Raw genomic sequence first — 96,245 nt, forward strand, 5'->3', positions numbered from 1 at the left:
GACTAATGACTAATGACTAATGACTAATGACTAATGACTAATGACTAATGACTAATGACTAATGACTAATGACTAATACTTTTTTTAGTTGCTAAAAATGTAACAACCCGGATATTTAGCAATTTCAGTGGGAAGGTAAAGTATAGCATCTGTTGTATGTGAGGAGAATCAAGTTTATGAGTTCAAATTTGCAACGTGGCGATCGCATTAATTTCCGTAGTCTGCTAACAGCCTTGTGTTTAACCTTAACTCTCGTCAGTTTCGTGAGATTAGATCCGGCGGCTGCTCAAGAACAGCGGATCAGAACGTTGACTGTTACTGGGCGGGGTGTGGAAGCGATTCCTACAACTCAAACACAAGTACGGCTGGGGGTTGAGGTGCAGGGGAAAACGGCGGCCCAGGTGCAGCAGGAAGCGGCGAGACGATCGTCCGCTGTGGTAGAGTTGCTGCGATCGCGCCAAGTCGAAAAACTAGAAACTGCAGGCATCACCCTCAGTCCGACTTACAGCTACGAAAACAACCAACAGCGCTTGACGGGCTATACGGCGACGAATACCGTCAGTTTTCGGATTAATACTGCATCTGCTGGCACTTTGCTCGACGATGCGGTGAATGCCGGAGCCACACGCATCGACGGTGTGAGTTTTGCCGCCGCCGAAAGTGCGATCGAATCTGCTCGAAAACAAGCAATCAAAAAAGCAACTCAAGATGCTCAAGCGCAAGCGGATGCAGTCTTTAGCGCCCTCAACCTGAAGCGGGGAGAGATTCTGGGCATTCAAGTCAACGGTGCTAGCGCGCCGCCTCCTATGTACCGGCAGTTTGCTGCTTCTCGCCCTGCTGGTGCTGATATTATTACAACACCTGTGGTGGGAGGCGAACAGCAAGTAGAAGCTTCTGTGACTTTACAATTTGGATATTAAATAGTTAGGGGTTGAACTGGCCACCTCAGCTTGACCCTAACTATTTCTCGATTTATCAAGCAGCTTTTTCTACAAAAAACTTTAGCCGTTTTAACCACTTCTGCCAGTAGTCTAGAAACGGAATCTCTCCTTCTTCAGGGGGATAGTTCCTCAATAAATAGACTCTCTGTTAAAGCCTAGGCGATCGCATTTCTCATACACAGAAAAGAGTGGAATCTTTTCTCAGATCCACTCTCTGTTAAACTCTCTTAGTGCTAGCTTTAACAAGCTGGAGTTAAGTCCTTACTTTACCTACTCCTTAATGATTCTCTTGTCATGAATGACCACTTTGTCCTTGAGTTCAGGATTGCCGGAGATGTGAATATCGCTATCCTTATTTTCCTCTGCGTCGGATTCGGCTAGATATTGGGCAGATGACTTAAAATCCTGCGCTGCAGGTTTAGCAGATGGGGTTGCATTTTGGGCCGAGGACCTAAAATCAGGCACTGGAGGTTTAGCAGATTCGGCTGCATTTTGGGCCGATGATTTAAAATCATGCGCTGCACCTTGAGGAGATGGGGTTGCATATGGGGCAGATGACTTAACATCCTGCTTAACATCCTGCGCTGCACCTTTAGCAGATTCGACTGCATTTTGGGCAGATGACTTAACATCCTGCTTAACATCCTGCGCTGCACCTTTAGCAGATTCGGCTGCATTTTGGGCAGATGACTTAACATCCTGCGCTGCACCTTTAGCAGATTCGGCAGCGCTTTGAGCAGATGACTTGATTGATTCAGCTACACTCTTGCCTGATGACTGAAGCGATTCGGCTGCGCTTTTTATAGAGGGCTCAACTGCTTTCGCTGTATCTTTTACAGTCGATCTCAGATCCTTAGTTGCGCCCTCAATTTCCTGAGCTACAGCTTTGGCAGAAGGTTTAATTTCATCGGCAGTGCTCTTAATAGAGTCCGCTGCACTTTGTACAGAAGGCTTGATACCTTCGACTGTCTGCTTGACTGAATCTTTTACTTCTCTAATCGTAGGTTTGACTTCCTCGGATGCACTCTTGACTGCATCTACTACAGAAGGCTTGGCTTCCCTAACTGTCTCATTGACAGATTCGGCTATACCTTTAATCGAAGGCTTAGTTTCCTCAACAGTCTCCTTGACTGCTTCTGCTGTAGCTTTGATAGATGGTCTAACTTCCTCAGCAGTTTCCTTTACTACTGTCCCTAGCTCTTCTACAGTGTGTGTAATACCGTCTGCTACAGCGTGTGCTGCATCCCCTAAATTATCTACAGCACGGTTAACCGTATCAGCAGTACCTTTACCAATCATAGCGCCAGCAACTGAGCCTGCTACAGCACCAATAATGCCTCCAGAGCGAGCACCGAGTATACCACCGACTGCTGCTCCAGCTATCCTCGCACCAAGGCCTGAGCCTGATGATTGATCTTCCGTTGATTCTGCATTTTCGTTAGTCTGAGCCTGAAGCTGCTGGTTCTCGCTATTGTCAACATTCTTTTCCTGGGAGTCACGATTGGCTTCAGGCTGGTTAAAAGGCGGCTTGTTATCAGTCATGGATATGCTTGGGTATTACTACTACATTCACTAGACTAACTATTTACTTCTAATAAAATCTACTGCCTAAGAACTAGATTTGGACTGTTACTTAAGAAGTAGATTTTTAAAGGTACTGACCGCTAGCGCGGTAGCGGCTCGCAGGGTAAGCTCATCTAATTTGGTATAAATCGTACTTGACAAAAAGGGCAAGATATAAAGGAATATCCTGTCAATAGCGGTTCTTTTGAACCCATTTGAGATATTTTGACGATGGACAGACAACGAGCGATGGATAGACAACGGACGATGGACAGACAACGGGCGAAAATAACTCATGTATACAGAGTTGTTAAGAGATTAACTATTTATATCTAAAACTAAGCAATGTTTATTAAATATTAATGATAATTACAGGTGTAAATGCTTATTAACTATTGGAGCAAAAAGTTGATTTTCACTTATAGGTTAATATTTAAAAAGGATAAATAACATATTTATTTTTGCCAATAATATCATCATAAATGATTGAATTAACTGATTTGTTTTGTAGACCTTGTTGAGTGAGGGTAGGAAAGGCTAAATATGCAAGTCAGAGAAACCAGTATCCACAAAGCTTCGTAATTTTCAACTTATTTTTTTCATACCCTGATTAAGCAACGCCAGATTTTGGAGTGATCTAACTCACGATCGAGCTCTTTGAACAGCAACTTGACCGCTTTAGCTGCCAAAGGATCTCGCACTTACGTGTAATTGGGCATAAGTTCGATCGCCCCCAACAACCCCCAAAACTTCAATTACTACCGGATCGTCGATCGAAGTGACAGAGATCGACTAAAGTAAACAGAAATTATTATGGGCGGTAATTAGAGTGATTGAGACTTTAGCAACAGGAATCGCAGCAGCCGGTTCGCTGCTAGCATTGGGCGGATTGGGCCTAGAGTTGAACTATCGCCGGACTGGGAGTGCAAATAAACTAGAACTAACAGCCGGAGAATGGCACTTAGCCATCTCGGAACCCAACCGTTATCTTTTAGTCGGGGAAATGGAGTTCCGCAACCTGACACAGCGGTTTGAGATTATGTTGCCGGAAGTGCGGGCACAGGTAAAACTGCTGTCAGACGGAAGTTTGGATGGCGTTACCTCCGAGACAAAGGTGATTCCTTGCCACAAAGACGCAGCAGCCAGAGCAGACGATTACTGGTTCGGCTATATTGTTAAAGCCCAAAAAAACACAAAAATTAAAGTTTCTGTAGACATTCAAGGGCAAGATTTAACCAAATTGCAGTCAGCTTGGGTGCAAATACATTACGTCACCTACGGCCCGGGCGGCCGCATCCCGAAAGTCCGTAACGTAGTAGTCCCGCTGCAATTTCCCAACTCGGAAACCGTACCCATCGCCAGAAATGTCGGAGTTGCAGAAGTCTTGCCGATTCGCACTCACATACTGGCGGAATTGGACAATCCCGTCGAAATTGTCAAGCGGTACGTGCTGCCGCGCGCCCAGAAAGGCGATATAGTCGCCCTGGCAGAAACTCCCCTAGCTTTGATGCAGGGACGCTATCGCCATCCCAGCGAAGTCACACCCGGATGGGCGGCAAAGCGAGTGTGCTTGTTTTTCTTGCCGATGTCGAGTTTGGCCACTGCTTGCGGAATGCAGACGTTGGTGGATGTAGTTGGGCCTTGGCGGGTAGTCGCGGCATTTGCGATCGGCGCTGTGGCTAAAATATTCGGTAAACCGGGAGTCTTTTACCAACTTGCAGGGGAACAAGCCAGACTGATTGACGACGTTACCGGGACTTTGCCTCCCTTCGACCAATTTATTGTCCTAGGCCCGGACAATCCCCAGCAAGTTGTAGAAGAAATTCAACGAGAAACCGGACTTGCGGCGGCGATCGTAGACGCTAATGACTTGAAAGCAGTTAAGATATTAGCAGCGACCTCCGATTTATCGGTAACATTCTTAGAGCAAGCCTTGCGAAGCAACCCCGCCGGGAATGCTGACGAGCGAACACCGGTCGTTTTAATTCGACCTCTGCCACAAAAATCTTGAGTTGAAAACAGAAAATTAAAAATTCAAAAAGATGATTTGAAATTTTTAATTTTCGATCGCGCAAGAAAGGGAGAAGAATCAAAAGTTATAAGTTTTGAACTCAAAATTTACCCATTCAAAACTCAAAACTTCCCTAACTCTTCCCCTTTCTGAATTTTTATTTTTAAATTTCCATTCTCCACTTTTATGCTATGACTTCATTTCCCTCCCAAAACCAAAACCAGGTTGTGATTCGCCCGTTTCAGTATCGCGACATCGAGGTGATGGAACAACTGTGCGCGGAAACAGCCGAAGAGCCAGAAAACCGCAAGGGCGCAAGCTGCGACGTGGTACTAGGTAGAAAGTTGCAGCAGATTCGTCGCTGGTACGGACTACTAAAGATTTTTAGCTTGTTTCCCAACCCTTGTCAGTCCCTGTTCCGGGCCCACGTTGCCGAAGAAGAGGGGAGCGTTAAGGGGATAATTCAGATTTCTCCTTTCAACCGCACCCGCAGCACTTGGCGGATCGATCGCATAGGAGTAGACCCGGAAGCCCGCAGCAAAGGAATTGGTTCCATGCTGCTGCGGTACTGCTTTGAGGCAGTCTGGGAGGCGCGGACGTGGCTGCTGGAAGTGAATGTCGGCGACAAAACTTCCTTGGCTTTGTATCGGCAAAACGGGTTTCAGCCTTTGGCCCAGATGACTTACTGGACGATCGCCCCAGAACGCCTGCAAGAAATGGCTTCCTCGACGCCAGATTTGCCCAACCTGCTGCCGGTGAGCAACGCAGACGCTCAGTTGCTATACCAACTGGATACCGCGTCTATGCCGCCGCTGGTGCGCCAAGTATTCGATCGCCACATTCAAGATTTCAAAACCAGTTTTTTCGGCGCTTTAGTCGAAGGTGTCAGACAGTGGCTGGGCAAAACCGAGGTAGTCAGCGGCTACGTGTTTGAACCGCAGCGCAAAGCCGCGATCGGCTATTTTCAGGTGCAGCTATCCCGCAACGGCCAGCAACCGCACGTCGCCCAGTTGACTGTACACCCGGCCTACACTTGGCTTTACCCAGAACTGCTGTCCCAGATGGCGCGGCTGGTTCAAGATTTCCCGGTTCAAAGCCTGCAACTGGCTTCCGCTGACTATCAGCCGGAACGGGAAGCTTATTTAGAGCAATTTGGAGCAGTGCGCCTGGAACACAGTTTGCTGATGTCTCGATCGGTGTGGCACAAATTGCGCGAGTCCAAGTTAGTCTCTCTCGAAGGACTCCAGCTATCAGAAATGCTGCAAAGCTTCCAGCCAACTCGCAAACCCGTACCGGGCCGGATGTCCTGGCTCGGCCCAATGGCTGGGGAAGCAGCAGCAGGGCCCGCATCCTCCGAGATCAAACCGCTCTTGACTGATTCAGGAAACAGCCAAACCAATCAAGTTAACCCCTTGAACTTCCAAAATTCCGAATCATCGGCAACAGATAGCAGCAGCATTTTGCCTCTAAAATTGCCCGAATTGCCTCTAGACGGCGGCGGGCCGGGAGAAGTTAATTCTTAGTGAAAGCAGAAGGTAGAAGGTAGAAGGCAGAAAAAAAGAAAATGAATCATCCAAGAAATTCATTTTTTTCTATCATCATCCCAAAATCTCCCTTCTGCTTTTGATTGATACAGCATATTCCATGTATAAGCTGTGGAGCATTTAAACCAGTAACGAGGCTAGTAGGGTGCGTCATTCGCGAACCCTTACGCTGAAACGGAAAACCTTAGATGCTGACGCACCTTACGCAAGTCCTTTAAATGCCGAACAGCTTATGCGGTACACACAATCTTGTCGTAAGTAAGGTGCGTCGCCACCAGTCAATCTGCAAGTTTCATTAAACATGAGCAGCGACGCACCCTACATAACAATGTACCAACAATTAAGGCGGATACTGTACTTCATGAACCACCGAATATGCTGTATCAACTTAAGATTACCTATTTTGTTCTTACTTTCTTCTGTTATTCCTTCGCGTCCTTAGCGTCTTCGCGGTTCGTTAAATAAGATTATTTCCGCAAAAAAAAGTAAATCTAAAATCTAAAATCTAAAATCTAAAATCTAAAATTGATTGATTGATAATGTCCAACGATAAATTATGGATTTCAGCACTGGGATTAGATATCGGCCTCAAACGAGTCGGCATCGCCGGGTGTGACGGCACCGGTTTAATAGCTACGGGCATTACAACACTGGTACGATCGTCCTTCGATCGAGACGTAGCTTATCTCCGAGAGATCGTGCGAGAGCGGAGAGTGCAAATTTTGGTTGCAGGCTTGCCCTACTCCCTGAGCGGAGAATTGGGTGCTCAAGCCCGACAGGTGCAGAAATATGCGAATCGCATCGCCTCCGCCTTAGAGCTCCCCCTAGAATACGTGGACGAGCGCCTGACTTCGGTTGAGGCAGAGGAATTGATGAAAGCTTCAGGGATTTCGCCGTCGCAAAATAATAAGGGTGCGATCGATCGCAAAGCAGCAGCCCTGATTTTGCAGCAGTGGCTAGACGAGCGGAGGCAAAATATCTCCGCCCTTCCCAATCCTTGATAGCTGGTAACAAAGGCGTGATATCCTGGTTGTGCAAGTTTGCTACGCACACCTGTAACCCTTGACAAACTGGAGAAAATTCTGCTGTACCCTCGGTACTGAAGAAGCACAAAATCGTGATTTGTCCTCAGTGTCGCTTGCTGACTCGACTGAGATTTAAACGCTGCACTCCTCGCCTGTGGAAAAGGCCGCGAGTCTCGCGGTTTAAGCTTGTGGACTGGCGATCGCCCACTTAGCCAGAATATCGCCACGAAAATTCCCAATTGTCAAGCCAATGTTACTGAATTATTGACGGAAAACTAAGATACACGCGATGTCCTCATCCCCATACCGCAAAAAAGAGAATGGCAATTCCAACGAAGAGTCCGTCACCTTGACGGATGAAGTTGGGCGATCGCTAACTTGCAACATAGAATATTCTATGAACCTAGAAGGTCAAGAATATGCTTTGCTGCTTCCAATTGACTCACCCGTAGAAATTTTTACTTGGCAGGGAGACGAGACGGACGAAGCAGCAATTCCTGTAGAAGACGAGACCGAAATTGACAAAATTTTTGAGACTGCTAAAGTTGTCCTGCAAGAGCAGAACTTGACGCTCCGACGCACAGCGGTGACGCTGACTGTGGTTGGCGAATTGCCGGAATTTCCCGAAGAGGATATGGCATCTGATGTCGATCCCGATGAGGAGTCGGAGTTCGAGGAACTGATGTGGCTGACCAGTTTCTACCACGAAGAACAGGAATATGCGATTTATACGCCTCTAGACCCGTTCTTTATCTTGGCTAGAATGGATGACGACGGTAAGCCAGAATTGCTTTCGGAAGAAGAGTTCCAAAGGCTGGAACCGATGTTACCTATGCTGGAAGACCAGTTCTTTGATGAGCTTGATTAGATATTAATTGCAGGCACAAGCCCTGATGGCAAAAAGCAGAAATTTTTACTATTTTATAAAAAAGTAAACTGCTCGCCCGATCGAACTTTTTCGAGGTGGCCGCTTCTGCCTTCGCGATCGGGCTTTTGAATTGGGCCGCGTGAATTGGGTCTTTTAAAGGGCTTGTATTCGTAACTTTTCGGTCATCAATCGCAGGTCATCAGTCATTAGTCGCTAGTTACCCGCCGCTTATCCAGGACAACGGACTATGAATAAAGAACAAATGACAAAAGGCAGCGCGCGCGAGAGCCGAAAAGGTACTCCGCAAGTCTCTAAATGGTTGTTTTATCTGGCGTTGCTGCCGGTAATCTGGGGGGTTTGCGCTTGGCAAGGCTGGGCTTGGTGGAGCTGGGCTTCAGCGGCGCCTAAAATAACATCCTCATCGGGCAATCCGGCAGAGGATGCTGCTGTTTCGATCCAAATCCCGGAGGGTACTCCAAGTCAAAAAATCGGCCGGGATTTAGAGGCCGCAGGGTTGATTCGATCGAGCTCGGCATGGAATATGTGGGCCCGCTGGCTGACTCTGCAAAACCGCGAGGGAGGTTTTCAAGCGGGAACTTACCAACTGTCGCCGACTCAGCCTCTGAGTGCAGTTGCTGACAAAATTTGGAAGGGCGAAGTCGTACAGCAGAGTTTCACGATTCCAGAAGGATGGTCGCTGCAACAAATGAGCGCTTATTTTGAAGCGCAAGGTTTTTTCCCGGCTAAGGAGTTTATGGCGGCCGCGAGTCAAATTCCTTACGCTCAATACCCTTGGCTGCCGAGCGGATTGCCTCATTTGGAAGGTTTTTTGTACCCGGATACTTATCAGCTAGACGGCGATAGAATTACTCCTCAAGCTGCGATAGCACAAATGCTCACCCGTTTCGAGCAGACAGCTTTGCCGGTATATCAAAAAAATCAGAATAATACAAAGCTCTCTCTCAAAGAATGGGTAACTTTGGCCAGTATTGTAGAAAAAGAAGCTGTGGTTGCTTCCGAGCGGAACCGCATTTCTGGAGTGTTCAACAACCGTCTGAAAAAGGGAATGGCGTTGGGTTCTGACCCGACAGTTGAATACGCTCTCGGTATCAGGCAAACTAAGGAAAAGCCTCTGACTTTTAAGCAAGTAGAAACGCCTTCTCCTTACAATACTTATATAAATCCAGGACTACCCCCAACTCCGATCGCATCTCCGGGAATCGCCAGTCTGGAAGCGACTCTGACTCCGGAAAATACAGAATATCTGTATTTCATGGCGCGGTACGACGGCACTCACATTTTCAGTCGCACTCTGGCCGAACATAATGCTGCTGTGGCTCAAGTTGACCAAAAAGTGCGATCGGGTCAATAGATGGGCAATGACTAATAAAAAAGTAAAAAGTCAAAAGTAACAAAGGAAAAGCAATAATTATTCACTTTTGATTTTTTACTTTTTCAATCTTTAACTCCCAATTTCTTATTTCTCAATCTAAAATCTAAAATCTAAAATCTAAAATCATTATGACTTGGGGTAAATTACTACAGCCTGACTTAGTTCTAGGCGATTCAGTCATGAAGTTAACGGCTGATATTCTGGAGAAACATCAGATTAAAGGATTAGTGTTGGATGTGGACGAAACTCTCGTTCCCATTACGGCAATGAATGCTTCTCCTGAACTCAGCTTGTGGGTACAAGAAATTAGACCCGTGGTATCGCTATGGTTGGCAAGCAACAATTTAAGTGAAAATCGGATCGGTCGAATTGCTGATTCTTTGAATCTACCATACATCACGGGTGCGGCTAAGCCGTCCCGCCGCAAGTTGCGAAAAGCTGTGACGGCGATGAATTTGCCGGTGGAACAGGTGGCGATGGTGGGCGATCGACTTTTTACTGATGTTTTAGCAGGCAATCGTTTGGGTATGTTCACTATTTTAGTGGAACCAATGGTTGATGCTGGGTATGCGCTTCGTAAGTATCCGGTGCGCTCTTTTGAAGTTTGGGTTTCTCAAGCTTTGGGGGCTTCTCTGAAAATTAAAGATTAAAATTGGGCATCGGGAATTGGGCATGGGGCATGGGGCATGGGGAATTAGTAATTAGGAATTGGGAATTGGTAACTAATGGCAACAGACAACAGTCAACAGTCAACAGTCAACAGTCAACAGTCAACAGACAACAGTCAACAGTCAACAGTCAACAGTCAACAGTCAACAGTCAACAGTCAACAGTCAACAGTCAACAGTCAACAGTCAACAGACAACAGACTAAAACTATTGTTGTTAAAATTGGAACTTCGACTCTGACTCGATCGACTACAGGAAACTTAGCTCTTTCAACTATTGCTGCATTGGTCGAAATTTTAGCTGATTTGCGGCAGCAAGGCCATCGAGTAGTTTTGGTTTCTTCGGGTGCAGTTGGGGTTGGCTGCGCGCGCTTGGGTTTGACGGAACGCCCGCGAAACATTGCTATGAAACAGGCTGTGGCGGCTGTGGGCCAAGGGCGACTGATGCGGGTGTACGATGACTTGTTTACTACTCTACAACAGCCGATCGCTCAAGTATTGCTCACCAGGGGTGATTTAGTGCAGCGTAATGGTTATGTTAACGCTTGCAATACTTTTCAGCAACTGCTCAGGTTGGGCGTGATTCCGATCGTCAATGAAAATGATACTGTGGCGGTAGACGAGCTTAAATTTGGTGATAACGACACGCTTTCGGCGCTAGTAGCGAGTTTGGTAGAAGCAGATTGGTTGTTTGTGCTCACAGATGTCGATCGGCTGTATTCCGCTGATCCGCGCAGCAATCCCGACGCGCAGCCGATCGTCCTAGTCCAAAGTATGGCACAGCTAACAGAATTTCAGGTGCAAACAGGAGATTCCCGCAGTGGTTGGGGAACCGGCGGTATGGTGACAAAAATTGAAGCGGCGAGAATAGCAACTGCATCGGGAGTGCGGACTGTCATCACTGACGGCTGCTTTCCTGGTAATATCGAGAAAATACTCAACGGAGAGTCGATCGGTACTCAATTTGAGCCTCAACCGCGCCCTGTAAACGCTCGCAAACACTGGATAGCTAACGTGCTAATTCCGGCAGGAAAACTATATTTAGATGCGGGTGCTGTCAAGGCAATTTCCCACGGCGGAAAATCGCTTTTAGCTGCGGGTATTGCTCAAGTAGAAGGAGAATTTCAAGCTGATGATTCCGTGCAGTTGTGCGATGCTGCCGGCAAGCAAATTGCTAGAGGGCTTGTGAATTATAGCAGTTTAGAATTGAGACAAATCCAGGGCTGCAAGTCAGAGAAAATTGCTGAGATTTTAGGCTATGCCGGCGTAGAAACGGCGGTACACCGAGATAATTTAGTGATTGTTTAAACTAACAAATATCGAGACAGTCGATCGGGCAATGAGCGAAGGTAGAAATTGAGGATATTTGCAGCACAGTCTTGCAAGAATTTGTTTGGCTGTGTTGGAATAGCTCGTTCATCGCTTCTGTAAACAGTTCAAATACATTTTGTGCTAATTCTAAAGCTGCTTGGCATTCCGCATTAGTAAGTTTGATCTCTGCTAAAACTTCCAACATCTCTGGCGTGTTTAAAAGGTGATAATTTTCTAAACCCCCATAACCTCCTCCAAAATCAACATATTCTTTTTGGGTAACTTGCTGTAATTCCATTACCACTGCAAGCGCCGCCTCAAAAAAAACTTTTGCCGTTCCTTCGAGGACTTCCACTAACACCAGTTTCTCAATGGGAGAGGCTTTCCAAGCGTAGCGTTCAAGCACTGAACAGAGCGATCGAGTTTTTTTAGTTTCTTCACCCCAAAGCAGTCTGAAGTCGCCGTAACTCATTAATTGGTTTAAGCCTAGTTCCTCTAGGTATTCTAGATAGTCGTGCCAGTAATAGTTTTTTTTATATGTATATTTATTAATTAGTTCCTGAACTTTGCTATTACTAGAAGATTCTCGCAATACATATTTATTTAAATCGCTCAATCCCACAGCCAAAGGAGCGAGTACAGGTGCAAAAATTAGTCGTTGATTCGCGTGGATGTGTTTATTGGCTAGAAAGTCAAATAAGGGCAATTTTGCAAACTCTTGCTTTTTGGGTTCAATGAATGCTACAATGGATTTCATACTTTTTTCGTCTGAATGGTGGCTGTCAAGATAATCTTCATACCTCTGTTAATTATCTATATTTTTGACACTAAATCATTGTGTTTATTATCATACATATTTGTATTTGAGATCATAGGTAAGAGTGTTTGCAGTCACAGCAAATTGTGACTGAAAGCATCCAGGATACAAGCCCCCGGATTCATCCGTGGAAAAATAAAAAACCTGTATCCGATGAAACTTGCCCCCCGAATTGATCCGTGGGGTCAATACTTCAATTCTAAAATCTAAAATCTAAAATCTAAAATCTAAAATCGATTGACTTGTATCATATTGTGCCCGAAGTTCGAGCATCTTGTTCCCTAGAGATAAAATGTTCTACATTTAAATTGCATATTTCGGGCGTTGCTTAAAGCCACCCCACAAGAGTTTGATTATTTATTGACCGATAATTTAAAGACTGATTAACTTAATATAGGCAAATGATAATTCTGCTCGAACTCCTAAAAAATGCTGTTTACAAAATAGGGATGCTCCCGGCAAATCAGTCCTAGACGCATAGGAGTCTCCCAACCAGGTTTCTTCGGAGATTCATCGCTGCTCAACAAAAATTTTTCTGAGAAACCCGGTTTCTTTAACCATTGGTTTTATTGGTTCTTCCCTCTTTTCTCTTCCCTCTTCTTATTCCTTCTTCCTTCTTCCGGCGGCCATCAGCCTCCAAATGACAATTTCCAATTCTCAGAATTGCCTTTAGGTGCGTTGTGAGTTACTCTATCTTTTGGATCAGTTAACACAATTATAGGAGTTAATCTTGGAACGGACTTTTTTAGCGATTAAGCCAGACGGCGTACAACGCGGACTCGTCGGCGAAATTATCGGTCGTTTTGAAGCCAAGGGCTTTAAGCTAGTTGGTATGAAGCTAATGACGGCGAGTCGCGAACTAGCGGAACAACATTATGATGTTCACAAAGAAAAACCCTTCTTTGCTGGATTGGTAAACTTTATCACTTCAGGCCCTGTAGTGGCGATGGTGTGGGAAGGCGACGGCGTTGTGGCGTCGGCGAGAAAAATCATTGGCGCAACAAATCCTCTGAATGCAGAACCTGCGACAATTCGGGGAGATTTTGCTGTCAATGTCGGCCGTAATCTGATTCACGGTTCTGATGCTGTCGAGACTGCCCGTGCGGAAATTAGCCTTTGGTTCAAGGAAGAAGAATTGAGTGCTTGGACACCTTCTTTAACTCCTTGGATTGTGGAATAGTTTTGATATTCTCCCGATTGATTAATCGGGAGATATAGCCTTTCTCAGATAGATGATATCGATTCCGGTTGCAGCGTCCGTAATTGTTGACTGTTGACTGTTGACTGTTGACTGTTGACTGTTGACTGTTGACTGTTGACAAGGGAAATATTTTACACCTAATTTCCACCTCCCAGATTCATGTGTGGAGTCAAATCTAAAATCTAAAATCTAAAATCTAAAATCTAAAATCTAAAATCGACTGACTGTTGACTGTTGACTGTTGACTTGCTGTCAAAAAAATGAAATTTGCGCCAATTATTTGTTGGCCGCTTGATTCGACTTTACGCCCGATGAATCGCCGATTTGAGATCATTCCGCCGCAGCCGGAATTGATATGAAATATCATGTGGCTGACTCACTCATCACCGTAAAATATAGAATAGTTTGAGATTTCTTCTAGTTACCAGGAGTTTCTTGATAACTAGAAAAAAAACGTTAATCGGAACTTAAAAACTCCAAATAATTATTAGTCAATTCTTTGACTGCTAATTCGTAAAACTGCTGACCTTGTTCGGGGGTTGCTAAGCCCGGATTTGAGCCCATTCTCCCGTCGGGAAATCGGCGGCGGAAGTCAGCAGCACCGAAAATTTTGTGCCCGGAAGCGACTTCTTCCGAAAGCGGAGCTTGCTTGATTGCTTCTGGATAAAGGTACTGGGTTAAGGCGATTTCGCTGGGGGTGGCGTGGGAACCTTCTTGGTTTCCGTACAATTCTTTTGCTAGTTTGTAGACTGAGCCGCACATGAACCAGTTGCCGATTTGACACTGGATTCGATCGGCATTCGGTAAATTTAAGTCAGACAAATGCGCGTAAGTCTCGGAAAATGCTGCTTTCATGGTGGCAATGTTGCCACCGTGACCGTTGATGAAGAAATATTTCTCAAATCCCGCTTTTGCCAAAGATGTGATGTAATCCCTGATTACCAGTATCAGCGTCTGCGGTCGGAGGCTGATTGTGCCGGGAAAGCTGGTGTGGTGCAAGGCCATCCCTACATTAATTGTCGGGCCGATTAAGGCATTGGCAGCTTCGCCGACACCGCGGGCGATCGCCCTGGCAGCAATGGCGTCAGTCCCGATCAAGCCGGTGGGCCCGTGCTGTTCGGTGGAGCCGATCGGGATAATTATGCCTCGGGAGCTTTCGAGATAAGCTTCTACCTCCGGCCAGGTACTCAAATGCAGCAACATGATAGGCAGTCTACATAATTTTTACTTGCTATCGTCGATCGTAGCCGGCACGGGAAGAAAAAGGAATTTGGAGCAACTTATTATTGTATTCTTAAAAAAAGCTCTACAGTGCGATCGCAACTTTACCGTTATATTACTTAACGTTAATAATTTAACCAATTGATTACCAAAATTTTACCTTTTAATAACCTTTTAAGAGTAGTATAACAAGCATATCCCTATAGATTGGGTGTTATGTGGTCAATTAACAGCGGGCAATGTTTTATGAAATTAACACCGACCCCGAAAAATGACCAGACTTCTGTGGCCTGGACACAGGCAGACAGCGCGGCTCCGGCAACTGCTCTACGGCTGTATTCCTTGCATGAGCAAGTAGCAAAGGTCGAGCGCGTGTCTGTGGGATGGACTGGCGAAGGATTCTAAGCGATCAAACAAATGGCGATCGTACAAACGATCGCAGCGCGAGAGTGCCTCAGCTACTGAAGAAGGTACCTCGCGCTAGCCACATACAAACATCACTCCCACTGATATTTATGTCTTCTGCTGAATTAAGCGAAAGTCCTTCAAGGTTGGCTGTTGGACAAGCCGGCCGTATCTTGTTATTGGAAGGTGAAGACCTGTTGCGGGAAATGCTAGCTTTAGCCCTTAAAGAACAGGGCTATGAGGTGGTGGTTACTAGCGACGGGCGCAATGCCCTGCCTTCTGTACAGGCTTCTTCGTCATACCACGGTGAATTTGCCTTCAACCTGTTAATTATGGATTCAATTAACGGTTTGGATCTGTGTCGAATGTTACGGCATCAAGGAAATCCCGTCCCTATTTTGATTATCGGTGCTAGAGGAAGTGCCAACAATTGCGCTTTTTACCTAGAAGCCGGATCGGATGATTATCTGACCAAGCCTTTTGGAATGCGGGAGTTTATCGCTCGCTGTCGGGCGCTGATGCGGCGCCAGCGCCTCAGTCGGTTACCGGAACCGAGGACGCTGCAATATAAGAGCATAACTCTGTATCCTGAAGAGTGCCGCGTGTTGGTTCGTGGTCTGGAAGTGAAATTTTCTCCTAAACAGTTTCGCTTACTAGAACTATTTATGAGTAATCCCCGGCGAGTTTGGTCTCGCGATCAGTTGCTGGAAAAAATTTGGGGTCAAGATTTTATCGGAGACAGCAAAACAGTTGACGTTCACATCCGCTGGCTGCGCGAAAAGTTGGAAATCGATCCGGGCCAACCGGAATATATCATTACGGTACGCGGGTTTGGCTATCGATTTGGTTAAATTATTAAATCAGTTGTAGAGTGGCAAATTGCAGTCGAATAGACAAATAAGGACACAACATTTTTGTGTCCTTATTTGTCTATGGAGGGTGTGCAATACAATAGCTTGGAGGTGCAACCAGTAGAGCTATTCCAGCGACTGTTGCCGTTCTCTTTTACCGTGGGCGATCGGTATAAACTCACCTCTTGCACCATTCTCAGGAACAGGCAAGATGCCTGTTCCACAAAGAGTGAATTTTCTTTCTTGTGGAACAGGCATCTTGCGTCAGCAACAGGCTTTTCGGCCTGTTCCACAAAGAGTGAATTCTCTTTCTTGTGGAACAGGCATCTTGCGCCAGCAACAGGCTTTTCGGCCTGTTCCACAAAGAGTGAATTTTCTTTCTTGTGGAACAGGCCGAAAAGCCTGTTCATAAAAAGCTTATTGAGAATGGTGCAACATCTCAGTATAAATCAAAACTCCCCCGTCCACTCCCAACAATGAAGTTTCCAGCAATCTCCTGCAACCGCAACAGCCGCCACCATATCTGAACCGGGAAATAATTCAATTAAAGACCATCTCGATGCTTCTTCGGGGTTGTCTTCAACATTTAACAGCGCTGCAGGTTCTCCTGGTGCGAGGCTGACATCAAACTGATTCAGGGGAATAGAAAGTCCTTTACCAACTGCTTTGATATAGGCTTCTTTGCGAGTCCAGCAGGTGAAAAAGGCTGTGGGTTGGAGATGTTCTGGCAGCGAAAGTAACACAGAAGTTTCTAAGGGTGAAAAAAACTTTTCAGCAATCTCCAGACAAGAAAACTTTGGATTTATGCCTTCAATATCGACACCAATATCTCGATTTTTGGTAATCGCAATTAGAGCCATGTTCCCTGAGTGAGACAAATTGAAACGCAGGGTATTTCCACCTTGGGCGACGATGAGAGAAGGTTTGCCGTAGGGATTGTAGTCAAAGCGCAAAATGTGAGAATTTATGTTAAGATAGCTACTCAGAATCGCTCTCAGCGCCCCACGACTCACAATAAATTGCGATCGATCTTTGGGAAAGTGAAAACCCTCGGCTTTTGTCCGCTCGTCGGTAGAGAGAGTCTCTTGTAAACTCTGCAAGCAAGATTCTGTTTGAGCCAGAGACACGCGCCAAACATGAATTTCGCCCAGATCCAATGTCATGTTTTGCGGTGGGGACTTCCACGAATCAAAAGCAGCAATCATGTATTTATCTTCTTTTCTGAGTCACCTCATCCAGCATTCCCAGAAACAGGCAAGATGCCTGTTCTACTTTGAGAAACAGGCAAGATGCCTGTTCTACTTTGAGAAAGATGCCTGTTCTACAACAGATGAATTTCAATTGCAAGGGTCAATTAATCCAGGTTTGTACAACTTTTCCTGCTAATTGCTGTCCCAACCAAGGCGTATTTGCCGATCGCGACTTCAGACTTGACCCGTCAACAGTCCAACTCATTGCCGGGTCGAACAAAATCAACTCAGCAGAGACTCCCGGTGCAACCGTGAGGGGGATTTGTCCGAGACAAACGGCAGGGCCTGCGCTCAAAACTCGCCACAGTTCTAAAGCCGAAAATTCGCCAGTTTCTACCAGTCCGTGCCATAGCAAAGGCAAAGCTAATTCCAAGCCGATCGCCCCCGGCGGACTATCAGCAAAAGCCACAGTTTTCTCCTCATAAGTATGCGGGTTGTGGTCGATCGCGATCGCATCAATTACCCCATCTTTCACAGCTTGAATCAGCGCTAATTGGTCGCTGAGATTGCCCAACGGCGGTTCTAGGTGTAAATTCGGATCGTAGCCCAACGAAGCAGTCAGAGCATTTTTCCCGCCGGAATCTTGAGAGTTTCCTGAAATTGCCCCGACATTCAACAGCAAGTGCATCCAAGTCACACTCGCAGTCACCGGCAAACCCCGCGCCTTCGCATCTCTAATCAATTCCACGCTGCGCGCCGTAGAAACGCGCATAATGTGTACCGGAGTTCCCGCAGAGGCCACCAACTCCAGGATTGCCGCCAAAGCCGAAGTTTCCGCACTCGCCGGAATTCCCGGTAAACCCAACCGCACCGACACCGCACCCTCCCGCGCCGCGCCATTTCCTGCTAAAGTTCGATCGCACGGCCACAAAGCCACAGACTTGCCCAAAGGCTGGATATACTCCAGCAAACGCCTCACCAGAGCCGGATTAGACAGCGGCAAACCGTCCGCAAAACCCACCACTGCACAGGAGGCCAGCTCGCCCAACTCTGCCATCTGCTGACCTTTAACGCCCGCTGTCAGCGCTCCCCAAAAATACAAGCGGGGCAGCCCAGGCGACAAATTGCGGATATATTGCTGCAACAAAGCTAAACCGGCCAAATTGTCAACAGGTGGCGAGGTATCCGGCAAAATCGCCACTCGCGTAAAACCGCCAGCCGCGGCAGCCTGCATCAAGGATTCCAGGGTTTCTCGATCCTCAAAACCCGGTTCTCCGCTGTGGCTGTAGATATCTGTTAATCCCGGCCCCAAAATCAGTCCCTGGCAATCCCGCACTTGGGTGTCAGCGGGAAACTCAGCAATTTTTTCTGCAATGGCTTCGATCTGGCCTTCGGTAATTAGAATATCAGCGATGCGATCGCTCCCTGAAACTGGATCTAGCACTCGTACATTTTGTAGCAGTTCGCGGCTCATATAACAGAAGGAAGTTCGGCAACGGATTATGTAACGGATGTAACGGATGTAACGGATGTAAAGGATAGAAAGAAGAAGGAAGAAGGAAGAAGCAATCCAGCGCATTAGTTTCAGGAATTAAGAACTTCCTAAGCGTCGGGCGCGGTTGTTATCAAAATTCAAACTTTTTTCAGGCGCGAACCCGTAGCGGTGGGCGTTCCTTCCGCTACGGGTTCGCGCTCAGCACTTTACTAATTAGAGTGCTCCGGCTGCTGTTTTGTCAAAAACGCCGCCGCTCAAATGAGTTGTGACATTCATCGCTTGTAATACCGGCAAACCATCCGGGCCGTGGGGATAATCAATCACGCTAACGGCTCCGTTTCCTTGTTTGAATTTCCAGAAATGTTCTGGTTCCAAACCGAATAGGTGGCAGAGAATAGCTTTGTTAATGGCATCGTGAGCAACGACAATTCCAGTACCAGAAACAGATTGTACAATTTCTCGCCAAGATGCGATCGCCCGCGTCCAAACTTGCTGCAAATTCTCTCCTTCGGGCATTTGGACTGTTTCTGGAGATGTTTTCCATTCCTCTAGCAAACCCGGATAGGATTCTTCTATTTCTGATTCAAACTTTCCTTCCCAAAGTCCGTGGCTGATTTCTCTCAACTCATCCCGGAGTTCGAGTTGCAAACCGCCGTGATATTGGAGAATAATTTCCGCAGTTTCTTTCGGCCGCAGCATCGAACTACTAATCGCAAAATCTAATTTTACATCCTTGAGAAATTCTGCTGCCCGCCTGGATTGTTCGCGGCCGTTATCGTTGAGAGGTACGTCTATTTGCCCCTGAAATTTACCGGCTTTATTCCAGTCGGTTTCGCCGTGACGCACCAGCAACAAGCGGGGGCCTTGGTGTCCGTCCCTCGGTTTGGGAAAAATTTCCCCGGTATGGGAAGTTAAATTCACTGACTCTAATTGAACTGCAACTTTCTTTTTTGGCTCTCCAAGTGCGTCGTTGGTAACAGGGTAAGTTCCAAAATTAATGACGCTAATTCCGCAATTTGACTGTTGAATTGATTGATAGTAATCAGGGGTAATTTCCGACGCGGTGGCGATGAGAGCGCGGTTGATTCCGTTGTGACCTACTACTAGAATTGTGCCGTCTTGGTGGCGCGATAAAAGTTCTTGCCAAAAATGACGGGCGTTAGCAAAAATTGCCAATACGGGAAAGTGTTCGATTTCTCCGTCAGCAGATGGCAGTTTCATGGAAAATTTGTCGGGCTGTTTTTGCCACTGCTGATATGCTTCGGGGAATTTGTCGATCGCATCTTGGCGCAGCATTCCTTCCCACAGAGGCAAATCGATTTCCATCAAATTATCAGTTGGCTGGAGTTGTGGCGGATTTGTCAAGCGCGACAGGATGATTTCCGCTGTTTCTTTGGCTCGTTGCAGGGGACTGGTATAGGCGGCATCAAAGGCGATACTGCTGAGTGTGTCGCCTACTTGCAGGGCGGCGCTGCGGCCTGCTTCTGTCAAAATTGATTTATCGAGGCGGCCTTGGATGCGGCGTTCTTGATTGTATGTGCTTTTGCCGTGACGGACTAAGATAATGCGAGTCATTCGATTTTAGATTTTAGATTTTAGATTTTAGATTTAGCCTGTTACGCGCTTCGGGTGCGCGGTGCGGATATTACCTCATACATCGCGGGTGGTTACTCACATCTTGCACCATTCTCAATTACTTGTTTAGGAACAGGCAAGATGCCTGTTCCACAAGAAAACTCAATTCTTTGTGGAACGGGCATCTTGCCCGTTCTTGACAATGGTGCAACATCTGAGTTATGCCGCACTACTCCTGTAGGGTGCGCCATAAGCACCGTTGGGCTAAGGTGTGAACCTTACGCATACATGGCGGAGCGAGGATTTGTGGCGTAAGTCTTGTTGAGGCGAGTCAAAAAGATGAGCCAGTGAAATTTTACCAGTTGTCGGGATACTCTCGTCTGCAACGACCTATGATTAAAGACGGAAAAGATTTAGCCACGGATTCGCGCGGGACGGAAAAGCAGGAATGACACTGAAGCGGGTTATTTTAGGTATTTTAACGGCGATCGCGATCGCCCTGGTCGGTTTATCTTTACTTGCTAGTTGGAATCAGCCGCAAATTCAAAGCCGGCTGGAACTCTACCAGACAAATTTGCTGCTGCACGCCTCGGAGTGGCAAGGAGAAAATAATCAGAGTGATAATTTAAGTTCGGCGCGCACCAATATTGTCGGTGCAGATCCTTTAAATACGGCTTTGACGCAATATCAAGAAGCGCGAGACTCGACTCGCAAAACTCTCGAAACATCTCAAGCACAAGTTAAAGAAATTCAGTCTGCCATTGCCTCTAAGTCGGAGGACAATACTCTGAATTTGGCTCAAAATAAGGCGGCGTCCGAGTCGATAAAGCAACAGTCAGTGCTGCTAAATGAACTTGACTTGCGATTGGGAATTTTGCAGGCAAGCAGTGGCAAAACTGAGGCAGCTCTGCAAACTTGGAAAAATTTAGTTGAGCGCTACAAAACTAAAAGTGATGATGATTCTTCGGTGGAAACTGCTCAAGTTTTAACGGGAATTTGGAGCAATCAGGCTCAACTGCTGCCGGATGCTGAGCCGAGCATTCAAAAGTCTTTGGATGGCTGGTTTCGCTATCGCGCTCTAGCTCAACTTTACAAGCTGCAAGAACGTTCTAAAGAGCTGGCGGCGCTGCAAGCAGCAGAGCAAGTAACGGCCCAGCAAGCTGTAGAAAAGTTGGCAATTATAGTGGGCGTTCCGGCGATCGCACTTTGTATTGGCACGGTTTTGCTGGTTGGTTTGACAGTGCAGTGGTTGTTGCAGCGAAAGCAGTTAGATACAGCAGGTTCCGGCCCGGTGTTGGCGCGAAATGCGAGCTTGACTTGGGATGTGCCTTGGGACGGCGAGATTGTTTGGCAGGTGCTTGTAGTCGGCTTTTTCTTTGTCGGGCAAATCTTGATTCCCTATTTGTTGCTGCCAGTTTCTCTGGCTGTTTTAAAACTCAACCCAGCTACTTTTGACCCGCGCGAGAAGGCTTTTTATATCTTTGCTACTTATTTGTTGCTGTCGGCTGGGGGGCTTTCGGTACTGTATTTTTCGGTCAAGTCTTTTTTGCCTTTGCCGGAAGGTTGGTTTCGGATTAATTGGCGGGGAAGTTGGTTTTTGTGGGGTTTTGGCGGCTATTTTGTTGCTTTGCCTTTGGTAGTTTTGGTGTCGCTAATTAATCAGCAATTGTGGCAGGGACAAGGTGGCAGTAATCCGATTTTGCCGATCGTTCTCGAAGGTAGGGACAACGTGGCTTTGGCGGTGTTTTTCGGCACTGCTGCGATCGCGGCTCCGGTTTTTGAGGAAATTGTGTTTCGGGGCTTTCTACTGCCTTCTCTGACTCGCTATTTGCCTGTTTGGGGGGCGATCGCAGCTTCTGCTTTCTTGTTTGCTGTGGCTCACTTGAGTGTCTCTGAGATTCTGCCTTTGGCGACTTTGGGTGCGGTTTTGGGCTTTGTGTACACGCGATCGCGCAATCTACTTGCTCCTATGCTTCTGCACAGTCTCTGGAATAGCGGTACTCTTTTGAGTCTGTTTCTTTTGGGCGGCGGCGCGAGTTAATTCGGACGGTTGTTAATAATTGTGAATTAATCGAGTTTTTTTGACAGTTTTCGTGGGGGCGATCGACTCTTGCCAAAAACAGCAGTAGGATGTTCGGTGCGCCCCTGATATCTAGCCCGCTAAAATAACCGGAATTTCATTAGGGACGGGTTCACCCTAATCTGTAATCTCAGCCACAGATCCAGATAGACCCGCCCCGGTCGCTTATTTTAGCGGAAAAACAGGGTTTAACATGGAAGTAATATCTTATTGGCTGAGGATTGAGAGACTCACCGGGGCGATCGAACCAAGCGGAAGTTGACAATCCGGCTAATTTATAGGTAAATTTTAATTTAGGATGAGGCTTAAACCCCATGAGCAATTTGAACAGCCACAAGTTAGAGGGAACGCCGAGTTGGATGCGTTTCGCACCCTACGCAGCCTTGGGTCTGTTAATATTTTCTTTCAATTCAGGCAGCGAACTCAATTATTTCTTGAGAGGCTACTTGGTGATTATGCAGGCTCAAGTCGGTATAGTTCTGCTGTATTTGGCGATGTCTAAGTTTCGCAAAAACCCAAATAAATGAGTAAAAATTAGTAAGATTACTGAACTCGATCGTTAAAGGTAGAGATTTAAAGGTCGATCGCGGAAGTTAAAATAAAAAACTGGGGAAAGTAAAAATGGTAAAAGATAAAAGCGTAGCAGTTGTGTTAGCTTTCTTTGTAGGAGGTTTCGGAGTTCACAAATTTTATTTGGGCAATAACTTAGCAGGGGTATTATACTTGCTATTTTCTTGGACATTAATTCCGTCAGTTATCGCATTTTTCGATTTTATCGGCCTGCTGCTGATGTCGGAACAAGCTTTTCAGGTTCAGTACAATGGCGGTACGTTGCCGTCGGGGTATGCCCTCAGAGCGGCAAAAGATGTAACCGGGGCGATCGGCGAATTAAAAAAACTTTACGATATGGGCGCAATTACGGCCGAAGAATATGAAGAAAAACGCCAAAAACTGCTCCGAGAATTGTAATTAAGAAGGCAGAAGGCAGAAGGCAGAAGGCAGAAGGCAGAAGGCAGGAAGAAGGAAGTTCGGCAACGGATTATGTAACGGATGTAACGGATGTCAGTCCGATGGAAGTCGGAAGAAGGAAGAAGGAAGCCCACTATTAAAAAAGTGGGAGTGAAATAAGTAAGTGTGAGAGCACAACTATTTAAGGATAAAATTAAAGTGTCTCAAGATTTATACTGGCTGCGTCAAACTCCAAACTGGGTGTGGTATTCTTTTATTCCCTACTTCGGCGGATTGGCGATCGCCTATGCAGGCCAAAAGTCAAATATTCGCAGTTGGATGGGATGGGGTGTTGCCATTACTTTAGCAGCACTAGCGGTATCTTCTTCAACTAATTTGGGTACGATCGTTTGGATTGCTCAAATTGTCACTGCTTTTAGTTTGAAAAAGCGCTATCTGATCAAAACTGCACCCAGAGGTTTATTGGTTCCTGCAAGTCCGACGAATGCCGAAGAACTGGCAAACGTGCGCGGCAAAATAGATATTAATGAGTGTACCAAAGACGATATGGTCAGAATCTTGGGTTTGCCGATCGTCTACGCCAACGATATTGAATCTTTGCAAAACGAAGGCTACATTTTTACCCACGCCGAAGAGTTATCAGAAATAGCCGGAGTTCCCGAAAGTCACGTCCGACGCATCGCCCCGATGATTTGCTTCAGCTACAATTATCAAAAAGAATTGCAGTTTACTTGGAAACGGTTAAATATTCTTTCGCCGGAAGAGTTAATCGCCAGCGGTTTAGATCGATATGTTGCGGAAAAAATAGTTAGAGAAAGGCAGAGAAAAGGCGCTTACAAATCAGTTGTAGAAGTAAAGCGGCGGACGGGACTGCCTTTTGATTCATACCGCCATATTTGTTAATTTACAGTTGTTAGCACGAACAGCTTATCACAACAAAATTAGAAGTTTAACGACAAAAATTGTCGAAGTGAACGCCGGAGTGGAAAAAGTAATCGGGTGGTAATTCTCCTGGACTTGCTTAAGTGGCAATTTCAACCGGATCAAAGAAGTGGTACCATCTCTAAAATCTAAAATCTAAAATCTAAAATCTAAAATCGATTGAGGGATTGAAACCACTGTGGAAAAGTTGCGGGTTCGCGACTATTCAAACATCGACTGGGAAAATCTGATTGCAGAAATAGAAGACATGGGGCGAAGTGAATGCCGGAGTTTAGAGAGTAATCAGGTGGTAATTCTCCTGCACTTGCTCAAGTGGCAATTTCAACCGGATCAAAGAAGTGGTACCATCTCTAAAATCTAAAATCTAAAATCTAAAATCGATTGATTTTCTGGCAGATGAGATGATTCAAGGGTAGTATGGCAAAAAACTCGATCGCCTCCTGGTAATTGACATTAAATGCACCGGCTGGCAAAAATCTCCCCCTGCAGGCGGGCAAGCGCGAAATTATAAAAAAAAGTATTTATAGCAATCCTAAGTGATTTTCTAGATATGTAAAATCTGAAAGTCTTGCTATATAAGAAGTCTAGGAAGACAAGAAGGCGTGGTGTTGTGAGACTCAGATCGGATTGCTATATCAAAAAACTGGGTTTAAAACCCCGTCCTTCTAGGACGACTTTTATGTAAACTTTTGTTGTACCACCTCTTACTTTGTGCCAGATGATGTAGCATAAGGTGGGAGGTAAAACAATGCTAGTCTTCGAGTTAAAAGCTTACGGAAAATCAAGCCAGTTCACGGCAGTAGACGAAGCAATTCGCACTGCCCAGTTTGTTCGCAATAGTTGTTTACGCTATTGGATCGACAACAAAAAAGTGAACAAGTACGATTTGAACAAATACTGTGCGGTATTGGCAGCATCGTTTCCGTTTGCTGATGAACTCAATTCGCAGGCTAGGCAAGCTAGCGCCGAACGTGCTTGGTCTGCTATCTCCCGATTCTCCGACAACTGTAAAAAAGGAACTCCCGGCAAAAAAGGGTATCCAAAATTCCAGAAAGACTGTCGTTCTGTCGAGTATAAATCGACTGGCTGGAAACTTGCAGACGACAGGAAATCGATTAAATTTAGCGACAAAAAAGGAATTGGCAAGCTCAAGCTAAAAGGTACACGCGATCTGCACTTCTACCAAATCAACCAAATTAAACGGGTTCGATTAGTAAAACGTGCAGACGGTGTATACGTCCAATTCTGTATCGATGTCGATAGAAAGGAAAACACGGAGCCCTCTGGCAATACCATCGGACTAGACGTTGGGTTGAAAGAATATTACACCGATTCAAACGGAGTTACGGTGGAAAATCCTAGATTCCTGAGAAAAGGTGAGAAAGTTCTCAAGCGTTGTCAGCGTCGCGTATCCAGAAAAACTAAAGGTTCCAAAAATAGAGGCAAAGCTAGACAGATTTTAGGTAAGCAGCATCTCAAAATAAGTAGACAACGCAAAGATCATGCAATAAAACTTGCACGGTGCGTAGTGAGCGTCAAGCGACTTGATAGCCTACGAAGATTTGAGAATCAAGAATATGGTGCAAAATCATTGCTTAGCTAAGTCTATTAACGACGCATCTTGGTATCAGTTCCGCATCTGGCTTGAATATTTTGGAAAAGTATTTGAGCGGGTAACGGTTGCGGTAAATCCGCAATATACCAGCCAAGAATGCTCTAACTGCGGAGAAGTTGTTAAGAAAACGCTGTCCACAAGAACGCACGTCTGCAAGTGCGGGTGTACCTTGGATAGAGATTTCAATGCAGCCAAAAACATCCTAAGTCGAGGATTGGGTACGGTAGGGCATACCGGAACCTTTGCACTTGATGCAAGTAACGCTTTGGGAGAATCAATCTCTACTTTGGCTGGAGAAATCCTGTCTCAGCAAATTGACTCGTAGATCAAAGAATCTCTGTGGCTTTAGCCCGGAGAGTGTCAATGAAATGCAAAACGACACAATAGTAGCAGTACCGCTAACATCAAATTATGTCTGACTCTCCTCCATCCCAAATCTCCCCAGAAGCTGCACCGGAAAGTGTTGCTACCGAAAACCGCAGTGCCAAAACTAGGCAACTGTTGGGCATGAAAGGGGCAGCTAGCGGGGAAACTTCCATCTGGAAGATTCGCTTGCAATTGATGAAACCGATTACCTGGATTCCCTTAATTTGGGGCGTGGTGTGCGGGGCGGCGTCTTCTGGAAACTATGTGTGGAACCTAGAGAATTTCTTGATCGCAGCCGCTTGTATGTTGATGTCAGGGCCGTTGTTGACCGGGTACACTCAAACTTTGAACGATTTTTACGATCGCGACATCGACGCCATTAACGAACCCTACCGTCCGATTCCCTCCGGTATCATCTCGATTCCCCAAGTAGTAACGCAAATATTGGTATTATTAGCCGCTGGCATTGGGGTGGCTTATGCTCTAGACTTGTGGGCGGGTCATGAATTCCCGATAATGACTGTTTTGACTCTCGGTGGCGCGTTTCTAGCTTATATCTACTCTGCGCCCCCGCTGAAACTCAAGCAGAATGGCTGGTTGGGAAATTATGCCCTGGGTGCTAGCTACATTGCCCTGCCTTGGTGGGCGGGTCAAGCTTTGTTTGGTACACTAGATCCCACGATTATGATCTTGACCCTGTTTTACAGTTTGGCAGGGCTGGGGATTGCGATCGTCAACGATTTCAAAAGTGTTGAGGGCGATCGGCAATTAGGGTTAAAATCTTTGCCAGTGATGTTTGGCATCAGCACCGCAGCTTGGATTTGCGTGTTGATGATAGACATCTTTCAAGCTGGGATTGCAGGCTACCTGATCAGCATCCACCAAAACCTTTACGCTGTCATTCTGCTGCTGCTGATAATTCCCCAAATTACTTTTCAGGATATGTACTTTTTGCGTAATCCCCTGGAAAATGATGTTAAATATCAGGCAAGTGCTCAGCCTTTCCTGGTTTTGGGTATGCTGGTAGCAGCCTTGGCACTGGGTCATGCGAGTTAAGCAGAGTTTTGAGGTTTGAGTTAAAAAATTTTGAATTCAAAAAATCTAATTCACTTCTCAAAAAAATACCAAGCTCTGCATTGTTAAGAAAAGTTTTGAATTTGAGTTTTGAATTAAAAAGTTTTTAATTCAAAAAATCTAATTCAAGGCAGCGGGTTATTCAAGAAAAAATGTCGAATTAAAAATTAAGAATTAAAAAAGCTAGCTTTTTTCAATTCTTAGTTTTTAATCGGACTTGATGAGGTGTGAAGGTCTGAACGTGGCAGAATTTTTCTCAAATATCAAAGATACATTGAGCAAAGTCACTAACGCAATAAGCGGTAATTCCGATCGAGAACCGCCGAAGCCTGCGAAGGGCAATAAGCTCAACTCGCCGGAATCGGAGGCGGAATTTTATACAGGGACAACGGCCCAAAGATCGGAGTATGTGGTATCAGAAGATGCTGCACCTCTAGAAGAGTCTGAATTAGAATCAGAATATTTAGAATCAGAATATTTAGAACCAGAATACGCTCGATATCCAATAGTCAACCGCAGGTGGGAAGGGTTGAGGCGCTTAATCGCTTGGTTGGAAATTGAACCTCAAGTTACCAGCTTGCAAACCAAGGGAAAAGAATTGTTGCGGCCGGGATTAAGTTTGCTGGGAACTAAATCACCCAAAAAATCGGATAGTAGCCAATTGCGGGAAAATAGCGCACCGCAGAACACCGAACTGCAGAGACATACGGAACTACAGGAAATTAGCGCACCGCAGGAAAATAGCGCACCGCAGGAAAATCCTAAAAAACGGATCTCCCGTCGCCCTAGATTTTGGATAAGTTTAGGTGTGGCCAGTATAGGCGGGGGCGCTTTAATCTACGGTTTATGGATTTTGTACACCTTAGACAAAGGTTTGCCGGATGTTAACGATTTGTCGGCCTTTAACCGCGACGGGACACTGACAATTAAGGCGGCAGATAATACGATTTTGTTGCAGTCGGGGCCTGCAACTAGAGATAAACTGAAACTTCAAGAAATTCCCGAAATGTTGGTTAAAGCTTTTATTGCCATAGAAGACCGCCGTTTTTACCAACATCGCGGGGTGGATTATCAAGGTATTGTGCGATCGATTGTTTCTAATTTGATAGCAAGAGATTTAGTGCAGGGCGGCAGTACAATTACCCAACAATTGGCTCGCGTTGTTTTTCTCAATCAGGAAAGAAGTATTAGGCGGAAGGTTCGGGAAGCTCTTTTAGCTCAAAAAATAGAGCGGGAGTTGAGTAAAGACCAAGTTTTAGAAAGATATTTAAATCTGGTTTATTTGGGTTCGGATGCCTACGGAGTGGCAGATGCAGCTTGGGTTTTCTTTAGCAAAACAGTCGATAAATTAACTTTGGCCGAGATGGCAACTTTGGCGGGCTTGCCGCCGGCACCGAGCGAATATTCGCCTTTGGTTAATCCCGATATTGCTAAGAAACGCCGCAATCTGGTGCTGCAACAAATGCAGGAAGCAAAGGTAATTACAGAGGTTCAGGCGAAGGAGGCGATGGCGGAACAGATCGCCGTTAAACCAAGTCCGCCGAAGCGATTTAAAGTAGTCGCGCCTTATTTTGCTAGTTACATTCGGAAGGAATTGCCGCGCTATGTTTCTCAGGATGCTTTGGAAGCTGGCGGTTTGACTGTCGAGACGACGGTGGATTTGAAGTGGCAGAAAATAGCGGAAAAGGTGGTTAAAGATGCGATCGAAGTTGATGGCCGCCGTCAGGGTTTTGAACAGGCGGCTTTAGTTTCTATGGACACTAAGACTGGGGAAGTTAAGGCCCTGGTGGGCGGCGGAAATTATAAAGAAAGTCAGTTTAACCGTGCTACGCAGGCTTTGCGGCAGCCCGGATCGACGTTTAAAGGCTTGGTTTACGCAGCAGCGATGGCGGCTGGTTTTTCTCCCTATGACAGTTACGAAGACGAACCAATTATTATCGACGGCTATCAACCGAATAATTATGGCAAAAAATTTAGCGGTTGGCGATCGATCTCGGATGCTTTGACGAGTTCGGTGAATGTCGTAGCTGTGAAGGTGTTGATGGATGTGGGGTTTGAACCGGCGATAAAATTAGCCAACGATATGGGAATTAAGTCGAAATTGAGTCCGATTTATTCCTTGGCTTTGGGTTCTTCGGAGGTGAATTTGCTGGAGTTAACCAATGCTTACGGTACTTTAGCATCGCAAGGGAATTTTATTGAAGCCCACGGAATTAAGCGGGTGATTAATCAGCGGGGAGATGTGATTTATCAGGCGAATTTTAAACCGAAGCGGGTTTTGGATAAGGATAGTGCTGCGATTACTACTTGGATGTTGGAGGGTGTGGTGCAAGACGGTACGGGGGGGCCTGCGGCTTTAAACGATCGCGCTGTAGCCGGCAAAACCGGTACTTCGGAAAATGTCAGGGATTTGTGGTTTATTGGTTACATTCCACAAGTTGTGACTGGGGTTTGGCTAGGGAATGATGACAATTATCCCACCTGGGGAACTAGCGGTACGGCGGCGTATAATTGGCGCGATTTTATGAGTCAAGCTGTTAAGGGAATGCCGGTTGAGAAGTTTCCGAAGTTGCCGGAGTTAGAGGGCCGCAAACGCAGTATTAAGCCCAAACCGGTGGAGCCTAAGAGGATTATTCGCGGGATGATTGTGAATGAGGATGGTGCGATCGTGCCTTACAATCCTAATCCTGAACCGAAGTATTACCCACCGCAAGAGCCTGCTTATCAAGAACCAGCTTATCAAGAGCCGGCTTATCAAGAGCCTGCTTATGAAGAGCCAGCTTATCAAGAACCGGCTTATTAAACTATCGGTTTGGAGTAAGGACTTTATACCAATTTAATGTGAAGTTGCACATATCTCGATCCCCCTCGCATCCCCCTTAAGAAGGGGGACGAAAGATCGGAATCTTGTCCCCCCCTTAGTAGGGGCGGTGCCCCCGTGCCCGCCCTTGGCTAGGGGGGATCGGATTCTACGGGGCCTCATAAAAAATTGGTATTACTCGTTTTTTAATTGCTTTAGCCTCACCATAAAAAAGCCGTCCATGTGATGTCTGTGCGGCCACACTTTCACCCATCCTTCGGGTGAGGGCTGTACGGGTAAATCAATTGTTGGCGGTTCTATTTGCCAGTTGGGATTGTTGCCTAAGAACGATCGAATAACTGTTTCATTTTCCAAGGGATGAATTGTGCAAGTTGCATAAACTAATACGCCGCCGGACTTGACAAATGTCGCTGCATTTGCTAGCAATTCCGATTGCAGTTGAGATTGTTGTTGAATGTTTTCGGGCGTGTGATGCCAGCGGGCGTCGGCGCGGCGGTGGAGGGTTCCGAGGCCAGAACAAGGTGCGTCTAGTAAAACTCTGTCTGCGAGATTAACAAACTCTGGGAAATGGCGGCTGTCTCCGGTATGAATTTTAATGGATTTCATCTGGAGTCTGTCTGCATTTTCTTTAAGTTTTTTGAGTCTGCTGGCGGTTTTGTCGCAGGCATAAATTGTCCCTTCATCCTGCATTAATTCGGCGCTGTGGGTGGTTTTTCCCCCCGGCGCGGCGCAGGCATCGATGATAGTTTCCCCTGGCTGGGGCGCTAGTAAATGGGTGACTAATTGAGCGCTGCTGTCTTGGATTGTCCACCAACCTTCGCTGTATCCGGGGAGGTTTTGAATTGCGCCGATGCTGCCATTTAGTCTTAATGCTTGTGGTAAGTGTGGGATTCTGCTAGTTGAGATGTTGTGGGTTTTGAAGGCAGTTTCGATTTGGGCGATCGAGCTTTTTAAGGGATTGATTCTCAGGTCAATTGTGGGGGATTGGTTGAACCATTCACAGAGTTGTTCGGTTTCGGTTTCGCCTATTTGTTCGATCCACAATTTTACCAGCCATTCGGGGAAGCTGTGCAGAATTCCTAAGCGTTCGACAGTTGATTTATAATTCGTAACTGTTAATGGGTTTAAGTTGTTATCTGTTAAACGGATGTATTGGCGCAACAAACCGTTGACAAAACTGCTGAGTCCTGAAAATCCGTTTTCTTTGGCTAGTTGAACGGTGGTGTTGACGGCGGCGGAGGGGGGAATTTGGTTGAGATATTCGAGTTGATATAAGCCTAAATGTAGGATGGTGCGGAGTTCTGGCGGTTGTTGGGAGGATTTCTTTGTTGCTAGTTTGTCGATGATGAAGTCGATCGATCGCATTCTCCTGACGCTACCGTAAACTAATTCTGTCACTAAACGCCGATCGAGGTCGTTGAGTTGAGAATTGCTGAAAGCGCGATCGAGTGCGGCATCTGCGAATGCACCGCGACGGTGGACTTCGCGGAGTGCGAGAAAGGCTATTTGGCGGGGATTTTGCATGGCGGCTTGCTAATAGGTCAAGTTATTATAGGTTGTTTGAGGATTGAAAATAAAAAATAGAAATCACGGCGATTGAAATCGCATCTATACAAACAAAGATAAGACGGCGATTGAAATCGCGCCTATACAAACGATGTCCGCCTCTGTGGACGGAAGAAAATAACCCGGTTTTAACCGCCCGGTCTTTTTTGTTCAAATTTCGTCGGGATTGATGCCCATTTCTCGCAATTTCTCGGATAGGCGATCGGCTTTTTGCTGTGCTAACTCTTTATCTTGCCGTTCTTGTTCCATTTGTTGCTGTGTTAGTTCCATTTGTCGCTGTGCTGATTCCTGTTGTCTTGACAACTCCACATAAGACAAAAACTTCTGTCCATCAGGCCGATAAATTTCCAAGTCTCCCGATGCAGTTTGAAAACGTATCTGCAAACGCGGACTCACCCAACCATCCATTAATTCAATATAGTTGAGTTTTCCATCAGAACGCAGCCAACCAATTAATTCATTATCCTCTGGACTGTAGACATAATATTCTTCGACTCCATAATCCTGGTAGAAATTAAACAGCTTAAACAGTGCTCCGATTCGATTTCCCGGCGAGAGGATTTCAAAGACAACTTGCGGGGCGATATTATCTTCAAGCCACTGTTGGTAGGAACCTCTGTAACCTTTCGGTCTGCCAAACACTACCATCGTATCAGGTGCTTGGCGAGTTTTGTTATCTCCTTCCACGGGATACCACAGCAAATCACCTGCTACAAAGACATTTTCGTTGTCTTTGAATAAGGCATCTATTCCACCTTGAATTTTTACTATTAATTGGAACTGTTTGGTATTGTCAGACATTGGTTTTCCGTCGCTGTCTGGGTAGATGATTTCTGGCAAAGTTTGAGTGGTAATTGTTGTTGTCATGGGGATGACTCCATTGCTAGTAGCATCAATTTCTATTTTATACCTATTTTATAGGACTTACGCAGGGGGCCCAGAAACCGGGTTTTTCACGAAAAGACTTCGTTGCAATCGGCAGATTAGGTAAAAAACCCGGTTTCTTTGTCGGAGTGCGTAAGTCCTGTTTTACTTATTCTGGTTTTGTTGACACCAATGGTTCTAATAAATTGCGTTCTTCTATGGGAAGTTCTAGCAAAACTCGTCTGTCGCCCTTGGTTTCCTTATAGCGGACAGCCGCATTCAGCAGGCGGATGGGAATTTTGAATTGTTCGTAGTTGCTGGTTGGTTCTTGCCACAATTCTAACCAAGTGCGTGCGGCTTTGTCGCTGACCATTTCTGACATTAGCGCGGGGATATTTCCCACAATTCCCTGTCCTAAAACTGAGAGATATTCGTGTTTTTCATAAAGTGTAATCAGGCTAGCGATGCGAGTCTGACTTAGGGCTGCATAGTTGCTGGAGAATAGGGTGCCGATCATTAAATCGCCATCTTCGGGAATAGCTTCGTAGTTTAATTCAAGGTGTTGGAATGCGTCGTCTAAAGTAAGGTGTTGGAATGCGTCGTCTAAGGTGGCGATACCTTCATCCCAACGATTTAATCCTAGAATGGCAATGGCGCGATTGAAGAAGACAGGTACACCTTCCTTACCAAGTTTGATCGCTTTATCGCAAGATGCTAAAACTTCTTCATAGCGGCCGAGTTTGCCTAGCACCCAGCCTCGGGTAAACCCAGCCCACTCATAATTGCTGTCAAGTTCGAGCGCTTTATTACAAGATATTAAAGCTTCTTCATAGCGGCCGAGTTTGCCTAGCAAGCAGCCTCGGTCAGACCAAAGCTGCGGATCATTGACATCAAGCTCAATCGCCCGATCTAATGATGCTAAACCTTGTTCATAGCGGCCGAGTTTCTCTAGCAAGCAGCCTCGGTGAGACCAAGAATACGGATCATTGACATCAAGCTCGATCGCCCGATCTAAGGATGCTAAACCTTGTTCATAGCGTTTGAGTTTGTAGAGTACATAACCTCGATTAGCCCAAGCCAAATTATCATTAGGGTCAAGTTCGATCGTCCCATCAAAGGATTCTAAAGCTTCTTCATAGCGTTTGAGTTTGTAGAGTACATAACCTCGATTAGCCCAAGCCCACTTATCATTAGGGTCAAGTTTGATCGCCTGATCGAAAGATGCTAAGGCTTCATCGTAGCGTTTGAGGTTGTTGAGTACAATACCTCGGTTAGTCCAAGCCAACTGATAATTAGGGTCTAGTTCGATCGCTTTGTCATAGGATACTAAGGCTTCTTCATAACGTTCGAGGTTGTGGAGTACAATGGCTCTGTTAACCCAAGCCAACTGATAATTAGGGTCAAGCTCGATCGCTTTGTCATAGGATACTAAGGCTTCTTCATAACGTTCGAGGTTGTCGAGTACAATGGCTCGGTTAACCCAAGTCGGCTGATAATTTAGGTCAAGCTCGATCGCTTTGTCGTAGGATACTAAGGCTTCTTCATAGCGTTCGAGGTTGTTGTTGAGTACATCGCCTCGCCAATGCCAAGCTAACTTATTATTGTCGTCAATTTCGATCGCCCGATCGTAAGATACTAAGGCTTCTTCATAGCGTTCGAGGTTTTTGAGTACATAACCTCGGATACGCCACGATGAAGCATTATTCGGATCAATTTTAATAGCTTTATCTAAAGATTCTACAGCTTCATCATAACGTTCTAAGTCGTCCAGTACATCACCTCGGATACGCCAAGCCCTGCCATCATAGGAGTCCTTTTCAATAGCCTTATCTAAACATTCCAAAGCTTCCTCGTGGTGTTTAAGCCTATTTAAGCAGCGTCCCTTTTCTACCCAATCCTTTGCCTCACCGCGACTTTCTACCAACTTTTCCGCATATTCTAAAGCAGAAACATCATCTTTTTGTTCGCGACAATATTCAATTTCATCAAAATAAGCCTTCAGACGCGGGTCTTCCTCATTTCTCTCAATAGCCTCAAGCGCCCGCGTATAATATTCTCGTTCCATCACAGCATCAGGTGAAATCGGTTTCAAACCTTGCCGATACATAAAATGACTTTCTTTCTCCGCCAAATCAACATCCGCCATCCTCAATCCCAATCGCTGCTGCAATTCTTTCCGCGTATACCAAACCCGAATAAAATCCACAATTAATCGAATCGGTTCATTTCGCTGCTTCTTTACCTCCAGACAAAAACGCATCAATGGTTCCCGCAATTCATACCAAGACTCCCGTCCAATTTCCTCAGTTTTGACATAACCCTTATTTCGCAAATCTTTAAGTTGGCTAGATACAGTTCGCTGCTCAATGAAACAGCGTTTAGCAATTTGTTTTACTGGTGCAGCACCACCTCGATCGCACAAAAAGTCAACAATCTTTCGCTGCTGATTTGATAGATATTTCATCCGATCCTGATAGTAGGGCGTGAGGCTATCCAGCATTTCCATGAACGGTTCTACCAATTTATCGAGCGATTCAGGAGTCATCAGAAAAGCTGAAAAAACAATGTAGACGCGAGGACTTCCACCAGAAAGGTAATGCACAACTTTAATGCGATCGCGCCCTGTTGGACTTTGAATAAAAGATGCTAAATCACTATTCCCTTCTAACTTGGCAATATGATTTAATAAAGCTACAGCATCATCGACATTAAACTCATCTAATTCATGTAAATCAAAAAAATCATAAAAAGGATTATTAGAGAGTTTGACTCCCTCAAACAAGCTTTGTGATGTTGCCAAAATAGTCAAAAAAGAATAATTTTGAATGTACGCCCTCAACTGCTTCTGCCCAAAATCCCCCAAGCCGCTAAACACGTCCTCTAAATTTTCGACAATCAACAACAGCACCCGCTTGCCAACAAAGTCTCTCAGCAATTCTGCCGCCTTAAATTCAGCTTGCTCCGGCGACAAATCATAAAGCTTTTCAACATCATCATGTAACTCAGCTTTATATTCTGCCTCATATTCTTTAGCAATTGCCCGGAATATTCCCCGCAATAAATCCAAAAAAGATGCAATCCCCCATTCTTCTTCCTGCAGCCACGCAATTAGCAATTTATCCCGCCAATCTTCCATCTTAGCAACGCGATGATAAATCAGGGAAACCAAGTGCGTTTTGCCAATGCCGCGCGGCCCTATTAGTAGTTGAAAATGCTTGTTATCTGTTAGCGCGCTCACCCGAATTAGCTCGACTAAATGTTCTGCCAGTGCGTGACGCTGTACTAAGATAGCTTCCAGGGTTTCTGGGGCCATCAAGCTAGGAGTAAATCGAGAGATAAATGTATTTTTCATAATATCTATTGGGTTTAACTGGTTCCCAGGCACAGCCGGGGAAGCGATATCTAGAGGCTCTGCCTCGTCGGTTGCGGAGGAAAACAGGAAGCAGAGCCTCCTGATCAGCTTCCCCAGGCAGAGCCGGGAAGGAGAAAATCCTTGTTAGACAAGGCTTTGAGAAGTTATACGTTTAATTTACCATAAGTTTAAAAAAAATACGTTATTTCTATTGTATATTTTTTAAAGCAGTGTTAGACTGCCCTTAACAAGCAAACAAGCGCCCCTAGCTGTTACTAGAGACGCTTTCGATCGCTTATCAGTTTTTGGGAGCCACTGGCTGCAACCAGTAGCACTCTCATGTTGTGTATGGTCTATATAGACCAAGGATTTCTCATGACTAATTATAACAGCGAACAGCTCAATCTGTTCACCCAGCCGATCGCAGTTACGGTGGAACTTGGTTGCACTGTTAAACGTGCCGCCCAAATAGTAGACCGCTCACCAAACTCAATCTACTACCAACTCAGGAAAAATAAACCGTATCTACGGAAGGGTGATACAGGTACATGGCAAATTGACTCGACAGGCAAAAAAGATGGCTCAATTCTTGTGAATGTTGCCATCATTTATTCTCCAACAGATAAGAATTGGAGACTTGCTTGAGCTCAAATCTCAAGGCTGCGTTAGTCCAAAGCTTAACGCAGCCTTCTGCCTCTTCGGTTGCTCAGGAAAACAGCAAGCAGAGCCTCCAAATCTGCGTCCCCAGGCAGAGCCAGGGAACAAGAAAAAATCTGAAAAATATTCCTTAAGACTTGTTACAATACACAAAACTTCATACTTTCCCCAACACTGGATGACCTTTTTCAACGCCTCCGAACCCCTAATCCGCTGCAAACAGGAACATCTCGACGTACAAGACATCGAAGGCCTGTTGCAACTCCGCTGGCAAATTGGAAATATTACTCTTTTCTCAGGATTTTATACCCGCATCGACCAAACTTTTCTGCTTTGGGGTTTGGTGACAGGGGGGATTTTTTTCACCGCTCAGTTTTTCCCCATCAGTTGGAGCTTTCAGGCGATTTTGTGGTCAACTTTGACTTTAGTTGGCACTGCGGTAATGGCTGTTTTGACTTTGTTTTGGGTAAGAGTCGAGCGAGTTAGCTGGATTCTTTACTCTTGGGCGATTTTGATGATAACTGGTTTGGTTTTGACCGATTGCAGTATTTTTGCCGGTTGGGCAGGTTTGTTGCTGCACCTTTGCGATTTGTGGTTGGGGTTGAGCGCGATCGGCTATTTGTTGACGGGACTCGGTTTGCGATCGCGCACTTTTATCCTCAGCGGACTAACTCATCTATTTAGCATCGGATTATTGCCCTTTGTCGCACCTTGGCAGTATTTGACAACGGGAATTGTTCTGGCAGGCAGTCTAATTTTGCTGTCAGAATGGCAGTGGGATATGCAATCGTCGATCGACAATACTTTGCTAAGCGCAGAACAGAAAGAATTTAACAAAATTCAACAGCAACTGCGACAGAGTGGCGCGATGGTATCCAAATAAATCACAAATGTAAAGAATTCTGTAGCACTGCTGACACTTTCCACAAATCGTACACAATAGTAAAGATACAGCATAAATAAAAAACAAACTTTAACCAGAACAGGTGTTTTGCTGTTTTACCTGTGAATCGCCAACTTTAGGGGAACGGTGTCCGGGAGGCGACTGGCTAACAATGCTGTACTTCCAACCATAAAAGTTAATTCCGGTTGAGAGTAGTTGTTAAAACAAAAAAAGTGGTGCAGGGTTTTTACCGTTTCCCCTGCTTCGCAGTCTCTGAGGAGAGGCTAAACCCTCTACTAGAACAGCCCGACGAGATTGACACAAGTTTTGACAGTTGCTCATGCCGATTTTTAAGTTCAGTGTTTAAGAAAATTGAGGAAATGCTCGCTGACGAGCATTGCAGGACTTAGGATTAAATAAGTCCTGCTTTAGTTTGGGAAATTTAAGTTCTGTTTTACTCTGACGTGCGTTTTCGCAATATTTCCCTTACTTCCATTAAAATCTGGCCCAACATATTTTTGCCGCTGCCATCTTTACCGCAACCCCAATAGTAATCAACCGGGGAATTTTCGACTATTTCCTCATCCGCAGTAGCTAGTAAAATTTCTCTAATTTCGGAATGAGTTTCAAATTTTCGGAGTACGGCTTTTCTCATGATATCATCTTTTACTTTTTCCCAATCTTTGCGGAGGGGACGAGAGCGATCGCGCCCCATTTTTGCGGCATCTTTCGGCGTTTTTGCTTGGCGAATTTGGTCACAATGAGCCGTTTGGGGAAACTTTTGTGCTTGAAAATAATGCTCAGTAGTTGGCCAATATTCTCCGTCTAACTCGAATCCATGAGTGGAAAAATTAGAAAAACAGCCGTATTCGCTGCCAGTGGTGTAGAAGTAGATAGGCATAAAGTCTGCGATTTCTATTTCGTTAATAATCTTGGTTGATCGTCAGTTTTACCTCTCTCGATTATCCACTATCTTCAACCGCAAATCAATAGTTTCAAGATGGGAACCGATGTAAGACAGCAGGGCGTAAATGAATACGATCACCCCTACCCTTTCCATAATTTCCTCAACAGAAGTCATCAAACCGTACATCAAGTTTCGCTGACCTACCGCATCTGCATAATAGCCAGTAACCATTTCCATGCCAAGTGCTCCACCGACATATATACTGCCTGCCAGTAAAAAACAATCCCTTGTTTTCCGGGGTAGGTGCAGGAGAAACTTGAGATAAGCCAGCCCAGTAACCACCACAAAAAGCGCCCCCGGAATTACCCAAATGAAGTAAAAAAATCCTCCTAAATGCAGTGCTTTTCCCAAATCGTTAATAATTAATATTTCGTGCAGACTCAAGATTTCATGTCAACAAAAAAATCCAAACATGAACCCCAGCGCTTTCCATTGCCCAAAATAGCGATCGCCCTGCTTCTTCTTAGCCGTAGCAATAATACCTAGCCAAATCGCGCAAAACAGCAAAGTAAATGACGAGTACCACGAAGGATAATTTATTTATCTGTCTAATTTAAATCAACTAATCCAGCGTTCTTAATAGTTAAAAACGTAGCGCAGAACTTGTATGATGCAACCAGCAACAGCAAAGAATAGAACCCAAATGCTGAGAGAGAAAGCAACTCTCTTCGGCGAAACAGAAATAAGGAATTTCCTCAACTTTTTGATAAACTAGAACAAGCAAAATCAAACTCTAAAGTAAAAAGTTAAAAATGGCAATAGCGGCGCAATCCGCCACCTCTGATTTTTATCTATAAAAAATTACCAATCACTGACAATGCACCTTCAAATTGAAACCTTCACTGTCCGCAAGCGGTTTGCCCTTACCATCAGCCGCGGTACAACAGCCCAAAGTACCAATTTATGGGTAAAATTAGCACACGAAGGCATCGAAGGCTGGGGAGAAGCTTCGCCGTTTTCCACAGGTTCTCGACCCCAAACTACCGAAATTCTGCTAGCCGCATTGCAGGAAGTTGCACCGCTGCTAGAAAAGTTTACTCCGTGCGATCGCCAAAAAATCGAACAAGTATTAACAGAGGTCAACTTACCCTCAGCCGCCCGCGCCGGCATCGACATGGCAATGCACGACTGGCTGGGCAAAAAAGCCGGCTTGCCCCTGTGGAAAATGTGGGGATTAGATCGATCGCGCATCGTGCCCACCTCCGTCACAATCGGCATTAATTCGCCGAGGAGTGCAAGAGAAAGAGTGCGCGATTGGTTTGGTAAAGATGCGACAGATCCAGCAAGCATCAAATACCGCGCCGTTAAGATTAAATTAGGAAATCCCGAAGGAATCGAAGCCGACAAAGCTATGTTAATAGCAGTGCTAGACGAAGCACCAGTTAACATTCAAATCAGTGTAGATGCTAACGGTGGTTGGAGTTTAAAAGATGCAATAGAGATGTGTCACTGGCTGGAAAAATACCAGATAAATTATGTTGAACAGCCACTTTCACCCGTCGCAGATATGGAGGAATTCTCAGAACTGTACCGTCAATCGCCCCTACAAATTTTTGCTGATGAAAGTTGCTTTAATAGTGCCGATATACCCAAGTTAGCGCACTGCGTCCACGGCATCAATATCAAAATGATGAAGTCAGGGGGATTGACTGAAGCAATGCGGATGATTCACACAGCAAAAGCCTGCAATTTGCAAGTAATGTTCGGCTGCTATTCAGATAGCGCGATCGCAAATACAGCAGCAGCACAACTTTCACCGCTAGCTGACTATTTGGATTTGGACAGTCACTTAAATTTATTAGACGATCCTTTCACAGGTGCGATCGTCGAAAATGGGTGTTTGCTGCCAAACGGGCGATCGGGATTGGGAGTGCGACGAATTGAGATTGTAGAATAGAAGTATCGCTCAAAACAAATCTGGAGATAGTATGATACCAGTAGAATCAATAGGAGAGCAAATTAATAGAGAAGCCAAGCTTTTCTTTGAAGAACACCAGCCGCCGACTGATTTAATTTTTGATGATGGTGCAGAAATGGAAAGCAACCGCCACCGTATAGCAATGACCGTTTTAATCCGTTCCGTAGAACAAGGTTTAGCTAACCGGAACGATTTTTTTGTCGGTGGCAATATGTTTATTTATTACAGCGCTAAACAGATTCGGAATCAGGATTTCCGAGGCCCGGATTTTTTCGCTGTGTTGGGTGTTGACAGCAATCCTTCCCGACAAGGCTGGGTAGTTTGGGAAGAAAACGGACGTTACCCGGATGTCATTGTGGAACTGCTGTCGCCGTCAACGGCAAATCAGGACACAGGCAAAAAAAAGGATATTTACGAGCAGGTTTTTAGAACTCCTGATTACTTTGTTTTCGATCCTTTCGAGCCGAATTCTTTGCAAGGATGGCGTTTAGATGTCACCCTGCGTTATCAGCCGTTAGTGCCCAACGAGCGGGGTTGGCTGTGGTGCGAAACCCTAGGTTTTTGGTTGGGCACTTGGGAAGGAATTGTCGATCGAGAAACAGCGACTTGGGTGCGTTTTTTCGATGAATCTGGCAATTTAGTTTTGTTGCCAGAGGAAGCCGCTCAACAGCAAGCCGAAGCCGCTCAACAGCAAGCGGAACAGGAACGCCAGCGAGCCTCGCGACTAGAGGCCAGATTGCGAGAATTGGGAGAAGATCCGAGTGATCTTACCCTGAACCCAAATCACAGCTAACACCTAATCGATTTTAGATTTTAGATTTTAGATTGAAGCTAAAATCTAAAATCCCCCTCTTGAAAGTGAATCAATGACTAAAAACTATCCGATCAAAAATGGTAAAGTTGCAATCCTGCTGCACGAGGGTATTCTTGGTTATTCCGGCAAAACAGGTTTAGCATTTTTGCGCTACAGCGAAGCACAAATTGTAGCAGTAATAGACCGCCAATGTGCAGGACAATCTTTGGCTGAATTAACGGGCATTCCTCAACAAGTACCGATAGTTGCGTCCGTTGCAGAAGCACTGAAATTTGCGCCGGATATTCTGCTAATTGGTATCGCTCCTTCCGGCGGTGTTTTGCCTGCAGAATGGCTGCCAGAAATTAATCAAGCGGTAGCAGCGGGTTTGTCAGTTGTCAATGGTTTGCACGCGAAACTTGCACCTTTGGTAACAGTTCCTTTAACCGAAAATCAATGGATTTGGGACGTGCGTCAGGAACCGAAATCTGTGGGTGCGATCGCCTCTGCTGCCGCAGCTAAATTAAGTTGTCGCCGCGTATTAACTGTCGGCACAGATATGAGCGTTGGCAAAATGTCAACCAGTCTGGAACTCAATCGCACTTGCTTGCGGCGGGGTTGGCGTTCCAAATTTTTAGCAACGGGACAAACTGGTTTAATGATTGGAAATGAAGGCCTTCCTTTGGATGCAGTGCGAGTTGATTTTGCGGCTGGTGCTGTCGAAGAAATGGTGATTAAATTGGGTTCTGAGTGCGATATTCTGCACGTAGAAGGGCAAGGTTCGCTATTGCATCCGGGTTCGACGGCGACTCTGCCGCTGCTGCGGGGTTCGCAGCCAACTCACTTAATTTTAGCGCACCGAGCCGGACAAACTAGCATTCGCAATCACCCGCACGTATCGATTCCCAGGTTATCAAAAGTGGTTGAATTGTACGAAATGTTAGCTGCTGCTGCGGGTGCTTTTGCAGGGGGAAAAGTGAGCGCGATCGCCCTCAACACTCATCACTTAAATGAGGCAAATGCGCTGTTAGCAATAGCTGAAGTTCAAGCAGAAACGGGATTGCCTTGTACCGATCCGGTAAGGTTTGGCGCGGAGGTTTTGTGGGAGGCGATCGACAGTTGATATGCTACAATTAACACCAACCAGCAAATAGCTACATAAAACTATGACACAAAGCATTCAAGCAAAAACACTGACACTGCTAGATGTCGAAACAAAATTTAATTTTCAACTTTGTGAAGATGAGCAATTCTTCCGGGAGTGGATTGACGATTTACCGGAAATTAGCGATGACAAAAAGCGAGCGCTCGACAACGTAAAAGCAGGTTATATCAACAGTGTCAAGTACGCGATGCTGGAAGATACCGTAAAAATGGTGGTACTGGCTCCCTTGCTATTTTTAGCAGATTTCTACTTGACTCCGTTTCATATAGAGGCAGAAAAATCAGTAGAACTGACTATTGAAGATGAAGATACAATTGTCAGGGGTAGCATCGATGTCCTGCTATTGCTGAAATCTTTTTGGGTAGTTGCGATCGAAGCCAAACGCTCTCAATATTCCGTTGAAGCTGGGCTTCCTCAGTTACTATTTTATATGCTGAATGACCCCAGCCCAGAACCAGTAACATTTGGGCTTCTGACAAATGGCAGCAGCTTTCGATTTATCAAAGTGACCAAACAAGGCACACCGCAGTATGCCGTGTCTAAACTTTTCGATATTGGGAGTCCAGGAAACGAACTTTACGAAGTCTTTCGCATTTTGAAGCAGCTAGCTGGTATAATTTCCAGTAACACCTCTTATACTTAAATACATAATATGGAACTAGATTCTGAAAGTAACAATAAATTCACTAAAGCTCACTTTGACTTTAACAATTTGCCCCAACTCACCAACCCTTGGCGACAGCTAAATCTACAAGGAGTAGCTTTAGGTTTGATTCGCTTGCCTGCTGGCGATGGCTACACATTTACTCACAGCCACGCAGAACAAGAAGAAGTTTATATTGTAGTTGAAGGCAAAGGCCTGATGGTTGTAGATGGGGAACTATTGACACTTGAGGGCGGCGATATTGTGAGAGTTTCTCCCGCAGCAAAGAGAGCATTAAAAGCTGCTGAAAATACAGCCTTGTTTGTTATCTGTACTGGAGGATTGGCTGCAGGTTATCCCAAGCAGCCCAACGCGCGCTATCTGATAGATGATGGAATTCCCGATTATGACGATGTTCCGCCTTGGTATAAGGGAAATCCCGAAATTGCCGAGAGAAATGTGCGGTTAAAAGAAAGGATGTTGAAAGCTCAATCCAAACGAGACAGTCAACAGGAATCACAATGAATGAAAGTTCTTTTTCGTTGCCGCCACAATGCGTTATCCGCCCGGCCTGTGCTCAAGACATCAAATCAATTAGAATCTTAGTGTGGAGCGCCAGACTCGATCCAACTCAGTTGCGCTGGGAGCAATTCTGGGTCATCCAATGCGAGGGAAAATTGGCAGCTTGCGGACAGTTGCGGAAATTTGCGGGGGCGCAAGAATTGGGCAGTTTGGTGGTGGCGAAAAATTGGCGCGATCGAGGTTTGGGAAGTTACCTCACAAAATATTTAATTCAACAAGCTACAGAACCGCTATATTTAGAATGTTTGGGAAAGCGACTCGCATCATTTTATACTCGCTTTGGCTTCGTAGAAGTTTCCGTACAAGAATTGCCACAGTCGCTTAAATTAAAGTTCGCTTTGTCTCAATTAGCTAAAACTTTATTCAAAATTCCTGTAACAATTATGCAGTATCCAGCAGGTTGTCTATAAGTATGACTTTTATGAATTTAAGATTCTGAATTTATGAATGGATTTTAAGTTCGACCTGTTCAATAATTGGATAACAGGGTGCGATCGACCTGCATCGATCAAAAACTCCTACCGCCTCCTGATATCTGCGTAACTCTCGATCGCCTATTAGACCTCTTGCAAAAATAATTAGGACGGGCTCTCCGGCCCATCCCACAAGAGTTATTTTTTCTTGGGAGATGGGCCGGAGAGCCCGTCCCATCAATTGATGAAAAGGATTTTTGCAAGAGGTCTATTGTCTAGGCCTAAATAGGTAGGTACACCTCAATATCGCATGGGGAGGGCGGGTGAGTTGCCAAGTTTACTTGCTTATATCATAGATCCGCTTACGGGCCCCTAATGGCGCACTGGGTGTCAGAAACCGGGTTTTTAGGGGTTTGGTGCGTCAGTTACGGACTAGATATGTATGGATATTCCGGATTGGGCGATCGAGACTGCGTAAGCTCATAATTCACTGTTGGCGGTAGTCCAGTTGGCTAAATTGGCACAGCCAGCAGCCTGATAGGTAGGCAGAAACCTCTGCAAAATCGTTGTTTGCAGGTTTCTCAGTGTCATGTGCCAGTACCAGACTCGGAAAGTGGACTGGCGATCGCCCCAAAGATATTGGACTCCTGGCAAATTAGTAAGTGTAAAGCAAGTGAGTCACAACCCAATCAAAACATAAAACCCAAAAATAAAACATTTTCACAGCAGCAGTAATGCGGAATCAGCCAATCTCTAATGTAGCTAACAACATCTACCCTTAAGGTAAATCCCACCAACTGCTCAACCACTAAATCCTTAATTCAATACCTCGGAATTACGGGATTTAGACTCCCCGCAACCGCTTCTCAAATCCCCTCAACATTTCAAAAATTCTTTGCCTTTTATCCTGATAAAACCACGGAAGGCAAGAACAATGAAATATCAAGGCAATCAATCAATCTTAACCGAGGAAATGCAGCCTCTCAAATAGCATAAACCGACAATTACACATCCCCATATATTTTAACACAACAGGAGTAAATATCATGTTCAACGTAGTAAAAGCTTTCGGCTCGATTTTCTCTACCCAAGGATACAGCACAGCTAACAATATGCTTATCAAAAATTACGTCAACACCAATTTTAACTACTTCAACGAAGAAGCTGTCGTCGATGAATCGATTTACCCGAATCAAACAGGTCGCGTCCGCTTTCAAGGTAGCTGGTGGCCCGCACGGTGCGATCGCCAAATCACCCTCACACCGGGAGACACGGTTTATGTCATCGGCGTTGACAACATCACTCTGTTAGTTTCCCTCGCTCCGGCAGACTAAATCAGAGCATGAGAGACCTGGTAATCAATTTCAACCAGGAAATGCTACTTTTCAAAGAGCCTCAAATAGGCCATAAAACTTCGATATATTTTAACACAAAAGGAGTCAACAAAATGTTTAACGTAGTAAAAGCTTTCGGTTCTATTTTTTCTCTTCACACCTACAGCACAGAAAAGAATATCTTAATGGATAACTACATCAACACCAATTTCCACTACTTCAACGAAGAAGCAGTAGTTGATGAATCGATTTACCCGAATCAAACAGGTCGCGTCCGCTTCCAAGGTAGCTGGTGGCCCGCACGGTGCGATCGCCAAATCACCCTCACACCGGGAGACACGGTTTATGTCATCGGCGTTGACAACATCACTCTGTTAGTTTCCCTCGCTCCTGCAAACTAAACTAGAAAGTAATCTCAACTTTTTCACTGTCTGAGCCCCGACTTATTCAAGAAGTCGGGGTTCTGACTATTCTGTTTTTTTGTGGCTATTTGGCGATCGCTTCCACTCAACATCTGACGCAAGACAGCAATATCTGCCTCAGTTTATTTGCCAGTAGAAATATGGCCGATCGCGCTACAATAAAATGGCATTTTTGAGAGCTTGTTTGTTGAGGCGATCGCCGAGTTGAGATTCGCTACTTTCTCGGGTGACTGCTGCTTTTTCTGATGCCTTAGCGATCGGTAGTGGTTCGAGCAGTTGGGCTTGAGCTTCCTGAATTGAAGGGTAATTTTCAGCCCAGGATGAAATCGCTTCTGAAAGGACATCGATATCATCGGATAAGGGTTCAATTAGCTGCGCTAGTTCGGTTAATTGTTCGACCCCGAAGAGCGATCGCTGCTGAGTTAATAGTTCGATAAACGAGTCGATATTTTGTTCGGGGAGTGACATCGATTCCCGTTGGATTTTGTTAATTGTTTGGCGAACAAATTCGAGAGACAAATCTAATAATTGCGCGATCGTCTCTAAATTTATCCCCAACCCTATCGTGCGACGAATGGCTTCTAACTTCGCCTGCCGCTCACCTTGTTCGAGTCCTTCTTCTAAACCTTCTTGCTTGACTTCCTGGTAAAATCGAGTTTGTCTGAGTTCGCTTAAATTCAACATGGCGGCAATTTCCTCGCGGCTTTTCTGGGGGAGTTTGTAGACGATAATTGTTTCGATGAGGTTAATTAAATCGCGTTGAACGGTGGGATCGGATATCTGTTGTCGGGCCATTGCGATCGACTGGCGTGCTTGTTCTGCTGCTGTCTCTGCTGGCTCGATTACCAGTTTAACAACTTTGACTCCCAGCGATCGATCTGCGGCTTCTGGCAATTCATCGAGGTAAATCCGTTGGACGCGCTGACTCGTTAAGAGTTCCTGAAATTGCAGCATCTGTTCGTGTTCGATGCGGCGATTGGGATAGATGACAACCACGCGCCAAGGATTGAGGGGTTTGTATTGTCGCAGATAGAGAAAGAGTTCGCCAAAGATGCGGTAGTACAAGTCGGCATCGGGTTGAAACTGAACTTCAGCCAAGTAAAATGGTTTTTCAGGTTCTTCGGTTTTGGGGAGAAATAAGCCATCGATGCGGAATGCGAGTTGTTTGATTTCGCGGGAGGTGAATTCATAGGCGGTGGCTTCGTCTGGGGAACGATCTATCAGTTCAAAGAAGAAGCGGGGAAATTCCTGAAACAGGCTGTAGAAAATGGTGTCTGTTTTCATGAGTTGTCGATGCGAATCGAAGATGGGTACTATACCATGCCGAGAGAGAACTATGACACAAGAACCCATTATGGGAGAAATCGATTTTTAGGCAGGGCAACATTTTATGCTATTGTCAAACTTGATTTTTACAGGAAATTTGGTATAAAATGGTCGATAACAAAGATACTATAGAAGTGCCTTTACGACCTCTTGTTTGGATGGGAGACTCTCGCAAAAATATCCGCGAGTTTCCTGAAGAGGTACAAAAAGCGGTAGGTTATGCGCTACAACTGGTGCAAGCTGGGGAAACACCTTTGTCAGCCAAGCCCTTTAAAGGGGTGGAAAGCGGTGTGTATGAAATCGTCAAACGTTACGATACGGATACTTACAGGGCGGTTTATGCTCTCAAGATTGGTGACAAAATCTATGTGTTGCACGCTTTTCAGAAGAAATCAAAGCAAGGGATTAAAACCCCACAGGCTGATGTTGACTTAATTAAAAAACGCTATCAAGACGCACTAGCGAGGGAGGAACAATTATGACAGAAGAAACCATTTTTGAAGAAAGCAGCGGTAATGTATTTGCTGACCTTGGATTGGCAGATGCTGACGAACTTTTGGCGCGGGGTAAAATCGGAATTCAGGTACTTCGTCTGTTGAAACAGCGCAACTTGGAACAGCGTGAAATGAGCGAGTTACTGGGCATTCCACAACCAGAAGTCTCTCATTTAATGGAGGGAGAGTTTCAACGGTTCAGCGAGGGAAAACTACTGCTTTTCCTCAAGCGACTCGATACGGAAATTACTTTACATCTTCGCCCTCGTAATAAGGGAAATCAATCTGCTGAAATTGCGATCTCGCTATAGGACTTTGGGGAACCGATCGCCCTGTTGAATTTTTTCGCAAAGGCGATCGGGGACTTCTAGCTTTTATCTATTTCACTCTCCTCATCTTTCTGCAACGCAGCCAAGATTTGAAAGCACAGCCGAAGCAGAAAGAGCAGAAATCCTGCTTGGGGATTGAGCCAGGTGGCAACACCCACTACAGTAAACTCGATTACTTTGAGCCATTTTTTCTTATTTGAACTCTTCATGTTGGTCATCTTTGTTGAAACTCTCAACAATCTGCCAAATGCAAGATAGGAGGCTGGTTTTAGATACGATCGCCTACCGCTCAGGTTATGTACAAGTTTGTCCAAGTTACGATCGCGTCGCTATAATTGGAGAAACCTGAAACCACTACATGACAGAACGTACCGGGCGATCTCTGAGGTTATCGCCAACTCAACTGAAAAACGCGGACAGCGCATTAGCAAAATTTGGTAGCAAATCCGATTTGGCTGCTGAATTAAAGATGTCGCGTACTACCATCCACAAATTTTTCAAAGGTGAAGCTGTTCAGCGCAAGCAGTTTCTTTGCATCTGCAAAAAGCTCAAACTGAAATGGGAACCCGACGCTGAACAGGTTCAGGAGAAAGGTAAACCACCGAATTCACTGTCAAATCTGCCTGCCGAGAGCGTCAAAGATCCTGTTGATGCGTTGGTTCAGCAGGTACGATCGCGCCTCCACGATGACATCCAACCCTTGCACGGCAGAATGCCGCTTTGGGGTGTCGATCGTTGCGTGCCGTTGAGTGACTTGTTTGTGGATGTCAATATTCTGGAGGAACTCAGTAGTAGTCGTAGATCGGAATTGGATGACTTGTGGCAGGACTTTAGCCAAAATCGCAGCTACCGCAGTTTCGATCGCATTGGTTTGGGCAAAAAGCTAAAACGGGTATCAGGTTTAAAGGTGCTGGCAAAGAATGCGAACCTGATGGTAGTGGGCAAACCGGGTTCGGGAAAGACCACGTATTTGCAGCGAGTGGTGATGGAGTGCAACGCAGGTAATTTACAAGCGCACCGCATTCCGGTTTTGATTAAACTGCGAGATTTTGTCGAGGATGGGGGTGAGGTTGCCTACTCGCTAGAGCGTTATCTAGAAGGGTGCTGGCGGTTATCGGATGCCGAAACTCAATTGGCGTTAGATCGAGGTCGGGCGCTGGTGCTGCTGGATGGGTTGGATGAAGTGACGGGAGAAGATGGGAAGAGCATCGCCAAGGAAATCAAGCGGTTTGCTCGCACTTATCCGCAGGTGCAGGTAATTGTGACCTGTCGAACGCAGAGTCAGGAATCACAGTTTGAGCGATTTGATTATGTGGAAGTAGCTGATTTTAATGAGTCGCAGGTGCGATCGTTTTCAGAACATTGGTATAAGGCGGTGATGCGGGATGAGTCGGGGGGACTGGCAAAAGCGAAGGAGTTTTTAGAACAACTATTTTTAGAGGCAAATAAGCCGATTCGGGACTTGGCAATTACGCCGATTTTGCTGAGTTTGACTTGTGCAGTGTTTCACCCGACGGGGAAGTTTCACTCGAAGCGTTCTAAGCTTTATGAAGAAGGGTTGAAGTTATTGCTGGAGCAATGGGATAAGGATCGGGCGATCGATCGGGATGAAATTTATCGTGATTTGTTGCTAGAGCGGAAGCTGGAGTTATTGAGCTTTCTAGCAGTGAAGAAGTTTGAGCAAGAGCAATATGTGTTGTTTGAGCAGGCGGAAATTGAGAGATATATTGCGGAGTTTTTGGGAATTGGGCAGCGGGATAGTCGATCGGTGTTGAGGGCGATGGAAGCGCAGCATGGATTGTTGATTGAGCGATCGCAACAAATATGGTCATTTTCGCACTTGACATTTCAAGAATTTCTTGTAGCAAAATGGTTCATTCAGCATCAAGATTTGCAGCAACTCATTTGTTATATGTATCAAGGACATTGGAAGGAGGTATTCCCACTAATCGTAAGTATGTTATCAGCTTCTGATTCAGAAAAGTTATTGACATTGCTCCAAGATCGTATTAATGATTTAATTAAACATAATAAGCAGCTTCAAAAATTCTTGCTTTGGGCACAAAATAAAACTGATTCTCTCCGAGATGCCCGATATAAACCAGCAGCCATACGGTCATTTTATATTTATTTTGCAGAGATTCATTTTAATTGTATTCAATATTTTCTTCATCCTGCTATTAGGGATATTCTTGCCTATAAAATCGATCCTAATTTTAGGCAAGATGTAGCTGATAGTTACAAACGCCACAATACCGCTCCTAGCGAATTTGTCTTTAGTCTGTCAAATGACATTGCAATTGATATTGCTTTTGCTCTTCTTTTTGATGCCGATGTTCTATTAACTTGGGCTATCAGGTATATGCAACAAGCTATAGTTGAGCTTGAAACCCCTCCTCAGTTAAAACTCGTTCTACAGTCTCTTATAGATGATATTTTACTTGCTCTAGTTACCTCACCTACAGAGTGGAAAAGATGTAGAAGTATAATGCGCTCTATCATGATTAAGTATCGTAACATTGGACAACATAAAAGATTTACTAATTCTCAGCAAAGTCTGTTTGACAAGTATTATAATGCCAATGTATTGTTGTGGAATTGCTTGCATTCAAGTAATTGCAGCTTCGCAATTAGGCAACAAATTGAAGACGCTCTACTATTACCGATCACGGAAATCGAAAAACGCAAACTGGAAAAAGCAGAGTAGGGCAATTCGCTATAAATCCTGTCTTATCTAATTTCGGCAGGGTTTATTTCAATAAACCGTGCCTTGAGTATGCTTAAATAATCTTAGACACTCGCTAACCATATTTAAACCAGTGAACTTTCAATCAGTCATTGCCACCTTAAACAAATTCTGGAGCGATCGCGGTTGCCTGATCGCCCAATCCTACGACACAGAAAAAGGTGCAGGAACCATGAATCCCCACACCTTTCTCAGAGCAATTGGCCCCGAACCTTGGTCAGTCGCCTACATAGAACCCTGTCGCCGCCCCACCGACGGACGCTACGGCGAAAATCCCAACCGCTTCCAACATTACTATCAATATCAAGTTTTAATTAAACCCTCTCCTCCCAATATCCAAGACATCTATTTAGACTCCCTCAGAGCATTAGGAATTCGCCCAGAAGACCACGACATTCGTTTCGTAGAAGACAACTGGGAATCGCCCACCCTCGGAGCTTGGGGGGTCGGCTGGGAAGTCTGGCTCGATGGCATGGAAATCACCCAATTTACCTACTTTCAACAGTGCGGTAGCATTGACTGTCGCCCCGTCTCCATTGAAATTACCTACGGACTAGAACGCCTCGCAATGTATCTCCAAGAAGTCGATGCCATGACGAAAATTCAGTGGAAAGATGGCATCACTTACGGCGACGTTCACCTGCAAGGAGAAATAGAACAGTGTACTTATAACTTTGAAGCTTCCAATCCCGAATTGCTGTTTACTCTATTTGGACTGTACGAGCAAGAAGCAGAACAATTGACCAAAAAAGGATTGGTTTTGCCTAGTCTTGATTATGTGCTAAAATGTTCTCACACTTTCAATTTACTCGATGCTAGAGGTGTGATTTCGGTAACGGAAAGAACCCGCTACATCACCAAAATTCGCAATTTGGCCCGGCGAGTTGCTCAGCTTTATTTGGAACAGCGCGAAAAACTGGGTTTTCCTTTAGAAAAAGCTGTAAAAGTTTGAGTTTGAGTTGGATTGTGGGGCGGGCATCTTGCCTGCCTTAAGAAGGGGCAAGATGCCCGTTCCACAAAGAGTGAGTTGGATTGGGGAGTGGGCATCTTGCCTGCCTCAAGAACGGGCAAGATGCCCGTTCCACGAAAGCCATATTTTTAATTAATTAAATGCCTAATTATTCGGAAAATAATACAGAAACAAATCCTCAACTGCGAATTGATAATGTTAGTTTAAAAACACCGATCGCCTCAAGTCATTTGTTGGAAAATATATCATTTCAGGTACAGAAGGGATCTCGCGTGGCAATTGTTGGCCCTTCAGGTGCGGGGAAAACAACGCTGTTGCGGTTGCTAAATCGGCTCAGCAGTCCCACCAGCGGCTCGATTTATCTGGAAAATACAGAATATCGCCAAATACCTGCGATCGAACTCCGCAAACAAATCACCCTCATCCTGCAAGAATCCAAGCTTTTGGGAATGTCGGTGCGAGAAGCATTGGCTTATCCTTTGAAGCTGCGGGGCGTGACTTCATCAAACATTGCTGAGAGAATTAGCGGGGCGATCGAACAACTGCACATACCCCAAGAATGGCTCAATCGCAGCGAATTCCAGCTTTCCACAGGCCAAAAACAGCTCGTGGCGATCGCCCGCGGCATCATCCTACAACCAAAAATCTTGCTTTTAGACGAGCCAACATCTGCCCTAGACGCAGGAAAAGCCGCCCACCTTTTGCAAGTATTGATACAGCTAACAAACGGCCAAACCACAATTGTAATGGTAAACCATCAATTAGAATTAGCCGAGCAATTTAGCACGCGAATTCTGCATTTACAGCGCGGAAAGCTCATCGAAGACTTGCCCTCTCATCAAATAAATTGGGTGCAACTGCGGCAAAATTTAATCCAAGCAGAAGCAGAAGCTCAACAAGAATGGTGAACAAACTAAAAAACATTTTCTGCGACTAGATACGCGGTGGAAATCCCAGAACCTTCTTCTAAATTCGCTTGGTTTAACCTCTGGTTGCGTAATTAATTTGGATGTTTTAACCGCAGAGGGCGCAGAGGGCGCAGAGAAAGAGAAGAGAAGAGATAAAGAGAGAAGTTTACCAATTGTTGAGGATTGCTAGAGATACAGTCAGATATTAGCTTTGGGAATGTTGTTTAATGTTGGCATTTGTGCTTTTACGCTAAATTGTTACTGCGGAATTAAACCCATTTTTTGATAAAGTGGCCGGACGAAGTTTTTTAAAGCTGGCAACTGTTTGGTAAAAACTATCGAGCCTAAAACACAAATTATACCTCCAATGATGACTGTATTGGGAGCGCCGATATAATTTGCCAATCCGCCGCCAACTAAATTCCCAAACGGTGTCACTCCAAAAAATGCCATCGTGTATATGCTCATCACTCTTCCGCGTTTGTCATCTTCCACAATTGTTTGCAAAAATGTGTTTCCTCCTGCAAATTGCAAAATGAAACCAAACCCCACAAACAACATCATGATTAATGACAGCCATAAGACGCGAGACAAACCCAAACCTATCAGCCCGAATCCCATAATTGCTGGTGAAATCGCAATCCATTTGCCGATGCCAACTACACTTTTGCGCGAAATCAAATAAATCGCCCCCCCAAAGGCTCCGACTCCCGAAGCAGCCATCAAAAAGCCTAGGGCTTCTGGGCCGCCGTGCAGGATTTTGGTAGCAAAAATCGGGACTAAAACTGTGTGGGACATTCCCGCAAAACTGACTAATGCTAATAGCAGTAAAATTGCTCGAATCGGGGGAAATCCGAAGGCATAAACGAATCCTTCTTTTAATCTTTGTAAGGGTTTGGTATTAGTTGCTGCAATATTACGGGCTTTGATCTGCATCGCTAATAAGCCTGCAATTACAGCGATGTAGCTGAGTCCGTCAATGAGAAAGCAATAACTTGGGCCGACTGTAGCTATCAGCAAACCTGCAATTGCTGGGCCGATTAATCTGGCCCCGTTGAACATGGAAGCGTTGAGGGCGATCGCATTTGCTAAATCTTCTTTCTTTTCTACAAGTTCCGGCACAAAAGCTTGCCGTGCCGGCGCGTCAAACGCATTAATTGCGCCTTGAAAGAAACTCAGTACCAGGATCTGCCAAATGTTAACGACTCCTGTTAGCGCTAAAAATGCTAGCGCTAAGGATTGAACCATCGCTAATATTTGAGTGGCAATTATGACTCGGTGGCGGTTCCAGCGATCGATTAAAACTCCTGCAAAAGGCAGTAAAATTAATGTGGGGATTTGACTTGTAAATCCCACCACGCCCAGCATCCAAGGTGAATCGCTCAAATTGTAGACAAGCCAAACAGTAGCGACTTGCGTCATCCAACTGCCAATCAGTGAGAGGCCTTGTCCTGCAAAAAACAGGCGATAATTTCTCGATCGCAGCGCTGGAGGAAGTTCTATTGTTTTGATTTTTGCTAGTAGATTCATGCTGCAAGTACGGCCTTAGCAATCCTATTTGATTGGTAAACATTTTTTTGGGGTAGCGTCCCTGAGCCTACCCCTAATTAGCTAAGGGCAATCATCGGGGGACGGCCCCTAGACTCATTATGACCGAAAAATTGGGTTTAAAGCCTCGTCCTTCGCTTGACGGCTTTTTTTGAGCTTAAGGCTTCTAATGAGCTCCCTTAGAGCATCTGATTTCGATCTACCGCGTGATTCGCAGTAAGATTCTAGCTTCTCAAACTCTTCATCAGTCAGCCTAAGAAATACGCTCTTTTTCATGGCAAAGTATAGCTAGATGATCTACAATAATAGCATGAAAACATTGAAGTTTAAGCTATATCAAAGCAAGCGGAATAGACACCTCAAGCGAAGTATCAATGCTGCCGGGGTGATCTACAACCATTGCATTGCACTCCATAAACGGTACTACCGAATGTGGGGAAAGCATTTGAATTGTGCAAAACTTCAATCGCATATTGCCAAACAGAGAAAGCGTAAAGCGTTCTGGCAAACGGTCGGCTCTCAAGCTGTGCAGGATATCTGCCAACGAATTGAGAAAGCCTACCAACTGTTTTTTAAGCATCACAAGAAAGGAGTTAGACCGCCCGGATTCAAGAAAGTTCGCAGATACAAATCGTTCACTCTCAAGCAAGCTGGCTACAAATTCTTAGGCGGCAATCGAATTAAGATTGGGAATCGCGTTTATCAGTATTGGAATTCCAGAGAGATAGAGGGGACGGTCAAGACGTTAACCATTAAACGCACGACATTAGGAGAGCTATTTATGGTTGTGGTCGTTGACAGCGTTGAAGAACCTGAAACCAAAGTCGAGACGAGTAGAATCGCTGGCTTTGATTTCGGCTTGAAAACGTTTCTCACCTGCTCAGATGGAACAAAAATCGAATCACCGCAATTCCTGAAACAGTCCCTTAACGCTATTAAGAAAGCAAATCGTCAGCATTCCCAAAAACGGAAAGGCTCAGCGAACCGAGAAAGAGCAAGACTTAATCTAGTTCGCAAACATGAAGCCGTAGTGAATCGTCGCTCTGATTGGTTCTGGAAATTGGCTCACGAACTAACTGATAAGTTCGACGTGCTGTGCTTTGAGACGTTGAATCTAAAAGGAATGCAACGACTTTGGGGACGTAAAATCTCAGACATTGCATTCGGCGAATTTCTCCAAGTTCTCGAATGGGTTGCCAAGAAAAAAAATAAGCAGGTGATCTTCATTGATCAGTGGTATCCATCCTCGAAGACTTGCAATCATTGTGGACACGTCCTAAAAAAGTTGGATGTGAATACGAGAGAATGGCGATGTCCGTCCTGTCAGAACGTGAACGACAGAGACGAGAATGCAGCTAAGAATATTTGTGCGGTTGGGGCATCAACCGTTAAGTTAGGCGATGTTAGACAGGCTATGCCTGCAATCGCTGTCTGAGCTTAGAATCCCCCGTGATAAGAGCCGGGGGAGTATGTCAAGAATCATTGAGAATTGCGATATGAGCCGGAGGTTCTATTTTCACAACTGCCGAAAACTGAGATGTTGACCATTCTCAATAAGCTTTTTATGAACAGGCTTTCCGGCCTGTTCCACAAGAAAATTCACTCTTTGTGGAACAGGCCGAAAAGCCTGTTAAGCGAGAATGGTGCAAGATGTGAGGAAAACCAAGATTTGAGTAGAGTTAAATTTTTGCCCGTAGCAAAACGATCGCCACATTTAAATTTTTCTGTCGCGATCGCTTGACTAACGAGAAATTCCTTCCCTCAACTAATGCTCAACAGCCAAGTGCCGAGGTAACGCAGCAAGGGAACGTCGCCAGGGGTGCGGATGCGGACGTTGAAATGGTACATTCCGCCGGGAGATGGGTTTCTGACGTTGGAGAGTACAACCTCAACATTGTTGCCGGCGGCAATTGGTTCTTTGGGATAAATTTCTATGAATCGATTTTCTTTGTCCCAGATTACTTCTTGCAATTCTATTGTTTTGTCTTTGACGCGCACTTTAATGTCTTTTTGGTCAAATTCGCCTTTGTAGTAGTCGGGATAGGATATGTTGAGTTGGGCGATCGCCAAACTTACTTTTTTGGAAGGAATTCGCAGCCGATATCTATCGCCACTCATCCCGGCTGTACCGTAATCCAAGCGATAGTTTAATTGGTTGGCGCGATCGGGGCCGCCGAAAATCGTGAATCCTGGCATTGACTGGGCTAAACTGATGGCGGGTAATCCAGCCACCAAGCAACCTGTAACCGCTAGTGCTGAAAATAATCGTCGCATAACAACTCCTCTAATTAAACTCTTGGTGAACATTTAATATTGCTCGCCCGAAATTTGCGATCGTGCCTACAATATATCGAATCTCTCAGCAATTTGATGAGGGCGAGCCGATTTTAGATTTTAGATTTTAGATTTTAGATTTACTCCCGTCTGCTTTGAGAATGAATCTGGGGGCTGGTTAGAACCCGACGCTTTTCTGTGCCTCCATCCTAAGTCTCCGAAACGCTGAATCTGGGAACCTCCGAACAAATTGCTCGATCGTCAATTATTTTTTGCGTAATTTTTGCGTAATACTGATAACTGACATTCTAACTACAGAATTAGGCGACATAAAATTATATCATAATCGGTGGCCAACTTAACCATTTAGCGAATTTGAATGTATAAGATAAGTTAAAGATACGGGTCGAATTTGGGCGATCGGCTTTAGTATCAACGAGAGAAGTTTAGGGCAAGGGCTGCTTCAATGTAAAGCAAGGCATCGGGCGATTAAAAATCGCACTTCAAGAAACCTGCGGAGGCAGGTTTTGTCTGTGTAGGCGCGGCTTCAACCGCCCTGGGAAGGCTTAAATAAGGAGAGTTCATGAAATTAGCGATCGCAAAAGAAATAGCAGCAGGGGAACGCCGGGTGGCTTTAGTACCCGACGCTGTAGCCCGATTAGTCAAACAGGGCGTCGAAGTTTGGGTTGAAGCCGGTGCCGGCGCACAATCCTTTTTCTCGGATCTTGCTTACGAAGAAGCGGGAGCTCAGGTTGTCGCCGATACCGCTAGGCTGTGGGGCGAAGCCGATGTCGTAGTCAAAATCGGGGCCCTGCAAGAATCAGAAGTTCATCAACTCCGGGAAGGAGGCGTTTTCATCGGATTTTTGAATCCTCTGGGAGATCCAGCTTTAGTGCAGCGTTTAGCCGATCGCCAAGTAACGGCCTTCAGCATGGAAATGATCCCGCGCACCAGCCGCGCTCAAAGCATGGATGCACTGTCATCTCAGGGCAACGTTGCCGGTTACAAAGCGGTATTGATCGCAGCCGCCGCTTTGCCGAAATATTTTCCGATGCTGACAACGGCGGCGGGTACAATTCGCCCCGCGAAAGTATTGGTAATGGGTGTGGGCGTTGCTGGCTTACAGGCGATCGCCACGGCGCGTCGTTTGGGTGCGGTAGTCGAAGCCTTCGACATCCGCCCGGAAACAAAAGAACAAGTGCAAAGTTTGGGCGCTAAATTCCTTGATGTCGAACTCAAGGAAGAAACCGTCGCCGCCGGAGGTTATGCTAAAGAGCTATCAGAAGCGGCTAAAGAATACACCCGCCAAGTGCTCACCCAACACGTCAGCGCTTCCGATGCAGTGATTACAACCGCTCAAGTTCCCGGCAGAAAAGCACCTATTTTAGTTACTAGAGAAATGGTTTCTCAAATGAAGCCCGGATCTGTAATTGTTGACCTCGCGGGCGAACAAGGCGGCAATTGCGAATGCACGGAAGCGGGGAAAGATGTTGAATGGAACGGCGTTAATGTCATCGGCCCGATTAATGTGCCCTCGTCTATGCCTGTCCACGCTAGCGAAACTTACTCGAAGAATATCTCCTCTTTACTTCAGTTGATGGTGAAAGATAAGGAACTCAATTTGAATTTTGAAGACGATATCATTGCTGGTGCTTGTGTTGCCCGCGACGGTGAAATTAGCAATCAGCGAGTTCGGGATGCTTTGGCAGCTCAGGCTTCAGCCGTCAGTTAGATTCTGTCGTTATGAGGCAAAGTCCGGCAGTCCGATAGTCCGGCAGTCCGATAGTCCGATAGTCCGGCAAGGGTTGAAACCCCTGCCTCAAAGCTCAAGTCCTCTGAAGAGGACTGAAGAACTGATTAAATATCTCCAAAAAAGGCTTTTTTGAACAGGCAAGATGCCTGTTCCACAAGAATTATGGGAGATGTTTATTAGTCCTCTTAAGAGGACTTTTGCTATGAGTCAGGGAATTCATTCCCTGGCGGACTGGCGGACGCAACCGGGAACGAGTTATTTCCAATTACCAATTACCAATTGTTATGGCAGAAGGATTGATTGCAGGTTTAGTGGTGTTTACTCTAGCGTCGTTTGTGGGATTTGAAGTAATTAATAAAGTCCCGCCGACGCTGCACACACCTTTGATGTCGGGATCGAATGCGATTTCTGGAATTGCCGTTTTAGGTGCAATTCTGATTTCTGGCCAAGGCAATGTGACTGTTACTTCGATTTTGGGGACGATCGCGATCGCCCTGGCCACAATTAACGTAGTCGGCGGTTTCTTAGTAACCGATCGAATGCTGCAAATGTTCAAGAAAAAAGAGGTTAAAGCGTGAGCGATTTTCTGCCCAGTGGCATTCAACTAGGTTATTTAGTTGCCGCATCTTTGTTTATTATCGGTTTGAAACAGTTGGGTTCCCCTGCAACTGCGCGTCAAGGGAATGTGTTAGCTGCGATCGGGATGTTAATTGCGATCGTCGGTACTTTGCTGGAAAAGCAAGTCATCAGCTACGAATTGATTGCTGTCGGAATTATCATCGGTTCGATTTTGGGAACAATTATGGCAAAAACCGTCGCGATGACGGATATGCCGCAGATGGTGGGTTTGCTTAACGGTTTCGGGGGCGCGGCTTCTGCACTCGTTGCTGTGGGCGAATTCTGGCGCTATCTCAGCATCCCCCAATCGCCGACGCCTGATGCGACAATCACGATCCTTTTGGGTGTGTTGATTGGCGGAATTACTTTCACTGGTAGCCTTGTGGCGTTTGCGAAACTGCAAGAATTGCTACCGGGTGCGCCTATGACGTTTCCGCTGCAACAGCCGTTTAATGCCATGCTGGCGATCGCACTTTTAGCCGGCAGCGGTTATATGCTGTTTAACCCGGAGGATGTGCCAGTATTTCTGGCTTTGGTGGCGATTTCCAATATTTTGGGAATCATGTTTGTGCTCCCGATTGGGGGCGGCGATATGCCGGTGGTGGTGTCGCTGCTTAACTCTTATTCGGGGATTGCGGCGAGTGTGGCTGGGTTCATTTTGATGAACAATATGCTGATTATCGCTGGTGCATTGGTGGGCGCGTCGGGGATTATTTTGACGCAAATCATGTGCAAGGCGATGAATCGATCCTTGGGTAGTGTGCTGTTTAGCGCGTTTGGTAGCGGTGGCGGTAGTGCTGGGGCTGCTGGGGCTGCTGGTGATGCGATCGACAAAACTGTTCGCAGTATCAATCTCGAAGAAAGTGCGATGATGTTAGGCTATGCGCGATCGGTTGTGATTATTCCCGGCTACGGGATGGCTGTAGCGCAAGCACAGCACGCTGTGCGCGAGTTAGCCGACGGTTTGGAAAAAATGGGTGTTGACGTGAAATACGCAATTCACCCGGTGGCTGGGCGGATGCCGGGGCACATGAATGTGCTGCTGGCGGAAGCAAACGTGCCTTATCCGCAGTTGTACGATATGGACGATATCAATCCGCAGTTTGAAGAAACGGATGTTGCTTTGGTAATCGGGGCTAACGATGTAGTGAATCCGGCGGCGCGTCACGATACGGCGAGCCCGATTTATGGGATGCCGATTTTGGAGGTTGATAAGGCTAAGCATACGATCGTGATTAAGCGCGGGATGAGTGCTGGTTTTTCCGGTGTAGATAATGAGTTGTTCTACAAGGATAAGACGATGATGTTGTTTGGTAGCGCTAAGGATGTGGTTGCCAAATTGGTTTCTGAGGTGAAGCAGTTGTAGGATTTTTTAACCGCTGATGAAGGCGGATTAACGCTGATGATTAAACCCGGTTTCTTGTAGAAACCGGGTTTTTGTTTTGGGTTTGTATAGATGCTAATACTTCTCTTTCTTTCAGTCTCTTAGAGAGGGAATTCGTGTGACAAGAAGCAATTTTAATCGCCGAATTTTATAAAAAGATACTGCTATATTGTCCGCCCTGCGAATTATCTCAGTGGGATAAATTCAATCCTATCTTGATATTCATTTTCAAAAGATGCTCCCGCAATTTCAATTAACTCGTCAATCACTTGGCCCATATCTGCATTCAAGCGGATTGTGAGAATTCCTAAAACGTGGCGACCTTGGGCTGTATGATCTGACAAATGAACTGGCATTGAACGTCGGTTATTAGTAACGAGGATAAAGTTATTCTCCTCGCACCAACACAAGATTTCTGGATCTTTCGTTCCTTTAGGCGGAACACCTTCATCGCCAACCATCAAAACGACGATATCGGATTGATGATACAAAAGCTGCACCCGATATTCAGGGTCTATGTTTTCGTCTAACAGGTATTTAACAGTCATTAATGAACTCTATCCCGTTGTGTAGATATGTTCTTTTGTTCCTTAATTTGACGCATTTTCAAGACAAAGGGTGATGGATTGCGATCGTATTCAGCTTCAGATTTGAGGCAATATTCTAACCAATCTCCTACATATTTACCTACAGTTTTTGTATTTTCCAAATAGTAGAGAATGGTAGCATAAACTTGAGCCATAGTCACTGTCCGAAATTTTTGAGCTATGGCTTCTGGAGTTTGGCCGCGGTGGATGTATTCGTAGAGAATGTGTTCGATACCGACGCGGGTTCCTTTGATGCGGATATCTTCTGGTGTTAAAAATTCAAAGTAATCTTCTAATTGCATGATTTTCGAGCATTTTTCCTGTGAGTCTTGAGTGTATACTGAGTGTAACACATTGGCTACAAGCTTGAGTTGATACTATAATAGCATTAAACGAATTCAGGAAACATTTTCATGAAGCGGCAAAAAATACTCCTAGATCCAGTTTTACCGACTGAGGAAGAAACAATAGCTATCCAATTATTGGATAAAATGCTATGTCTCAAGAAAGAAAATGGTGATACTGAGAGATCCAAAGTAAAACTTGTGGAAGTTGGCGGGGAAGCGATCGCACTTCCTGAATCTCTCTATCAATTGTTGTGTCAAGCTGCACATTTAATGGCGGCTGGTAAAGCAGTGTCTTTAGTGCTAATTGAGCAAGATATGACTGTTGAAGAAGCTGCGACTTTGCTCAATGTGTCGCCACAATTTGTAGTCAAATTGCTCGATGATGGGGAAATTGCCTATGGAAAAGTAGGAAACCAGCGGCGGATAAGTTTGGCAAGTGCGATCGCCTATAAACAGCAGCGTAGTGTTAAGCGCCGTGAAATTCTCAAGGAATTAGCTGAGTTTAGCCAAGAAGAGGAATTGCATGAGACTAGAGTATACAGCTAGCAGGTTGATTCCTTATCCTGTAGTTTTGGATTCCTGCGTGATATTTCCTATGCACTTGCGTGATACGCTCTTCCGTGCTGCGGAGATTGGGTTGTATGATTTATATTGGTCGCAAGAAATTTTAGACGGTGCAACTCGCAATCTTGTTAATACTGGAAGGATGAAAAGTGAGAGGGCGGCGCGTTTTGAGGCTGCACTTAAAGAAGCTTTTCCTAATGCAATGGTTGAAGTTCCAGAGAATTTGATTCAACAGATGACTAACGATCCAGGCGATCGTCATGTCGCTGCGGCTGCGGTAGTTGCTAAAGCTGAAGTTATTGTTACATCCAACCTGAGAGATTTTCCACGAGAGTCTTTAAACCCTTGGGGAATTACGGCTATGCACCCCGATGTTTTTCTGAATCGTCTTTATGAGGTTGCACCGGATTTGATGGCTAATGTCGTCAGCCAACAAGTTGAGGATTTGAAAAATCCACCCCTGACTGTTGATGAATTACTTGTCAGGTTGAGGGAAGAAGTTCCGGTTTTTGCAGATAAGATTCAACGTTATTATGAAAATATTTCGTAAGTTGTAGTTAAGGGCGATCGCTATGCAGTCGATTTTTGACTTCAGAAGGATCTGCTGTCCCAAAAAATAGTTCCAACGCTTCGATCAGATTTCGTTCGTCGCGCTTCTTCTATATTGTCACCTTGGCTGGCAATATCGAGTTCCGGGCAAAGGGATACATATCCGTCGCCTTCTCGTTCAATAATTGCTGTAAACTGTTGTGTTGACTTCATAATTTGAAGTGGCGGACTGCCAAGCTCAAACAATTATAGTTTTACTTGAGATTATATCACATTTTTCGCTGTTCGGTGGAGACGGGCGATCGCCCTATACAATGCTAGCTTGGTTTAAATAGTCACGGGCGATCGGTGCTAGTCAAATATACCTGCGATCGGAGATTTTTTAAATATAATGAAATCCTAAAGAATTAATAGAAATGCCAAAATTGTACTAACATTAGAGCTAAAGTCAATTAAATTAAAAAAATTTCAACTATGTCAGATCAACCTTTTAATATCCGCCAACTCAATGACCTAGATTATGACGAAGCAGAACCACTCCTGGAAGATTATCAGGAAACGCTAATCGAGCTATTTGTCAATTCTCCCGAAGGAGAAGAATACTGTAAAACTTATCCAGACGTTGGATTTTGGATCTCGCAGTTCATTTATTACGGTTTCGGCTATGAAGGTTTTACGCTGCCTAGCATGAAAGTGGAAGATGTGGCAACTGTAGTCGAAGAGTTGTTTCCCAGGAAAGTGAGTTTGCTTTCGCCGGAAGAAGGTGAAAATGCTATCCCGGAATTATTGGCGTTCTGGCAATTTTTGAAGCGAGAATTTAAACTGCGAAATGCCACTTCAATTATCAAATACCTGCGGGATATCGAGCCGGAATTTAAGGAGATTATGGAAGATTCCTCTAAATTTGGATTTGCCAAATCCTTTGTAACTCTCGGTCATCAAGCAGGGTTTGATATAAGTACAAGGGAAGGTCTAACACAATTTCAGGAGATATATAATGCTAGCATTGCTCCTCTACTTGCAGCTAAAAACTCCGAGACATCGGGATTTTCCAGCCAACCGATAAGTGATAGTGCTGTCAATGAATCTAAAGCAAGTAAAGAAAAACAAAAAAAAGCCAAAAATACGGCGGCTGAATCGAGAAAACGCAACCGCACTAAGAAAAAATGAGGTTTAGCAAGTATCTATCCTCACTTCACTCTTCTTCTGATTCTTCTCAGCATCTTGTTAGCTTCTTCCCTCCCGCGAAACTTCCAAACTAATAAATAACACATCAAACAAAACCCGAAAATTCCTAACACGATCGCACTTTCTTCCGGTGAGTTGGTAGTTCTATCGAACTTCCCACTCTTCTGACTTGCTTGGATGTTGTTAGTTCGATCGACAGATCGCTCGCCCGCTTGCAAGTTAAAATTGTGTTGTTCAATCGCATTACTATTTTTAAATTTTCGATCTATTTCTTGAAATGACTTCGCCTGTTCGCAGCTTGTTAAGGATAATCCCATAAGGATAAAAATTAAGAAATAACAGGGCGATTTCACGATTTTTACTTCCATTTATGGAGAAAGCGACTAAATGAATATAAGACTGACTCGTGGGAAGGCAGAAACCGGGTTTTTTGCGAAAATACTTCGTATACAGCCACAAATTCCCTGAAAAACCCGGTTTCTTTGGTCTGAGTGCGCGGTCAGAAACCGGGTTTTTTGCGAAATACTTCGTACACAGCGACCGATTCTCTAAAAAACCCGGTTTATTTGGTCTGAGTGCGTAGTTCCTGCGAATAATTTCTACAATAGCGGTGTATGATTTTCGTAAGTTGTAGTTAAGGGCGATCGCTATGCAGCCAATTTTTGAATTCAGAAGGATCGGCTGTTTCAAAAAATAGTTCCAGCGCCTCGATCAGATTTTGTCGCGCTGCTTCTATATTGTCACCTTGGCTGGCAATATCAAGTTCTGGGCAAAGGGATACATATCCGTCCCCTTCTTGTTCAATAATTGCTGTAAACTGTTGTATTGACTTCATAATACTAGCTTTGAATATATAAGGGAGAACTCCAGTATCCAGTAGAAATTGAAGTTCTCCCTCGACGATCTAGTGTTCTTGACTCAATTAAGACTCAGAACCAGATGCTTCCTCCGATTTTAACGTATTATCTCCCTGACTATTCCAAGGTTGCAGTGGTTTTGCCGACTCCAAACCAGACCACCGCAAACCACCGACGATTTCATTAGTGCTAGGAAAATTGCCACGAGTCTTGTAAACATCCAGACTGAATGGTGTAAGTTCAGTCAACTCATTCATGTCTAGATCTTCGTGCTTTTGATTACTCATTTTTTACTCCTTTTTTGTTTTTTAACATCCGCCAATCCAATAAATGACTTGGATTGACGAATACTTTGACTTCGGCATCTGATTAAGCTATTGATCTTTCGCGCAAGTGAGTGTAGATAGATTGGGCTTTATCCCCCTTGCTATGCGAAGGTTGCAGTGGTTTTGCGGACTGCAAAGCCTTACCACAGTCCGTAATCTTACTGCTAGGAAAATTGCCACGAGTCTTGTAAACATCCAGACCGAATGGTGTAAGTTCAGTCAACTCATTCATGTCTAGCTCTTCCTGCTTTTGATTACTCATTTTTTACTCCTTTTTTGTTTTTTAACATCCGCCAATCCAATAAATGATTTGGATTGATGAATACTTTGACTTCGCCATCTGATTAAGCTATTGAGCTTTCGCGCAAGTGAGTGTAGATAGATTGCGCTTCTGGCGAAAGATTGCTATTTGGATAAGCAAGTTGATACCAATATCGACCAACTTCACGTAATCGCTCAGTTCCTTGACTTCGTGCTTCCAACTCTTGTTGATTAATTTTTTGGGCCGCAGCAATTAAAGCTGGTCTTAACTTAGTTAGTTCAAACTGATGAAGTATTCTTTGGTTGGGTTCTATACAAAATACACCAGCTTGATAAAGGGTTTGAAAAAACATTAATCCCACGGAAATTCGCAGAACACTTTGATCGGTTTTGATCGGATCTACATAAGCTCTATATCCATAATCAAAAAATCTCAGCGCAAATACACTAAATGCGAATATATCTGCTTGATAAGCGGTCAAGTCAAGATGTTCTGCCCACCGGATAGCATTAAGACAAGCACGAAATTCCTCTACAGCCTCATAAAGTAGACAACTCTTGGATTTATCTAATGGCCAACAACCAGCAAAATGACCTCGATTGTGTCCCTCCATGTGCACAAGTGAAAATAGTTTTACTTGCTCTTCCAAGAGCGACTTGTCTGCTTCTCGCAATCCATAAATAACTTTTGATGCTCTGGTAATTGCAGTCTTGAAATTCTGTTCAATAACAGCAGCATTGATAACGTACCGTCTATCGAAGGCTTCAGCATCTCCATTACTGTCTTTAAAATCTCCATTACTGTCTTTATAAGCAACTTGCAAAACAGCAAAATCATCAACTTTGTTGGTACTTTCAACACCCTGAGACACTACTGATTCACTAAAGTCAGATACTGCAATTGGCTCAATAAACATAACTGGCTTTGGCTCATTCCTGCACATGAGTATTGAGTCATCACGTACTCTAGCACTTGCGAGATCAAACTTAAGACGTACTTCTGAAACCTCGGATGAAATTCGACCTATCATCCACGCATAGCGCTGATTATTATTAATTTTTACAGGAGCTATCCATGCAACAGGTTGTTGATATGTAACTGGTAACTCTAATAAATACTCATTTAATATTCTATTGTCACCCTCGATCGAGCATATTAGTGCATGACAAAGGTTGTCAGGAAGATCGATCGCCTCGATGCGCTGAATCAAAACTTGTTCTGTTAAGCTATCTGACAAACGGAACAAGTTCAGTAGTTCTTGCCATTGCGTCTCTAATGCAGTAATCATCTTGCTTGGGTACTGAATAGTGCAGGGACTTTTTGTAATTTCCATATAGTAGACTTTCTCTCACAATCTGAAAAGCGGAAAAAGACGGATCTTTTGTAACTTTTGATGTACAAGTCGGATCTAGACGGATATGGACGGATCTAGACGGATAAAGTCGGGTATAATACTGCCAGTTCTCTCACCTCTATGCTGATGGACATTCACGAGGTATTGCAATTTGTAGATAAAGTTGTCTATGCCAAGACAGGCAAACGTCTAAATGACTTGCAGCGTGGAATTATTGAGGGAACACTGAAACAACAAAAGTATTCTGAGATTGCAGATACTTATCGTCTTACACAAGGTCACGTTAAAGATGTGGGTTACGAACTTTTACAAATGTTATCTAATGCCTTTGATGAACCTGTTGATAAAGGTAATCTTAAATCTGTCCTAGAACGGCAAGACAATCTGAATATTTCGGATTGTAGTTTTGGTAATAACAACATTATTGGCTATATCAACGTTTGTTCCGATCGCCCCACTGCTACCCCAGATGAAAATCAGCCTAAAACTCCTGACTTTCAGCAGACAAAAGATGAAGCAAAAATTGAAACAATTGGTAAGTTACGGCAGTTTGGCTTGAGCGACGAGCAAATTGCAGAGGTGCTGCGGCTAACCTTGGAAGAGGTTCAACAGGTGGATAAAGCGTTATAATCTAACTAATATCAAATCCGAGCGATCGCACTTATGACTATACAAGAATTAGAAACTCAAGTCTTAACCTTAAATCCGGTTGATAAAGCTAAACTAATCAGCATCCTCACTCAAACTTTAACCAACGGTTCTCTAGGCATTAAAAAAACTCCCGGTGTGTGCGGAGGCGATGCTTGTATCGGCAATACTCGCATACCAGTTTGGTCACTGGTGTGCGATCGACGTTTAGGTGCTTCCGATGGTATCATCCTAGAATCATTTCCAGATCTAACCGCCGCTGACTTGGTAAATGCGTGGGCTTATGCTGATGCTTACCCAGAGGAAATTGAACAGGCAATTAGAGAAAACGATGAAGTTATGGAAGAAAGCGAGGTTTATTAAAAGTTGGCACGTTTTTACACAGATGAAAACTTCCCGCTAGCAGTGGTAGAATTACTGCGGGCTTTGGGTCACGATGTATTAACAGCGAGGGAAGCAGGGAATGCAAATCTTCAAATTCCTGACGAAGATGTGTTAGCTTTTGCTGCGAGCAATTCCCGAACAGTTTTAACGCGCAATCGCCGTCATTTCATGCGATTACACATTCAAAACTCTGACCATAGTGGTATTGTTGTTTGCACGGAAGACCCAAATTTTGAAAGGCTGGCGACGCGAATTAATGATGCTATTTCGGCGATCGAGACTTTGAACGGTAAATTGATTCGAGTTAACCGTCCTTCGACATGAAAAAAAGCCGATCGCCCAAACCCATCCTACAAATCTTACAATTAAATCCCCCATTGCTCCCAAGATTAGGTAAAATTATTGGCGTGTCTGAGGATAAACTATATGCGCTTAGTTAAATATATTGCGATCGCCATTATCAATGGTTTCGGTGTCGTCATCGGTATTATTTGGGTTGCAGTCCCCACAACAGTGGCTCAACCTTCCCTAAACTACCAACTCGCACTCTCTGGGCGACAGTCAGAGGGCGAAACTCCGCAATCCCTTTCCGAACTCTACAAATTGCGCGATCGCCTGAAAGTACAATTAGATAACCTTGCCAAAACTTCCGACAGCGCCCCGTTTCCTGGTGAACTTTGGAAATCAGCAATCCACCGCCAGCAATCCGAAACTCTGACGCAGCAACTCGAAAACGTTCAAAGTCAGATTCAAATAGAACAAAGAGCCAAATATAATTGGGACGATGCTGCTAAATTAGCCGCCCAAGCAGTAGTAATTGGACGCAATTCTAATCCTTCTTCTGCTACTTGGGAAGAGTCCCAGCGGCTGTGGCAGTTGGCTATCAATACGCTGCGACTCATTCCTCACGATTCTTTTTTGGCCGATCGGGCGATCGACAAAACCATCGAATATCAAGGAAACCTCAGTGTCGCTACCTATGAAATGCAAGTCGCACGTTCTGTTGAGAAAATTAGAGCCGAGGAAGAAGAGATAAGAGAGCGAGCCCGCAAAGAGCAAGAGAAAAAAGAATTTGCTCGTCGAGAAATAGAGAGAAAAGAGCAAGAGAAAAAAGACCGGGCTAGAAAAGAACTGGAAAGACAAGAATTTGAAAAGCAAGAATTAGCCAGAAAAGAACTTGAAAGGCAAGAATTAGCCAGAAAAGAACTGGAAAGGCAAGAATTTGAAAGGCAAGAATTAGCCAGAAAAGAACTGGAAAGGCAAGAATTTGAAAGGCAAGAGTTAGCCCGACAAGAACTTGAAAAGCAAGAATTAGCCAGGAAAGAACTTGAAAGACAAGAACTTGAAAAGCAAGAATTAGCCCGCAAAGAACTTGAAAGACAAGAACTTGAAAGGCAAGAGTTAGCCAGACAAGAACTTGAAAGGCAAGAGTTAGCCAGACAAGAACTTGAAAGGCAAGAATTAGCCAGACAAGAATTAGCCAGACAAGAACTTGCAAGACAAGAGTTAGAGAGAAATCAGCAAGCAACTCCTCAACCAACTCCTGAATCAACTGTAACACCAACCCCCACCCCAGTTACACCCGCCGCGTCGTCGCCGAACTTTTTCTTTGCGGGAGATACCAACCGAGATGGCCAAATTAACCAGCAAGACGACGCCGGAAAAGAACAATGGTCTTTGTCCAAGGGCGCGCTAATTTTATTTAACGATCGCAATAACGATCGCGGCAAGATACCGACTTGGAAACAAACCAAAGTTAGTGCTCCCCGCCGTGCAGCAATGCTTTCTCAAGTTAACTTAACACTGTCTGAAAGCTTCAAAACCTCTCAGTTATTTATCACGGCTGATAGCATTGCCAGCCCTCACATCAGCGTTTTCCAAAAGACGGGCGACGGCTGGCAACCTGTAGATATATCCGGTGCTAAACCTCTAGTTTTCAGCACCAATATTGTTTTAGGCGTCGAAGCAAAACAATTTGCCGATCGCAACTGGAACGGCACTGTTAATCTCAAAGCAACTGCCCAAAACAACGGTCAAGAAATCGCCTCCACAACAATCCAAATGGGCGTTAGTCCTTGGATGATAGCGCCCAATACAGCACCAGTAACCGAAGTTCAGGTCAGCGACAGAGGCGCGGTAAACAGCGAATTTATCTCGCAACTAAAACAAGCAGTAGAACCCACGGGCGCTAAAGTAAAAATTCTCCAGGGCGATCGCACTTGGATGCAAGATACCCAGAAAAACGGATACGTTCAACTCCCAGAAAAATCCGAAATACGCCAGTTTAATGTAGCCATAAAAAGCAATAGCGAGCCAGACAAAAACCAGCCTGCTAAATCACCTCAAGACCGGAATTTGAAAGTATTTAAAATTGGCACTCGTCGCTCTGAAGACCCTGTAAGTCAGTGGTCTGACGGATACGGCAATTTGCAGGTGACGCCGCCGATTCCCGGACACCCAATGGGTCGAGTTTATTACGGAAATTCGGGAAATGCTAGTTTTAATCCAGAGGTACTTGATTTTATTCAAGCTCAAAGAATTCAAGGGCCGCCAGTGGATATTGATACTTCTTGGCTTTTGACTCGCCAAGTCGATGAAATTATCAATTTTATTCCCACTCAAACTCCCGGACAATATGTAATGGCGATCGCCAGTCCCGAAGCCGGAGTTAAGCTGTTGGAAGAATTGGAGGGAAGAGGTTACGGCGATGTGGCGATCAATCGTGGTTTGAGCACTCAAACAACTGTCAGCGCCGCCTTGAAAAACCGCGCTTTAATTCAACACAATCTCTATTTGCAAAATCAGAAACTTAATCCGATTATAGAGAAGTTGAAAAGAGAGTTTTTACTCGGAGACGACCAAATTGTTCAAGTTCCGGCGATGTTTGGCTACAGCGGTTATGCTTGGTGGCCAAATATGGTCAATTCGGTGCCAGTTAACGGCAAGTTGTTAGTTTCAAATCCGCGCGGGCCAATGATTGACGGTGTAGATTACACTCAGGAAAGATTGCGCCAACTCCTGCTTCCTGCTGGCGTCAGCGTTAGTTTTCTGGATGATAGGTATTATCAAGAATTGAAAGGAAACGTGCAGTCGGCGACGAATACTGTGAGGAAGCCAGAAGAGCGGCCTTTTTGGCAGTCTTTGCCTAATAATTACTAAGTGGGAATCGGGAATGGGGAATCGGGAATCGGGAATCGTGAATCAGGAATTTGTAGGGGCGGGTTCACCAACAATACTCGCCTGTAACGAACAATCTCGTAAACCCGCCCCCACCCAACAGTAAATCTCAATATACCTCCTAAACCCGCCTCCCTATGCTAATATTTAGCAAAACTATGCTAGGAGTTTAACAGATGGCTACCCTACAAATAGAAAATATACCAGAGGAATTGTATACGAGGCTGCAAGAGTTAGCCGCGGCTCAAAACCTCTCGATTACCGCGTTTGCGATCGCCATTTTAGAAGCCGAGTTGTCAACAGAGACAAAACCCCTCTCAGGAAAAGGTAAAAACTCTGTAACATAAATATTGGCAGAAATCAGCCGTCGTCGCGAGTCTCGTCCGGCGAATATGGGGATGATACTAGATAGTACCGCTTTAATTAGAGAGGAGCGTGACAAATAATATCTTGCACCATTTTTATGAACAGGCTTTTCGGCCTGTTCCACAAAAGTACCATTTTTATGAACAGGCTTTTCGGCCTGTTCCACAAAAGTACCATTTTTTTGTCGGGTGGTTTATTTTTACCAGTAAAAAGCTCGATCGCTATAATAGAGATACGACCTTCCCAGCAGCCAAACTCCTGATTAACTATGACACTAAAAGAATTAGAACCGCAACTGCTTTCCCTGACTCCGCCTGAGAAAGCTCAAGCAATACAGATATTAGCTCAAAGTTTAGCCCACACCTGGCAGGGAATTGAAAAAACTCCCGGTATAGTCGGCGGTAATGCCAGGATTGCAGGGACTAGAATTTCTGTTTGGGGATTGGTAGAGTCTCGTCGATTAGGTGCAACTGATGCTCAACTTTTAGAAGATTATCCGCATCTTAGTGCTAGCGACTTGAAAAATGCCTGGGCTTATGCTGAAGCATTTCCTGACGAGATTGAAGCAGTAATTAAGTTGAACGATATAGACTAATATCATGGCAGGTTTGTATGCAGATGAACAATCTTCCTTCTAACTTTTGCCTGACGCTAGATAATTAATCCGTGTATCCGTGTCAAAATCCGTGTCGTGCCTTCTTCATTCTGCTAGATAATTTCAGTGCAGGCGATCGCACCAGTAACGTAAAATGTCTAAAAGCGGTCTTTGTAAAATAAATTTAGCCCCATGAGCGACGAACAGGAAAAAAAACAAGTTTTGACTCAGCAACCGGAAATAATTTCCCCTGCCAGCGATGACTTCGATCGCAGTGAAATTGCCAGTAACGATTCAACTTCCGCATCAGCAGAAACTCCCGCAGAAATTGCCGCCCCCGAAGATATTTCAGCGCCAATCGACGAAGCCGAAACAATTCCAGTGGCAGCCGATATCGCGCCGGAAACAACACAACTTGCAAGTTACCCGCCTCCAACAATTCCAACTGCCCACCCCGAACCAAAACCAGCTCGCTCGTGGCAAATCTTAGCAGTTTTTCTCAGCGGAATCTTAGTCGGTTCCGTCCTTAGTCTCGGCAGTTTGCTAGCGTGGAGAATGTATCAGGAAAGAGCGAACCTTCAAATCAAACTACCCGCTGACGTACCCCTCCCCGAAAGCCCTTCGCCTGTCACAACAGCGCCCGTCAACCGTCGGCCCGGACTTCCCCCAGCCCCTGGAAATGGACAGCCTGCCACATTCCCTCCGTCGCCCCGTCCCACTCAAATCCCCTCTCTGTCTGCCGTTCCGCAACAAGCTTCCCCCTCGCCGTCGCCGTTGTCGTTGCCTTCTCCTTCTCCTTCTCCCGCTGCGGTTGAAACCCCTGTAACCGAGCGAGTTTACTTTCAAGCTGGTGCTACGGGAACTACTCTGAGCAATAGTTTGCGAGCCAACATATCCAGGCGCTACTTACTGGAGTGCAATAGCGGCCAAAGCATGACAATAAAGGTTCAAGAAGGTCAAGTTAGCGCCACAATTATTGCTCCTAACGGTGAAAATTTAGGTACTGCTGATAGCACAGGTCAGTGGCAAGGTCAACTAGCCAGTAGCGGCGATTATACTATTGAAATTTCAGGCGATCGCCAAGCAAACTACCAAGTTAAAATTGAAGTCAAATAGCAACTATAATTGTATCAGGGGGGAGTTACAAAATACATAACCCCCCCTGTTGCTAATTACAAATTACCAATTACTTATTACCAATGATCGCACAAGTATCTGAAAACATCTACGAAGCAAAAACCCAAGAAATTGCCAAAGAAATCCTGAAGGCAACTCAAGACAAAAAGCGATCTTTTTTCGGTCAACTGCAAGACCAAATGCGCTGGGACGACAAATTAATGGATTGGGCGATGGCTAGCCCCGGACTGCGGGTGCAATTGTTTCGATTCATCGACTGTTTGCCGGCACTCCGCAGCAAGCCGGAAATTGCCCGCCACTTGCAAGAATACCTGACGGCCCAAGAGGTAGAATTGCCCGAAGCTTTGAAAAAATTGCTCAATTTTACTAACGCTGAGTCGATTCCTGGACAATTGGCTGCGACGACGGTTGCGCCTGCGGTGGAAACTTTGGCGCACAAGTATATTTCTGGGGAAAATATCAAGCAGGTAGTTAAAACTTTAGAGCGGCTTCGCAAAGATAAAATGGGTTTTACAGTTGACCTTTTGGGGGAAGCTGTTATCACTGAAACTGAGGCGCAAATTTATCTTAACCGCTATTTGGAATTGATGGAGGAACTAGCGAAGGCAGCGAAGAATTGGCCGCAGGTAGATGCAATTGACAAAGCTGACGGCGAAACTCTGCCGCGAGTGCAAGTATCCGTAAAGTTAACGGCTTTTTATTCTCAGTTTGACCCTTTGGATGCTAAAGGTAGTGAGGAGAAAGTAAGCGAGAGAATTCGCATTTTACTGCGTCGCGCGAAGGAGTTGGGCGCTGCTGTTCATTTTGACATGGAACAGTATGCTTACAAAAGTTTAACTCTGACAATTCTCAAAGACTTATTGTTAGAGGAAGAGTTTCGCAGTCGCACGGATATTGGAATTACATTGCAAGCATATTTGCGCGACAGTGCCCAAGATTTGCGAAACCTGATTTCCTGGGCAAAAAAACGCGGAAATCCGGTAACTGTGCGGCTGGTAAAAGGTGCTTACTGGGATCAGGAAACTATCAAAGCCATGCAGAAAGATTGGCCGCAGCCGGTCTACAATGACAAAGTTGCTACCGATGCCAATTTCGAGCAGATGACGCAGTTGCTGTTAGAAAATCACGAATATTTGTATGCAGCTATTGGCAGTCATAATGTACGATCGCAAGCGAGGGCGATCGCCATTGCCGAGACTCTCAATATACCGCGCCGCCGCTTTGAAATGCAAGTGCTGTACGGCATGGGCGACAAATTGGCTAAGCTTTTGGTCGATCGGGGTTATCGCGTCCGAGTCTACTGCCCCTACGGCGATTTGCTGCCGGGAATGGCTTATTTGATCCGCCGTTTGCTGGAAAATACCGCCAACAGTTCTTTCATCCGGCAAAGTTCCGAAGAAATGCCGATCGAACAATTGTTAGCCGCACCAGTTGCTAGTGGAAATGACCAGCTAGTTTACAGCAAAGTATTTCCCAACGTTGCCGATACCGACTACGCCAATACCAAATTGCGGCAACAAGCAGAAACAGCCATCAAATCAGTGCGCGCCAACTTAGGTAAAACCTATTTACCGCTAATCAATGGCGAGTACCAAAATACTGAAGCAACAGTTAACTCACTCAACCCTTCCAATCCCACAGAAGTAGTCGGCACCATCGGATTGATTTCCGAAGAACAGGCCAAACAAGCCCTTGAAGCAGCAAAAGCAGCCTTCACCAGTTGGCGAAAAACCCCCGTCCGACAGCGCGCCGGCGTCCTCCGCAAAGCCGCAGAATTGATGGAACAGCGGCGGCACGAACTATCAGCTTGGATGGTGTTTGAAGTCGGCAAACCAGTCAGAGAATGCGATGCAGAAGTCTCCGAAGCTATTGATTTTTGTCGCTACTACGCCGATGAAATGGAACGGTTGGAACAAGGGAAAAATTACGATATTCCCGGAGAAACTAACCGCTACAGCTATCAGCCGCGCGGCATTTCTTTAATCATTTCACCTTGGAATTTCCCCCTCGCAATTCCCGTCGGCATGACAGTTGCATCGCTGGTTGCAGGTAATTGTACTTTGCTCAAACCTGCGGAAGTTTCCTCAGTAATTGCAGCGAAAATAGCTGAAATATTGCTAGAAGCCGGAATCCCCAAAGGCGTATTTCAATACGTGCCTTGCAAAGGTTCAACGGTGGGCGCTTACATGGTGAAACATCCTGACGTTCACATGATTACTTTCACGGGTTCTCAGGAAGTTGGCTGTCGGATTTATGCCGATGCTGCGATTTTGCAGCCTGGACAAAAACACCTGAAACGAGTAATTGCGGAAATGGGCGGCAAGAATGCAATTATTGTCGATGAAAGTGCGGATTTAGACCAAGCAGTTGCAGGCGTAGTTTATTCGGCATTTGGATACAGTGGCCAAAAATGTTCCGCTTGTTCGCGAGTAATTGTGGTCGAATCGGTGTACGATAATTTTGTGGCAAGATTGGTAGAAGCGACGCGATCGCTCAATGTCGGCCCTGCAGAAAATCCCGGCACTCAAGTCGGCCCTGTGATCGATGCAAATGCCCATTCGCGCATCCGCGAATACATCGAAACAGGTCGCGCCGAAGCTAAAATAGCTTTAGAAATGCCGGCACCAGAAACCGGTTATTTTGTCGGCCCAGTCATTGTTACCGAAGTATCGCCCACAGCCACTATCGCCCAAGAAGAAATTTTCGGCCCGGTTTTGTCGGTGATTCGGGCTCATAATTTCAGCGAAGCGATTGCGATTGCTAACGGCACGAATTTTGCTTTAACCGGCGGATTGTATTCTCGCACGCCTTCGCATATCGATCGAGCCGCATCCGATTTTGAAGTCGGAAACCTGTACATCAATCGCGGAATTACCGGCGCTGTGGTATCGCGGCAACCCTTCGGAGGATTCAAACTTTCGGGAGTTGGTTCTAAAGCTGGTGGCCCGGATTATTTGCTGCAATTCCTCGAACCCCGCACCATAACCGAAAATATTCAGCGGCAGGGTTTTGCACCGATTGAAGGAGTGGATGATTAATCTCAAATTCGTTTGATTAAGATTTGATACCCGACTTCTTAAAGAAGTCGGGTCTATGCTATCATGGTTCCAAAAAGTCGGGGGCACCTATTCTGTTGTTCTAATTGAATTTACTTAAAATGGAATATAGAAAAAATGGTACTCGTCTAAATTCTCACAATCCTTCACTTGACAAGTGGGTGAGATTTTTAATGATAGTTATATTAGTCATGGGTATATTTTTTCGTTTCGCCAATCTCGACAAAAAAGTTTACTGGCTAGACGAAGGTTACACTTCTCTGCGGATTTCGGGTTATACAGAATCGGAATTTGTTCAAGAGTTTGGTGACGGTCAAATCAAGGAAATAAAAAGTCTACAAAAGTATCAGCGGATAAATGCAGATAAAAGCGTTTTTGACACCGTAAAAGGATTGGCAATAGAAGAATCTCAACTTACTCCCCTGTACTTTGTAGCAGTGAGATTTTGGGTGCAACTGTTTGGAGATTCAATCGCAGTAACTAGAAGTTTGTCGGCGGTTTTTAGCGTGCTGGCATTACCTTGTATGTATTGGCTATGCTTAGAATTATTTGAGTCATCGGTGACAGCTTGGTTAGCAGTTGTCATAATAGCTGTATCGCCTTTTCAGGTAGTTTATGCTCAGGAAGCTCGACCTTACAGTTTGTTTGTCATGTTAATTTTACTGTCAAGCGCGGTCTTGCTACGAGGAATGCGCCTAAAAACTAATAGTAGTTGGGCAATTTATGCTGTAACATTAGTAGTTGGGTTTTATTCTCACCTCTTATTTGGAATAGTTGCAATAGGACATGGAATCTATGTATTAATTATCGAAAAATTCCGGTTTAACAAGACGGTAATTGGCTATTTGCTAGCATCAATAGCAGGATTGATTGCTCTGTGTCCTTGGATGATAGCTTTTATAAAAAATTCGGGCAATGCCACTGATAAAACATCTTGGCTGTCTCTGAGAAGACCTGTTTCCGACTTGATGAAAAGTTGGGTATTGAACATTAGCAATCAATTTTTTGATGTGGGATTTTACTGGGAGTTGCCACGACCCTATTTGATATCTACTCTGCCAGTTATTTTAATGATTTTAATAATGGTCGGGTATTCTTTTTATTTACTTGTCAGTAAAACAGAAAGGCGAGTTTGGTTGTTTGTTGTGACCTTAACGTTCGTGATAGTAGGGATTTTATTACCAGCGGACTTAATTAGGGGAGGGATTCGCTCGGTCAACACTCGTTACATGATTCCCTGTTATTTAGGAATCCAGATATCTGTTGCTTATCTTTTTACTCAAGTTCAAGTTACAGCCCAATTACAAAAGCTGTGGAGATTAGCTCTAGTTGTTCTGCTCTCAATTGGAATTGCGTCTTGCTGCCTCTATGTGTCTGCAGATAATTGGTGGAATAAATCTGGCTCTCTTCTTAACGTTTCGATCGCCCGCACAATCAACTCAGCTTCTAAGCCATTAATCATAACAGACTTTTCAGAGTATATTGTATGGGATATCGGCAATTTACTCAGTCTGAGTCACAAACTCGATCCCAAAGCTAAATTATTACTAATGTCACCTACAAATAATCTTGACATACCGGAAAATTTTGACGAGATATTTTTGTACAGTCTTTCTCCCGAATTAAAGACCAAAATTGCCCAAAGTAATCAATATAAAATACAAACAATTTATGCAGAAAATGACGAAATTATCCTAGGCAAAATAGTCACTAAATGATGTTTTATATAGTAACAGCACTTGAGTTTGTTTAAAATGGAATCTACCAAAGATCGCGATCGACTCAATTCTCACAACCCTTCACTTGACCAGTGGCTGCGATTTTTAATTATAGCCGTATTAGTCATAGGTGTTTTATTTCGCTTCGCCAATCTAGATCGCAAATTTTACTGGCTCGACGAAACATATACTTCTTTGAGAGTTTCTGGCTACACCGAAGCCGAAATAATCACAGAAATTTCGTACCAGAAAATAACCTCGCCCTCGGATTTACAAAAATATCAGCAGATAAATTCAGAACACAATTTAACTGACACGCTACATTCTTTAGCAACAGAAGACCCCCAACACCCGCCGCTGTATTACATACTAGCGCGACATTGGGCGCAATGGTTCGGCAGTTCTGTTACAGCAATGAGAAGTTTGGCCGCCGTGATTAGCCTGCTAGTATTTCCCGCAATTTATTGGCTGGCTTGGGAGTTATTTGAATCTTCAGCCGTAGCGTGGATGGCGATCGCACTTTTCGCAATTTCTCCCTACCACATCTTGTTTGCCCAAGAAGCGAGACAGTACAGTTTGTGGACATTAACTACTATTTTATCCAGTGCAGCCCTACTGCGAGCCACGCGCCCTGACAAAAATCAAAATGCTCTCGCCCTTGTGTCTCACTGGGCACTGTACGCAGTCACAGCAGCAATGGGATTTTACACCCACTTGTTATTTGTCTGCGTCGCCGCCGCCCATGCAATCTACATCGCAATCATTGCCAACTGGCGCGATATTAAAACATTTATTGCCTATTATGTAGCAGTTGTAGTAGCATTAATTGCCTCCATCCCTCCCCTGATAAATTCTTTAGAAAACTTCAATCAAATTAGAAGCACAACAGCATGGACCGAACAAACAAATTTCTTAAGATTAGTCAGCAGGTGGGTTGGTTCCGTCACCATAGCATTTTTTGATCTTGGCATCGATGGAACTGCCAACGCCACCCAACTAGCCTTGGTAATTCCAGTTGGGATCATAATTCTAGCTTTAGTCGGCTATGCCCTTTATTATCTATGCCGACAAACACCAAAGCGAGTGTGGTTGATTGTATTGTTATTAATTGCAACCACTGCTTTATTTTTGGCAGTCCCTGATATAATCAAGGGTGGAAGGCGATCGGCAAATCCGCGATATTTAGTTCCTTGTTATGTGGGAATTCAGCTAGCAGTGGCTTACCTGCTGTCTGCGAAAATTAGTAACAATTTGGAAAAGTTTAAACAGCAAAAACTTTGGAAAATAGTTATAGTTACAGTTTTTGCCGCAGGTATTATATCCGGTGGAGTTAGTTCTCAAGCAGATATTTGGTGGAATAAAGGCAGCGGTTGGTTGCGCGCCTTGGAAGTAGCTGAGACTGTCAATCAAGCCAGCAATCCCCTATTTATCAGCGATGCCAATATCGCATATATGATGCCTTTAAGTTATTACCTAGAACCAAAAGTCAAACTGCTAATAGAACCCCGCTGTTACACTTCTTGCTACAAAAATCGAGAATTGGCAAAGAAAAAACCCCAACCCCCGCAACTTCCCGGCGGTTTCAGTGAGTTGTTTCTATACAGACCTTCCTCTACTTTGCGATCGGCAATTCAGCAACAAAACTATCAAATAGATCCGGCTGACACTGATGTCGATCTTAATCTGTGGAAAATTACCAAGAAATAATCTCAAACATTAAGGCAAAAAACACGGGTTTGCTGCCCAAAAATGTCTTATTCACTGCGACATATTAACCATAAACGGCCTTTGTGGAAGTATGTCGCAAGTAGAGTTCGATAGGTTGGCTTTTCGTGGTAAGCTAAAAGTTAAGAATAAAAAAATAACATCAAAAATCTCAAATGACAGTCACTGAAACCTCCAACATTCGTAAACTGCTGTGCGATCCAGACTTAGGGCTGATCCCTCACCTAGAAAAGTGCCTGAAAGATTTGCACTCATCTGCGATCGCCAGTGGAGAGAAATTCAAGGTAGAACCTTACGATATAGAACTCAAAAGCTGCCACACCCAGAAGCATCCCAACGACCAAAAACCCCTCGTCACCCAGTCAGTGTTAATAAAAGTTCCCCTGACTGGGAAAGTTCAAGACAAGATGCACCTATATCTGATCGCAACTGAGTTGCAGAACCAAATCGACGTTAAAATTATCGACTGGAGTGCCTTAGAACGCCGCCAATACGACATTCAGGGCATCCCCTTAAAGCAGCCGATCACCAAAATAGACGGCCAGATGAATTACGAGTTAGTATTCGATCGACCAACCTACTGCTGCATCACCCTGTGTCGCCAATTTGACTTAACTTACGCCGCCAATTTTTAATTTGGCTTGTAGGGGCGGGTTTCACCAACAATATTTAGGTTAATTAACAATCTATAAAACCCGCCCCTATCCCACGGTAAACCCCTTGTACATTTTTCGCATTCAATACAAATCAATGTTGATGTAAATTGTTAGTTGTGTGGCGGCGGGTTTATGTATATTGTTAGTAGAAATTCGATATGGTTGGTGAAACCCGCCCCTACGAAATCTGGTAACAGTATGTCAATCCCATTACCAATTCCCAATTACTAATTACCAATTATCAATTAATTCAAACCGCTCGATTCGCAGTTTCCGCAAGAATCCTCTTAATATCAGCAGGAGTCAGACTCGGATTAGCTTGCAACATCAAAGCTATCACGCCGGATACTTGTGGCACTGCCATTGAAGTACCTGCAAAATATCGATAGGGAATCCCCGGTTGAGAAAGCGGCACAGTTGAATAAACATCACCAGAATCCGCCCTGCCGCCATCGCCGCCCGGAGCAACAAAATAATTAATAGTCTCCGTACCCGCCCGGTTAGAATACTCCCCAAACAAGCCATTTCGGGTAACACCACCGACAGCAATTCCTACCTCATTGGCAAACCGAGCCGGATAATCTACTTGTGGGCGAGCATCATTTCCCGCCGCCGAAATCACGATCGCACCTTGAGCTTCGGCCGCTCGAATCGCATCCAATTCTTGAGCATTCAACTGTTGACCGCCCAAACTCACATTTATTATCTTCGCTCCATTTGCCACCGCATAATTAATCGCATTAATTTCATCCCGAATTTTACCTACCCCTGCCCGATCGAGTATTTTCAAAGGCATAATCTTCGCAGTCGGAGCCGTTCCAGTAATCCCAACCCCATCTTTTTTCGCAGCAACTAAACCCGATATATGAGTGCCGTGATTGTTATCATCCATCGGGTCATTATCGTTATTGACAAAATCCCATCCTCGGAAATCGTCAACAAACCCATTGTTGTCATCATCAACCCCGTTGCTAGCTTTATTGCGACCGATCGCATCAACGCCGGTTTCCCCCGCATTGCTCCAAATATTCCCCGTCAAATCCGGGTGATTGTAGTCAACTCCGCTGTCGATAACTGCCACCACAATTCCGTCTCCAGTCAACCCCTGGGCCCAAACTTCTGGAGCTTTAATTAAATCTCTGCCCCACTCGTCGCCGCCCAAGTCGGGAACATCAGGAAAAGTTGCAGTACCTTGAGCTTTAGCAACTGCCGCCGCTGCATTCACCAAACCGAACCCAAAACGAGAGTCAAAACCTTGCAAGTTGCTCGCATTGTTAGGAGAAACAGTTGCAGGGGTTGCAGACAGATTGAGGGTGAAATCTGTACTGCCTTGGTATTGATAAACTCGAACAAAGTAAGTTCCTGCGTCTAAACCATTGATATCGATCGACTCCGGCGATAAATCCAATTCTTGAGAAGAACCAATAATGTCGGTGAAGTCAATAGAATTGTCGCCGTTAATATCTTTAATTAGAGCAACATCAACATCCGCCGTCAAACCGCTAACAGTTAATTTAAAGTCGCTAGTTGCAGGCAAAGTAAAGCGGTAAAGGCCGTCTGGCCGGGCCTTGCTAACCGAGTCTGCGATCGTTTGAGTGCCGCCCAAAACGCCTAAATCGCGAGCTTGATCCAGTTGGTTGCCCAATACGGTAGTTGCAGAGATGAATGTATTGGCAAGGTCTTGTGGAGATGCGTTGGCTACCAAGCCTAAAATAGCATTGGATTGGCGAATTTTAATTAATGTATTGGAAATACCGGGGGCGATCGATATTTCTTCGAGAATTAAGTCAGCTTCGGTAAGATTGTCAGTCAGTCCGATCGAATCCACAAAACTGTTAAAGTCAGTAATAACGTCTGCAGCCGCCGGATCGGAGACTGCGGAGTTGCTGCGGAGGACAAAGGTATCTGGGCCCAAACCCCCTGTCAGCGTATCTTTGCCACCATCCCCCACTAAAACGTCGCTGCCAGAGTCACCGTTGAGGGCGTCATCTCCCTTACCTCCCTGCAAGGTATCGCTGCCGGCATCGCCAAACAAGATGTCGCTGCTGACACCACCGTTAAGTACATCGTTGTCTGCACCCCCTAACAGCGTATCGGAATTGCCACCGCCGAGAATGCGATCGTTACCATTATCACCGCTAATTATTTCGGCATCCGACGAACCGACAATAAAATCGTTGCCGCCGAGGGCAAAAAATCCGTTAGGATAAGGAGTCACAAAGCCCGGAGTCAAGGCGAAACTATTGGGGCTATCATCTAAAAGATAGGAAAGACCGTCAGGGCTCGGGCCGGGCATAGAAATGTACTCCTAGTGAGGTATATCGATCTAAATTTTAGATTTTAAATTTAAGTTTGTGGTTAAAAACGCCCTAAATAGTCTGTAATGCGCGCATTACAGACAGTCTGTAGAGGTCTGCATAGGTTAGGTTAAACTGAGATGTTCCACCCTTCTCAATTACTTGTTTAGGAACAGGCAAGATGCCTGTTCCACAAGAAAATTCATCTTTTGTGGAACGGGCATCTTGCCCGTTATTGAGAATGGTGCCACCTATGAGATTTAATGGAATTTCCCCTAGTGTCTCTTGCAGGGCGATCGCCCTTTGGAACCTTGAAAGCAAGAAACACTTCACTGTAACTTCCGGGCACGGCTCCATATTTGCTGTATCCATATCGGCTCATCCTACGGTAAGAGCAACGATCGACTGTTACCGCTTGCACTTTTCTTGTACGTTAAACTGCTGATCTCAGAGATAGTCGATCGGCTCCCCCGATCGGGGCTACATCGAATTAATAGGCTTTCTAGCGATTTTTTTGCTAAATAACAATAATTTACGACAAATTTTTTGCTGAACTCTACCATTTTGATGTATTTTTTGCTACATTAAATTTTTCGGTAAAACTAAGAAAAGTCAGCATAGTTAAGAAGCGTGCAAGCTCGATCGGGGGTTGGTTGTCTCACTTTGTATCGCACTGCTGGCAGAAGCTGTTTTTCTCACTCTTAAATATATCCCAGAGCCTCACTTATGCAATCAACTTCCACACCTGTAGAGACTATCGATCGACCGTTTATCACTTGGCAGCGAATTATCGACTGGGCCCAGGAACACTACCGCTGCCGGACTTTTAGCAAAGATGAGCGGATTCCCGCAAGACCCGGACTGCTGTATTTAGTCCAGAAAGGTTCTGTGCGACTCGTAGGTAGCGCTCAAGTTAGCGCTGCGGCGGCGAAGTCGAAATCCGTTGACAAAACTACAGAAGAAGCTTTTTTGGGCTTCGTCGGCGCAGGCCAGCCCTTTGAACTGGTTGCTCAGTCTCCGTTTACTCTCCAAGCTTACGCCCACGCCGATCAAACTCACGTAGTGTGGATGTATTGGCACGACTTGGATAATTGGCCTCACTTTCGTAGAGAAATTTTGGATGCGTTTCGCTACCAGCACCAGCGGAAACTCCTCTGGCTGAGCACTTTGGGACAGCGTCGGACGATCGACCGACTGTTGGGATTTCTCACTTTGTTGATCGAGGAGTTCGGCGAACCTTACGTAGGTGACGACGAACCGGATGTGGTTCGGGGCTACCGGCTGCCTTGGGCCTTGACTCACGCTCAAATTGGCAGCGCAATTGGCTCAACGCGGGTGACGGTGACGCGACTGATGGGTAAGTTGCGATCGAAAGGTTTGATTAATACTGAAGATGATAATTTAATCTGTTTGCCGGCTAAGTCTAACCCCCAAAAGACAAAAAACCACAAGCAGGAGGTAGAAGATTCCCTGGAAGATGAAGATTCTCTCGAAGATTCCCTGGAAGATTCCCTGGAAGATGAAGATTCTCTCGAAGATTCTGAATAAAATCCTGCGGTAAATTGCCAACAAACAGCGCGTCACTATTAGTTTTGGGCTGTCGCGCTCGATCGCTCGACAGTGTACGATGAATTGTGTAAACTTTTGCCGTTCTCGAAAGGTGCGACTGACAATGACCGATGACAAGCAAAAATCTTCAATCCCGAACAATCAGCAACGGGTGGTATTCTGCGACTTTGACGGCACGATAACTGTTGAAGAAACTTTTGTGGCCATGCTCAAGTATTTCGCACCGGAACTGTCGTCTCAACTGATGCCTGAAATATACGCTAGAAGGCTGAGTTTGCGATCGGGAGTGCGGCAGTTACTAGAGTCTATTCCCTCGGAACGTTACGGGGAAATTGTGGAATTTTCTAGGGGAAGGCTGATGCGGCCGGGATTGTTGGAGTTGCTGGATTTTTTGGACGAGAAAAAGGTAGATTTTGCGATCGTTTCCGGCGGTCTTCGGGTCATGGTAGAGACGGTAATGGGCGATTTGGTACACCGGGCGAGCGTTATTTACGCTGTGGATGTGGACGCTAGTGGCCCTCGCTTGCAAGTCAATTCTGAGTTTGAAGGAGATGAGGAATTGGTGTCTAAGGTGCGGGTGATGGGCCAGCACCCGGCCGAGGAACAGGTGGCAATCGGAGATTCGCTGACGGATTTTAATATGGCTTTGCAGGCTTCGTCGGTGTTTGCGCGCGATCGGCTTGCCCAGTATCTAGACGAACAGCAAAAGCCTTATACTAAATGGGATAATTTTTTTGACATTTTGGAAAGTTTGTCCCAGAAATGGAATTGAAACTATCGCCTTTCTCAGGTAATATAAATTCCGTTTGCATCGGTATTGTATGATGTTAAATTTTGTAGGGGCGGGTTCACCAACAATAATTGCCCATAATAGACAATATAATAAACCCGCCCCCCTGCATATAAGTCCGATGCTACCGAATTTGATATAAGGTGTGCATGGATCACCCTACGTTGTTTAGATAGGCCAGCGCAATTCCTATCAACCTACTAAAAAATAGATCAAAAGCTGAGGAATTTGTAAAGAATGAGTGGCGATTTGAGATCGGATTTAATTGCAGCAGCCAAACATTTTTACGATCGCGGTTGGATGGTTGGGACTGCTGGCAATCTTTCAGCCCGCTTACCAGATGGCACTTTTTGGATTACTGCTAGCGGCCGCGCGAAAGGGCAGTTAACTAAAGAAGATTTTATCAGAATGAACTCAGACGGTGCTATTGTTGAGCAACCTGTTCCCGACAGCCGCCCTTCGGCCGAAACCAGCATTCATTTAGCCGTTTACAATTGTTTTCCAAACGCTAAAGCTTGCTATCACGTTCACTCGATCGAGGCAAATTTAGTTTCTCGGCTAACAGCAGGAGATGCAGTGCCTTTACCGGCGATCGAAATGCTGAAAGGTTTGGGGGTGTGGGAGGAAAACCCGCAGGTGTCGATCCCCCTCTTTACAAATTATTTGGAAGTCCCTAAGATAGCCAAGGAAATTTGCGACTTTTTTGCCGTTTCAGCGCCGTCTGTACCCGCTTTATTAATTCGCGATCACGGCATAACAGTCTGGGCAGACTCGCCAGCGGCCGCCTACAATTACGTAGAAATTGTAGAATACATTTTTCGCTATACGATCGCCGCCCGCCAATTAAATTTAGATTGAAGATTTGGGATTTGAGATTGAGCGGTGCATGAATGCGGAATTATGTAGGGCGCGCCCTAAGCACCTTACCGCTATTACCGCTATGATTAGCTTCTCAAACCACTTTTTGTATCCCGGACTGTAGGAAACGAGCAAACATTCAGAGGAGGCAACAGTAATGGCTAAATATACCAGAATTTTATCCATAGATGGAGGCGGAATTAGAGGAATTATTCCCGCGCAAGTTTTAGTTAGCATTGAGTCAAAGCTGCAAAAGGCAAGTGGCAACCCAGATGCGAGAATAGCTGACTATTTTGATTTAATCGCGGGCACGAGTGCGGGAGGAATTTTAACTTGCATCTATTTGTATCCCGATGCCGAAAATCCCACCAGACCTCGGTGGTCAGCGAAAGACGCTCTTAATTTTTCGATTGAGAGCGGTCGCGACGTTTTTAAGAGTTCATTATGGCAAAAACTCAGATCTATAGACGGTTTGATAGATGAGAAATATCCAGGCGAGCGCTTAGAACAATTCTTGTTGGAAAACTTTAGAAATTGCAAACTCAGCGAACTGCTCAAACCTTGTTTAATTTCCAGTTACGACATCGAAAGGAGAAAAGCTCACTTTTTCGATCAAATAGATGCTAAAGAACTTCCAGCAGAAGACTATTTTATTAGAGATATCGCCAGAGCCACATCAGCAGCTCCCACTTTCTTTGAACCTACCAAAATCCGCTCTTTGACCAACGAATCCTACGCTTTAATTGACGGGGGAGTTTTCGCAAACAATCCCGCACTTTGTGCCTATGCAGAAGTTAGAAATAAATTCAGAATTCCCGACGATCGCTCCGACAAAGGTCCGACCGCAAAAGATATGGTAATTCTATCGCTGGGGACAGGAGAAGCTCAGAAAAAATACCCCTACGAAGAAGCGAAAAATTGGGGTCAAGTTGAGTGGGTTCAGCCTTTGATTAATATCATGATGACGGGAGTTGCTGAAACGGTAAATTATCAACTAATTCAAATTTATGATGCGGTTGAAAGACCGAATCAATATTTGAGAATTACTCCCGATTTGAGCCACGAACAACCGCTGCCGATTGATGATGCCTCGGAAGAGAAGATATCGGCACTGCTGAGAATTGGCAAGGATCAAGCCGAAAAGAATAATGAAAAGTTGGATAAGTTTATAGACTTGTTACTTGCGGAGTAGTCCTAGGATTTTAGATTTTAGTCATATTGTAGGGTGGGTTGGGCGCGGCGATTAAGTTAAGTCACCAATAAATAAATCTTAAACCGCGCCTAACCCACCAACCGCAGGGCTGAGAGACAAAAAATATATGTTGACAAATCGTGCAATAATTGCTGTACAATTGCGTAAATCTCTATTTAGCAATGCTTCGCCCTGTTTGCAATAAATCGCGAGTCCTCAGTCATTGGTTAAAAAATACCAAGAAAAGTGCGATCGACATTTAGATGAAACCTTCAATAACAGGTGGTTTCAGCGGTTTTTCGTGACGTTGTTCTTGGGCGGCCAAGTGCTGCTACGCATACTCCAAGGCAAAATTGACCGCCGCAAAATCATGGAACATTTAGTAACAGTAGGCTTGGATTCTTTCAGATCCGTGCTGCTAATAGCCTTTTTTGGCGGCATGATTTTTACATTTCAATCAGCCAGAGAATTGGTTCGCTTTGGCGCGGTTGGGGCGATGGGAGGTGCTTTTGCTGTGGCATTTTGCGGCGAATTAGCACCACTTTTAACGGCGGGCGTGGTGGCGGGACAAGTAGGTTCGGCCTTTGCGGCGGAGATAGGAGAAATGCAGGTGACGGAACAAATAGACGCCCTGTATATGTTAAGAACAAATCCGGTTGATTATTTAGTAGTGCCGAGGGTGATAGCTTGCTGCATCATGCTGCCGATTTTAACAATTTTTTCGGTAGCGGTGGGAATTTTGGGCGGGCTATTTGTAGCGGTTCATTTTTATAATTTGGAACCGTCGGTATTTTTGGAATCGGTGCGAACTTTCTTGGGGCCTTGGGATTTAGTAAATGTGGTGATTAAAAGTTTTATTTTTGGGTTAATAATTGCCCTTGTCGGTTGCGGTTGGGGATTGACGACGGTGGGCGGAGGGAAAGGAGTAGGCCAAGCTGCAACGGCGGCGGTGGTAACTTCTTGGGTGTTGATTTTTGTGGCGGATTTATGTTTATCGCTGTTGATGTTTCACGAGTTAGGAATTCCTAGAAGTTGATAATCTTGGCGATTATAAGTAACCACACAAAATTAATTACATAAAGACTCCTTGCTAGGCAAGGGTTTCAGTAGAAATATTGTGTAATTAATTCTGCACACCTACTTAGCAGGAGTCAGGAGTCAAGATGCTTAATTATTAAGGGTTTGAACAATCATCAACGCCCTACGCCGCCAAGGCGATTGCTATAAAATCAACATAAAGATTTTTTAAACCGCAGATGAACGCAAATAAACGCTGATAAAATTGCATCAGCGTTGATCAGCGTTCATCCGCTGATATCTGCGGTTTAAAACTCTCAACTTGAGATGGTAGATTGGAGAAAGGAGGGCGATAGACTCGAATTGCCTCAATAGGAACTTTCCCATCTGTTTCGGGGACGATTTCGAGGATGTGTTTGGAGTTGCTCAAATTCTGAGCCAATGTTGTAGAATACTCGCGGTTTGAATCTGCAATGTTTGGCGGAACGTATGAATCAACAAACATTGGTCGCACCTGCCAGGAAATCTCAAAGCCTTTAGGCGTCGGTTTTTTAGAGTGTTCATAGGCTTTTTGCAGCCACCAGTTTCTCGGTTCAATCACGACGCGGCCCGAGTTTGAGACAAACATTTCGTCGTTTGTACCGCTGCCGTCGTAACCTGTTTTAGAACCTACAACGTCAAATTTAAACTTGCTAGCGTCGCTGTTAATCTCAGTAATCACGGCTTTCCAATCTTCCACGATTAGCGGTTTTTGACTGGATATTTGGATGATTGCCGGCCAACCGACGCCAAGGCTAACGCTAGGTCTGGTGATGCTGTAAAGTTCAGGAAATTCTGAGGGTTTTTTGCCGTCGATCGCAATTTTAGCAGAAATTGCCTTGCCGTTGAAGGTTTTATCGGCGATCGCATCTATTCTATTTCCTTCAAATTCTAAAACCAACTTGCCATCTTGCCATTTAACATCGCTGCCAACTGTATAGGTTTTCACTAAATCCTGCGGCGGTTGAGGAGAATTTGGGTTGTACCGCAGGTACGGTTTTATGAGAGCAGCTAGGAGAAAGTTTCCCCAATCGTTGAGGTGAATGCTGTCGCTCAATAGCTGTTGTGGCTGCAAGCGATTGTCTTTCAAATACCTGCGCCAAGGTTCGCGAATTTCGGCGATTTCGCAGCCGTATTTATCTGCCAACTCCGGCAGCCATTTAGTAGAATGAGTGTTGTGCCATTCGTATCTGCTGACTGAATTTGGATCGTCGCTGTTGCCTGTCGGCATCCAGTCAATATGGTCGGAATGCAAGAGTATTTCGCTAGCAGTGCGGCGGCGGACATTAGCAATTAGGGCTTCGTAATCTTCACCGCCTCCGTAGACGTGAAAAATTAGCAAGTCTGGATAAAAAGGATACAAATCGTGTTCGCTGGGACGGATTAAAATCGGTGCTGCAAATCCTCCGATCGCCCGATTTTCCACAATTAAATCTGCATTGGGAAATCGCTGTCTCAAATCCTTCACTACATCTTTCCACCAATCTTGTTCTGTGATGGATTGACCGTAGAATAGAATACGCACTTGGCGGCGGTCTGTTGGAGTGCTAGCCGCAAGTAGCCCCATCGTCCTTTGAATCCTCGCTCCAAAACTAGCACTATTTTCAATAGGAGCGGGTGGGGGAAATGGCGTATGGGCAGCGATTTTTTTGATGACCGGAACTAACAGAAAGCTCAGACACAAAAAAAGCAGCCACAAGTAGCGATAAATCTTTGATTTTCTGCTATTTCCTTGGTGTTTTGCCATTGTTTTATTTTTCCCTGTCCGTTTCACTTTGCTCCCGGCGACTGTGGGATGAATGCTAAGCCTCTAATCAGTAGCTGTAGCGTGCTTATGGGCGCACCTCACGAGTAGCTGTAGTGTAGGCTGTATGGAAATATATTACCAAATTGAGCGCGACAAAAAGTGATATAATGCCAGCTAATTAATTGCACTCCGATCGATCGCACGTCAAATGGATTACAAAACAGCCCGCAGTTTTCTGATCGACCAAGGAACCGCCCTGGAAACCAAGAAAAATCCCGACGCCTTCCTGATGCGTCTCAAACAAGGTCAGCCCCCCGTACCCGGACAGGTGACATCGATTTTATTAGCTTTAAAAATATTGTTTGAAGGGCTGCAAGAATCTCCAATGCTCGATCGACAATTGATCTCGGCACTGCATTTACTGTCAGTAGAAGGTTTGCAGCAATTTGAATCGGGACTCCGCAGAGGAGTTTCTTGGCCGCCGCTGCTGAAGGAAGACTTAAATCGAATTGCGATCGCAGTCAAGAATATCTTTTCCGGTGTCTGGCAATAATTAGCTCGGCTACCACCGATCCCGATACCCACCGCCAGTAAACTCAAATTTTTTTCTACATTTTTTTCTACAATTATTTGTAAAAATTTATGTTAATCTTGCTACATTTACCCTCGAATTGTGGCATCTTAATATAAGAATCAGTTCTCACAAACACTTGGAGAGACTCCCATGAACGCCGAAGAAAAAGCTAGACAACTAATTGCACGAGAAAGGCAGCATAGCGAACACTTGCACGAATCTATGCTCAATCGTTCCTCCCACGAGCTAGAAACACATGGGGAGGGAATTGCTGAAGAAAAAGCCAGAGAATTAATGGCTCAAGAACGGCAGCACAGCGAACACCTGCACGACTCTATGTTAAGCCGTTCTTCCCAAGAGGTAGAGGGATCGATCGCACCGGATGACACTGACAAATAAATTTTGTTAACACAAGACTTACGGACAGATACCAAGAAACCTGGTTTTTATACCATTTTTCATACCATAACAAAGGGCTGTAAAAATGTTTGTGTATAAACAACCAGGTTTCTTAGTCCTGCAATAGTTCAGCACAGCAAAACTCTACTCAAATCGAGGAGGATTGTAGGTGCAATCAAAACAGCCATTGGTCGGTTGGCAGCCGCTATCACAAACATCAAAGCGCCATATATAGCAATAGAAAATGCCAAGTTCTACTGCTCGCGAAAGCTTTCGAGGGATGCCAAAAGAGCTGGCAGCCCCGCTAGCGTGGCCGACACCAGAGCCTCATCTTTGTAAACTCGCGATCGCAGAATAGGGGTACTTTTAGACGCAGAGGTGAAAGAGCCTCGCCGTTGGGAATTTCCGGTTTCTCGCGTCACGCAAAACATAGCAGTATCCTCGCAGTATTGTCAATTAATCCCTAAATATGCGCCCGTAAAATTTCTCACGGCTTGCTGTATGTTTCTATTATTACTCAGATAAATAACCGAGAGGAAACCCTGAAATAATTATTCACGATTGCTAGGGATCAACTTGGGAGCATCTCAATGAAAGCAGCCAAGGTAGAAATTGGAGTTAGGAGTCAGGAGTCAGGAGCCAGGAGAAAAGACTCAGAAGGAAGAAGGAAGGAGCCAGAAGAAGTGTCTTTACAAATATGAGATGCTCCCGATCAACTTAAACTGCATCACAACTTTTATTAATTTGTTACACGGCGCGCGTTTGTTTAAGCCGCCAACAGCGACACAGACACCCGCAACCAGGCAGCAAAATCACCGATTTCACAGGAGGAACGCGGATCAATGATGCTAACTCTTAGTCCAGCAACACTTATAAGTCAAATCAAGCCGACTGTCCAAAGCTTGCGCGACGGAGACTACCGCTACCGAGACTCCTTTGTGCTCGATCGACCTTTTCGAGAAATCCAATTTCGCAAACAAGACAGATACATCACCGGCAGCGATTCAGACAAACGCACGGGCAAAAGTTACTGCTTCCGGGGCATCCCCCAGCACAACAACATTATTAACATCACGCTAGCGATCGAAATTTCCCCAAAAACCGCACAGAAAACCGAGTGGAAATTAGCACCAGGAAATCCCATTAATTTCGACAAGCTTTATCCGCTGCAAGCAGGGCCGGGATTAGAATTGTACAAATGTTTGACAGCCTTTTTACCAAAATTGAAGTAATTATATCAAATATGGTGGATTGCACCGGATCTCTGTAGGACAGGGCTTGGCCCATAGGTGTCAACTTAAGCTTTTAGTCCATCAATATTCCCGCCTACCCGTCAGTCCGCCAGGGGTTGAAACCCCTGTCTAATAGCTAAAGTCCTCTGAAGAGGACTAATGAGTTTAAAAAATTTTATTCTCAGTCCTCTTCAGAGGACTTTAGCTTTGAGGCAGGGAATTCATTCCCTGTCGGACTGTCGGACTGTTTAACGTTAAGTTGACACCAATGGACACTGCAGTGTCCCTACCCTTCTTTGTGTTAATTTAACCTAAGAACCAGCATTTTCCAATTCTTCCCGCAGCATTTCCCGGTAGACTTTCGGCAAACGAGAACTCATAGAATTGGTCTCAATTCCATATCCCAAACTCGTCCAAGTTCCCGAAAGCATCCGCAATACGTCCGTTAATCTTTCCTGCCGCAACATCTCAGGAATATCAGCCTTCCAAAACTTGCGATCGCTCAACCAAGCATAAACCACAGCATCCTGATCTTCTGGTTCAAAACTGTAATCTTCCCAGAATAAAAAATTAGCACGACGCGCCTGATAGCGCTTAGCCTTCTCCTTCCAAGTCGAAGTCAGAAATTGATACCTGCCCGCTGCCGTAGTACACTTGCCCCGATTCGGGCCATTAACAATCCTCACACACCAGTCAGGATGGCGGCTCAAATCTAATATGTATTTGCCACCGTAAACAACGTGATAAGGCCGAGAAACATTGGACTCGCTAGCAGAAATAGTTCGCATCAGGGCTCGAATATAAGGATCGCCCGTTTTAATAGCCAGCGGCGGGAATTTTCCCCGCCCGCTTACCGACTGCGACAACTGCTGATTTCCCCGCAAATTAGCAACCAAAAAAACACCGCCGCCAATCACAGCGCCGATTAAAAGTAGAAATCCGAGGATTTGAATTTCCGATCGCCTCAGCAAACCTCTTTTTCGACGGCTTAATTTCTCAGCTTCCAGCAAAGTCATTTCCATTTCCGCAAATTCGGCTAATTTTCGAGCCGCCCGCATTCGGCGCACCCGAAAATCGTATTGATATAGCGGCGCGGCTACCAGCGTTAGACTCGATAAAACCCCCGCCAATTTAATCAGCCAGAAATCTAATTCACCGGCTATGGCAACATTTGTCAGAGTAGATATTCCTGTTAGTAACTGAGCCGGATCGATCGCTCGCGCTGGCCAATAAAAAATCGCAAGTTGCACCAACAGCGACAGATTAAATGCAAAAAAAATCACTACAACAGCATTCAAGCCTTCTCGCAAGTGCGATCGAATACCCGTATGCCGACGCTTAAACTTGCGCGCAACGCGAAAGCGGCCCGGCAGCATAATTAGTAAGGGATTTAAGATTTTGACGGCTAACAAGTGACAAACAAAAAACACAGGCAACTGAATCAGCCAAGCCGCCAGCAGTAGAGTCAGAAAGCCGATATCGTCGCTGACAAAAGGAATGCCCCTGCGAAGGACAAAACTAAAACTCTGAGCGAGAGCAAATGCCCTTAACCACGAAATCGGATAGGGGAACCAAGCTGGCCACTTGAGAGTTTTCATGCTGGGAGAGGGAAATTTCAACGGCGAATCGTAAAACTATAAAGATTTTGCCAGATTTGGCGATCGGAAAATTGTTGTAGGGTGCGTCAGCCCAAATCTTTGACCCACATCACATCTTGCACCATTCTCGATAAGCCTTTTTTGGGCGGGCAGGATGCCCAACCCCTACTCCCCACAAGAAAATGCACTTTTTGTGGAACAGGCATCTTGCCTGTTGTTGACAACAGTGCAACATCTCAGATCCAAATCAAAGTGTTTTTTGTCTGACGCACCGAACCCAAGCGAGCCTAATTCAATCAAATCACACTGGCAAACAACTCCTCAAAACTCTTTTGCGGAGCCTCCGACTTCGCCACAATTTCCACAACCTTGTTGCGAGAAGTCGGCTGAAACAGCGCCTCCACGCACACTTGGGCTACCTTGGTGCGGGGAATGCTGCTCTCAAACATTTTGTCTGCACCAGTCATGACGATCGCATCTGAATTATCCTCATTTTTGAGACCGCCCGGACGGACGATCGTATAAGTGAGGCCGCTTTTTTGCAAATATTCCTCGGCTTGCTTCTTCCAAACCAGAATCAGCCAGAACAAATTCAGCGGGTGAAAAAACTGAGAGACGCACAGAGAAGTCACAAGCACAAAATGCTCAATTCCCTTAGCCTTAGCTGCATCCACCAAATTTTTAGTACCTTCCAAATCCACCTTGTAAGGCGCTGTCGGGTCAAAACCAGGGGCCGCCCCTGTCGCGCACAGCAATACCGTACTATCGCCGATGGCATCGCCCAGGGAAGTCGCATTTAATACATCCCCAGTCACTAACTCTACCTCCGGCGGTAAAATTTGCCTCGCTGTGTCTAGATTTCGGACTAAGGCGCGCACGGGAATGCCTCGCTTGACTAATTCTGCGACGATTCGGCGGCCAGTCTGACCTGTGGCTCCTGCTACAAATGCTTTCATATGTCGAGTTATGCTGAACTAGGGTAAGTTTTGTTGCTATAGCGCAACTATCGATTTCTCAATTGTAGGGAGGAAACTTCCTTAACACATCCCCAACCCGATCGATTGGCGTGTATTATAAAACTTCATTAAGATTGTAAGCATCAATAAACAATGGTACTATCATATAGTCAGGAGGGTCAACTGAAAGAATTATTTCGCTCGTTAAAAAATGGGCGTTGCTGATTTACGGTATGAAAGGCTAAATATGCAAGTCATAGAAACCAGTATCCACAAAGCTTCTGGATTTTTAACTTATTTTTTTCATACTCTGATTAAGCAACGCCAAAAAATGGAGAGTCTGAATGCAACTAGCAGAGAGGCACATCATTAAATCTACGGAACACCGTTTCGTGGAGATTGATAAATTAGCTTTTCAATCCAAAAATCTCTACAATGCTGCTAATTACGTAATTCGTCAGAGTTTTATCTATGGATGGGGTTACATTAATTACAACGAAATGAACGGTTTGATGAAGTCTCATCAAGCGTACAAAGACTTGCCAGCCAAGGTTAGTCAACAAGTATTGATGATATTGGACAAGAATTGGAAATCTTTTTTTGAGGCTGTAAAAGCTTACAAAACGCAGCCCACTAAATTCACTGGTAGCCCAAAACTACCGAAGTACAAAGATAAAATCAAAGGACGGAATATCCTCGTCTATACGATTCAGGCTGTTAGTAGCAAGCAATTGAAAAAAGGAATCATCAAGCTTTCGGGTACGGAAATCTCAATAAAAACCAAGGTAAAACCAGATCGGGTTTGCCAAGTTAGACTGGTTCCTAAATGCGATTGTTATGTAATTGAGGTAATCTATAATGAACCGGAGTTCACCCTTGATGAAAACCCAAAAAACTTCGTAGCTAGTATTGATTTAGGACTGAATAATTTAGTGGCGTTAACTTCAAATCAGCCGGGTTTTACCCCTCTCCTGATTAACGGGCGACCATTGAAATCAATTAATCAGTTCTACAACAAACGTAAAGCCGAGTTACAATCTCAGTTGAAAAGAGGTCGCAAGACCTCATCCCGCATTCAGCGTTTAACTCGTTGTCGCAATCAAAAAGTCGATAACTATTTACACCATACCAGTCGCCTGATCGTTGACGTTCTTGTCGCCAAACAACTTGAGATGCTAGTAATTGGCAAAAATGTACAATGGAAAAACGAGATCAACTTAGGGAAGCAAACTAATCAAAACTTTATCAACGTTCCTCATGCTCGACTAATTGAGATGTTGGAATACAAAGCTCAATTAGTTGGGATTAAGGTGCTACAGCAAGAAGAATCTTATACTTCTCAATCAAGTTTTCTTAATTTAGACCCAATCCCTGTTTATGGAAAGACTGGGAATGATGTCATATTTAGTGGCAAGCGAATCAAGAGAGGATTGTACAAAACATCGGTCGGTCAATTAATTAATTCCGATGTGAATGGCGCCTACAACATTTTGAGAAAAGCAATCCCAAATGCGTTTAGCTTTCTTGATAGGGAGCTGCGTAGTTCAGCCGAGGCGGGTCAATCCGCTCAAAGTACAAGCGAAGGGGGAGGGACTTAATGCCTCCCATGTCATGCGATAAATGACTATACTTTTACTAGCTATAACAGGAGAGCATACGATGAAGCACGATTCCGCTGAATATCAAACTGTTGAAGCTTCTGACGAAAATTACTACCCAGATGCGAGTGTCCAACCGCCCGAAAGTGGAAGCGCGGATGCACCAGAGGAAGTTGAGCCGATTTGGTTTCACACGCATTTTGAAGACAGCATGGAGATGTACGCCGATGCGGAGACGGTGGGGAACCATTTGAACAACCACAAGAGTTGGTTTTGCCACTGCGCTTCGCCGATGAAGGCCCAGCCGATCGGCGAAAACGGCTATGATTTATTAATCGGGCGTTTTGGGGCTTTTGGCTACCGCGTTGAAGCGAGAATTGGTTTAGAGTTGCTGCCGCCTGACGCTGAAGGGTGCTATTTGATTAAGACAATCCCGGTTCCCGATTATACATCCCCTGGGTATGAAGTGGATTTTCGATCGGCAATGAAGCTAGTGGAGATACCGTCTCAGGAGTTTGCCGCCGATTGGCCGAGCTCGGAACGCGCTAAGCTGCCGCCTGCGATTACCATTACTACCTGGAAGCTGGATTTGGCTGTGGGAGTTTGCTTTCCCAAGTTTATTCGATCGATGTCTCAACCTTTAATAGAAAAAACCGGCGATGCGCTTTTGGAAAAAATCATCAAACAAGTTAACCGGCGCTTGACTTATAAAACTCAGGTTGTTTTTCACGAAAGTTTGGGCATTCCTTTTCCGAAAAATCCTAAGAAACATTAACGAGACTTGCGCCCTAAGCTGTTGTGCATTTAAATTGAGAGGTTGCACCATTCTCAAGAACAGGCTGTCGGGCCTGTTCCACAAAAGATAAATTTTCTTCTTGTGGAACAGGCCGGAAAGCCTGTTCAGAAAAGGCTAATTAACAATGGTGCAAGATGTGAGTTTAAATTGTATGTTATATCAAATCCGGTAGCATCGGAATTATTCATCTCTGTATTCTCTCCCTCTGCGTTCTCTGCGCCCTCTGCGGTTAA

88 protein-coding genes and 3 pseudogenes are annotated in these 96,245 nt (G+C 45.0%); 61 read left to right on the forward strand and 30 right to left on the reverse strand.

Annotated elements, in window-relative coordinates:
* Nucleotides 1–176: 176 nt before the first annotated feature.
* Nucleotides 177–920 carry an SIMPL domain-containing protein gene (locus tag QT990_RS15405; RefSeq protein WP_333138686.1) on the forward strand — a complete coding sequence of 248 codons (744 nt, stop codon included), beginning with the start codon at nucleotides 177–179 and terminating at the stop codon, nucleotides 918–920.
* A gap of 291 nt (nucleotides 921–1,211) precedes the next feature.
* Here QT990_RS15405 and QT990_RS15410 read toward each other — a convergent pair whose 3' ends face one another.
* Nucleotides 1,212–2,483 (reverse strand): hypothetical protein, encoded by a 1,272-nt coding sequence (locus tag QT990_RS15410; protein WP_333138684.1) that lies wholly within the window; start codon nucleotides 2,481–2,483, stop codon nucleotides 1,212–1,214.
* An 850-nt stretch (nucleotides 2,484–3,333) separates the two neighbouring features.
* On the opposite strand from QT990_RS15410, the gene QT990_RS15415 reads away from it, so the two are divergent.
* The 7 genes from QT990_RS15415 (at nucleotide 3,334) to proB (ending at nucleotide 11,320) form a co-directional block, all read left to right on the forward strand.
* Nucleotides 3,334–4,515: a F420-0:Gamma-glutamyl ligase gene (locus tag QT990_RS15415; RefSeq protein ID WP_333138682.1), complete on the forward strand. Its 1,182-nt coding sequence runs from the start codon at nucleotides 3,334–3,336 to the stop codon at nucleotides 4,513–4,515.
* 191 nt (nucleotides 4,516–4,706) lie between these two features.
* Nucleotides 4,707–6,038: a GNAT family N-acetyltransferase gene (locus tag QT990_RS15420; RefSeq protein ID WP_333138680.1), complete on the forward strand. Its 1,332-nt coding sequence runs from the start codon at nucleotides 4,707–4,709 to the stop codon at nucleotides 6,036–6,038.
* Nucleotides 6,039–6,598: 560 nt separating this feature from the next.
* Nucleotides 6,599–7,060 carry a Holliday junction resolvase RuvX gene (gene ruvX / locus QT990_RS15425; protein ID WP_333138679.1) on the forward strand — a complete coding sequence of 154 codons (462 nt, stop codon included), beginning with the start codon at nucleotides 6,599–6,601 and terminating at the stop codon, nucleotides 7,058–7,060.
* A gap of 313 nt (nucleotides 7,061–7,373) precedes the next feature.
* Nucleotides 7,374–7,952 carry a DUF3727 domain-containing protein gene (locus QT990_RS15430; RefSeq protein WP_333051560.1) on the forward strand — a complete coding sequence of 193 codons (579 nt, stop codon included), beginning with the start codon at nucleotides 7,374–7,376 and terminating at the stop codon, nucleotides 7,950–7,952.
* Nucleotides 7,953–8,199: 247 nt separating this feature from the next.
* Nucleotides 8,200–9,324 carry an endolytic transglycosylase MltG gene (gene mltG / locus QT990_RS15435; protein ID WP_333138676.1) on the forward strand — a complete coding sequence of 375 codons (1,125 nt, stop codon included), beginning with the start codon at nucleotides 8,200–8,202 and terminating at the stop codon, nucleotides 9,322–9,324.
* A 149-nt stretch (nucleotides 9,325–9,473) separates the two neighbouring features.
* Complete coding sequence (locus QT990_RS15440; protein WP_333138675.1) at nucleotides 9,474–9,995, forward strand: YqeG family HAD IIIA-type phosphatase; 522 nt, start codon at nucleotides 9,474–9,476, stop codon at nucleotides 9,993–9,995.
* A 29-nt stretch (nucleotides 9,996–10,024) separates the two neighbouring features.
* Nucleotides 10,025–11,320, forward strand: a complete 1,296-nt coding sequence (gene proB, locus QT990_RS15445) for a glutamate 5-kinase (RefSeq protein WP_333300816.1) — start codon at nucleotides 10,025–10,027, stop codon at nucleotides 11,318–11,320.
* Between the two features lies 1 nt (nucleotide 11,321).
* Here the strand turns inward: proB and QT990_RS15450 are convergent, their stop codons facing one another.
* Nucleotides 11,322–12,080: a hypothetical protein gene (locus tag QT990_RS15450; RefSeq protein ID WP_333138670.1), complete on the reverse strand. Its 759-nt coding sequence runs from the start codon at nucleotides 12,078–12,080 to the stop codon at nucleotides 11,322–11,324.
* Nucleotides 12,081–12,870: 790 nt separating this feature from the next.
* Between QT990_RS15450 and ndk the strand changes: the two genes are divergently transcribed.
* Nucleotides 12,871–13,320: a nucleoside-diphosphate kinase gene (ndk, locus tag QT990_RS15455; RefSeq protein ID WP_333105548.1), complete on the forward strand. Its 450-nt coding sequence runs from the start codon at nucleotides 12,871–12,873 to the stop codon at nucleotides 13,318–13,320.
* Between the two features lie 477 nt (nucleotides 13,321–13,797).
* On the opposite strand, the gene QT990_RS15460 is transcribed toward ndk, so the two are convergent.
* Nucleotides 13,798–14,544, reverse strand: coding sequence for a creatininase family protein (locus QT990_RS15460; RefSeq protein ID WP_333138668.1), 747 nt, complete (start codon nucleotides 14,542–14,544; stop codon nucleotides 13,798–13,800).
* 533 nt (nucleotides 14,545–15,077) lie between these two features.
* On the opposite strand from QT990_RS15460, the gene QT990_RS15465 reads away from it, so the two are divergent.
* A complete protein-coding gene (locus QT990_RS15465; RefSeq protein WP_333138666.1) occupies nucleotides 15,078–15,818 on the forward strand; it encodes a response regulator transcription factor in 741 nt (246 codons plus the stop codon).
* A 126-nt stretch (nucleotides 15,819–15,944) separates the two neighbouring features.
* On the opposite strand, the gene QT990_RS15470 is transcribed toward QT990_RS15465, so the two are convergent.
* The 4 genes from QT990_RS15470 to QT990_RS15485 all read right to left on the reverse strand — a co-directional run bounded on the left by QT990_RS15470 (nucleotide 15,945) and on the right by QT990_RS15485 (nucleotide 20,078).
* Entirely contained in the window at nucleotides 15,945–16,076 is a 132-nt protein-coding gene (locus tag QT990_RS15470) for a hypothetical protein (protein WP_333138663.1), read from the reverse strand.
* A 191-nt stretch (nucleotides 16,077–16,267) separates the two neighbouring features.
* Nucleotides 16,268–17,023, reverse strand: a complete 756-nt coding sequence (locus QT990_RS15475; RefSeq protein ID WP_333138661.1) for a 4'-phosphopantetheinyl transferase superfamily protein — start codon at nucleotides 17,021–17,023, stop codon at nucleotides 16,268–16,270.
* Between the two features lie 145 nt (nucleotides 17,024–17,168).
* A complete protein-coding gene (locus QT990_RS15480; protein ID WP_333138657.1) occupies nucleotides 17,169–18,482 on the reverse strand; it encodes a dihydroorotase in 1,314 nt (437 codons plus the stop codon).
* 234 nt (nucleotides 18,483–18,716) lie between these two features.
* Nucleotides 18,717–20,078, reverse strand: coding sequence for a histidine phosphatase family protein (locus QT990_RS15485; RefSeq protein WP_333138656.1), 1,362 nt, complete (start codon nucleotides 20,076–20,078; stop codon nucleotides 18,717–18,719).
* 448 nt (nucleotides 20,079–20,526) lie between these two features.
* Here QT990_RS15485 and QT990_RS15490 point away from each other — a divergent pair, with 448 nt between their 5' ends.
* The 8 genes and pseudogenes from QT990_RS15490 (at nucleotide 20,527) to QT990_RS15525 (ending at nucleotide 29,927) form a co-directional block, all read left to right on the forward strand.
* A complete protein-coding gene (locus tag QT990_RS15490) occupies nucleotides 20,527–22,119 on the forward strand; it encodes a CPBP family glutamic-type intramembrane protease (RefSeq protein ID WP_333138652.1) in 1,593 nt (530 codons plus the stop codon).
* A 353-nt stretch (nucleotides 22,120–22,472) separates the two neighbouring features.
* Nucleotides 22,473–22,685 carry a hypothetical protein gene (locus tag QT990_RS15495; protein WP_333138650.1) on the forward strand — a complete coding sequence of 71 codons (213 nt, stop codon included), beginning with the start codon at nucleotides 22,473–22,475 and terminating at the stop codon, nucleotides 22,683–22,685.
* A 94-nt stretch (nucleotides 22,686–22,779) separates the two neighbouring features.
* Nucleotides 22,780–23,127 carry an NINE protein gene (locus QT990_RS15500; RefSeq protein ID WP_006633318.1) on the forward strand — a complete coding sequence of 116 codons (348 nt, stop codon included), beginning with the start codon at nucleotides 22,780–22,782 and terminating at the stop codon, nucleotides 23,125–23,127.
* 165 nt (nucleotides 23,128–23,292) lie between these two features.
* Nucleotides 23,293–24,030, forward strand: a complete 738-nt coding sequence (locus QT990_RS15505) for a helix-hairpin-helix domain-containing protein (RefSeq protein WP_333280372.1) — start codon at nucleotides 23,293–23,295, stop codon at nucleotides 24,028–24,030.
* A 205-nt stretch (nucleotides 24,031–24,235) separates the two neighbouring features.
* Nucleotides 24,236–24,415, forward strand: a pseudogene (locus QT990_RS15510) (DUF29 domain-containing protein); the annotation flags it as partial.
* A 402-nt stretch (nucleotides 24,416–24,817) separates the two neighbouring features.
* Nucleotides 24,818–26,009 (forward strand): annotated as a pseudogene (locus QT990_RS15515) (RNA-guided endonuclease InsQ/TnpB family protein).
* An 86-nt stretch (nucleotides 26,010–26,095) separates the two neighbouring features.
* Nucleotides 26,096–27,106, forward strand: a complete 1,011-nt coding sequence (gene chlG / locus QT990_RS15520) for a chlorophyll synthase ChlG (protein WP_333138645.1) — start codon at nucleotides 26,096–26,098, stop codon at nucleotides 27,104–27,106.
* Between the two features lie 238 nt (nucleotides 27,107–27,344).
* Nucleotides 27,345–29,927, forward strand: coding sequence for a penicillin-binding protein 1A (locus tag QT990_RS15525; protein WP_333465439.1), 2,583 nt, complete (start codon nucleotides 27,345–27,347; stop codon nucleotides 29,925–29,927).
* A gap of 192 nt (nucleotides 29,928–30,119) precedes the next feature.
* Here QT990_RS15525 and QT990_RS15530 read toward each other — a convergent pair whose 3' ends face one another.
* The 3 genes from QT990_RS15530 to QT990_RS15540 form a co-directional block, all read right to left on the reverse strand.
* Entirely contained in the window at nucleotides 30,120–31,469 is a 1,350-nt protein-coding gene (locus tag QT990_RS15530) for a 16S rRNA (cytosine(967)-C(5))-methyltransferase (protein WP_333465440.1), read from the reverse strand.
* 192 nt (nucleotides 31,470–31,661) lie between these two features.
* Nucleotides 31,662–32,378 (reverse strand): Uma2 family endonuclease, encoded by a 717-nt coding sequence (locus QT990_RS15535; RefSeq protein WP_333465441.1) that lies wholly within the window; start codon nucleotides 32,376–32,378, stop codon nucleotides 31,662–31,664.
* Between the two features lie 166 nt (nucleotides 32,379–32,544).
* Nucleotides 32,545–35,727, reverse strand: a complete 3,183-nt coding sequence (locus tag QT990_RS15540; protein WP_333465442.1) for a tetratricopeptide repeat protein — start codon at nucleotides 35,725–35,727, stop codon at nucleotides 32,545–32,547.
* Nucleotides 35,728–36,102: 375 nt separating this feature from the next.
* Here QT990_RS15540 and QT990_RS15545 point away from each other — a divergent pair, with 375 nt between their 5' ends.
* A complete protein-coding gene (locus QT990_RS15545) occupies nucleotides 36,103–36,372 on the forward strand; it encodes a hypothetical protein (RefSeq protein WP_333138636.1) in 270 nt (89 codons plus the stop codon).
* A gap of 190 nt (nucleotides 36,373–36,562) precedes the next feature.
* Nucleotides 36,563–37,267 carry a hypothetical protein gene (locus tag QT990_RS15550; protein WP_333138634.1) on the forward strand — a complete coding sequence of 235 codons (705 nt, stop codon included), beginning with the start codon at nucleotides 36,563–36,565 and terminating at the stop codon, nucleotides 37,265–37,267.
* Between the two features lie 454 nt (nucleotides 37,268–37,721).
* On the opposite strand, the gene QT990_RS15555 is transcribed toward QT990_RS15550, so the two are convergent.
* Nucleotides 37,722–38,168: an NADAR family protein gene (locus QT990_RS15555; protein ID WP_333138632.1), complete on the reverse strand. Its 447-nt coding sequence runs from the start codon at nucleotides 38,166–38,168 to the stop codon at nucleotides 37,722–37,724.
* 48 nt (nucleotides 38,169–38,216) lie between these two features.
* Complete coding sequence (locus QT990_RS15560) at nucleotides 38,217–38,618, reverse strand: hypothetical protein (RefSeq protein WP_333138630.1); 402 nt, start codon at nucleotides 38,616–38,618, stop codon at nucleotides 38,217–38,219.
* A 433-nt stretch (nucleotides 38,619–39,051) separates the two neighbouring features.
* Between QT990_RS15560 and QT990_RS15565 the strand changes: the two genes are divergently transcribed.
* From QT990_RS15565 to QT990_RS15600, 8 genes are all read left to right on the forward strand, one after another.
* Nucleotides 39,052–40,131: a dipeptide epimerase gene (locus QT990_RS15565; RefSeq protein ID WP_333138628.1), complete on the forward strand. Its 1,080-nt coding sequence runs from the start codon at nucleotides 39,052–39,054 to the stop codon at nucleotides 40,129–40,131.
* Between the two features lie 31 nt (nucleotides 40,132–40,162).
* Entirely contained in the window at nucleotides 40,163–40,945 is a 783-nt protein-coding gene (locus tag QT990_RS15570; protein WP_333465443.1) for a Uma2 family endonuclease, read from the forward strand.
* A gap of 73 nt (nucleotides 40,946–41,018) precedes the next feature.
* Nucleotides 41,019–42,068 (forward strand): DUF1611 domain-containing protein, encoded by a 1,050-nt coding sequence (locus QT990_RS15575; RefSeq protein WP_333138624.1) that lies wholly within the window; start codon nucleotides 41,019–41,021, stop codon nucleotides 42,066–42,068.
* A 43-nt stretch (nucleotides 42,069–42,111) separates the two neighbouring features.
* Nucleotides 42,112–42,753, forward strand: coding sequence for a type I restriction endonuclease (locus QT990_RS15580; protein ID WP_333138622.1), 642 nt, complete (start codon nucleotides 42,112–42,114; stop codon nucleotides 42,751–42,753).
* A gap of 9 nt (nucleotides 42,754–42,762) precedes the next feature.
* Entirely contained in the window at nucleotides 42,763–43,278 is a 516-nt protein-coding gene (locus tag QT990_RS15585) for a cupin domain-containing protein (RefSeq protein WP_333138620.1), read from the forward strand.
* Nucleotides 43,275–43,745 (forward strand): GNAT family N-acetyltransferase, encoded by a 471-nt coding sequence (locus QT990_RS15590; protein WP_333309125.1) that lies wholly within the window; start codon nucleotides 43,275–43,277, stop codon nucleotides 43,743–43,745. The genes QT990_RS15585 and QT990_RS15590 overlap by 4 nt, the downstream gene beginning before the upstream one ends.
* Before the next feature lie 1,049 nt (nucleotides 43,746–44,794).
* Nucleotides 44,795–45,082, forward strand: coding sequence for an NfeD family protein (locus QT990_RS15595; RefSeq protein WP_333101688.1), 288 nt, complete (start codon nucleotides 44,795–44,797; stop codon nucleotides 45,080–45,082).
* Between the two features lie 113 nt (nucleotides 45,083–45,195).
* The gene (locus QT990_RS15600; protein WP_333138613.1) at nucleotides 45,196–45,483 is read left to right on the forward strand and encodes an NfeD family protein; all 288 of its coding nucleotides are present in this window, start codon (nucleotides 45,196–45,198) and stop codon (nucleotides 45,481–45,483) included.
* 174 nt (nucleotides 45,484–45,657) lie between these two features.
* Here the strand turns inward: QT990_RS15600 and QT990_RS15605 are convergent, their stop codons facing one another.
* Nucleotides 45,658–46,788 (reverse strand): Rpn family recombination-promoting nuclease/putative transposase, encoded by a 1,131-nt coding sequence (locus QT990_RS15605; protein WP_333138611.1) that lies wholly within the window; start codon nucleotides 46,786–46,788, stop codon nucleotides 45,658–45,660.
* A gap of 149 nt (nucleotides 46,789–46,937) precedes the next feature.
* Here QT990_RS15605 and QT990_RS15610 point away from each other — a divergent pair, with 149 nt between their 5' ends.
* Both QT990_RS15610 and QT990_RS15615 read left to right on the forward strand, forming a co-directional pair.
* The gene (locus QT990_RS15610) at nucleotides 46,938–47,312 is read left to right on the forward strand and encodes a type II toxin-antitoxin system RelE/ParE family toxin (protein ID WP_333138609.1); all 375 of its coding nucleotides are present in this window, start codon (nucleotides 46,938–46,940) and stop codon (nucleotides 47,310–47,312) included.
* Entirely contained in the window at nucleotides 47,309–47,635 is a 327-nt protein-coding gene (locus tag QT990_RS15615) for an XRE family transcriptional regulator (protein ID WP_333138608.1), read from the forward strand. The genes QT990_RS15610 and QT990_RS15615 overlap by 4 nt, the downstream gene beginning before the upstream one ends.
* Nucleotides 47,636–47,691: 56 nt before the next feature.
* On the opposite strand, the gene QT990_RS15620 is transcribed toward QT990_RS15615, so the two are convergent.
* A complete protein-coding gene (locus tag QT990_RS15620; RefSeq protein WP_333197377.1) occupies nucleotides 47,692–47,862 on the reverse strand; it encodes a hypothetical protein in 171 nt (56 codons plus the stop codon).
* 149 nt (nucleotides 47,863–48,011) lie between these two features.
* Between QT990_RS15620 and QT990_RS15625 the strand changes: the two genes are divergently transcribed.
* The 3 genes from QT990_RS15625 (at nucleotide 48,012) to QT990_RS15635 (ending at nucleotide 52,277) form a co-directional block, all read left to right on the forward strand.
* Nucleotides 48,012–50,360 (forward strand): NACHT domain-containing protein, encoded by a 2,349-nt coding sequence (locus QT990_RS15625; protein ID WP_333138604.1) that lies wholly within the window; start codon nucleotides 48,012–48,014, stop codon nucleotides 50,358–50,360.
* A gap of 112 nt (nucleotides 50,361–50,472) precedes the next feature.
* On the forward strand, nucleotides 50,473–51,351 hold the full coding sequence (gene glyQ, locus QT990_RS15630; RefSeq protein ID WP_242720870.1) for a glycine--tRNA ligase subunit alpha: 879 nt from the start codon (nucleotides 50,473–50,475) through the stop codon (nucleotides 51,349–51,351).
* Nucleotides 51,352–51,509: 158 nt separating this feature from the next.
* Nucleotides 51,510–52,277: an ATP-binding cassette domain-containing protein gene (locus tag QT990_RS15635; RefSeq protein ID WP_333138603.1), complete on the forward strand. Its 768-nt coding sequence runs from the start codon at nucleotides 51,510–51,512 to the stop codon at nucleotides 52,275–52,277.
* Nucleotides 52,278–52,535: 258 nt separating this feature from the next.
* Here the strand turns inward: QT990_RS15635 and QT990_RS15640 are convergent, their stop codons facing one another.
* Both QT990_RS15640 and QT990_RS15645 read right to left on the reverse strand, forming a co-directional pair.
* Nucleotides 52,536–53,807, reverse strand: coding sequence for an MFS transporter (locus QT990_RS15640; protein ID WP_333138601.1), 1,272 nt, complete (start codon nucleotides 53,805–53,807; stop codon nucleotides 52,536–52,538).
* A 117-nt stretch (nucleotides 53,808–53,924) separates the two neighbouring features.
* The gene (locus QT990_RS15645) at nucleotides 53,925–54,101 is read right to left on the reverse strand and encodes a ribbon-helix-helix protein, CopG family (protein ID WP_333138599.1); all 177 of its coding nucleotides are present in this window, start codon (nucleotides 54,099–54,101) and stop codon (nucleotides 53,925–53,927) included.
* A 34-nt stretch (nucleotides 54,102–54,135) separates the two neighbouring features.
* Here QT990_RS15645 and QT990_RS15650 point away from each other — a divergent pair, with 34 nt between their 5' ends.
* On the forward strand, nucleotides 54,136–55,260 hold the full coding sequence (locus QT990_RS15650; RefSeq protein WP_333465444.1) for an RNA-guided endonuclease TnpB family protein: 1,125 nt from the start codon (nucleotides 54,136–54,138) through the stop codon (nucleotides 55,258–55,260).
* Between the two features lie 326 nt (nucleotides 55,261–55,586).
* Here the strand turns inward: QT990_RS15650 and QT990_RS15655 are convergent, their stop codons facing one another.
* The gene (locus QT990_RS15655) at nucleotides 55,587–56,099 is read right to left on the reverse strand and encodes a DUF2808 domain-containing protein (RefSeq protein WP_333138593.1); all 513 of its coding nucleotides are present in this window, start codon (nucleotides 56,097–56,099) and stop codon (nucleotides 55,587–55,589) included.
* Nucleotides 56,100–56,682: 583 nt separating this feature from the next.
* Between QT990_RS15655 and QT990_RS15660 the strand changes: the two genes are divergently transcribed.
* The 3 genes from QT990_RS15660 (at nucleotide 56,683) to QT990_RS15670 (ending at nucleotide 59,836) form a co-directional block, all read left to right on the forward strand.
* Nucleotides 56,683–57,831, forward strand: a complete 1,149-nt coding sequence (locus QT990_RS15660; RefSeq protein WP_333101701.1) for a Re/Si-specific NAD(P)(+) transhydrogenase subunit alpha — start codon at nucleotides 56,683–56,685, stop codon at nucleotides 57,829–57,831.
* Between the two features lie 305 nt (nucleotides 57,832–58,136).
* Nucleotides 58,137–58,430, forward strand: a complete 294-nt coding sequence (locus QT990_RS15665) for an NAD(P) transhydrogenase subunit alpha (RefSeq protein WP_006633295.1) — start codon at nucleotides 58,137–58,139, stop codon at nucleotides 58,428–58,430.
* Nucleotides 58,427–59,836: an NAD(P)(+) transhydrogenase (Re/Si-specific) subunit beta gene (locus QT990_RS15670; protein ID WP_333138589.1), complete on the forward strand. Its 1,410-nt coding sequence runs from the start codon at nucleotides 58,427–58,429 to the stop codon at nucleotides 59,834–59,836. Before QT990_RS15665 ends, QT990_RS15670 begins: the two co-directional genes overlap by 4 nt.
* A gap of 203 nt (nucleotides 59,837–60,039) precedes the next feature.
* Here the strand turns inward: QT990_RS15670 and QT990_RS15675 are convergent, their stop codons facing one another.
* Together QT990_RS15675 and QT990_RS15680 are read right to left on the reverse strand one after the other, a co-directional pair.
* Nucleotides 60,040–60,402: a DUF5615 family PIN-like protein gene (locus tag QT990_RS15675; protein ID WP_332947362.1), complete on the reverse strand. Its 363-nt coding sequence runs from the start codon at nucleotides 60,400–60,402 to the stop codon at nucleotides 60,040–60,042.
* Nucleotides 60,402–60,743 (reverse strand): DUF433 domain-containing protein, encoded by a 342-nt coding sequence (locus QT990_RS15680; protein WP_333138585.1) that lies wholly within the window; start codon nucleotides 60,741–60,743, stop codon nucleotides 60,402–60,404. The genes QT990_RS15675 and QT990_RS15680 overlap by 1 nt, the downstream gene beginning before the upstream one ends.
* Before the next feature lie 111 nt (nucleotides 60,744–60,854).
* Between QT990_RS15680 and QT990_RS15685 the strand changes: the two genes are divergently transcribed.
* Together QT990_RS15685 and QT990_RS15690 are read left to right on the forward strand one after the other, a co-directional pair.
* Nucleotides 60,855–61,334 carry a helix-turn-helix domain-containing protein gene (locus QT990_RS15685; protein ID WP_333138583.1) on the forward strand — a complete coding sequence of 160 codons (480 nt, stop codon included), beginning with the start codon at nucleotides 60,855–60,857 and terminating at the stop codon, nucleotides 61,332–61,334.
* A complete protein-coding gene (locus tag QT990_RS15690) occupies nucleotides 61,312–61,902 on the forward strand; it encodes a PIN domain-containing protein (RefSeq protein ID WP_333101705.1) in 591 nt (196 codons plus the stop codon). The genes QT990_RS15685 and QT990_RS15690 overlap by 23 nt, the downstream gene beginning before the upstream one ends.
* A gap of 41 nt (nucleotides 61,903–61,943) precedes the next feature.
* On the opposite strand, the gene QT990_RS15695 is transcribed toward QT990_RS15690, so the two are convergent.
* Nucleotides 61,944–62,114: a hypothetical protein gene (locus tag QT990_RS15695; protein ID WP_333465445.1), complete on the reverse strand. Its 171-nt coding sequence runs from the start codon at nucleotides 62,112–62,114 to the stop codon at nucleotides 61,944–61,946.
* Nucleotides 62,115–62,375: 261 nt separating this feature from the next.
* Here QT990_RS15695 and QT990_RS15700 point away from each other — a divergent pair, with 261 nt between their 5' ends.
* Entirely contained in the window at nucleotides 62,376–63,071 is a 696-nt protein-coding gene (locus QT990_RS15700) for a hypothetical protein (RefSeq protein WP_333465446.1), read from the forward strand.
* 20 nt (nucleotides 63,072–63,091) lie between these two features.
* Here the strand turns inward: QT990_RS15700 and QT990_RS15705 are convergent, their stop codons facing one another.
* The 5 genes from QT990_RS15705 to QT990_RS15725 form a co-directional block, all read right to left on the reverse strand.
* Complete coding sequence (locus QT990_RS15705; protein ID WP_333465447.1) at nucleotides 63,092–63,406, reverse strand: hypothetical protein; 315 nt, start codon at nucleotides 63,404–63,406, stop codon at nucleotides 63,092–63,094.
* Nucleotides 63,407–63,723: 317 nt separating this feature from the next.
* A complete protein-coding gene (locus QT990_RS15710) occupies nucleotides 63,724–63,924 on the reverse strand; it encodes a type II toxin-antitoxin system HicB family antitoxin (protein ID WP_333312806.1) in 201 nt (66 codons plus the stop codon).
* A gap of 87 nt (nucleotides 63,925–64,011) precedes the next feature.
* Complete coding sequence (locus tag QT990_RS15715) at nucleotides 64,012–64,233, reverse strand: hypothetical protein (protein ID WP_333312807.1); 222 nt, start codon at nucleotides 64,231–64,233, stop codon at nucleotides 64,012–64,014.
* A gap of 82 nt (nucleotides 64,234–64,315) precedes the next feature.
* On the reverse strand, nucleotides 64,316–64,534 hold the full coding sequence (locus QT990_RS15720; protein WP_333465448.1) for a hypothetical protein: 219 nt from the start codon (nucleotides 64,532–64,534) through the stop codon (nucleotides 64,316–64,318).
* An 82-nt stretch (nucleotides 64,535–64,616) separates the two neighbouring features.
* Nucleotides 64,617–65,867, reverse strand: a complete 1,251-nt coding sequence (locus tag QT990_RS15725) for a hypothetical protein (protein ID WP_333312809.1) — start codon at nucleotides 65,865–65,867, stop codon at nucleotides 64,617–64,619.
* Nucleotides 65,868–66,014: 147 nt separating this feature from the next.
* Between QT990_RS15725 and QT990_RS15730 the strand changes: the two genes are divergently transcribed.
* From QT990_RS15730 to QT990_RS15780, 11 genes are all read left to right on the forward strand, one after another.
* Entirely contained in the window at nucleotides 66,015–66,518 is a 504-nt protein-coding gene (locus tag QT990_RS15730) for a hypothetical protein (RefSeq protein WP_333465449.1), read from the forward strand.
* Between the two features lie 33 nt (nucleotides 66,519–66,551).
* On the forward strand, nucleotides 66,552–66,899 hold the full coding sequence (locus QT990_RS15735) for a DUF433 domain-containing protein (protein ID WP_333465450.1): 348 nt from the start codon (nucleotides 66,552–66,554) through the stop codon (nucleotides 66,897–66,899).
* 3 nt (nucleotides 66,900–66,902) lie between these two features.
* On the forward strand, nucleotides 66,903–67,244 hold the full coding sequence (locus QT990_RS15740; protein WP_333465451.1) for a DUF5615 family PIN-like protein: 342 nt from the start codon (nucleotides 66,903–66,905) through the stop codon (nucleotides 67,242–67,244).
* A gap of 102 nt (nucleotides 67,245–67,346) precedes the next feature.
* Nucleotides 67,347–70,079 (forward strand): protein-arginine deiminase family protein, encoded by a 2,733-nt coding sequence (locus tag QT990_RS15745; protein WP_333465452.1) that lies wholly within the window; start codon nucleotides 67,347–67,349, stop codon nucleotides 70,077–70,079.
* A 194-nt stretch (nucleotides 70,080–70,273) separates the two neighbouring features.
* A complete protein-coding gene (locus tag QT990_RS15750) occupies nucleotides 70,274–70,444 on the forward strand; it encodes a FitA-like ribbon-helix-helix domain-containing protein (protein WP_333465453.1) in 171 nt (56 codons plus the stop codon).
* Nucleotides 70,445–70,731: 287 nt separating this feature from the next.
* On the forward strand, nucleotides 70,732–71,058 hold the full coding sequence (locus tag QT990_RS15755) for a DUF433 domain-containing protein (RefSeq protein ID WP_333465454.1): 327 nt from the start codon (nucleotides 70,732–70,734) through the stop codon (nucleotides 71,056–71,058).
* 192 nt (nucleotides 71,059–71,250) lie between these two features.
* Nucleotides 71,251–72,174, forward strand: a complete 924-nt coding sequence (locus QT990_RS15760; RefSeq protein ID WP_333465455.1) for a hypothetical protein — start codon at nucleotides 71,251–71,253, stop codon at nucleotides 72,172–72,174.
* An 83-nt stretch (nucleotides 72,175–72,257) separates the two neighbouring features.
* Nucleotides 72,258–75,233: an L-glutamate gamma-semialdehyde dehydrogenase gene (pruA, locus tag QT990_RS15765; RefSeq protein ID WP_333465456.1), complete on the forward strand. Its 2,976-nt coding sequence runs from the start codon at nucleotides 72,258–72,260 to the stop codon at nucleotides 75,231–75,233.
* A 191-nt stretch (nucleotides 75,234–75,424) separates the two neighbouring features.
* Nucleotides 75,425–76,969, forward strand: coding sequence for a glycosyltransferase family 39 protein (locus tag QT990_RS15770; RefSeq protein WP_333138550.1), 1,545 nt, complete (start codon nucleotides 75,425–75,427; stop codon nucleotides 76,967–76,969).
* Between the two features lie 36 nt (nucleotides 76,970–77,005).
* Nucleotides 77,006–78,676 carry a glycosyltransferase family 39 protein gene (locus QT990_RS15775; RefSeq protein WP_333465457.1) on the forward strand — a complete coding sequence of 557 codons (1,671 nt, stop codon included), beginning with the start codon at nucleotides 77,006–77,008 and terminating at the stop codon, nucleotides 78,674–78,676.
* Between the two features lie 173 nt (nucleotides 78,677–78,849).
* The gene (locus QT990_RS15780; protein WP_333101727.1) at nucleotides 78,850–79,329 is read left to right on the forward strand and encodes a hypothetical protein; all 480 of its coding nucleotides are present in this window, start codon (nucleotides 78,850–78,852) and stop codon (nucleotides 79,327–79,329) included.
* A gap of 271 nt (nucleotides 79,330–79,600) precedes the next feature.
* On the opposite strand, the gene QT990_RS15785 is transcribed toward QT990_RS15780, so the two are convergent.
* A complete protein-coding gene (locus tag QT990_RS15785; protein ID WP_333465458.1) occupies nucleotides 79,601–81,646 on the reverse strand; it encodes a S8 family serine peptidase in 2,046 nt (681 codons plus the stop codon).
* A 73-nt stretch (nucleotides 81,647–81,719) separates the two neighbouring features.
* Entirely contained in the window at nucleotides 81,720–82,019 is a 300-nt protein-coding gene (locus QT990_RS15790; protein WP_333465459.1) for a hypothetical protein, read from the reverse strand.
* A gap of 354 nt (nucleotides 82,020–82,373) precedes the next feature.
* Between QT990_RS15790 and QT990_RS15795 the strand changes: the two genes are divergently transcribed.
* The 5 genes from QT990_RS15795 (at nucleotide 82,374) to QT990_RS15815 (ending at nucleotide 87,092) form a co-directional block, all read left to right on the forward strand.
* Nucleotides 82,374–83,195, forward strand: a complete 822-nt coding sequence (locus QT990_RS15795; RefSeq protein WP_333411735.1) for a Crp/Fnr family transcriptional regulator — start codon at nucleotides 82,374–82,376, stop codon at nucleotides 83,193–83,195.
* Between the two features lie 124 nt (nucleotides 83,196–83,319).
* Nucleotides 83,320–83,988: an HAD-IB family phosphatase gene (locus tag QT990_RS15800; RefSeq protein ID WP_333147310.1), complete on the forward strand. Its 669-nt coding sequence runs from the start codon at nucleotides 83,320–83,322 to the stop codon at nucleotides 83,986–83,988.
* A 255-nt stretch (nucleotides 83,989–84,243) separates the two neighbouring features.
* Complete coding sequence (gene mtnB / locus QT990_RS15805; protein WP_333147308.1) at nucleotides 84,244–84,864, forward strand: methylthioribulose 1-phosphate dehydratase; 621 nt, start codon at nucleotides 84,244–84,246, stop codon at nucleotides 84,862–84,864.
* 157 nt (nucleotides 84,865–85,021) lie between these two features.
* Complete coding sequence (locus tag QT990_RS15810) at nucleotides 85,022–86,056, forward strand: patatin-like phospholipase family protein (protein WP_333147306.1); 1,035 nt, start codon at nucleotides 85,022–85,024, stop codon at nucleotides 86,054–86,056.
* 223 nt (nucleotides 86,057–86,279) lie between these two features.
* On the forward strand, nucleotides 86,280–87,092 hold the full coding sequence (locus QT990_RS15815; RefSeq protein WP_333147303.1) for an MlaE family lipid ABC transporter permease subunit: 813 nt from the start codon (nucleotides 86,280–86,282) through the stop codon (nucleotides 87,090–87,092).
* Between the two features lie 261 nt (nucleotides 87,093–87,353).
* On the opposite strand, the gene QT990_RS15820 is transcribed toward QT990_RS15815, so the two are convergent.
* Nucleotides 87,354–88,859 (reverse strand): SGNH/GDSL hydrolase family protein, encoded by a 1,506-nt coding sequence (locus tag QT990_RS15820; protein WP_333465460.1) that lies wholly within the window; start codon nucleotides 88,857–88,859, stop codon nucleotides 87,354–87,356.
* A 208-nt stretch (nucleotides 88,860–89,067) separates the two neighbouring features.
* On the opposite strand from QT990_RS15820, the gene QT990_RS15825 reads away from it, so the two are divergent.
* The 3 genes from QT990_RS15825 (at nucleotide 89,068) to QT990_RS15835 (ending at nucleotide 91,064) form a co-directional block, all read left to right on the forward strand.
* Nucleotides 89,068–89,412 carry a Dethiobiotin synthetase gene (locus QT990_RS15825; protein ID WP_333147299.1) on the forward strand — a complete coding sequence of 115 codons (345 nt, stop codon included), beginning with the start codon at nucleotides 89,068–89,070 and terminating at the stop codon, nucleotides 89,410–89,412.
* A gap of 171 nt (nucleotides 89,413–89,583) precedes the next feature.
* Nucleotides 89,584–89,832, forward strand: a complete 249-nt coding sequence (locus QT990_RS15830) for a hypothetical protein (RefSeq protein WP_333147297.1) — start codon at nucleotides 89,584–89,586, stop codon at nucleotides 89,830–89,832.
* An 842-nt stretch (nucleotides 89,833–90,674) separates the two neighbouring features.
* Nucleotides 90,675–91,064, forward strand: a complete 390-nt coding sequence (locus QT990_RS15835; protein WP_333147295.1) for a hypothetical protein — start codon at nucleotides 90,675–90,677, stop codon at nucleotides 91,062–91,064.
* A gap of 311 nt (nucleotides 91,065–91,375) precedes the next feature.
* On the opposite strand, the gene QT990_RS15840 is transcribed toward QT990_RS15835, so the two are convergent.
* Nucleotides 91,376–92,662: a glycoside hydrolase family protein gene (locus QT990_RS15840; RefSeq protein WP_333309375.1), complete on the reverse strand. Its 1,287-nt coding sequence runs from the start codon at nucleotides 92,660–92,662 to the stop codon at nucleotides 91,376–91,378.
* Between the two features lie 296 nt (nucleotides 92,663–92,958).
* Nucleotides 92,959–93,618, reverse strand: a complete 660-nt coding sequence (locus QT990_RS15845; protein WP_333147291.1) for an NAD(P)H-binding protein — start codon at nucleotides 93,616–93,618, stop codon at nucleotides 92,959–92,961.
* Nucleotides 93,619–93,962: 344 nt separating this feature from the next.
* Between QT990_RS15845 and QT990_RS15850 the strand changes: the two are divergent.
* Nucleotides 93,963–95,238: pseudogene (locus QT990_RS15850) on the forward strand (RNA-guided endonuclease InsQ/TnpB family protein).
* A gap of 39 nt (nucleotides 95,239–95,277) precedes the next feature.
* Nucleotides 95,278–95,991 (forward strand): DUF1997 domain-containing protein, encoded by a 714-nt coding sequence (locus QT990_RS15855; RefSeq protein WP_333147289.1) that lies wholly within the window; start codon nucleotides 95,278–95,280, stop codon nucleotides 95,989–95,991.
* The last annotated feature ends 254 nt before the right edge of the window (nucleotides 95,992–96,245 follow it).

Origin of the sequence: Microcoleus sp. T3_B1 (genome assembly GCF_036700445.1) — a bacterium.
Lineage (GTDB): Bacteria > Cyanobacteriota > Cyanobacteriia > Cyanobacteriales > Microcoleaceae > Microcoleus.

What these genes read in the sequence shown, in the direction of transcription:
- QT990_RS15405 (WP_333138686.1), top strand. Translation starts at nt 177, where the DNA reads ATGAGTTCAAATTTGCAACGTGGCGATCGCATTAATTTCCGTAGTCTG.
- QT990_RS15410 (WP_333138684.1), bottom strand. Translation starts at nt 2,483, where the DNA reads ATGACTGATAACAAGCCGCCTTTTAACCAGCCTGAAGCCAATCGTGAC.
- QT990_RS15420 (WP_333138680.1), top strand. Translation starts at nt 4,707, where the DNA reads ATGACTTCATTTCCCTCCCAAAACCAAAACCAGGTTGTGATTCGCCCG.
- ruvX (WP_333138679.1), top strand. Translation starts at nt 6,599, where the DNA reads ATGTCCAACGATAAATTATGGATTTCAGCACTGGGATTAGATATCGGC.
- QT990_RS15430 (WP_333051560.1), top strand. Translation starts at nt 7,374, where the DNA reads ATGTCCTCATCCCCATACCGCAAAAAAGAGAATGGCAATTCCAACGAA.
- mltG (WP_333138676.1), top strand. Translation starts at nt 8,200, where the DNA reads ATGAATAAAGAACAAATGACAAAAGGCAGCGCGCGCGAGAGCCGAAAA.
- QT990_RS15440 (WP_333138675.1), top strand. Translation starts at nt 9,474, where the DNA reads ATGACTTGGGGTAAATTACTACAGCCTGACTTAGTTCTAGGCGATTCA.
- proB (WP_333300816.1), top strand. Translation starts at nt 10,025, where the DNA reads ATGGGGCATGGGGAATTAGTAATTAGGAATTGGGAATTGGTAACTAAT.
- QT990_RS15450 (WP_333138670.1), bottom strand. Translation starts at nt 12,080, where the DNA reads ATGAAATCCATTGTAGCATTCATTGAACCCAAAAAGCAAGAGTTTGCA.
- QT990_RS15460 (WP_333138668.1), bottom strand. Translation starts at nt 14,544, where the DNA reads ATGTTGCTGCATTTGAGTACCTGGCCGGAGGTAGAAGCTTATCTCGAA.
- QT990_RS15465 (WP_333138666.1), top strand. Translation starts at nt 15,078, where the DNA reads ATGTCTTCTGCTGAATTAAGCGAAAGTCCTTCAAGGTTGGCTGTTGGA.
- QT990_RS15470 (WP_333138663.1), bottom strand. Translation starts at nt 16,076, where the DNA reads ATGCCTGTTCCACAAGAAAGAAAATTCACTCTTTGTGGAACAGGCATC.
- QT990_RS15475 (WP_333138661.1), bottom strand. Translation starts at nt 17,023, where the DNA reads ATGATTGCTGCTTTTGATTCGTGGAAGTCCCCACCGCAAAACATGACA.
- QT990_RS15480 (WP_333138657.1), bottom strand. Translation starts at nt 18,482, where the DNA reads ATGAGCCGCGAACTGCTACAAAATGTACGAGTGCTAGATCCAGTTTCA.
- QT990_RS15485 (WP_333138656.1), bottom strand. Translation starts at nt 20,078, where the DNA reads ATGACTCGCATTATCTTAGTCCGTCACGGCAAAAGCACATACAATCAA.
- QT990_RS15490 (WP_333138652.1), top strand. Translation starts at nt 20,527, where the DNA reads ATGACACTGAAGCGGGTTATTTTAGGTATTTTAACGGCGATCGCGATC.
- QT990_RS15495 (WP_333138650.1), top strand. Translation starts at nt 22,473, where the DNA reads ATGAGCAATTTGAACAGCCACAAGTTAGAGGGAACGCCGAGTTGGATG.
- QT990_RS15500 (WP_006633318.1), top strand. Translation starts at nt 22,780, where the DNA reads ATGGTAAAAGATAAAAGCGTAGCAGTTGTGTTAGCTTTCTTTGTAGGA.
- chlG (WP_333138645.1), top strand. Translation starts at nt 26,096, where the DNA reads ATGTCTGACTCTCCTCCATCCCAAATCTCCCCAGAAGCTGCACCGGAA.
- QT990_RS15525 (WP_333465439.1), top strand. Translation starts at nt 27,345, where the DNA reads ATGAGGTGTGAAGGTCTGAACGTGGCAGAATTTTTCTCAAATATCAAA.
- QT990_RS15530 (WP_333465440.1), bottom strand. Translation starts at nt 31,469, where the DNA reads ATGCAAAATCCCCGCCAAATAGCCTTTCTCGCACTCCGCGAAGTCCAC.
- QT990_RS15535 (WP_333465441.1), bottom strand. Translation starts at nt 32,378, where the DNA reads ATGACAACAACAATTACCACTCAAACTTTGCCAGAAATCATCTACCCA.
- QT990_RS15540 (WP_333465442.1), bottom strand. Translation starts at nt 35,727, where the DNA reads ATGAAAAATACATTTATCTCTCGATTTACTCCTAGCTTGATGGCCCCA.
- QT990_RS15545 (WP_333138636.1), top strand. Translation starts at nt 36,103, where the DNA reads ATGACTAATTATAACAGCGAACAGCTCAATCTGTTCACCCAGCCGATC.
- QT990_RS15550 (WP_333138634.1), top strand. Translation starts at nt 36,563, where the DNA reads ATGACCTTTTTCAACGCCTCCGAACCCCTAATCCGCTGCAAACAGGAA.
- QT990_RS15555 (WP_333138632.1), bottom strand. Translation starts at nt 38,168, where the DNA reads ATGCCTATCTACTTCTACACCACTGGCAGCGAATACGGCTGTTTTTCT.
- QT990_RS15565 (WP_333138628.1), top strand. Translation starts at nt 39,052, where the DNA reads ATGCACCTTCAAATTGAAACCTTCACTGTCCGCAAGCGGTTTGCCCTT.
- QT990_RS15570 (WP_333465443.1), top strand. Translation starts at nt 40,163, where the DNA reads ATGATACCAGTAGAATCAATAGGAGAGCAAATTAATAGAGAAGCCAAG.
- QT990_RS15575 (WP_333138624.1), top strand. Translation starts at nt 41,019, where the DNA reads ATGACTAAAAACTATCCGATCAAAAATGGTAAAGTTGCAATCCTGCTG.
- QT990_RS15580 (WP_333138622.1), top strand. Translation starts at nt 42,112, where the DNA reads ATGACACAAAGCATTCAAGCAAAAACACTGACACTGCTAGATGTCGAA.
- QT990_RS15585 (WP_333138620.1), top strand. Translation starts at nt 42,763, where the DNA reads ATGGAACTAGATTCTGAAAGTAACAATAAATTCACTAAAGCTCACTTT.
- QT990_RS15590 (WP_333309125.1), top strand. Translation starts at nt 43,275, where the DNA reads ATGAATGAAAGTTCTTTTTCGTTGCCGCCACAATGCGTTATCCGCCCG.
- QT990_RS15595 (WP_333101688.1), top strand. Translation starts at nt 44,795, where the DNA reads ATGTTCAACGTAGTAAAAGCTTTCGGCTCGATTTTCTCTACCCAAGGA.
- QT990_RS15600 (WP_333138613.1), top strand. Translation starts at nt 45,196, where the DNA reads ATGTTTAACGTAGTAAAAGCTTTCGGTTCTATTTTTTCTCTTCACACC.
- QT990_RS15605 (WP_333138611.1), bottom strand. Translation starts at nt 46,788, where the DNA reads ATGAAAACAGACACCATTTTCTACAGCCTGTTTCAGGAATTTCCCCGC.
- QT990_RS15610 (WP_333138609.1), top strand. Translation starts at nt 46,938, where the DNA reads ATGGTCGATAACAAAGATACTATAGAAGTGCCTTTACGACCTCTTGTT.
- QT990_RS15615 (WP_333138608.1), top strand. Translation starts at nt 47,309, where the DNA reads ATGACAGAAGAAACCATTTTTGAAGAAAGCAGCGGTAATGTATTTGCT.
- QT990_RS15620 (WP_333197377.1), bottom strand. Translation starts at nt 47,862, where the DNA reads ATGAAGAGTTCAAATAAGAAAAAATGGCTCAAAGTAATCGAGTTTACT.
- QT990_RS15625 (WP_333138604.1), top strand. Translation starts at nt 48,012, where the DNA reads ATGACAGAACGTACCGGGCGATCTCTGAGGTTATCGCCAACTCAACTG.
- QT990_RS15635 (WP_333138603.1), top strand. Translation starts at nt 51,510, where the DNA reads ATGCCTAATTATTCGGAAAATAATACAGAAACAAATCCTCAACTGCGA.
- QT990_RS15640 (WP_333138601.1), bottom strand. Translation starts at nt 53,807, where the DNA reads ATGAATCTACTAGCAAAAATCAAAACAATAGAACTTCCTCCAGCGCTG.
- QT990_RS15645 (WP_333138599.1), bottom strand. Translation starts at nt 54,101, where the DNA reads ATGAAAAAGAGCGTATTTCTTAGGCTGACTGATGAAGAGTTTGAGAAG.
- QT990_RS15650 (WP_333465444.1), top strand. Translation starts at nt 54,136, where the DNA reads ATGAAAACATTGAAGTTTAAGCTATATCAAAGCAAGCGGAATAGACAC.
- QT990_RS15655 (WP_333138593.1), bottom strand. Translation starts at nt 56,099, where the DNA reads ATGCGACGATTATTTTCAGCACTAGCGGTTACAGGTTGCTTGGTGGCT.
- QT990_RS15660 (WP_333101701.1), top strand. Translation starts at nt 56,683, where the DNA reads ATGAAATTAGCGATCGCAAAAGAAATAGCAGCAGGGGAACGCCGGGTG.
- QT990_RS15665 (WP_006633295.1), top strand. Translation starts at nt 58,137, where the DNA reads ATGGCAGAAGGATTGATTGCAGGTTTAGTGGTGTTTACTCTAGCGTCG.
- QT990_RS15675 (WP_332947362.1), bottom strand. Translation starts at nt 60,402, where the DNA reads ATGACTGTTAAATACCTGTTAGACGAAAACATAGACCCTGAATATCGG.
- QT990_RS15680 (WP_333138585.1), bottom strand. Translation starts at nt 60,743, where the DNA reads ATGCAATTAGAAGATTACTTTGAATTTTTAACACCAGAAGATATCCGC.
- QT990_RS15685 (WP_333138583.1), top strand. Translation starts at nt 60,855, where the DNA reads ATGAAGCGGCAAAAAATACTCCTAGATCCAGTTTTACCGACTGAGGAA.
- QT990_RS15690 (WP_333101705.1), top strand. Translation starts at nt 61,312, where the DNA reads ATGAGACTAGAGTATACAGCTAGCAGGTTGATTCCTTATCCTGTAGTT.
- QT990_RS15695 (WP_333465445.1), bottom strand. Translation starts at nt 62,114, where the DNA reads ATGAAGTCAACACAACAGTTTACAGCAATTATTGAACGAGAAGGCGAC.
- QT990_RS15700 (WP_333465446.1), top strand. Translation starts at nt 62,376, where the DNA reads ATGTCAGATCAACCTTTTAATATCCGCCAACTCAATGACCTAGATTAT.
- QT990_RS15705 (WP_333465447.1), bottom strand. Translation starts at nt 63,406, where the DNA reads ATGGGATTATCCTTAACAAGCTGCGAACAGGCGAAGTCATTTCAAGAA.
- QT990_RS15710 (WP_333312806.1), bottom strand. Translation starts at nt 63,924, where the DNA reads ATGAAGTCAATACAACAGTTTACAGCAATTATTGAACAAGAAGGGGAC.
- QT990_RS15715 (WP_333312807.1), bottom strand. Translation starts at nt 64,233, where the DNA reads ATGAGTAATCAAAAGCACGAAGATCTAGACATGAATGAGTTGACTGAA.
- QT990_RS15720 (WP_333465448.1), bottom strand. Translation starts at nt 64,534, where the DNA reads ATGAGTAATCAAAAGCAGGAAGAGCTAGACATGAATGAGTTGACTGAA.
- QT990_RS15725 (WP_333312809.1), bottom strand. Translation starts at nt 65,867, where the DNA reads ATGGAAATTACAAAAAGTCCCTGCACTATTCAGTACCCAAGCAAGATG.
- QT990_RS15730 (WP_333465449.1), top strand. Translation starts at nt 66,015, where the DNA reads ATGGACATTCACGAGGTATTGCAATTTGTAGATAAAGTTGTCTATGCC.
- QT990_RS15735 (WP_333465450.1), top strand. Translation starts at nt 66,552, where the DNA reads ATGACTATACAAGAATTAGAAACTCAAGTCTTAACCTTAAATCCGGTT.
- QT990_RS15745 (WP_333465452.1), top strand. Translation starts at nt 67,347, where the DNA reads ATGCGCTTAGTTAAATATATTGCGATCGCCATTATCAATGGTTTCGGT.
- QT990_RS15750 (WP_333465453.1), top strand. Translation starts at nt 70,274, where the DNA reads ATGGCTACCCTACAAATAGAAAATATACCAGAGGAATTGTATACGAGG.
- QT990_RS15755 (WP_333465454.1), top strand. Translation starts at nt 70,732, where the DNA reads ATGACACTAAAAGAATTAGAACCGCAACTGCTTTCCCTGACTCCGCCT.
- QT990_RS15760 (WP_333465455.1), top strand. Translation starts at nt 71,251, where the DNA reads ATGAGCGACGAACAGGAAAAAAAACAAGTTTTGACTCAGCAACCGGAA.
- pruA (WP_333465456.1), top strand. Translation starts at nt 72,258, where the DNA reads ATGATCGCACAAGTATCTGAAAACATCTACGAAGCAAAAACCCAAGAA.
- QT990_RS15770 (WP_333138550.1), top strand. Translation starts at nt 75,425, where the DNA reads ATGATAGTTATATTAGTCATGGGTATATTTTTTCGTTTCGCCAATCTC.
- QT990_RS15775 (WP_333465457.1), top strand. Translation starts at nt 77,006, where the DNA reads ATGGAATCTACCAAAGATCGCGATCGACTCAATTCTCACAACCCTTCA.
- QT990_RS15780 (WP_333101727.1), top strand. Translation starts at nt 78,850, where the DNA reads ATGACAGTCACTGAAACCTCCAACATTCGTAAACTGCTGTGCGATCCA.
- QT990_RS15785 (WP_333465458.1), bottom strand. Translation starts at nt 81,646, where the DNA reads ATGCCCGGCCCGAGCCCTGACGGTCTTTCCTATCTTTTAGATGATAGC.
- QT990_RS15790 (WP_333465459.1), bottom strand. Translation starts at nt 82,019, where the DNA reads ATGGATACAGCAAATATGGAGCCGTGCCCGGAAGTTACAGTGAAGTGT.
- QT990_RS15795 (WP_333411735.1), top strand. Translation starts at nt 82,374, where the DNA reads ATGCAATCAACTTCCACACCTGTAGAGACTATCGATCGACCGTTTATC.
- QT990_RS15800 (WP_333147310.1), top strand. Translation starts at nt 83,320, where the DNA reads ATGACCGATGACAAGCAAAAATCTTCAATCCCGAACAATCAGCAACGG.
- mtnB (WP_333147308.1), top strand. Translation starts at nt 84,244, where the DNA reads ATGAGTGGCGATTTGAGATCGGATTTAATTGCAGCAGCCAAACATTTT.
- QT990_RS15810 (WP_333147306.1), top strand. Translation starts at nt 85,022, where the DNA reads ATGGCTAAATATACCAGAATTTTATCCATAGATGGAGGCGGAATTAGA.
- QT990_RS15820 (WP_333465460.1), bottom strand. Translation starts at nt 88,859, where the DNA reads ATGGCAAAACACCAAGGAAATAGCAGAAAATCAAAGATTTATCGCTAC.
- QT990_RS15825 (WP_333147299.1), top strand. Translation starts at nt 89,068, where the DNA reads ATGGATTACAAAACAGCCCGCAGTTTTCTGATCGACCAAGGAACCGCC.
- QT990_RS15830 (WP_333147297.1), top strand. Translation starts at nt 89,584, where the DNA reads ATGAACGCCGAAGAAAAAGCTAGACAACTAATTGCACGAGAAAGGCAG.
- QT990_RS15835 (WP_333147295.1), top strand. Translation starts at nt 90,675, where the DNA reads ATGATGCTAACTCTTAGTCCAGCAACACTTATAAGTCAAATCAAGCCG.
- QT990_RS15840 (WP_333309375.1), bottom strand. Translation starts at nt 92,662, where the DNA reads ATGAAAACTCTCAAGTGGCCAGCTTGGTTCCCCTATCCGATTTCGTGG.
- QT990_RS15845 (WP_333147291.1), bottom strand. Translation starts at nt 93,618, where the DNA reads ATGAAAGCATTTGTAGCAGGAGCCACAGGTCAGACTGGCCGCCGAATC.
- QT990_RS15855 (WP_333147289.1), top strand. Translation starts at nt 95,278, where the DNA reads ATGAAGCACGATTCCGCTGAATATCAAACTGTTGAAGCTTCTGACGAA.